The organism is Hahella chejuensis KCTC 2396 (assembly GCF_000012985.1).
GTDB lineage: Bacteria > Pseudomonadota > Gammaproteobacteria > Pseudomonadales > Oleiphilaceae > Hahella > Hahella chejuensis.
In genome coordinates, this window is the sequence record NC_007645.1 from 3,010,934 (window position 1) to 3,126,276 (window position 115,343).

Sequence of the window (115,343 nt, forward strand, 5' to 3'; positions counted from 1 at the left end):
TTGACGCCGCCGGACGGCTGGCAATCTATGACGCCGATGCTCAAGCCTTGAAAGTCCTGGATTTGAATGACGGCTCGGTGCTGGAAAGCTTCACGTTAATCGGCTCCGCGCCAAGACTTTATCCGCTGCCGGGAGATCGTTACACCGCTGTTCTGCAGCGCGACGATAACAAGGTGTCCTTTATTGATGGCGGGCTGTATACCGAGGACCACGGCGACCATATGCACGACTACGCGGAAGCGCCTCGCTTGCTCGACTTTACCCTGAGCGGAGTCAGGCCTACCCATTACGTCATGGGGGAATCAAGCGCGATTGTGTTTAATGACGGCGATGATATGAATGTCGCCAGCGTCACCGCCTTATCTGGCGCCAGTGTCGCTGCGGGGGAGGTGCTGCTTGAGCTTAACCGGGAAAATAACATGCACGGCGTGGCGAAGCTCATCGATGGACATCTGTTTGTTACCTATCGCGATTCCGGCATTACCGACACGACGTTGCCAGCCGAAGTGGAGCGTTACTCAATCGCTGATGGCATAGCCACCTTTGAAGAGCGTTACGATGCTCAGTGTCCTCGTCTGCATGGCGCAGGTTACAACCAGGATGTGCTGATTTTCGGATGCGCCGACGGCCTTCTCGCGATTGATCTGCATAATGCCGACTATCCCGCGATCAAATATGGAAACCCCGAATCCCTGGCCGACGGCAGTCGAATTGGAACGGTGTATGGACATAAAGAGGTTGCGACGCTGGTGACCAGCGCGGGTTCGCAACTGTTCGCCACAGTGATCGAAAATGGCGCGGTGAGCTACCAGGAACTGAAGTTGGATGAGGGCGTCAGCGGGCTGAGTCAGAACTTTACTCCGAACGGCGAGTTCTTCTGGGTGCTCGGCGATAACGAAAAACTGTATCTATGGGAGACGGACGGCGACTGGGCCGTTGCGACGTCTTTCTCTGTCTCCAGTACCGACATCGAGTCGGCTTATGTTGCTTCCTCCACGGTCAATCACATGCTCTACGTTCTGGATGTGGAGAACCGGCGCATCGTTGAAGTGGACTATGAAGCAGGACTTTCGGGACGGACTTTCGCGCTCGACTTTACCCCTTCCGGTTTGAGCTGGATGGGTTTGGCTGGTCACGAAGATGATGAAGACCATAGCCATGACTAATCCGCTCGTCTTTAATAAGAAACGGTTAATCGGTCAGTCCGTCGCGCCATGCGGGTTTGCTTTTCTGGCGATTTCGGTTTGTCTCAGCGCCAATGGTCTGCAAGCCAAGGAGCTGAACCCGGATATCAGCGTCGTACTTGATGGCATGTATATTGATAATCCCTTGGCTCTGGGTCATGGAGGGCCCGGCTTCGCGCTCGGGCACAACGAGCTTTCACTGGGAGCGCCGATTGATGACCTGTTCATCGGGCGTCTGACGACGGTCATTGAAAGTCATGACGGCGAGACCGAATTGGAGTTGGAAGAGGCCTATCTTCGGACCACGGGGCTGGGTTATGGACTTAACGTCAAGGCTGGTCGTTTCCTCTCCGCAATCGGTTACCTTAACAGCCAGCATACTCACAGCGACAGGTTCTCCACCCGACCGGCGGTATACCGGTCGCTGCTCGGAAGTCACTATTTTGATGACGGCTTGCAGTTGAACCTGACGTTGCCGACGGATCTCTATTGGCGGGTCACTGCGGAAGCGCTACAGGGGGACGCCATCTCGGATGTGGAAAATGGCGTCGGCCTGTACACCCTCAGCACCAAACTCGGGGGCGACCTGTCGGCGTCCCAGAGCTGGCAGGCGGGATTGTCGTATATGAAGAACCGCTCCCCGGCTATCCAGGAAGAAGAACATGACCATGCCGACGACGAAGACGAAGAGCATGACCATGCTGGTCATAGCCATGGCCTGAGCTATTACGGCGGCGATCTTTATGCGGCGGATCTGGTCTGGAAGTGGGCGCCCCAGGGAAACAATCGGCAGCAGCAAGTTGAACTCAGCGCCGAGTACTTCTATGTCGACGAACTCAATGACTTCGCCGATGAGGATGACTTTCACGAAGGCTGGTACGTTGCGGCGGTCTGGCGATTTGCGCCGCAATGGTCAACCGGTGTTCGCTATGGCGAAGTGGACCTGCGCCAGCCTCATGGCGATCACTTTCACAGTCAGTCCCTGCGGGAGAGCGATGTGATGCTTTCTTATTCACACTCGCACTTCTCAACGATTCGATTGCAGTACACGCGCCAGACCGGGGAGGGCTTCAGCGATATAGACAGCGCCATCCTGCTTCAGTATGTGATGAGTTTCGGGGAGCATGGCGCGCATGAGTTCTAGGCTTCTCACTGTCATATTGCTCGCGTGTTCGTGTGGCGCGCGGGCGGAGTTCAGCGTTTTCGCCTGTGAGCCGGAGTGGGCGGATCTGGCGCGCGCGCTGGTTCCGGACGCCAGGGTCACGGTGGCGACAAGCGCCTGGCAAGATCCTCATTACATAGAGCCGCGGCCCAGCCTGATCGCCGCTATGCGCAACAGCGATCTGGCGGTCTGCACGGGAGCGTCGCTGGAGACAGGCTGGCTGCCGGTATTGATTCAGCGCGCGGCGAATCACAACATCGCGGAAAATCGCCAAGGGCTTTTTTACGCCGCATCGCATACGCATTTACATCAGCCGCATGATCATATCGATCGCAGCATGGGAGACGTGCATCCGGAAGGGAACCCTCATTTCCATCTGAATCCCCATGCGGCGCCTGAGATTATGGAAAGGCTGGCTCACCGCATAGAGCAAGTTGCGCCTGCTGAGGATACGAAGTTTATGCGTGCGCTGCATACGCGGTGGAAGATGCGCTGGAAGCAGTCGCAAGAACAATGGCGAGCGCTGGCGGTCGGCCTTAAAGGCATGAAGGTTGTGGTGCAGCATTCCGGGTTTGACTACCTGTTGCGCTATGCAGGGATAGAGGCCGTGCTCGATCTGGAGCCCAAACCGGGTCTGCCGCCGACGCCTTCGCACTTGAATCAGCTGTTGAACGATCCCCGCCTGCAGGAAGCCAGCGTCATTCTGATCAGTCCCTACCAGGACCCGCAACCCGCCCAATGGCTGGCGGAAAGGACCGGGCTCAAGGTGCTGATCCTGCCGACCACGTTGACGGAAGACGAGGCGACGGACACTTTGCCGGAGCTTATTACTCACATACTGACCAGTCTGTCGAGATTCTCTCCTAAATCGACCAGGGTTTCCGTCTCAGATGAGCGCTGAATGGATGTGGATCTGGACGCCGGTGTGCGCCAGCGTTTTGCTCTCCTTAATGCTTGCGCCGCTGGGCGATAAGGTCCTGCAGCGCGGCGTCGTGTTTGCGGATATCGCCATCGCGCAGTGGGCGGCGCTGGGAGTATTGGCGGGCGGGCGTTTTGCCTGGAGCCGCGAGTGGGGCGGCTCGCTCGCCGGCTTCTCTTTTAGCGGACTTGTTTTCGCTTTATTGGCGTCTGGTATCGTACATCTGATTCTGCAGCGCGGAGCCGCCTATCGGGAAGCCATGATTGGCGTCTTGTACGTGGTGGGCGCCAGCCTTGCGACCATCAGCGTCAGTCATGATCCCCATGGCGCTCAGGCGCTGGCCGCGACGCTGAATGGCGATCTGCTGTGGTCGTTGCCGTCGCAGCTTTATGTTCTTGCTCCTGTCGCGTTGTTAATCGTGGGGTGGCTTGGTTTTTCATCTGAATGGCGACAACAGCTGTTCTTACCTTTGTTCGCCCTGGCGGTTACCGTTTCCGTGGAAGTCGCGGGGGTCTATGTCGTGTTTGCGACGTTGATAACGACGCCCTTGCTTCTGTGTCGCATAGGGGGGAGGGGGATCGTCTCCGCCATTGTTATTTGCATTGCAGGGCATATTGCGGGGCTGATTGTGGCCGCCTGGGGGGATTTCCCGGTAGGGGCCTCGGTTGTGTTATGCAACCTGGTAGTGGGCGTTGTGGCGCTGTTATTGTTGCGGCGTTTGCAAAGTAAGGGGTGATTGGGGGGGGAACGCTGGCTTTGAACCGTTCCCAGCGCATGAACGTCGATCCACCGCCAGACCAGAGGGTCAGGCGGGCTGTACCAGGCAATGGTCGCAGATGCAGTTTATTTCCAGCTGCGGACTGATCATATGGAAACCCGCAAGTTCTACGCTTGCTTTCAATTCAGACGCCGTCGATTTGTTTATGCTGATTTCCTTCACCTTTTGGCATCGACTGCATATCAAAAACTGGGGGGCTTCGTGGACGTGGTCGCAGGTTATGTGGGAGCAGGCGACGTATTTGTTGGCCAGGTTCAATTTGTGCGCCAGCCCCTCTTCCTGCAGGAAGTCCAGAATTCTGTAGACGGACATCGCAGGCATGCTTTCGCCATATTCTGTCTTGCAGTAGTCCACCAATTCATAAGCAGACAAGGCTTTCTGAGATGCAAGCAATCCGGAAAGCACCTGCTTTCTCTTATTGGTGAATCGCACGCCATGTTCCCGACAGTGCCTTTCCGCGTGGTCAAGGATGGTTTGAATCTGTTGCACGGCCTTACCTTTGGTCAGAAGTTTGATAACGGATTCCCGATGATTAACGAATAGCAGGTCATGGTAACCTAAAGTCGCTTCTTTTTATTGACGTTCCATGGTTATTAATCCGGCAGACAAATAGCTTCCTTCTATTTGACTGCAACGACAGGGCCTGCACATATCAGACCCTTTCTCCCGCGGCTTGTCGCCGCGCAGGCGCGTCCATGCGCCTGGTTATTAACATGCCAATATCATTACCATTTTAATAATATCGTCGCCATGTTGATCATCGTCGTTATTTTCGCATGGCCTCGGGTATACTCCAGAGCTGAATTTTACGCTTGTCCGCCATGCAGGCGCATTCCGGCGCCGGGCTAATAACTATCAATATTATTTCGCTGTGAACTCTGTCTGTGAATGCTATGAATATCGAACAAGCCTTGAACGCTTTCTACAAAGAAAGCGGTTTTGAACTCGAAACCGGTAAACGGCCGGCTTTCGTTGAAGTCTTCGTAGGCTGTCTGCTGATTCCTTTGCCGAATGTAGAGACGCGCCGTAAGTACATTAAATACCACGATCTGCATCATGTGATAACCGGCTATGGCGCTTCGCAGGTCGGCGAAGGCGAGGTGAGCGCCTGGGAGTTGGGGACGGGCAGCATGCTGCATCCCATTCTCATGTTCATGAACCTGATCGCCATTTCCACCGCCATGGCGGTCAGCCCGCGCCGGGTATTCAAGGCGTATCTGCTGGGCTGCAAAAGCCGCAATCTGTACTGTCCTAAAGTGCGCCGTCGCATTGATAACGGCGAGCTGAACGACATCGCGCAACTGCGCAATGAGTTTGTTAACTGCCGCTGCAGCGACGGCTGGATTGCGTTGAAGATGATCCCCTTTGTTCTCTACGCACTGCTCTCTATCATCATTCACCTGATCCTCGTGATCCCCGCTTTGCTCTACAAAAAAGTCTGGGGCAAGCTGTTCAGCGCCAGACTGGTGAAGCTGGTGAAAGTGCGCAGCTAGGCTGCCGTCCGGTTCCTCGCCACACAGAGAAGAATAACAATGGAAGACCTTAACTTTACCTATATTGTCAAAGACAACGAAGTCACTATCTATCATCACGGCAGGAAAGCCACGACACTGCGTGGCGACAAAGCCCGCCAATTCACCGAAGAAGCCGACAGCGCTTCATTCGGAGACATGCAGCAACTGATGGCCAGACTCACCGGAAACTACAAACGCGGCAATGAGAAACACGCGAAGAAGATTCGGCGGGAAAAGTATGGTTATTAAAAGCAGAAGTTAAAAATATTTTCGAAAATGCGATAGAGAAATGTCCGGAAAAAAAGACAGCAGTGGTGAAAGAGAGCGTTGTCCTGTTCATGGTCGCGGTCGGCGTTTGTCGAGGGACAATATCTCCGAGATTCGACGCACGATCGATATCGCCAACTCGCAAGCCCGCAGAAAAGGTAAGACGCCCCAAAAGCCCAAGATCGTTATGTTCAGCTGCGCGTGTAATTGCTTCGCAGTTATTGTTGATTGAGCCTTTGAGTAGGCTCAATGCTGATTAGGAGGTTATTTCGCTGATTTCATGAGAAAAACTTAGCCCCGGGCAATTGGAGCCCGGGAGCTGAGGGTTATTCCGAAGGATTAGCTTGTTTTAGCTGCTTTGCTTCTTCAAACCGCTTTTGATATTCAGGAGATAGCTTGACGCTCACAAAAGACATGAACTCGTCTATCGACTCCCTGGCGATCTCAGGAATATTATGAGAAGGATCATTAAATTTTCTGTTTAATGCGCCTGGACTAAACATTATAGCTATCTCATGATCATCAGATATAGGGAGATGGTATTCGATTTCATAAGGTTTCTGAGGAAGGCTCGCAACTATCTGATACCATGTAAGCTGGTTGATGTTTATTATCTTTACATCTTCATCAGATGTGGGGTACGTCCAAAAGTGAACCTCTGGATCAATGGGAACTGCATAGTCTTCCCTGTGTGTCCATAAATCAGTGTTCGCCTCTCCCCACACTACTTTGCTGTGATCCAGCAGCCATTTTTTCATATCGGATGATAAAAACAGGCTGTCAATATCACGGTTTTGCGGAGAGCGCCTGTTCAAGTGTATATATATGGTTAAGTTGCCTATTGCTCCCTCGCCGAAGGGCTTATCCCAATAATTCCACCCCCTGCGAAGCAAGTTAATAGACATTCCCTTTTTATCGCTCCAAACCTCAAATTCACTATCTTTATAAATATCCACTTTGGATGGCGTTCTAAGAACGCTTGTCATTTTTTCATTAGGCGGACATTTAAACTCTAATATCGTTCCGGATAAGTCAAAACGAATGCTGGGGGCTGATTTGAAATCAGGCCGTAGCGGGTTTGCTATGGATGCACGAAAGCGCTTAATCCAACGCATTACCATTTTGGCCTCATCTCACGCATTAACGCCATGAAGGATTCTTTATATCCTCCTGACTGTTTAATAACTTGCGTATTAAAATCCACGTTGCTCTTTGTCTGGTCCTAGATCTTGTAATTAGCTTCAACAATTCAGTAAAAATGCAATTGCCAGTGTAGTAAGAGACGCATAGCGCTTGTGAGCGCTATGCGGGATGATAAGGGCTAGTCGAGCTTAATATGAACGTTTTCTATAAACTCGTGGACTGTTCGCTCTACTGCGCCATCTAGATCATGATCATCCTTATAGTAGTTGCGCCCTAGTGCAGACGCATTAAAAGAAAATGCAAGTTCGTGGTCTTCAGAAATTGGTGTATGCCATAAATGACGTTTTGCATCATAAGGCCTGTCTACTACATAATTAAACCAGTCTATGCCATTTATATTCGTAGTACTGATTTCTTCATGTGTTTTTGGATATCGCCAAAAATCTCTTTCCGGATCAACTGGCCTTGCTTGTCTCTCTGGGTTAGCCACTAACTCTCTATTAACATATCCCCATATATTATTGGTATATGTAATAAGCCAGCACTTCATATCATCTGAATTTAAGAGTGAGTCAATTACTCGGTAATGAGGGTCGCGGCGTTGTAACCTAGCATCCAGTGTTACGTAACCAATTGCCCCCTCTCCAAATGGTCTGTCCCAAAACTTCCAGCCTGTATCTATTATATCTATTGACATCCCAGTTTTACTTTTTGCCCATCTGCTATATATATTGTCATCATATATATTTATTACTGCATCTGAGCATTTACTAAAAGGGCCGCTCATCTCATGGCGGGGACATAGAAAACTTAACTCTTTTCCAGATAGACTGAACTTAACCATAGGCGCGTTTGAAAAGTCCGGCCCTAGCGGATTCATATTTGAAGCCTTTAGCCTTTTAAGCCAGTGCATCAGGAATGTCTCCCTAGCTCTATCATTACGTCGGTAAAGGATTTCTTTTTAGCCACATTCATAGTATTTGATACATCGTTGTTTATATAACGAGAGAGGCATAGCGCTTTTCAGCACCATGCAGATGATAAAACTGGCTAGTCGAGCTTAATATGAACATTTTCTATAAATTCATGGACTGTTCGTTCTACTGCTCCATCTAAGTCATGATCCTCTTCATAATAATCACGACTTATCGAAGAAGAATTAAAAATAAAAGCTAGTTCATGATCTTCGGATAATGGAGTATGCCAGAAGCGTCTTTTAGCTTTATTAGGCTTATCCACAGAATAATAAAACCAGTCCACATCATTCTTTGACATGGTATGAATATCTTTCTTATTTTGAGGATACCTCCAAAAGTCTCTCTCTGGATCAATTGGTCTAGCTTGTCTCTCAGGGTGTGCGATAAGCTCCCTATTAGTATAACCCCACACATTGTCGGAATAAGTAATAATCCACTCTTTTATATCATTATGATTTAATAGCGAGTCAATTTTCCTATAATGGGGGTCCCGACGTTGTAATCTAACATATAACGTTACATAGCCAATAGCACCATCTCCGAAAGGTTTATCCAAAAACTTCCAGCCTGTGTGGACCAAATCAACAGACATACCTGTTTTCCCTTTTTCCCATTTTAAATATATATCATCTTGATATATATTCACCGTCTCTGGCTTTATTTCAGACGGTCCGCTTAATTCGTGAGGGGGGCAGCGAAAACATAATTTCTTTCCAGATAGATTAAATTCAACCCAAGGGGCAGCTGAAAAGTCAGGGCCCATTGGGTTCAGTTTGGATGCTTTTAGCCTTCGGAGCCAGCGCATCAAGAACGCCTCCCAAGTTCTTTCATTACGCCAATAAAGGATTTTCCGAGCCCGTCGTATTTAGCCTCAATCATACTGTTGAAATCGCTGCTGCTCATATGCGGATTCATATGCGGGTTTATTTCAGGGTTCATTGTATGGGTTGCGAATAGATTTCTAATTAACTCGGCATTTTTATATATACGAAATATAGTGTTACATATGCCGCTAGCACCGCCGACTCCTGCGGCAATTGCTGCATAAACAGGAATATCTGCTGTAATAGCTGCAATAATTCCTCCCATGGATAAGCCGGTAGCCAAAGCTATCCCTCCTTGGGTAAGTGCCGTGTTTCGGGATTTGCGTGCATCTCCTCTCAATTTAAAAGAGTAGAGCTTGTATTCTGGTCCTAAACCTTTAACACGCTCGGACACTTGGTATAACAGTTGAGTCCTCGCAAATGTGTCTCGGTAATCATCCGACTGGTTTTTAATGAATTCTTCCGCCAACTTCATTTCTCTTAGTGGAATATGATCAAGAATTTCCAGAATGGCCCTTGAAGGCCCACCAAAATACAATGTTTGCGTATTGAGTTTAAAGTGGCGGGGAAGTTTGTTAAGCGCTTTGAGAAATAAGTCGGCTCCATCGCCGTGGATAGTCCAATTGACTTCTTTAGCTCCTATTTGAGCATCATAAAGGCTTTTGGCAACAAGCTGTGCAGTGAAATCGGCCGAGGTCACTTTTTGCTCCGGGGTAGTCCATTCTGTGCCCCGTGAGTATAAAGGTCTTGGATTGTAGGCAAGTGTGTAACCCTTGCTCTGAATCTTTGTTTCACAACCCTTATAGCCGCCAGCGATGATTTTTGGCATTGTTTCTTCAGCAGCATGTTGAAGGCTTTCAGCCATACCATTTATAGCAGCATGCTCAGTTGTAACAGTGTCTCCAGGGGTATCTGAGGCAATCCAGTTCCCGTCTACCATACCGACAAAATAAAAGCCTGGTTTATGTCCTTTGGCATGATTCACAAACTCAATGTCAGTGATATAAATTCCAGGGCCTAATCCGCCAACCGTGTCTTGCCGAATTATGTAGCTGATTCTAAGGTTTTCAACGATGTCTACATGCTCAAATGCATCACGTTTGTTTGAATAGGACTGAAAGCCGCCTGCGCAGGATCTTAAACGCGAAAGCCTGGATAGAATCAGTTGTTCGGTGTGCTCTCCCTGCATCTTCACCAGCTTAGCGAAGTGCATTCCCAATGAACCGCCAGGAATATAGATTCTGCGGCCCGACTCATTGCCAACGCCATCAAACATCAAGATATAGCCGGATGCGGCATTACCAAAAGCACGTTTAAAGCCGAAATTAGTGAGGCTGTCCTGACTGATTGAAGGCTTAGGTCTCTTTGCGGGGGCGTTCAAGGGTAAATCTCCTTATTTAGGTATCTCAGAAAGGTAAAATCGACTGTATGGTAGCTAGGTCCAGGCTGACGCTGAATCAGCCTAATGGCATAAATTTCTCTGGTCAATTTTACTGAGCGGAACGACGGGAAAGGGCCAGCCAATGAATTCTCTCCACTGGCTGGCGAAGGGGGCTAACCAACGGTAGGCGACAGATTCGCCATCATAAGATCAGCGATAAGTAGTTTGGAGAAGGCCGCTCTAATTACCTCCATCGTGGTGAAGCAGTCCGCCACGGCTCGGTGGGCTCCATTCACGGTTATGCCCATTTGCGCGGCGGCCTTGGCCAAGCTCTGCCTTCTGTATCCGCCTCGTTTGGCGTCCACCTCTCCCCAGTACTTGCGTAAGCCATCATCGCCGTCGCTACAGCATCATCCCCAGGCGCCGGAGATGATGCGCATTGCGAATAACCCCCGTCACCCATAACTCAACGCAGAAAACAATTCCCTTCCCATGTCGTCTGACGGGCGGCGGCCGTGCATCATGCGTTTGTTGTTGAGGACGGCGATGTCGCCGTCGCGCCAGGGGATGTCGCGGGTGTGGAGGTCGTACAGGGATTTGAGTTCTCCCATCAGCCAGTGGGGGATGGGGGAGCCGTCGTCCATGGTGATGGTCTGGCCGGGGTAGGGGCCGGTGAGGCTGTTGGCCAGGGCGCGGTGACCGCCGGGCAGCTGGTTGTAGACGTAGGTGGCGTAGCTAAAGTCGAGCTGGTTGTCCTCGGTCAGCTCTATTCGCACTCCTTCAAGGCCGCTGAATAACTTTTCCAGGTGGTCGCGGTTGATCTCCTCCACCGGTATGTCTTCGTCGATCATGAAGGCCACGAATACTTTCCAGAACATTTCCGGGAACAGGCGATGATAGACAAAGCGCACGTGCTCAATGAAGGTGCGGCTGGTTTCACTCAGGGCGCGCCAGATCTCCAGACCGTCGCAATAGGTGGTCTGGCCGCGGTCGCCGGCGGCGCGACGGCAGTAGAACCAGATGTAGTCCGGGGTGAACGGGCTGTTGCTGTGCTCGCTGTGCAGCTCGATGCCCGGCGTTCCCGACAGCACCCGCTGTACGCGACGGTCGTAGGATTGCCGGGTGGGGTCGAGTATCAGGCGTGAACTGAATTTCTCCACAAAATCGCCGAAACGTTCCGGCGTCGCCTCAAAACCGCGAAACAGCGCCACGCCTTTCTGTTCCATGGCGAAGTGAAAGTCGTCGGCGCTCACGCTGTCGAGCGTCTCTCCCTCCTGCGCCTGCACCAGATGGCCGGTGAAGGCGAGGAGGCGCTCCGGCGCTTTGCGCCGGGCGGTGGGAATGCGATGAGTGATGGGTGAGGTTGTGGTCATGCTGTCTGCTCCTTCCGTTCCGTCGTCATGGGAGTAAAGGACTCCGCCTGCTGGAGATGCGCCAGCAAACGAGTGGCCAACGTTTCAACATTGGGCGGTTGCACCATGGTCTGGTGCCGACCAGGAACGTACTCCACCTCCACGCCCCGTTGCGCCCACTTGGACCAGCCCAGACTGGGATCGTCCGGGCAAACGGACTTCGCCAACTGCTCCTCCCCAAGCGGACGGAACAGGGTGATCTTGCCGTTGTAAGGCTGCGGTTGATAAGACTCCACCGCATGATAGTTCAACTTGCTCACCTGCAGAATGCGACGCGCCTGCTCCAGGCTGAATCCCTGGGGCAGGGCCTGGGCCTCCCGGGTGGCTTGAATGGCCGTCTGCAATTGTTCTTCCGTGGACAGGCCGCGCAAGGTATCCGGGTCCACATCCGCGATGCCGCCAAGCAGCGAACTGATGATCTCCGCATCGTCATGGGCGGCGAACCCGCCGTCGAAGACATCCGGCGCATAAGCGTCCAGCAGACCCAGGAAGGCGATTTCCCTGCCTCGCCCCTGCAACACGCGGGCGACCTCGAACACCGCCACGCCGCCGAAGGACCATCCCGCCAGATAAAACGGACCGGCAGGCTGACGTTCGCACAATGCGTTGGCGTAGTACGCCGCCATGTCCGGGATGTTGTCGAAAGGGAGCTGCTCCGGCTCCACGCCTCGGGCCTGTACGCCGATAAAGGGGCGCGCTTCGCCCAGGCTGGCGGCCAGATGATAGTAGCAAAGCACCGTGGCGCCGGTGGGATGCACGCAGAACAGCGGCGGATGTTCGCCGCGAGCGGTCAGCGTCACCAAAGGCGACCAGTCCTCAGGATGGGCTTTGCGGGCGCTGCGCACCTGTTCCGCCAGTTTCTCCACGGTCGGATGCTGGAACAGCGTGGTCAGTGGCAGGGCGATATGAAACTCCTGCTGAATCGCGCTCATCAGCCGCACCGCCAACAGAGAAAAACCGCCCAATGCGAAAAAGTTATCCGTCACACCCACCGGACTGCGCTCCAGCAAACGCTCCCATATACGCGCTACGCCCAGCTCCACGTCGTCCCGAGGAGCGACGAACTCATTGTGCGACACGGCGGCGTGCATGCCCTCCAGCGCGGCGTAATCCGTCTTGCCGGAGGGCGTCAGCGGCAGCGCATCAAGGGGGACCAGCAGATCCGGCAGCATGTATGGCGGTAAACGCTCGCGCAGATAAGTCAGGATCGCCTCCGCCTGCAACTCGCCTTTGTTCGCTGTTCGCGCCAACACCACATAAGCCAGCAGACGGCGATCCGCCTCCTCGCCCTGGGCGACGACCGCGGCTTGCTGGATATCCTCCCGGCTCAGCAATTGGGTTTCCAGTTCGCCGGCTTCAATGCGGAAACCGCGCACTTTGAACTGGCGATCTGTTCTGCCGAGCAAATCCAATGCGCCGTCCGGACGCCAGCGGGCGCGGTCGCCGCTGCGGTAATAGCGCCGCGGCGCGGATAACCCGGGCAGCGCCAGCTCCACGAAACGGGTGGCGTTGAGTTCAGGACGGTTATGGTAGCCCAGGGCCAGACCGACGCCGGAGATCAATAGCTCGCCAGGCGCGCCTACCGGGCAGGGACGGTCCAGCGCGTCGACCACGTGGCACTGCATATTCTGAATCGGCTGACCCACATCCGGCGGCAGACCACTGTACACCACCTCGCCGAGGGTGGCGCAGACCGTCGCCTCCGTGGGACCGTAAGCATTGATCATCAGGCGGCCCTTGCTCCATTTCGGGACCAGGTCCGCCGGACAGGGCTCCCCAGCCACCACCAGGGTTTGCAAACCGGGGGCCGAATCCTCCGGCAACAGCGCCAGGGAGGACGGCGTCAGGGTGATGTGGGTGATCTCAAACTCCTGCAGCGCCTGGGCCAGATCAGGACCGGGCATGATGCGGTCGCGGGGCGCCAGAATCAGACGGGCGCCGGCGCACAGGGCGGTGAAGATTTCCGACACCGCGGCGTCGAAACTGAATGACGCCACCTGCAACACCCGACTGTCGCTGCGCAACCTGAACGCCTTGATCTGCGCCTCCAGCATGTTGATCAAGCCGCTATGATGCAGCAAGACGCCTTTGGGCGCGCCGGTGGAGCCGGAGGTATAGATCATGTAGGCGGCGGCGTCAGGGGCGGGGGCGTAATCCAGCGGCCGTGACGACTGTTGGCGCCAGGAGGTGATGTCGTCGAGGTAAATGACGGAACCGCCGCGATCCTCCAGCACCTCAATGAAGGGCGCATCCACGTCCGGGTGTTCCACCAGGAACAGGCGACAGCCAGAGTCCTCCGCCATGTAGCGTAGACGTTCCGCCGGATAATCCGGGTCCAGAGGCAGAAACGCGCCGCCCGCCTTCAACGCCGCCAGCAGCGCGATCACCATATCGCAGCCGGGACGGCAGCAAACGCCCACCAGTCCGCCTTTCTCCAGGCCGGAGACCTGCAGCTCCCGCGCCAGTTGGTTCGATTGTTCGTCCAGCATGCGGTAGCACAACTGCAACCCCGGCGTCTGCAGCGCAATATGCCCGCCATAGCGGGACACCACCTCGCGGAACTGGCTCAGCACATTGGCGTTGGCGTGCGTTGCTTGCTCAGTCAGGTTGAAACTGGCCAGCAGACTCCAGTCGCGGGTGGTGAGCATGTCCAGTTGTTTCACCGGCAGATCCGGCTGCTCCAAGGCCATGGTCAACACTTGCTGCAGATGCTCGGCGAACAGCTCGATGCGATGCAGATGAAAGCGCGATTCGTTGTACGCGATAGAGAAACTGAGCGTACCAGTCCGTTGCAGCAGACTCACAGTGACGTCGTTATTAAGATTGGCGGGCAGCTCGCCATGCAAGGCGTCGTAATGGGCCGCCACGTCGAACAGCGGGCAATGGTGGCGCCAGGACAGACCAAAGTCCTCCGCCATCTCCCGCCATTGGTAGTGTTGATGCTGGTAAGCGTCCAGCAGCTGCGAGCGGGTTTGCAGCAGCAGGGCCTTGAACGACGCCTCGGGATCAATACTGTTGATGATGGGCAGGGCGTTGATAAAGCCCGGCTCGGCGCCGTTTTCCTCCCTTCGCGCCGGCGAGCCGGTGACCAGGGTTTCGACGCCGCCGTTGTCGCCGTCGGAAGAGAAGGCCTGATTGTAACGTTGCAGGCATAACTGCACGCCGGCGGTGGCGATCGTGTAAATAAGAAAGCGCCCGCCTTTGCTGACCTTCATGATGAGGTCGTAAAGATGGCTGTCCAGCGTCAGGCCGTATATCTGGTAGGACTTGGAGCCTTTATGGGGAAGGTCGTAATCGCGGGGCAGGTTGCTGGGGCCGATGGCCTTGGTCAGGGATTTGCGCCAGTAATCCCTTGCCGCGAGAGAGTTTGCGTCAAGCAGAAAACCGCTTTCTTGTTGCGCCATGGTCTTTCCTTATTTTCCTTGTTCCGTTCATAGGGTCGTTATTGTTATGGTCGCCGACCGCGCAATGGCTTTAGAAAGCGAAGCTTTCCAAAGCGTCCTGGCTGACTGTCTCATTACTTCTATGATGGATATTCGCCATAAAGGCGTCATCCGTGGTTTTTTCCAACAATAGAGTGCGCATGCGCTGCAATATCGGCGCGGGAATCGCCTTCAGCGTAGGGTCCGCCATCTGCGCCTTGATCGTGGAATTGAACAGGGCCACGTAGTCGATCACCTGTTGTCGGGTATAGCCGCGACGCTGCAGATAGAAAGTAGACCATTGTTCGAAACCGTGCTGGGGCAACCAGGTGGAATTGCGAATATCGAAGAACAAACGCTCCACCCAGTCGCAGGCGGCTTCGCTGGTCATGGTGCGATGTCGCCAGGAAAAACCGTTGCCCTCCAGATCGTACTCCTGACGGTTTTTCCAAATGGGCGTCAGCGGATCGCAGTACCACAACTGGGCGCGATAAAAGTCCGGCTTGCTCTGCTCGATCAACGACTGGGTCTCCCGAATGGTGTCTTCAGTTTCGCCGGGAAAACCGACGATCAAGCTGGCGTGGGCGGAAATGCCGGCTGCCTGCAATTGCGGAATGGCCTCGGCGAAATTGCGCCGACGCGCGGTTTTGTTCATGTTCTTGAGCATGGCGTCGCTGCCGGATTCAATGCCCAGAAACACGCCTTCGCAGCCGGCTTCGCGCATCAACTGAATGGTTTCATAATCGCCCTGATCGCTGCGATAGAACGAATTCCAGCGAAAGCCGTACTGCTTGCGGATCATCAAACGCAGAATTTCCTTGAAGCGTTTTTTCGGCACGTTGAAGGTGTCGTCGAGAAAGGTGAGAGTGTCCACATTGCCCAGCGCGGCGATGCGGTCCAGCTCCTGCTCCACCAGGTCCGGCGCCAGGGTCTTGTAAGCGCCCGCCCGTTGCGGAAAGCCGCAGAACGCGCAGCTGTAGGGACAGGATTTGGCGGTGCGCAGAGAAATGAACTGGGACAGCTGCTCCGGCGGGAACAGACCGTAGTCGATGGGGTTTTCCTCCAGGGGATTGTACTCCGTCTCCACCGGGGTGCGGGAAAAGGGCCGCAACAGACTTTTGGGATCGCGAATGGCCAGGTTGGCGACGCCGTTCAGGGGCTCTCCCTTTTGCAGCGCGCTGATGATGTGGGCCAGCGCCTGCTCGCCTTCAGAACTGATCACGTAGGTGTCCGCCCCCAGATACTCGAACAGACTGGCCAGCTCATCTGCGTTGCGCACCTCGGCCTGTCCGGAGATATAGGGACCGCCGACGATGATATGGGCGTCGCTGTGCTCGCGCACGAACTTGATCACTTCGATCATGGGCTGGGGCGACACATACAGGGTAGTAGTGACCGCCACCGTGCGCACCTGGCCACTGCGCAGGAGGCGGCGCATCTCCTCTTTTTCCTGTTGGAACAGGTTGATCCAGTCCACGGTGAAGCCGCGCCGGCGTAGAAAAGACGCCAGATAGCTCACCGCCGGCCAGAGAAAGTCGAGGTTGTTGAACTGCCGGTGGGACTGGCCGGCCTCGTCATAAATATGATTAATCAGGTCCAGCGCGGTATACGGCTGTCCCTGATGCTCCACAAACGCCAGCCGCAGGTCGCGCCAGGCTCCGCCGTGATTATCGACGGAACGCACCATCTCCACGTGTTCGGGAGTGGGCGGCATATTGGTTCCGACAATCAGGCAATCAATCATATCCGCTTTTCCTTCCTTGTTAGCCCGCCGCGTCACCGCTATTTGCAGGCGGCGGGTTTTTATTGTTATTGGCTCGCGCTGTACTGCTCGTACTCAGCCGCTTAGACCTGTTCAATTTGCTTGGAAATCGTACTTAGGTTGCTTGGAAATCGTACTTAGGTTTAAAAATCAAACTCCTCCGCCGCGTCCGCTTCACCGGTAGCGGGTCTGCCGTCGGCGCCGGCCAGGGACAGCAGGCTGTCGCCGGGACGTTGCGCGGCGGCGTCCAGCAGGTGCTGATAGTGCTCCTGCAGGGCGGCGATCTCCTCCGCCGTGAAACGCTCACGGTCATATTCGAAAACAATGCGCACCTGCTCCGGTTGCGCGCTGACGGACAACACCAGATCGTATTTGGCGGAGCCGCGTTGTCCCGGCAGATAGGACACTTCCAGGCCGTCCAGGAAGACCGCCCTGGGCGGCGCGGCGGCCGCCGGCGCATCGCCGTTCTGAAAGTCGAACACCACCTGAAAGATGGGTTGGCGACCCGCCACCCTGGGAGATTGCAGCGAACGCACCAGCAGATCGAAAGGCAGTTCCTGATGCGCCTGCGCCTGCAGGGTTTTGTCCCGCGCCTGAGCCAGCAGGTCCAGAAAGCTGGCGCTGGCGTCGAGACGCAACCGGATCGGCAGTGAGTTGACGAAGAAGCCGATCAGGCTCTCCAGCTCTTGCCGGTTGCGGTTGGCGACCGTGGTTCCCACCACGATGTCGGACTGTCCGCTGAGGCGCTGCAGTAGTGCGGCGAAGGCGGCGAGCATGGTCATGTAAAGGGAGCTGCCCTGCTGGCGATTGAACTCCTGTAGCGCGCTCAGGGTCGACGCCGGCAGATCCTGCACCGCCAGGGCGCACAAGCCTGCGGCCTCGCTGTGAGGGCGACGCGGCAGGCGGATAGCCTCCGGCGCGTCCTGCAGTTCCTGTCGCCAGTAGTCCAGATGCTGTTGCACCCGTTGCGGAGTGAGCAGGCGACGCTGCCAGCAGGCGAAGTCGGCATACTGCAGTTGCATGGGCGGCAGATCGGCGGCGGAGCCGGTGCGTCGGCTGTGATAGAACGCCTGTAACTCGCGCACGAACACGCCGTTGGACCAGCCGTCGAAGATAATGTGGTGCATGGTGGCCAGCAGCACGTGACGTTGCTCCTGCAATTTCACCAGACGGATACGCAACAGGCGGTCGCTCTCCAGATCGAAGGCATAGTTGGCTTCCTGACGCGCCAGTTCGCTGACTTCCGCAACTTTCTCCGGCTCTGGCAGCGCGGACAGATCGAAGAATCGCCAATCCGGCGCGGTGTCGCTGTGGATCTCCTGCACCGGCGCGTCTCCCGCCATATGAAAGCGGGTGCGCAGTATTTCGTGGCGGGCGATGATGTCGCGGAAACTGTCGTGCAGCGCCCGAGCGTCCAGGGGACCATTCAGCTCCATAGCGATGGGCATGTTGTAACCCGCCGCGGCGCCTTCCAGCTGGTGCAGAAACCACAACCGCTCCTGGGCGAAGGAAAGCGGCGGCGCGGCGGGCCGGATCTGGGCGCATAGTCGTTCGCCGTCATCGGCATTGGCGGGAGCGAGCGCCGCCAGTCTTTCCGCCAGCCCGGCGATGCTGGGGTTCTCAAAAACGTCCCGGACCGAGGCGTCCACCCCCAGGCGCGCGCGAATGCGGTTCAGCAGGCGGGTGACCAGCAGACTGTGGCCGCCCAGTTCAAAGAAGTTGGCGTGAATATCAATATGCGGCAGCCCCAGCAGCTCGCTCCACATGTCATGCAGACTGCGCTCCAGGGCGCTGCGGGGCTCCGCCAGCAATTCCGGAACATCGTTCAGGGCGTCCGGGGCGGGCAGGGCGCGGCGGTTGATCTTGCCGCTGACAGTGACCGGCATTTTTTCCAGGGTGAGGATGCGGGCGGGCGCCATATAGTCGGGCAGACGTTTGCGCAGCCAGGCGCGCAGGTCGGCGACGTCGAATCCGGCGCTGTGACGGGGCTCTATATAGGCCAGCAGGCGCATGCCGGCGCCGTCGTCCCGAGCCACCACCGCGGCGGCCTTAACGTCGTCATGGCTGTTCAGCACCGCCTCCACTTCGCCGGGCTCCACCCGGAAACCGCGGATTTTCACCTGCTCGTCAATGCGCCCCAGATACAGGAACTCGCCTTGCGCGGTGCGTCGCGCCAGATCCCCGGTGCGGTATAGACGCTGACTGATCTCGCCATGGGAACTCATGATGGTGGTGGTGATAAAACGCTCCGAGGTGAGGTCGTCGCGTCCGACATAGCCCTGGGCGAGACACACGCCGCCGATGTACAGTTCGCCGGGCGCGCCGGCGGGCGCAGGCTGTCCCAGCTGGTTGAAGATATGCAGTTGTACGCCGCACAGAGGCGCGCCGATGCCAGGCAGGACGGGCCAGCGATCAGGTTGATCCTCCAGCTGCAACGCGCTCACCACATGGGCTTCCGTGGGGCCGTAATGGTTGTGCAGACGGCAATGGGGGCGCTCCCGGAAAAAGCGGCGCACTGGCGCAGTGATCTGCAACTGCTCGCCGGCGGTGACCACATCGCACAACTTGTCGCTGGCGACGGGGCTTCGCTCCGGCTGGTTCTCAGCCATGGTCTCCGCCAGTTGCTGCAAGGCGACGAAGGGTAAAAACAGGCGCTCTACGCCTTGCTCCCGGATAAAGGCCATCAGGGCGCGCGGGTCTTGCCGCAAACTGGGCGGACACAGCACCAGCGAACCGCCGCAGGCCAGGGTGGCGGCGAACTCTTGAAAGCAGACGTCGAAGCCGACGGCGGCGAACTGTAAAGTGCGCGCCGGTGCGCTCAGGCGGGGGTGTTGACGGTGCCAGGCCACCAGGTTGCTCAGTGCGCGCTGCGGCATGGCGACGCCTTTGGGGACGCCGGTGCTGCCGGATGTATACAAAATGTAAGCGATGCAGTCCTGGTCCGGCAGGGGCGGCGGCTCCGCGCGGCGGCGGGACAGATGCGCCCACAATTGCGGCAGCGGCGCGATGGCGCAGGGCGCGTCATGCCAGCCATGCTGCGCATTCGCCGCCACCAGCAGGCGCGGAGCGGCGCTTTCCACCATTTGCCGCACCCGGGTCAGAGGAAACTCCGGGTCGATAGGGGTGTAGGCGACGCCCATTTTCAGCGCCGCATACTTGAGCACAAACAGCTCCGGGCTGCGCGGCAACCAGAGCCCGATGACGTCGCCGGCCCCCACGCCTTGCTCCCGCAACCAGTCAGCGGCCTGATTGGCGAGGCGGGCGAACTCACCGTAGCTGACGTGGGAGTTGAGCCGGGACCATTCCGTCAGCGCGGCGGCCTGTGGGCGCCAGCTTAACGCCTCCAGATCCGGCGTACGTTCGCATTGATCCTGAATCAGGGCGGGCAGCGGCGTCGCCCCCTGGGCCGGCTGGGCGGGAATTTCCGCCGGCGCCGCCAGAGGCAGGCCCAGCACAGGTTCATCCGGACGGTTGACGCAAAGCTCCAGCAGGCTCAGATACACCTCCAGCATGCGCCCGATGCTGGCGCGGTCGAACAAGGTGCGGTTATACACCGCCTCGCCGTGCATCTGGCCTTGAGATTCGGTCAGGGAGAACAGCAGGTCGAAGGCGGCGCGCTGCTGGCGAATCGGAAATGGCGTGATTTCCAGTTCCGGCGTTTCCCGGGTCACGGTGGGCGCGTTCTGCAACACGAACATGACCTGGAACAAGGGGTTGTGATTGAGGGCGCGATCCAGCTCCAGAGACTCCACCACTTTGTTGAAAGGCGGGTCCTGATGCTCATAGGCGTCTAGAGAAACGGTTTTAACTTCCTTGAGTAACTCATTGAAAGTAAAGTTTTCCTTGCTGCGAATGCGTAGCGCCAGGGTGTTTACGAAGAAGCCGATCAGCGGCTCCAGCTCGGGCCGGGTGCGGTTCGCCACCGGCGCGCCGATGACAATGTCGCGTTGACGGCTGTACACCTTCATCAGGGCGGCGAAGGCGGCGCAGCTCACCATGAACAGGCTGGCGCCGGAGGCGTCGGCGAAACGGCGCAACGCCGCAGTGAGGCCGCTGTCGATATGAAAGGGCAAGGTGTCGCCGGCGAAATCCGCCTGCGCCGGGCGCGGACGGTCATGAGGCAGTTCCAGCAGGGGCGGCGCGTCCTCCAGTTGCGTACGCCAGTATTCCAGTTGCCGCTGCGCCTCCGGCCGCTCCAGACGCAAAATCTGCTCGGCGGCGTAGTCGGCGTATTGCAGGGACAGCGGCGGCAGATTGTGCGTCGCGGCGGCGTCCAGAGCCAAAGTCTCCGGGTTGATAGCCTGATAGAACGCCTTCACTTCGTTAAACAGGACGCCAATGGACCAGCCGTCGGAAATGATATGGTGCATAGCCAGCAACATGACATGGCGACGCGGCGCCAGCCGCACCAGCAGAACCCGCAGCAAGGGGCCGCGACTCAGGTCGAAGGGCGTCTGCGCTGCTTCCACGGCTAGCCGTTCCGCCTCCGCTTCCCGTCGATCAGCTGGATGGGACTCCACGCTGGCCTGCAGAAACTCACAGGACAGTTCCGGGTGAATGCGTTGATAGGGCGCGCCATCCGCCCCCAGAGCCTCGTCTTCATGGAAGGTGGTGCGCAGAATCTCATGGCGCGCCGAGGCGCAGGCGAACGCTTCCCGTAAACGGTCCGCGTGCAGCTCGCCATTAATGCGCACGGTCATGTGCAAATTATAGGCGCTGCTGCCTCCGTCGATTTTGCTGAGGAACCACAGACGCATCTGCGCCGGCGCCAGGGAGGCGCTGCGCGCGCCGCCGGTCGGAGCGCGGCGGCCGGCTTTTTCGGCGGGCGTCTCCATCTTCGCGGCGTTGCGTTCACGCACTAACGCGGCCAGTTCCGCCACATTGGGACATTCGAACAGGTTGCGTACCGTCAGGCCGGCGCCGAAGCGCTGGTTGAGGCGGGCGATAATCTGAGTCGCCAGTAGCGAGTGACCGCCCAGCTGGAAGAAATTGTCGCGTACGCCAATGACGTCCTGTTGCAGCACTTCTCCCCATACATCGACCACCGCCTGCTCAAATCCGTTACTGGGCGCCACGTACTCGGTCTCGCGGGCGCTGCGCTGAGGAATCGGCAGCGCTTTGCGGTCGGTCTTGCCGTTGGCGGTCAAGGGGATGGCGTCCAGAGCAATGATCGCTTCGGGAATCATGTAGCCAGGCAGGCGGCGCGCCAGCCGTCGTTTCAGATCATCCGCGTCGATACTGCGCCCGAGCGCGCTCACGACGTAGGCGGCCAGATAGGGGCCGAGGCTGTCGTCCTTGATCACGGACACTACACAGTCTTTAACCAGTTTCTTACCATTATCTCGTAAGCCATTGATACAGGATTCAATTTCTCCCAACTCTATGCGAAATCCCCGCACTTTCACCTGCTGGTCGATACGCCCCAGATACTCCAGTTGATCGTCGCTGTTCACCCGCACCAGATCCCCGGTGCGGTACAGGCGTTCGCTGAGATCGCCGGAAAACGGGTTGGCGATAAAGCGCTGGGCGGTCAGTTCCGGCTTGCCCAGATAGCCCCGCGCCAGACCGCGGCCGCCGATCAATAATTCACCCGCCACGCCGCGAGGAACCAGTTGCAGATTCTCGTCGATGATATGAATCAGGGTATTACTGATGGGGCGTCCGATGTTGGCCTTGCCGCCGGGGCGTCGCAGGGCGCAGGTGGAGTAGGTGGTGTCCTCGGACGGTCCGTAAAGATCATAGACGTGGCGAATGTGGGGCAAGGCGTAGAGCTGCTCCACCAGTTCCTGCTTTAAGGGCTCGCCCGCCAGATTCACCGTGCGCACCTGCGGCGGCACGGCGTTAGCCCGCAACAGCGCCTGAATGGCGGAGGGCACCGTATTGATCAGACTGACTTTGGAATAGGCGTCCAGATCGCCGGCGCGCTCCGCCAGCGCGGTCATGTTGTCCGCCAGATGGACGCGGCCGCCGCTGCACAGGGTGACGAAAATCTCGAACACCGAGAGGTCGAAGCATATGGAAGTAGTGGCCAGCACTTCCTCCAACTCCTCCAGGTGGTATTGGGTCTGCGCCCAGTGAATCAGCGCGCCGACGGAACGATGTTCGATCGCCACGCCTTTGGGCAGACCGGTGGAGCCGGAGGTGTAGATCACATAGGCCAGATTGTCCGCGGCCACAGGACGCTGAGGGTTGCTGTCTTCACAGTCCGCGGTCAGGGTTTCCAGATCGTCCAGCATCAGCGTGACGACGCCCGCTGGCAGACGCCCGCTGGCGGCCTGCTGGGTCAGGGTCAGTCGCGCGCCGCTGTCCTCCAGCATGTAGGCGATGCGTTCCGTGGGATACGCTGGATCGAGCGGCGCATAGCTGGCGCCGGCTTTGAAGACCGCGAGCAGGGCGACCGCCATGTCCAGTGAGCGATCCAGGCAAATGCCGATGCGGTCCTCCAGCGTGATCCCGCGCGCGATCAGCAAATGCGCCAGACGGTTGGCGCGGCGGTTGAGTTCCCCATAGCTGAGCGTCTGACCATTCCGCATGACCGCCGTCAGCTCCGGATGCAGCTCGGCGCGGCGCTCGAACAGCTGGTGAATGCACAGTGTGTCGGGATAGGGCTGCGCCTCCAGGAATAGTCCGCGGCTGAGTTCTTGGTGCTGCTCCCGATCCAGCATGGACAGCCCCATCACCGGGCGCTGCGGTTGATTCAAGGCCGCCTCCAGCAGCGTCAGGTACTGGCGCGCCATGCGTTGCACGGAGTCTTTGTGCAGCAATTGGGAGCGGAACCAGAAGTCCAGATGGAAGCCGTCTGCGTCCTCTTCGCCGTACACCTCCAGATCAAAGCGGATCTGACCGGGCTGCGGCAGGCGCAGCGGCGTCACCTGCACGCCTTCCAGTTCGAAGGCGTCCATGGGCGCGTTCTGCAGCACGAACAACAGCTGGATCAGCGGCGGGAAGCTGAGATCGCGATCCGGCTGCAACGCCTCCACCATGCGCTCAAAAGGGAGGTCCTGATGATTGTAGGCGCTGAGGGCCGTGTGCTTGACCCGGCGCACCAGGTCGCGGAAGTTGGGGTCGTCGGACAGATCGCAACGCAGCGGCAGGGTGTTGACGAAGAAGCCCACCAGGGCCTCCACGTCGGCCTGATTGCGGTTGGCGATGAGACTGCCCACCACCACATCCTGCTGGCCGCTGAGACGGCCGATCAGCACGTTGAAGGCCGCCAGCAGCACCATATACAGGCTGGCCCCGGAGGCGCCGGCGAAATGCCGGGCCTGATGCGCCAGCCGCGCTGGCAGGTCGATGCGCACGCAGTCCGCATCTGGCGACGGCTGCTGAGTGCGCGGACAGTCCAGCGGCAGATTCACCAGCGCCGGCGCGCCCTGCAGTTGTTGACGCCAGAAGTCCAGCTCCTGTTGCAGCAGATCGCCTTGCAGACGCTCCCGCTGCCACACGGCGAAATCCGCATACTGCAATGCCGGCGGCGGCAGTTCGCAGGGACGATGGCGCAGGGCGGCGCGGTACAGCGCCGCCAGTTCCCGTACGATGACCCCCACGGACCAGGCGTCGGCGATGATGTGATGAATGCACAGGTTCAGCCAGCTCAGGCTGTGAGAACGGCTGCTGTCCAGCTCCACCAGGGTGGCGCGCAGCAGCGGCCCCTGGGTGAGATCGAAGGGACGGCGATTCTTCTCCACGAAGTACGCCTGGGCGCGGGCTTTGCGGGCTTCCAGGTCGCTGTCGGCGAACCACACGCGCTCGATGGCGATGTGCAGGGACGGCAGCACCCGTTGCGTCGGCAGGCCGCCGTCGCTGACGAACAGGGTGCGCAGAATCTCGTGGCGGGCGATCAGCGTATCCAGCGCCCGCTGCAGCGCGGCGTGGTCAAGGGGGCCTTCCAACTGCAGGGCGGCGCTGATGTTGTAGGCGACGTTATCCCCCTCGAACTCATGCAGGAACCACAGGCGCTCCTGGGCGAAGGACAGCGGGAATTGATAAATCTGTACGGCGGTGGAAGCTTCGGTCATGGCGGCGTACTTGCTCGTTATTATGTTCTATGGGGTTGTCGTTATGGTTGTCGCTATGGTTGTCGTTATAAATGTTGTTTGTTTTATCCCGGCCTCATTGTCAGGACGACTCCGCGGCGGCGGGGTTCTGGGTCTCCGGATTCTGGATCTCTGAGCGGTGGGCCGCGACGGCGTAGCGGGAGCGGTCGGCGCGACGAATGCCGCTCTCGGGCGCGGACGGCGCGGCGGCGCCTGGCGCATCGATGGCGGCGGCGAGATCCTTGAGCACCGGCTTATCGAACAACAGGGCCAGCGACAGATCCCGACGCAGCCGCCCGCGCAGTTGCGATAGCGCGCGGGTGGCGCTCAGGGAGTGTCCGCCCAATTCCAGGAAGTGATCGTTGCGGCCGATCGGACGATGATCAAGCACCTGACTCCAGATGTCCGCCACCAGCTTCTCCGTGTCGGTCTGCGGAGCTTCGTAAGGCGCCTCCGCGCGCAGTTGCTCCGCTTCGCGGCGGATCGCCTGTCGATCCAGCTTGCCGTTGGCGTTCAACGGCAGGCTGTCCCGCTCCCGCAGAATGGCGGGGGTCATGTAGGCTGGCGCGCGCCGCGCCAGCCATTGGCGAATGTCGTTCAGGTCCAGTGGCGAGTCATCCGCGCTGCGTGGGGTCACAAAGGCCGCCAGCAGCGTGTGTCCGTCCGCGCCCCGTGTCGCCGCCACCGCCGCTGCGCGCACCCGTTCGTGGCGGGACAGCAAGTGTTCGATCTCGGCGGGCTCCACCCGGTGTCCGCGCACGGATAACTGATCGTCGATGCGACCGAGGAAATCCAGATTGCCGTCTTCGCGCCAGCGGCCCTTGTCCCCGGTCAGATACACCCGTTCGCCAGGTCTGAGGGGGTGCGCCACGAAATGCGCGGCGGTGAGGTCGGCGCGTCCCCAGTAGCCTCGCGCCAGGGAAGGCCCGGACAGCGCGATTTCTCCCGCCGCGCCGAGAGGCGCCAGACGCCGTTGACTATCCAGAATCAACACCTCGGCGTTGGCGATGGGTTTGCCGATGGGATAGGGACTGGGCTCCTGCGGCGCCAGATAGCAGGAGGCGGCGCACACGCTGAACTCGGACGGCCCGTAATTATTTGAGACTTTGATGCGGTCGCTGGCGCCGCCGTTGCGAATGCCTTTCAAGGTGTCGCCGCCGGACTGCAGCACGATGTTCTGCAGCAGATGCGGATAGTTAACGCAGGCTTCCTCGCACAAGGCCGGGGGCAGGAAGGAGATATCAATGCGTTGTTCATGCAGGAATTCGCATAAGGGGCCGACATCCCGCCGCAGCGCGTCCGGTGTGATGACGATGGTCGCGCCGGCGCACAGAGACGGCAGCGACTCCCACACGGAGGCGTCGAACGCCGGCGACGCCAGCAGGGTGGTGCGGCTGCCCGCCTGGATATTAAATTGACGGCGGCTCCATTGGATCAGGTTGATCAGGCCCACATGCTCCAGCATGACGCCCTTGGGCTCCCCCGTGGAGCCGGAGGTGAAGATCACGTAGGCCAGACTGCGCAGCCCGCAGGCCCGTTCCGGCGCCTGGGCGCGACGGCTGTGCGGGTCGACGGCGTCCAGATTGAGAAAAGGAATTTGACTGTGTTCGCGCCACAGGGCGGCTTCCGCTGCGTCGCCGATCACCAGCTTGCATTGCGCCTGCTGGAAGGTGCGCAGGCGTCGCTCCGGCGGATAGTCCGGGTCCACGGGAACGAAGGCCGCGCCGGCTTTGCCCGCCGCCAGTTCCGCGATCAACAGGGCGGCGCTGCGGGGCAGGACGACGCCGATGCGGTCCTCCACGCCGACGTCATAGCGCTTCTGCAGCAACGCGGCCAGGGCGTTGACGCGTTCGTCCAGCTCGCGATAGCTGATGCGGCGCGCGCCGTCTTCCACCGCGATGCTGTCCGGGGCTGCGGCGACGGCCTGTTCGAACAGGTCCAGATAACTGTCGCAGGAGGGCAAGGGGGCATCCTCGCCCCGAAAGGCGTGCAGACGGTCCCGTTCGGCGTTATCCAGCAGGTCAATTTGCTGTAACGCTATGGGGCGGATATTTCCCGCCGCGCCCAAGCCCTGGCGCAACAGGCGTTCATAATGTCCGCTCAGGCGTTCGACGAAGGCGCTTTCGAACTGCGCCGGGTTATACAGGTAACGCATGACCAGCGTCGCGCCTTCCGGACCATGCTCCGGCGTGGCGGTGACGCCGAAATCGTAGGGAATGTCTTCGTGCTTGCTGATGCTCTCCACCTGAATGGCGTCGCGGAAAGCCCCATCCGGGTGCGCCGGCGCCGGGTAGTTCTCGAAGGCGAACAGATGGGTGATCAGATCTTTGCCCAGCGGGCAGAGACTTTGGATGTCGCTCAAAGGCAGATACTGGCGCGACTCCGCCTCCAGCAAACGCATTTGCGTGGTCTTGGCCAGTTCGCGCAGGGTGTCGTCGGGACCGATGCGTAAACGCAATGGCAGGGTGTTGATGAAGACCCCCACCATTTCCATGGCGCCGGGAAGCTCCGCCGGACGACCGGACACCAGAGTTCCGAACGCCACGTCGTCGCAGTCGTTGTAGCGAGCCAGCAGCGCGCCCCAGGCGGCTTGCAGAAGCGCTCCCGGAGTCAGCCCCCAGTCCGCCGCGGCCTGCCGCACGCGCTCGCTGAGGGGGGCGGGCAGCGTGTGGGTGAGCGTACGTTTGCCGGCGCTGGCGGGCGCGAGGGTCTGTTGCCGTGGGATCTGGGCGGCCTGGTGGGAATCTTGCAATTGCGCGCGCCAATAGTCCCTGGCCCGGATCTGGTCCTGGCGCTCCAGCCATTGGATGTAACGGCTGTAGGGCGGCGGCGCGGGCAGGTCCACAGGGCGGCCTTCGCGCAGCGCGTCATAGATCAGGGTGAAATCCCGCAGCAGCAGGCCCAGGCACCAGCCGTCCATGAGGATGTGGTGCAGGCTCCACAGCAGGGCGAAACGGTCGTCGCTTAATTGCAGCAGACGCATGCGCATCAGCGGCTCCCGCTGTAGATCGAAGCTGCGCTGGCGGTCTTCCGTCTGCGCCTGCCGGATCAGTTCCTCCTGAAAATCCGGGGACGCCTCGCGTAAATCGTTGTAATGGAATTCGCCGACCCGTTGATGCAGCACCGCCTGCAGGGGGCGGGACACTTTTTCGGCGATGAACTGGACGCGCAGAATGTCGTGGCGCTGGAACAGCCGCTCCCAGGCCTGCTCCAGCAGATCCACCCGCAGCGCGCCGCGCAGCCGGTACAGCGCCTGTTCGTGATACACCGGCGCGTCGGGATGCAGCAGACTTTGATAGAGCATGCCTTCCTGCATGGGGGATAAGGGATACAGGTCCTTTAGATTTTCCTTTTTGATCATGAAATGATTCCTTCCAGCTCATCCAGGCTGATATCAGAATAGGTCAAATCCGAGGGGGTGACGGTCGTGTCCGCGCATCCCAGGCAGTGTTCAGCCAAGTGGGCCAGTTGCCCGCTCCAGCGGGTCAGCAGGGCGTCGGCGTCCAGCAGAGGCCGCGCCCGGTCGATGCAAAGTTGCAGGCGCAGGCGTCCGCCCAGAGCCATGGCGCTGATCTCCAGGGCGCAGGGACGCGGCGCGTCAGGATGCACGCAATCGCCGCTGGGTTCGTCGCTGAAACTCAGGCTGGCGTCAGCGAGAGGGGCGTCGAGTTGTCCCAGGTAATTGAAACTGATCTGCGGCTGCAGGTTGAAACGCAGCGCGGATCTGGCGGCGGCGTCGCCGAACTCCTGTAATAAGGCGTAGCCCGCGCCCTTGCGGGGAACGCGGCGCAGGCTCTCCTTCACCGACTTGATCTGATAAGCCAGGTTCCGGTCGGCGGGCAATGTCAGCGACAGCGGCCACAGGCTGGTGAACCAGCCGACGCAGCGGGACAGGTCGAGATTCGTCTCCAGCAGGTCGCGCCCGTGACTCTCCATCAACAGGCGCAGATTGACCTCGGTGTTGTCCGGCTGCGCCATGGCCCGGGCCAGGGCGGTGATCAGCAGGTCTTCCGGCGTGGTGTTGTAGGCGTGATTGGCGGCGCTCAGCAGCGCCTGGGTCAGCTCCGCGTCCAGCTCACGCGTCAGGGTCAGGGCGTCGCCGTAGCGACAGGGCTCGGCGTCGGCGGCGTCGAGGCTTTGGGTTTCCTCCTGCGCCGCCCAATAGGGAATGTCCGCCTGCAGTTCGCGACCGCCGCCGAAGCGGGCCAGTTGCGTCGCCCAGTGGGTGAATGCGGGCGCTTCCGGTAAGCGCACGGTCTGTCCGTCGCAAGCCTGGGCGTAACCTTGCAGCAGGTCATCCAGCAGAATGCGCCATGACACGCCGTCCACCGCCAGATGGTGCGCCGTCAGCAGCAGTCGGTCGCCGTCCGGGTGGCGCAACAGCGCGGCGGCGAACAGGCGTCCGTTTTCCGGGTCCATCGATGCGTGCAGCTGTTCGCCATGGTGGAGCAATGCAGAGGGGAGGTCTTTGCTGTCCCTGAGATCGATTTCCCGTAGTCGCGCCCCCGGTGAATCCTCCAGTGGCATGGCCTCCTGCATCCAGCGGTTGTCGTCATCCCGCAAGAAGCGCAGACGCAGCGATTCATGGGTGGCGTAAATCCCGTCCAGCGCCGCCTGTAGCGCAGAAGTGGACAAGGGTTGCTCGCTGCGCAGCAGAAGCGCGTGATTGAAGCGGCGCGGATTTTCGCCATGATCCCGGAAAAAGCGACTCTGCGCCGGCGTGAGGGGAACCGGCCCGGTCAGGGCCGCCCAATCCTGATCCTGGCGTTGCGCCACGGGTGCGACCCAGGGCGACAGCGCCGCGATGGTGGGATTGGCGAACAGGTCTTTGATGGCCATTTTCCAGCCTTCCCGATGCAGCCGGGAGGCCAGTTGGATGGCTTTGATGGAGTCGCCCCCCAGGGCGAAATAGTTGTCGTTCACGCCGACCTGATCCCGTCCCAGGATGTCGCCCCACAGTCGCGCCAATAGCGTTTCCAGAGGGCTTTGCGGAGCGCTGAAGACGGTGGTCACGCCAAGGCGCTCGCCTCGTCCCAGCGACGCCAGCGCCTTGCGATCCAGCTTGCCGCTGACGCTCAGGGGCAGCGCGTCCAGGGTCACATAGCCGCTGGGAATCATGTAGTCCGGCAAACGCTTTTGCAAGAATTCTCTTAAAGTATCTGCGCTAATATCCTGTTTTAAAACAATATAAGCGAACAGCTCCGCGTTGGCGATCCCGCTTCCAGAGGCGGGGGAGACCAGCAACGCCGCCGCCTGCTCCACGTCAGGATGGCTGCGCAGATGAGACTCCACGTCCCCTAATTCGATACGATGGCCGCGCACTTTCACCTGATCGTCCATGCGTCCCAGGAACTCCAGTGCGCCGTCCAGGGTCCAGCGACCGAGGTCGCCGGTCTTGTAGAAGCGAACCGCACCGGAAGCGGAACAGGGAGAAGAGAGGAAGACGAACTTCTCTCCGTTCAGCTCCGGTCGGTTCAAATAACCACGGCTGACCCCCGCGCCAGCCAGAACGATTTCACCCGGAACCCCCGCGGGGACCGGCGCGCCATGGCGGTCCAGCACCCAGGCGCGGGTGTTGCGCAGGGGCTGGCCGATGGGAACGTATGGCGATGGCGGCGGGCGCTTGCTGTCGACCGTGTAGGCGGTGGCGTCCACGCAACACTCGGTCGGTCCATACACGTTGATCAGGCGCACGGCGGGCAGCGCCTCGCCAAAAGCCTGCGCTAATGCGCTGGGCAGGGGTTCGCCGCCCACCAGCAGGGTGTCCAGCGCCAGTTCGTCGCTGCGCCGCGCCAGCTCCGGCAACCACAGCGCCAGCAGAGTGGGCGTACAGTCGCTGAGGGTAATGCGCTGCTGAATGAACAGGTCGGTGAGGCGGGCGGCGTCCTGCCGCGTATCCTGATCCACCACCAACAGGCGGTGTCCGTGCAGCAAGACGGGAAACAACTGCTGTACGCTGGCGTCGAACACGGCGTTGGCCAACAGCGCCACATTGATGGGGCGGCTGTAGCGGCGGTAGGCGATATCCCAGAGTGCGTCGTTCAGGTTGACCACGCTGCGATGCTCAATGGCCACGCCCTTGGGGACGCCGGTGGAGCCGGAGGTGTAGATCACATAGGCGAGCTGGTCCGGACGCAGCATCCGTTGCAGCTCCAGTTCCGGCGCGGCTTCCAGATGCTGGGCCGCATCCGGCAGCGCAAGGATGCGCACGGGCGCGCCGGCGTCGATGTCCCGCAGCGCCGCCAACGTGGCGTTGTCCGCTACGATGACGCGCAAGCCGCTGTCGACGATTTGCTGGCGCAGGCGCGCTTCCGGCTGCGCGATGTCCAGAGGCAGATAGGCGCCGCCGGCGCTGAGTATTCCCAATATCCCCACCGCCAGGTTGACGGAACGGCCGGTGCAGAGGCCGACAGGCTCGTCGTCGGAGACGTTCTGTTCAGCCAGACGGCGCGCGAGTCGGTTGGCGGCTTCGCGCAGGGCTTCATAACTCAGTTGCGCGTCGCTGTCGCTGACCGCGATGCGTTGAGGCGAGGCCTGGGCCTGACGCAGGAAACGGTCAATCAGGGTGTCGCTGTCCGGCCGCCAGGATAGCCCCTCGCAAACGTCCCGCAGCAGCTCCAGACTGGCTTCGGAAAGCAGGGGGATGGCGGCGATCTTAACCTCGATATTGCTGCAGAAAGATTCGATAATGGTTTGAAATATAAGTGGAATGGATTCCACGTAAGCGGGTTCGTAGCGGCTGCGGTTGTAGATCAGTTTGCCTTGCAGGCGCTCCCCGGGCATGAATTGCAGGTCGAAGTCGTAGTGGGTTTTTTCGAAGCTGAACACGTCCTCCACGGCGAAACCCAGGTCGGTCTGTTCTGTGGCCTGTTTCACCATCGCATCCACCGGGTAGTTCTCCACCGCCATCACCAGATTGAACAGTCCCTGGTCTTGCCCAGCGAAACCGGCGGCGGCCTGAATTTTGGCCAGGGGATAGTAGTGATGGGGGGCGGACGCCAGATGGCGCTGCTGCAGCGTCTGCGCCAGTTGTAACAGGCTGCGCCCGGGATCGACGCGAATCCGGCAGGGGACGGTGTTGATGAACGGCCCCACCATGTTCTCCACGCCCGCCAGATCCGCCGGCCGTCCGGACACCACGGTTCCGAAGGCCACGTCTTCCTGATCGCAGCAGCGCGCCAGCAGGGTAGCCACGGTGGCCTGCAATAAGGCGTTGAGGGTAATCCCATGTTGCGCGCACAGGTTTTGCAGGCGCTCGGTCTGGCCCCGGCTCAATTGAAAGCTCAGTTCGGCGTTTTCCGGCCGGGAATCGGGGCGGTATCTGCGAAACGGCGGCTCCGTCGGTTCCGTGAAGCCTTCCATGTAGGTTCGCCAGTAGTCCGCCGAGGCGGCTTGATCCTGAGCCGCCAGCCAGCGCACATAGCGGCTGAACGGCGGCGCCGGCGCGACGTTGAGCTGCGCCTCGGCGTCTTCGCCTTTACGCAGGCTGCGATAGGTGGCGAGCAGCTCGCTCAACAGCAGTCCGTAGGACCATCCGTCCAGCAGGATGTGATGGTGGCTCCAGACCACTTCCCACAGATCGTCCTCCAGACGCAGCAGGCTGATGCGCCACAACGGCCCCAGGCTCAGGTCGAAGCCCTGGCGGCGTTCGTTGTCGCGATAGTGGCGGCAGTAGGCGTCAGCGCGCAGGGAGTCAATGTGGCGCAGGTCCTGGCGTTCGAAGCTGGGCGCAAGCTGATGCAGCACGATCTGCAGGGGCTGGTCGCTTTGCTGGTGGGAAAACAGGGTGCGCAGTAGATCATGACGCTGCGCCAGCAGACGCCAGGCTTGCTCAAAGGCGTCAGCGTCCAGCTCACCGCGCAGCCGCCAGGCGGTCTGTTGGAAATAGGCGCTGGATTCGGGCTCCAGCAGCGCGTGAAACAGCATGCCTTCCTGCACTGGCGTCAGGGGATAGATATTCTTGATGTCCTTTTTGGTAACTGTCATGGTCCTTGTCCGATTCTTGTTGTTCAGGGACTTCTGGATCTGACGTCCCGCAGCGGCTCTGACTTTGGGCCCGCTGCGGGACGTTTTTCCGCACGTCTTCCCATACGGGCGGAACGGGTTATCAATCAGGCGGACAAATAGCGTCCTTCTCTTTGTCCGCCACGACAGGGCCTGCGCATGTCAGGCCCTGTCTCCCGCGGCTAGCCGCGCAGGCGCATTCATGCGCCTGATTACTAACATGGCAATGATATTGCCATGTTAGTAACTTAACCGGTCGATGAACTCGTCCAGTTCCTCCAGGTTGAAGCCGTCATAATCAATGTCCGCCGGCGTCAGCTCCGCATCGGACTTATCCGCCGCGTGACGAATGATGCGGCGCAGGTCGTCCATCAGCGCTTCCGCGAACGCCACCAGATCGCCAGCGCTGAAGGCGCCGGAGCCGCCAGTGATCCGCAATTGCAGGCAACCGTCCAGCACCAGCGCCACCACTTCCAGCGCCTGTAGATTGGGCGCCTGTGGGTCCCGGGTCGGTCCGACGTTTTCTTCCGCGAGCTGGAACAGCTCGCCGGCGAAGGTGCGGTCGAACTGGCCGAGATAGTTGAAAGCCACGCGGGGCAGGGGCGCGAAATTGAGGGCGCCGCCGCGGTCGCTGTCTTGCTGGTCGCGCATATAGCGCAGAATGCCGTAACCCGCGCCTTGCTGCGGCGCGCTGCGCAGGGTCTCCTTGACCACTTTGATCTGGCGGTCGACGTCATCATCGGCGCTTATCGCGAAGGCGAGCGGGTACAGGCTGGTGAACCAGCCCAGGGTGCGGGAGACGTCCAGGCCGATGCCCAGATCTTCGCGACCATGGCCTTCCAGCAACAACGACGGCGGCCCCAGCTCTTGCCGCATCAGGGTGCGCAGCAGAGCGGTGACCAGCAGTTCCTCGCCGCGGGTGCGATAGCTTTGGTTGGCGTCGCGCAGCCATTGCGCGGTGGCGGCTGCGTCCAGATGACTCTCCACGTAGTGACTGGCGCCGCTTTGGACTTGCATGCGGCTGGGATAGCTTTGCCCGGCGCGACGAGTTTCCTGCCGCCCCCAGTAATCCAGTTCTTTTTGCGAGAACACTGGCGCGCCGCTATTGACGGCCTGGGCCCATTGAGTGAAATCCGTCGCCGGAGCCAGCGTGATGTCCGCGCCGTTCAGGGCCTGCTGGTAAGCCTGAGTCAGATCTTCCAATAGAATGCGCCAGGACACGGCGTCCATGATCAAGTGATGGGCGACCAGAAACAGACGTTGCCCGCCATCGGGCAGGCGATACAGAACCGCTTTGAAGAGGCCCCCTTGCTGCAGGTTGAAACCGGTTTGCCGGGTCGCCATGTCCGTTTCCATGTCGGTCTGGGGATTGTCGGCGGCAGGCAGGTCGATGACGTTCAACAGGCTGTCTGGATCGATCTCCACGCGCACCTGGCGCATACGATCGCGCACTGGTTGGAAGGCCAGCCGCAAGGCGCCATGCCAGCGCGCCAACGCCGTCAGACTGAAGCGCAACGGATCTGTTTGCAGCGCACGGGCGGGACGCAGCAGAACCGCCTGATTGTAATGGTCCCGGCGACCTTCGAAATGGGTGAAGAACCAGCGCTGGATCGCCGTCAACGGCGCTTCCGCCGGAGCTGTGTCGGGGGGTGTGGACGCCACCGTGGCCTGCAGGTGCGGCGCCAGTTCGGCGATGCTGCGGTGCTCGAAAATCTGCCTGACTTCCATGCGCCAGCCGATCTGACGCAGGCGCGCGGAGATCTGCAGCGCCTTGATAGAGTCGCCGCCCAGAGCGAAATAGTCATCCAGGGCGCTGATCTCGGCGACGTTCAGCACGCTGCGCCAGACTTCCGTCAATGCGGTTTCTCTGGCGCCGTTGGGCGCGCGGTGCGGACGCGCCTCCTGATTGACGACGACGGCGTCGCATCCCGGCAAGGCGCGGCGGTCGATCTTGTTGCTGGCGGTGAGCGGCATCTGCGCCAGAATCGACCAGCGCGTGGGAATCATGTAGTCCGGCGTGCGCTCCTGCAGAAAGTTGCGCAGCGCCTCCACTCCGGGGGCTTGCGCTTTATCGACCAGGGTGAGGTAGGCCGCCAGCTCATAGCGTCCCGTTTCGGTTTCCAGAGCGATCGCCGCCGCTTCCGCGATGGCGGGATGCTGGCGCAAATGAGACTCGATTTCTCCCGGCTCCACCCGGTGGCCGCGGATCTTTATCTGCTGATCCATGCGTCCGAGGTACTGGATGACGCCGTCCCGCAGCCAGCGTCCGCAATCGCCGGTGGCGTACAGGCGGCGTTTGGAAATCTCGGGATAGTAGGCGAACTTCTCCCGGGTGAGGGCGGAGCGGTTCAGGTAGCCGCGGCCGACCGGGTCGCCGCCGATAAAAATCTGGCCGGGGACGCCCAGAGGGACGGGCCGGCGCAATGTATCCAAAATAAACACCTGGGCGTTGGGCAGAGGCCTTCCGATGGGAACAATGGGAAAGTAATAAGGGTTTTTCCGGGGAACCCGCAAGGCGGTGACGTCCACGGCGCATTCCGTGGGACCGTAAACATTGTAAAGCGCCGCCCTGGCGTTCTGCTGGTAAAACGCCTGCGCCAGTTTCCGGGACAGCGGCTCGCCGCCTGTCAGTAAGGCGTCCAGACCTAACCCGGGAGTCGCCGGCAGCCGCTCCGCCACCATCATGGACAACAGGCTGGGGGTGCAGTCCGCCACCGCCACCTTGTGTTGCAGAAAGCATTGCGCCAGTTGCGTCGGCTGCAAACGCATTTCCGGGGCCGCCACCAGCAATTGGTGTCCCAGCAGCAGGGCCGCAAAGATCTGTTGCACCGAGGCGTCGAAGATGGGGCTGGCCAGCAGCGCCACGCACACCGGCTCTTGATAATCCTGATAAACCAGATCCCGCAGCCCTTCCACCAGATTCAGCACATTATGATGCTCCACCAGACTGCCCTTGGGCGCGCCGGTGGAGCCGGAGGTGTAAATAACGTACGCCAGCTGACTGCGTTGAATGGCGATTGCGGCGGCGGGAGCGGCCACCGGTTTGGCCAGCGCCTGTTCAATGCAGACCAGCTCGGCGGGATAGGGGGCCACCGCTGAGCGGGCGGGGTCCAGGGTGGCCTGGTCGACCACAATCAGGGTCAGCCTGGCGTCGTTGATCTGGTGTTGCAGGCGGGCGCGGGGATGGGCGATGTCCATAGGCATATAGCCGGCCCCGCTTTTCAATATGCCCAGTATGCCGACGATCAGATTGACGCCGGGACGCACGCACAGTCCTACTGGCTGGTCAGGCAAGGCGCCCTGATGACGCAGGCGCGCCGCCAGAACTTCGCTGCGATGGTCCAGCTCGGCGTAACTCAGGGCGCCATCGTCGGCGATGACGGCGTTCTGTTGCGGGCGACGGGCGGCCTGCTGGCGGAAGCAGCTGACGATGTCGTCTCCCAGGATCAGCTCTTCAACCGGGCGCGCAACGGCGGATGGGGCGCTATGCCAGTGTGCGTTGAAGGCGCGCAACTGACGCAGGTCCCCGGCGTCGATCATGGTCAGCTGATCGAGTTCCGCCAGCGGCGCGGCGATTACGCTGTCCACCAGATTGGCGAAGTGCCGGGCCATGCGCTCGATAGTTCCAGGCTCAAACAGGTCCAGGCCGTATTCGAACTCGCATTGCAGCGCGCCGTCAGTCTCCGTGACCAGCAGCGACAAATCGAACTTGGCGCTGCCCCGGTTGACCGGCAGGGATTCTATGGTGAGGCGCGGCAGCCGCAGGCTTTCCATGGGAGCGCTTTGCAGCAGAAACATGACCTGGGCGATGGGTTCGTAGCCGGGACGGCGCTCCGGTTGCAGCGCCTCCACCAGTTTGTCGAAGGGCATTTCCTGGTGCGCGAAGGCGCCCAGGGTGGTTTCCCGTACTTGTTGCAATAATTCGATGTAGTTGGCGACGCCGCTGAGATCGACCCGCAGCGCCAGGGTGTTGACGAAGAAGCCCACCACGTTCTCCAGCTCGGGACGCTCCCGGTTGGCCACCTGGGTTCCCACCACCAGGTCACTGGCGCCGCTGTAGCGTTGCAGCAGTATGTTGAAGATCGCCAGCAACGCCATGAACAGACTGCATCCCTGTCGCTTGGCGAGGGCCTGCAGGGCGTCGCCCCGGTCCGCGGACAGGGTGATGAAATGGCTGGCGCCGCGATAACTGCGCTGACGGGGGCGCGGATGATCAAACGGCAGATCGGGCGGTGGCGGCGGATTCTGCAAGCGCGGCAGCCAGTAATCGCGCAGACGGGGCAGCTCCGAAGATAAAAAACTTTGCTGTTGCCAGCAGGCGTAATCCGGATACTGGGTGGTCAACGGGGGCGGCTCCCCGGAACCGGCGTAAAGCGTCATCAGTTCACGGGTGAGAATGCCCTTGGACCAGCCGTCGGCGATGATGTGATGCAGGGTGAACAGCAGGACATGGCGCTGCGGCCCCAGCTTCAACAGGCGCGCCCGCACCAGAGGCGCGCGGCTCAGGTCGAAGGGCGCGATAGCCTCAGCGTCCGCTTGTTTTGCAGCGGCGCGCTCCGCCGCCCCCGGTTCCAGGCTGCTCAAGTCCTCTTCCGTCATCGCCAGCGTCGCCTGCTCCGCAATGTGCTGGCGGGGGCCGTCCGGGCCCTCGATGAAGCTGACGCGCAGGGCTTCATGGCGATCCACAATGCGCTGCAGGCAACGGCGCATCAGGCTGACGTCGATGTCGCCGTCCAGACGCAAGGCTTCGGGAATATTGTAGGCGGCATCGCCAGGTATATTGCAGGCGGCGTCGCCAGGTATATTGCAGGCGGCGTCGCCGCCGGGGCCGTTGCGGGATTCCGCCATCGCCATCACGAACCACAGGCCCATCTGGTTCAGGGACAAGGGCGCGGTTCTGGCATAGGCCGGCGCGCGCGGCGGGATGCCCCGGCGCGGCGCCACCGCCTGCAGACGCGGCGGCGCCGGCTGTTTCGGCAGCAGGGGAAGAATGGTCTCCTTCATGGTTTTGAGACGGGCGACCAGTTCCGGCGTCATGGCGTTTTTCGGCGCCCGATAACGCAGCTGGCCGTTATCGTTCCAAAGCTGTACGCCGCTTTGTTCGACTTCCCGCAGAAAGGCGTACACTTCCATCAGAGCACTCCTTCATCCATTTCTTCCGACAGCTTCGCGTCCAACGCCTCCGGACAGGTCCGTTGCAGCCAGGCGGCGAAAGCGGCCACGCTGGGATAGTCGAACAGGGCCTGCATGCTGATATCGGGAGAGAAGCGGCTTTTCAGGCGCGACGCCATTTTAATAGCGATCAGGCTGTCGCCGCCCAGGTCATGGAAATTATCGTGTCGTCCCACCACTTTGACCCCCAGCACCTCGCGCCAGATGGCGGCGATGTCCCGCTCCAGGTCGGTGGCGGGCGCATTGGCGCCGGCGTGTTCATCCGGCGTCGCTTTGGTGAGGCGGCTGTGTTCGACGATGCGTTGCAGGTTGGCGTCGCGGGCGTCCCGCAACAGGACGTCGATGCGGCGGCGGGACATCAGCACCTGACTGAGTCCACGTTGGGACAGCATGCGCAGGAAGGCGTCGGCGCCGGTGGCGGGGTCCATGCCGCCCTCCGGGTCCTGGCCGGTTTTCTGGCGATACAGCGCTTCATAAGCGCAGGCCATGCCCACATGCCGCCAGCGTTCCCAGTTGATGGACAAGGCCGCCACGCCCTGACTTCTGAGCTGATGGGCGAAGGCGTCCACGCAGGAGTTGGAGGCGCAGTACTCGGCGTCGCCGACCCCCGGCGCCACGGCGCTGGTGGAGGACGATAACGCCACAAAATCCAGGTCCTTGACCGCGAGGGTCGCCAGCAGGTTGCGCACGCCGTGAGTCTTGGCGGCGAACTCGCCTTTGCCGGGATCGGGCTGCTTCAACTGTATGGGACCGCGGTTTTCCGAGGCTGCGCAGTGAATCAGGCCATTGATGGGGCCGAAACGCCGCTGCGCCTGCGTCAGCTGTTCCTGCAGCGCGCTCAGATCGGCAATGTCCAGCTGCAGGGTCATGACCTGGGCGCCAAGACTGCGCAGGCGGCGCAGTTTGGCGCTGCGGTCGCGAAGGCCGCGCTCCGCGTCGGGGCTGACCAGGGCGAACGGCTCCGCCACGTCAGCGTCGCCGGCGGCCGCCAGAATCAGGCCGCAATCCACGTCCTGCGGCGCCATGTCCTCGCCGGGGAAGGCGCGCACGTTTGTATAGCCGAGGCTCTCCAGCAGCTCACGCCATTGCGGCAGGGACAGGAGTGGGCAGTTCTCCCGCAATCCGTCGGCGAAGCACCACCATCCCGCCGCCAGCCCGTAGGCCATATTGGTCCAGCGCTCAGTGTGGGTGGACTCCAGCAGGCACAGCAAGCCGCCGGGCGCCAGCAGACGACGGGTCTGACCCATGGTGGCGGGCAGATCCGCGGTGGCGTGCACGGCGTCCAGCTCTATCACCAGATCGAAACTGTGCGGGTCCAGCCCCTGTTTCTCCGGCGGCAGCGAGGCGTCGTATTTGGCGAAGCGCATTTTGCCCGCCAGAGCGGGGTCTTGCTGAAAGCGTTGTTCCGCCGCCATCACGAAGCTGCGGCCGATGTCGGTAAACCAGTACTCCACGTTCGCTTCCCGCAGGGCGGGGGCGATCCAGTCGGTGAGAATGCCGGCGCCGGCGCCGATCTCCAAAATGCGCAAGGGTCTGGCGTCGGGCTGCGCCGCGCGGGCCTGAATCAGTTCCCGCAGCAGACGCTGCAGCAACAGGCCGTACAGGCGGTGATGCGTATGCTCCACGGTTTCCGCTGCGGCTTTCTTCAGCTTGTCCCCCTGACCGGAGGGATACAGCACGCTGATCGCGTCCACTTCGCCGGTGAGGGCGGGACGATAATGGCTGACGCAGTGATCCAGGAATTCCAGCATGGGAGCGAATCCGGGATAGCGCTGACTGACTTGCGCCCGTAGTGCGCCTGGGTCCGGCAGCTGTTCCAGGGCGGGCGACAGGCGCACTTGATCGTTTTCCAGCTCGACCACGCCGTCCTCCGCCAGAATGGCGAACATCCAGCGGAAGAACTTGTCGAAGCGCGCGTCCAGGCCGCAGGCGGTCATAAACTTGTCCACGCTGACAGCGTCGGCGCCGTCCATATGCTCCCGCCACAGGGCGCCGATAAACTGGGCCAGATAGGCGGAGCACAAGCCATGCAGGTCGGCGCGCAGACCCGGATGAGCGTCCACGCTCTGAATCGCCAGCTCGTCCTTCAGCTCAGTTTCCAGCGCGGCGATGCGTTTGGGGTCCGGCAATTGCGCGATGAGGCCGCCCTGATTGGCGTCGGCGTCTTCGCTCCAGGCGGGAGCGGGCTGGCGTCCGGCCAGAATCAGCCTGGCGCGGCATTGTTGCGCCACGCATTCCGCCAGTTGCAGGCCGATGCCGCCCAGTCCGCCGGTGATCAGGTAGACGCCGTCGTCGCGCAGAGGCAGTTGTTGCGGGTCGCGGACGGCGCTTGTGGTCGTCGGGGTGAATTCGCACACCCAGCGCTGGTGGCGGGGCGGTTGCGTCGGCGTCAGGCCGCGCAACGCCAATAATGGCGTGTCGCCGGGGCGCTGGGCGAGATCAATCAGATCGCGGCACAGTGCTTCCCATTGCGCTTCCGATTGCGGCGGTACGACGTCGATGCATTGACTCTGCAAGCCGGCGTATTCCAACGGCGCCACTTTGATGGGGCCCATGAGCGCCGCCAATTCCGGGGTGATGGTTTCATCGCCGAGCACTGACTGCGCGGTGGCGGTGACGGCGCACAGCATGGGCATGGGCGTCGTCAGACTATCGAATTGCTGTATCAGCCGGATCAGACTGCTGTAGCCCAGATTGAGCAATTTCTCGCTGTGTTCCTGCGGGTCCGCAGCGTTGATTTGAGGGGTGCAGGCCCAGGCGTGCAAGATAAAATCAGGGGATTTGCCGTCCGCCTGCAACTGCGCGAACAAGGCTTGGAAATCTTCCGTCCGTTCCGGGTCCAGGCGCAGGCAATCCTCGCTTGCGCGGTCTGAACCGGCGGCGGATCGCTCATACGTCGAGCGCACCTGCGTCATGCGGTCGCCGCGGCGCTCTATTTCTTCACGCAGACCCCGCGCCATTTGGCTGTCATCCACCAGCACCAGCCAATTGCGGGGTGTGGAGACGGCCTGTTCATCGCCCGTCTGGCCGGCGATGTCATTGCACAGGGGCAGGCGACGCCAGGACGGCGCGTAGAACCAGTCCCGCAGGGGCGGCTCCGCACGGCTGGCGCGGGTGGTCGGCGTTGACGCCGGGGTCGTGGGAGGATCTATCCAGTGGCGCTGACGGGCGAAGGGGTAGCCCGGTAAGTGCAGACGCTGGTAGCGACGGCGGGTCTCCGGCGCGGCGGCATTAATGACGCCTGCATAATAGGCGCGCCAGTCCAGATCGCAACCGCGCCGCCACAGTTCCCCCAGGGTCTCCAGCAGCAGCTTTTCCGGATGGTCGCGGCGGGACGCCGGCGGAATCAGCGATAAGGCGTCATGCCGCCAGCCCTGTTGATGGGCCAGGGCGGTGAGCGCGCGTCCCGCGCCCACTTCCACACAGACATCCACGCCTTCCCGCCGCAATGTTTGCAGGCCGTCGGCGAAGCGCACCGGCTCCAGCATGTGGCGCACCCAGTAGTCCGGGTCCGTAGCCTGCTCCGGACGCAGCAGGTCGCCGCTCAGGTTGCTGACAATGGGTATCTGCGGGGGTTGCAGGCGCAGGCTGCGCAACCGCTCCCGCAGCGGCTCGGCCACCGGCTCCATGGCCGGAGAGTGGAATGCGCCGCTGGCGTTAAGGCGCTGGCAGGTGACGCCCTCGGCGATCAGGCGCGTCTGCAGTTGTTCAATCGCCGCCGGCGGGCCGGACAAAGTGCAGCATTCCGGGCTGTTGACCGCCGCCAGGGACAGACGTTGGCCGTACCCTTTGTCGCCGGCGTGGGCGCGCAGATAAGGAATGATGCTCCCTTCGCCAAGGGAAACCACCAGCATGGCGCCGGCGGCGGTGTCCTGCATCAAACGGCCGCGTTCGACGAGCAGACGCAGGGCGTCCGGCAGGGCGAACACCTTCGCGAGACAGGCGGCGACGTATTCACCCAGGCTGTGACCCAGTAACGCATCAGGTTGCAGCCCCCAGCTTTGCAGCAGACGCGCCAGAGCATACTCCAGCGCGAAGTTCAGCGGTTGCGCCAGGGCGGTGGGAGTGAGCGCGCGGTCTTTTTCCTTGTCGTCGCAAAGCAGCGAGCGGATATCCCGGTTCAGCAAAGGTTGCAGCAGGTCCGCGCATTGATCCAGATCACGGCGAAAAGACGCGTAGCGACGATACAGGGACCTGGCCATCCCCGCGTATTGAGAGCCTTGGCCGGTGAGCAGAAACGCCAGTTTGTGAATAGGGCGCTCTTCCGGGTGGGTTCTTTCGTGAAAGTCCGCCGCCTCGCCGTGGCAAACTGCATAAGCGCGCTGCTCCAGGCGGCGGCGTCCGCAGGCCAGGGTGAAGGCGACGTCCGGCAACGCCCGCGCCGGCAGGTCGTGTAAATGCTCGCGTAATTGCGCCTGCGCCTGTTTCAGCGCGGTGTCCGTGCGGGCGGAGACCAGCAGCAGTTGCGGCAGGGTTGCCTCCGTATCCTGTGCGGCGTGGGGCCGCGCGTACGCGTCCGGGGCCTGCTCCAGCACCACATGGGAGTTGGTGCCGCCGACGCCGAACGAGCTGACGCCGGCGCGCCGGGGCAGGTGCGCCGGCCAGTCCACGGTTTCGGCGTTGACGAAAAATGGACTGTTCTCCAGATCCAGCTTGGGGTTAGGACGCTGGAAGTGGCGGGAGGAGGGAATCTTGCCGTGTTTGATCGCCAGAGCCGCCTTGATCAGGCCCGCCATGCCGGCGGCGGTGTCCAGATGGCCAAAGTTGGTTTTCACCGATCCCAGGGCGCAGAAGCCTTTGCGCGCGGTGGTCAGGCGGAAGGCTTTGGTCAGCGCCGCCACTTCGATGGGGTCGCCCAGGGGCGTGCCGGTGCCGTGGGCTTCCACGTAGCTGATGGTGTCTGCGGAGATGTCCGCCAGCGCCTGCGCCTCCGCGATCACCGCCGCCTCGCCGTCCACGCTGGGAGCGGTGTAGCCGATTTTGTCGGCGCCGTCGTTGTTGATGGCGCTGCCGCGAATCACCGCATAAATATCATCACCGTCCTCCAGCGCATCTTCCAGACGCCGCAGCAACACCACGCCCACGCCGCTGCCGCCCACCACGCCCTGGGCGTCGGCGTCAAAAGCGCGACATTGACCGTCGGGGGAGGGAATGCCGCCTTCCTGATACAGATAGCCTTCTTCCTGAGGCGCGCGCAGCGTGGAGGCGCCGGCCAGGGCCATGTCGCACTGGCAGGACAGCAGGCTCTGGCAGGCCAGATGCACCGCCACCAGTGAGGTGGAGCAGGCGGTGTTGACGTTGAAGCTGGGTCCTTTCAGATCCATCTTGTAGCTGACCCGGGTGGCGGCGAAGTCCTTGTCGTTGCCGATCAGCAGTTGATAATCCATGTCCGGTCCGGTGTATTCCGGGTGTGGAATGATATTGCGCAGGATATAGGTGGGCATGCCCACGCCGGCGAAAACGCCGATGCGGTTTTCCTCGCCCTGGCCGGTATGCCCGGCGTCCTCCAGCGCGCGCCAGCAACTCTCCAGAAACAGCCGATGCTGCGGGTCCATCATTTCCGCTTCCCGGGGCGTATAACCGAAGAAAGCGGCGTCGAATTTATCGTAATCGTTGACCACGCCTTTGATGGGAACGTAGTCCGGGTGGTCGATCAGCGCGGCGGGAACCCCCGCCTGCAATAGTTGCTCACGGGTGAAGCGGGTGGTGGAGACAACGCCGTCGAGCAGGTTGCGCCAGAACCCTTCGATGTCGTCCGCGCCGGGAAAACGGCACGCCATGCCGACAATGGCGATAGCGTCCGCTGGGATGTCTTGGGATAGAGTGTCCGTCATGGTCGTATTCTTTTTCTTCCGTTTATTGTTCTTGCATTTGCTTGATTGGCGGCGACTGACTCACAGCGCGGGCGTCGGCCTGTCGGCGACGCGCCTTGCGCTGCCGGTCCACGCGCTGGGCGACGCTGTCCCGCAATGCGGCGCGTTCGTTCTCCTCACCGCCGCCTTCCTGCTCCGCCAGATGGGCGGCGAGCTGGGCGATGGTGGGATAGTTGAACAAAGCGGTCAGCGGCGTCCGGAACGCCAGGCGCAGCAGGCGCTCATAAACCCGCGTCAGCAGCAGGGAGTAGCCGCCGATGTCGAAAAAGTTGTCATGGATACTGATGCGTTCCTGTCCTAATACGTCGCGCCAGATGGCGGCGATTTCCTGTTCAAGACGCGTGCGGGGCGCCTGAAACATGGCGGAGGAAACCCGGTTGGGCGTGGCCTGGGGCAGACGTTTGCGATCAATTTTGCCGTTGCCGTTGAGGGGCAGTTCCGACAGGATCATATAACTGGTGGGCGCCATGTACTCCGGCAGCTTGCTCCGGACCAGCTTGCGCAATTCCTCGAACAGACCGGCGGCGTCTTCCGGCGCGCGGCGCACAACGATAAACGCGGCCAGATATTCGCCGCCATCCTCCGCGTATTGCTTGCACACCACCGCCTGATTCACCAGCGCGTGCTCGGTGAGCAGCGATTCGATTTCTCCCGGCTCGATGCGGAACCCACGCAGCTTGATCTGAAAGTCGCTGCGTCCCAGGTAGTCGATGGCGCCGTCCGCGCGGCGTCTCACCAGATCGCCGGTTTTGTAAACGCGTCCCCGGCACAGCGGGTGCGTCATGTGGACGAAGCGCTCCGCGTTAAGCTCAGGACGGCCCAGATAACCCCGGGTGATCCCGGCGCCGGCGATGCACAGTTCGCCGGCGACCCCCGCCGGGGCGGGCTCGCCAAAGGCGTCGATGACGTACAGTTGATAGTTGGCCAGGGGCGCGCCGATAGGCAGCGTCGCCAGTTCCGCGTCCGCGCCGGTGACCCGGTGGATGGAGGACCAGACGGTGGCCTCCGTCGGACCATAAAAATTCCATACCGGCAGACCGAATTTTAATATCGGCGAAACCAGGCGGCCGGGAAACGCCTCGCCGCCGCAGCAGAATGCGCGCAAGCGATAAGGAAACGCCTCGTCATCCCGGGTCGCCGCCAGCAGTTTCTCCATATTGCTCGGCGTCAGGTTCAGCACGGTGGCGTTCTCCCTGCGCAGCAGCCGGGCGAGGGCGTGAGGGTTATGACGCTCTTCCTCAGTGGTCACCAGCAGCGTGCCGCCGTACAGCAGACAGCCCCAGATCTCCCAGACCGAGAAGTCGAATGCGTAGGAGTGGAACAGCGTCCATACGTCGTCCGCCGAAAATTCCACGATGGGTTGCAGCGCCGCCAGCATGTTCAGCACGTTACGGTGCTCGATAGGCGTGGCCTTGGGCGCGCCGGTGGAGCCTGAGGTGAAGATGGCGTAAGCGAGATGATCCGGGCGCGCCGGGTTGCCCGGCGTCGGTACGCCGCAGCGGCAGGGCGGGCCACTCAGATGGTCGCCCTCATGCAGATGACGTAACGGATCGCTGCACTTGGGATCGTTGCGCAACAGGCGGTCCAGACGCACCAGGGTGCAGCCTTCGGGCAGATCCAGCGCCAGGTCCGAGTGGGTGACCGCCAATGCGACGTTGGCGCTGGCGAGCATATCGGCGATGCGGTCGCGGGGGTTGGCAGGATCGATAGGCAGGTAGGCGGCGCCGGATTTCAGCACTCCGGCGAGCGCCACGATCATGTCCACGCTGCGCCCCATGTAGACCGCCACCAGGGTGTCCGGGGCGACGCCAAGGTGCTGTAACTGCAACGCCAGCAGGGTGGCGCGCCGGTCCAGCTCGAGATAACTGATGCGCTCGTCGCCGCAGACCACCGCGGTTTTATGAGGGTGCGCCAACGTCGCTTCCCGCAGCAGGTCGGTCATGCGCCGGTCGCTGGGCAGTTCCTGCAAAGTGGCGGCGGCGTCGTTCCACTGCTGGGTCTCCGCCGCCGTTAACATGGGCAGCCGCAGCGGCGGAGTATCCAGGCCTTTCGGCAGCTCCGCCAGCAGCTTACGATAATGTCCGATCATGCGCCGGATAGAGGCGGCTTCGAACAGGCTGCTGTTGTAGACGAACTGACCCTGCAGCTCGCCGTCCACTTCCCACAGATGCGCTTCCAGGTCCACGCTGACGTTGCGGCGTTTCAGCGCCAGCGGCTCGATCAACAATCCGCGCAGGCTCAGCTCCGGGTGCGGCGTGTGGCGCGGCGAGTTCTGCAGGGCGAATATCACCTGCACCAGCGGATTATGAGAGAGATCCCGCTCCGGCCGCAGCGCCTCCACCAGTTTTTCAAAGGGAAGTTCCTGGCGCTCCATGGCTCCGGCGCAGAAATCCCGCACCTGATCCAGGTATTCCGAGGTGGTGGCGCAGGCGCCGGGTCGCAGGCGCAAGGGCAGGGTGTTGGCGAAATAGCCGAGCAGCCCCTCTACTTCACGGCGGTTGCGATTGGCCACCGGGGAGCCGATCAGCAGGTCGTCCTGGCCGCTGTGGCGCGCCGCCAGCACGCCAAACGCCGCCAGCGTGGCCATGTACAGCGTCAGGCTGTGACGGCGGCACAGGTCTTTCAGCGGTTGCAGCAAGGTGGCGGGAATCGTGAAATGCTCCACGTCGCCCTGAAAGTTCTGCACCGGCGGGCGCGGATAATCCAGCGGCAGCTCCAGACGCAGGGGCGCGCCCAGCAGTCGCGGCAGCCACCAGTCCAGTTCCGGCGGGCTGGCGTTGCGGGCGTAGCGTCGCTGTTGCCACGCCGCGTAATCGCCATATTGAATAGGGAGCGCCGGCAGTGCGGGCGGACGATTCTGGGAAATGGCGTTATACAGGGCGGAGATTTCCTCCACCATGACGCCGATGGACCAGCCGTCGGTGACGATATGATGCAGGGTGATGAGCAGCACGTGGTCCTGGGCGCCTTTACGCAGCAACTGCATGCGCAACATCGGCCCCAGTTTCAGATTAAAGGGCTCGAACGCCGCCGACGCCGCCAGTTCCTGGATGCGCCGATCCTGTTCCTCCGCGGGCAGGGCGGACAGGTCCAGCTCCGTCAGATCCACGCAGGGCAGCGGTTCAATAAACACCGCCTCGCTGTCCGGGTAGCGCGTGCGCAGCACTTCGTGACGCACCATGAGGGCGCGCAGACTTTTGCGCAGCGCATCCACGTCCAACGGGCCCTGCAGACGCATGGCGGTGGGCATGTTATAGCCGTGTCCGCCGCCCTCGAGCTGGTCGAGGAACCACAGGCGCTGTTGTCCGAACGACAGCGGCGGCGGCTGCTCGCGCCCGGCGGGCGTTATGGTTTCGACGTCGGCGCCGCTCTGTCGCTGCAAAAAGCGGATGACTTCGTCCTTGCGGGACTTCAGTTCGTCAATCAGTCCGGCGATGGCTGGGTCCTGTAACCGTCCGGCGGGCGCGTTCAGTTTCAACGCGCCCTGATCCAGTCGCAAGCGCACATCGCTTGCCGCCAGTTGGGCGAGAAAATTATGAATTCCTGACTCCATAGTCACCCAACACTCCCTTTGTCTGTCGTTGTCTTTATAGTTCTATTTCAACCCTCGCCGGCGCGTCCGCAGATGGCGCCTGACCGCTTTCGGCGCTGTCCCCGTCGGTCTTGTCACGGGTCAGCGCGGCCAGTTCCCGCACCGACGGACAGTTGAAAAAATCCGCCAGGGACAGGTCCGCGCCGCAACGTTCGCGAATACGGGAAATCGCCTGCGTTGCGATCAGGGAATCGCCGCCAAGGTCAAAAAAATTGTCCTTTACGTTAAGGATCGGTACAGCCAGAAGTTCGCCCAGAATGTCGCACAGCATAAGCTCCGCGTGATCGCCGGGCGCATGGTCACCGCTACTGCCGGGAGGTACTGAATGTGGCCGAGAACTGGCTCCGGCGTCATGGCCGGGAGCGTTTCTCCGGGGATGGTAAAGTCGGTGGAACCGAGACTTCAGCGATAGTGTGGATATCGCAACTTGGTGCTCGTCTTCCATCTGTAGCAAGGCATCCGATAACTGCAATGCCTGCTCAAGCGCCAAAAAACCTTCCTTTGAATCTATAGCATTGGCGGCCAATGTGGATTTGTCAAAAAATTCCTGCGCAATTTTTGCGTTCGCGCCCATGCCCAGGCCGCTGGCGCTGTCGGGACGCCAAGCATCCCAGTTAAGCGTCAACCATTTGGCGCCGCGACTTGCGTCACTGTGGGCGGCGAACTGGGCGACTTCCAGGTCCATGACCAGATTGGCGGCGGCGTAAGCCCCCATCTGATAGCCTCCCAACAGGGCCGCCAGGGAGGACATACAAACCACCCGCCGCACAGGGCGCCGAGCGACCAGCCCGGCCAGCGTGCGCACGCCGTCGACCTTGGCTTGCAGCATGGTCTCCCAGGCTCCCGCCAGTTCAGGGTTGATGGGCTGCTCGTGAGCCTGGGACATATCGGCGGCGGCGTGAATAATCGCGTCGATGGCTCCGTAGCGATCGCACACTTCATCCAGCAATGCGCCCATGGCGTCGGCGTCGCTGACGTCCGCCGCCGTGACGCTGACCGGCGCGCCGGTTTCGTGCAGGGCCAGCAGGGTTGAGATGGCGTGGCGTTGCCGGACGGGCGTTGATGGATCATCCAGATAATGCGGCCACTGCTCCGGGGACGGCAGGGGCGTGCGCGACACTAAGCGGATATGTCGCGCGCCGCGCTGGGCCAGACCTGTGGCGAGGGCGAGCCCGATCTTGCCGAGGCCGCCGGTGATCAGATAAACGCCGCTGGAGACGGGTTCATCGGAGACGGGCCTGGTCGTTCCCGGCTCAGCGCCGCTCCGACAGGGGCGCCATTCACAGCGCCACGCATGACGTCCGCGCAGGGCGACAAGGGGCGGGCCGGCGTTGAAGTCCGCCTCCTGGCTGGGATGGGCCAAAGCCAGTAACGCCGGGAGTTGTCGCGTTAGTGCGGAAACAGCGGAAGCGTTTTCCACATCAGTTTCCACATCAATCAACAGCGTGCGCAGGGCGGGAAACTCCTGCCTTGCGCTTAACAGCGGCCCCAATAGCGCCCCTCGGGCGGGTCGCAAGGATTCCGAGCCCAGCACCGACTGGGTTCCGGTGGTCGCCACGGCGACGTATACCTCGGATCGTAATGCGCCCAACTGTTGCAATAAGGCGCTCAGCAGAGACAGATCCTGAGACGTTGCCTCAAACTCAGCGCTGTTTGCAGCCGGTTTGCTGAGGTTACGGGCGAACAGCACATGGTCTGGCAACAGGTCATTCTCCGCCAGCAACGCGAACAGCGCGGCGGGATCTCCGGCGACGTCAGCGGGCAGGGCGATGGTCTGGCGCTGGTCGGGATGCTCGGCGTGGGGCGTCAGCGCGGTCACGGCGGTGTCGGTGACGGTGACCAGCGTGTGAGATTGATGATCAGACAGCCCCTGGACTAATGCGTCGGTACGGGCGTTTGCGTCGGTCAGCAGCAGCCATTTGCCGCCGCTGGCGTTGACGTTCGGCGTTCCGCTCAAACGGCTCCAGGAACGGGTGTAGAACCAGTCTTCCAGAGCCTGGCGTTCCTCTGATAAGGCGTGGTCGGTGAGCTTGGGAGGATCGATCCAGTAACGGCGACGGTCGAAAGGATAGGTGGGCGTAGGGATGAATCGCCCATCCTGGTTTCCGAACAGCCCTGGGAGGTTGATAGCAAATCCTTTGCTCCACAGACGGCCGACGCAGTCCAGCGCGCTTTTGCGAGAATCCTGCCCTGGCCCGGCGGCGAAGGTGGCGATCGCTTCCAGCCCAGGCTCGGCTCTTTGCGGCAAGGCGCCGGCGAAGCCCGTCAACGCCCGTCCGGGGCCCACTTCCAGTAGCGTATCCACCTGTGTTTCCGCGCACAGGGTCTGTAAGCCCTGATAAAACTGCACCGGGCGGCGCAAGTGCTGACGCCAGTAATCCGCGCTGACAGCCTGCTCTGCGGTCAGTCGGGCGCCGCTCAGGTTGGCGTAAACCGGCAGCCGCGGCGCCTGTAGGGGGATGGCGTCCAGCAGTTCGGCGAAAGCGTCCAGCATGGGCTCCATCATCGCCGTGTGAAACGCATGGGAGGCCTGCAAGCGGTGATAGCCGATCTGCGCATCCTCCAGCGCCGCGGCGAAGTCCTCCATGGGACCGGGCGGACCGGCGAACACATTGGCGTGCGGGCCATTCGCCACCGCCAGGGAGACTCCCGCTCCCGCATAGGCCTCCGCCTGTCGCTGGCCGATGCGCACGGCGATCATGGTTCCGCTGGGCATGCTCTGCATCAGGCGGCCCCTTTCCGCTACTAACCTTACGCCGTCTTCCGGACTGAACACGCCGGCCACGCAGGCGGCCACGTATTCTCCCAGGCTGTGTCCGATCAACGCCTGCGGCGTCAGACCCCAGCTCTGCAAAAGCATGGCCATGGCGTAGTCGACGATAAACAGCGCCGGTTGCGCCAGGGCGGTTTGTTTCAGGTCTTGGTCTCCCTGTTCCGCGTCCGCGCCACGAGGACGGGTCAGCAAAGGCCGCAGCTTTTGCGCTATAAGAGGCGGCGCGGCGTGCAGGCACTGGTCCACTGCCTCACGGTAAACCGGTTCTGACTGGTACAGCTCTGCGCCCATGCCTGCATACTGCGCCCCTTGCCCAGGAAACATGAAGGCCGCCGTCGGCGCGCTGTCCTGCACCCGTCGCCAGCTCAGGTCGTTGGGAAAGCGCAGTTGCGCGATGGCTTCCGCTGGCGTCGCTGCCGCCAAGGTCGCCCGATAGGGCAAGGCTTTTTTGCTCAGAGCCAGGGTATAGGCGAGGTCGCCGAGATGAGTATGGGGTCGCTCGTCCAGATGCTGGGCCAGACGTTCCGCCACCTGATCCGCCGATTGTTCGCCGGCGGCGGACAGCAGCAGCAATTGGCTGGGCGCGGATTTGTCGTCCTGACGTGACGCGCTGCGGGGGGCGCGGGTTGCGAGAGGGGCTTCCTCCAGAATGGCGTGCACGTTGGAGCCGCCCATGCCGAAGGCGCTGACCGCCGCCAGTCGAGGCGCGTCTCCTCTGGGCCAGGATTCAGTTTCGCTGCAGACCCGGAAAGGCGTGCGCAGCCAGTCGATCTGGGGATTGGGCTGCTGGCAGTGCAGACTGGGAGGCAGGGTTTCGTAGTGCAGGCACAGTACCGTCTTGATCAGACCGGCGACGCCGGCGGCGGCGTCCAGGTGCCCGATATTGGTTTTCACGGAACCGATGGCGCAACGACGGCCGCCATTCGGCGTAATGTCGAAAGCCCGCGCCAGCGCTTCAATTTCAATGGGATCGCCCAGATGGGTGCCGGTGCCGTGGGCTTCCACGTACTGGATTGCCTGAGGGTCGATGTTGGCGGTGAGCTGCGCCTCCCGGATGACTTCCGCCTGTCCCTGCACGCTGGGAGCGGTGAAGCCAACTTTGCGGCGTCCGTCGTTATTGGCGGCGGTGGCGCGAATCACCGCCAGCACGCGGTCGCCGTTTTCCCGGGCGTCGTCAAGGCGTTTCAGCGCCACCAGTCCGGCGCCGCTGCCGACAGCGGTTCCGTCCGCCTCGGCGTCAAACGCCCGGCATTGACCCCGCGGCGACAGAATCATACCGCTCTGGCTGCGAAAGCCGCCGTGTTGCGGCAGTTGCACCGAAGCGCCGCCGGCGAGGGCCATATCGCAGTCTCCCGCCAGCAGACTCTGACAGGCCAGATGCACCGCCATCAATGAGGTGGAGCAGGCGGTCTGCACCCCGACGGCGGGACCGGTGAGACCCAATTTATAGGCGATGCGGGTGCTGAGGAAATCCTTGTCGTTGAGCAGCAGGGCTTGATACAGATCCGACACTCTGCGGGCGTCCGTATTCGGCAGCACATGACGATAGAAGTAGTTGGGCATGCCGCAGCCGGCGAAGACGCCAATGGGACCGGGGAATTCATCCGGATTGCAGCAGGCGCGCTCCAGGGCCTCCCAGGCGCACTCCAGCAGCAACCGGTGCTGCGGGTCGAGCAATTGCGACTCTCTGGGATTCATGTCGAACAGGGCGGCGTCGAACCCGCTGACGTCTCCCAGCGCCGCCACACGGCGTACGTAGTCCGGACGCTGGTATTCGCTTTTGGGTACGCCGGCGGCGTCCAGCTCGGCGTCCGTCAGTTCAGCCACGCTTTCCACGCCTGCGATCAGGTTGCGCCAGAATGCCTCCGGCGTGTCCGCGCCGGGGAAGCGACAGGCCATGGCGACAATAGCGATGGCGCTGTCGGCGCCGGCTTCGAGGTTGTCTTCAAAGCTGTTCATTGGAACGCAGACTCCTTTGCGCTTCTCTGGCGTTGCGGCGACCCGCCAGACGGTTATTCTTGCGACGGGGAGACTGCGACAGCCCGTCGTCGTCCGGGGCGGCGCTGAGCAGACGCGCGGTGGCGGCGATAGTGGGATTGGCGAACAGATCCACCATCGCCACCGGCCGTCCGAAGGCGTCGCTCAGTTGGCGTTGCACCTGGGCCAGCAGCAGCGAGTGTCCGCCGATGTCGAAAAAGTTGTCGTCACGGCCCACACGAGAAAGATTGAGGCAGTGACGCCAGATATCCGCGACGCGCCGCTCCACGTCGGATACCGGCGCGCCTCCGTCCATGGCGGCGACGCCTTCCGGCTCAGGCAGCGCGCGGCGGTCCAGCTTGCCGCTGGCGTTCACAGGCAGGCGCGGCAACGTCAGGATATAGGCGGGGACCATATACTCCGGCAGCCGGCTCCGTAAGTGGTTTTGCAGATCCTGGACGGTGGGCGGCGGGTCGGCGTCCTGGCGATACACCACATAAGCCGCCAGTTGCTGGCGTTGCGGGAACAGGGCGACGGCGCATTCCGCGATGGCGTCATGAGCGCTTAATTGACTCTCAATGTCGCCCAGCTCCACCCGGTATCCGCGAATTTTCACCTGGGCGTCCCGGCGCCCCAGATAGTGCAGCTGGCGGTCGTCGAGCCAGCAGCCCAGATCGCCGGTGCGGTATGCGCGGGATTCATTCAATGGAGGTAGATCGACGAATTTCTCCGCCTCCAGTTCCGGACGCTGCAGATAGCCGCGGCTCACGCAGTCGCCGGCGATCACAATCTCGCCGACGGCGCCCGCTGGTGACGGTTGTCCCCAGGGATCGAGCACGTACAGGCGGGCGCCGCGTAGAGGACGACCCAGCGGCGCGGTGGCGGTTTCCGGCAGGGCGTCTCGGGTCAGGACGCAGGCGCTGACATCGACGCAACACTCGGTAGGGCCGTAAACGTTGATCAATGTGGCGCAGTCATTGGCGCGATAGAACGCGTTCACCAGCTCCATCGATAGCGCCTCGCCGCCAACCAGGAGCCAGTCCGGCGTCAACTGGCCGGCCTGATCCGCGCCGGTCAGCATGCTCAGCAGACTGGGGGTGCAGTCTGCGACGCGCACCTGCTCCGCGGCGAGTAAAGCGGAGAGTCGGGCGGGGTCGCGACGGCTGTCGGCGTCCACGATCACCAGCTGATGTCCCAGCAGCAACGCGGCGAAGATCTGCTGCACGGAGGCGTCGAACACGGTGTTGGCGCACAGGGCCACGGCGATAGGCTGATCATAGCGATGATAAACCTGATCCCACAGGGCGTTCGCCAGATTGAGGACGCTGCGGTGCTCCACCAGCGTTCCCTTGGGCGCGCCGGTGGAGCCGGAGGTGTATATCAGATAGGCGAGACTGTCCGGGCCGATGGCGACTTCAGGTTCCTCCGCGGTGGCGGTGACGTCCTCCACGCATACCCATTGTGCGGCCCCCAGTCCCTCCAGCGCCGCCAGAGTCGGCATGATGGCGCGATCCGTGACCAGGGCGGCGACGCAGGCGTCCTGCAGTTGCGCGCTCAGTCGGGCGGGCGGGTGCGTCGGGTCCAGCGGCAGGTAGCCGCAGCCGCTTTTGAGTATGCCCAGCAGGCCGACGATCAGATTCACATTGCGGGACACGCAGAGTCCCACGGCGGCGCCGGCGGGCGTTCCTTGCTCGCGCAGGCAGGCGGCGACGCCATTGGCGCGGCGATTGAGTTCGGCGTAGCTGAGCCGGCGGGCGTTGTCTGCGACGGCGATGCGCTCGGGGTGCGCCTGGACCATATCGAGAAACGCCCTGACCAGATCAGGCGCATTGATCCTGGCGGCATCGGGCGCGTTCTGACTGGCGTTTTGCTCCACCTGACGGCGCTCGTCCTGATCGTACCAGGGCAGGTTGACCAATGGCCGGGCGAGCTGTTCGCCGGCGCTGAGCGCGGACAGAACATGACGATAGCGCCGCACCAGTCTTTCGATGCTGGCGCGACGCCAGCGTCTGGCGTCGTATTTGAGGAAGCCCTGCAGGCCGTTGGCGCTGTCGGCGATTTCCAGGGACAGTTCAAACTGGCCTTCCTGCTGCGGCATGGGATAGGGCGACAGTTGCAGATCGCCCCAGCTCACCCGCAGGTTATCGTCCGCGGCCAGGAACAGATCCAGGGTGGCGTTGTCGGTTTGCGGCTTCTGCATGATGAAGGTGGTCTTCACCAGAGACTGCCCCCTGCCGTTACGCTGCAGGCCCAATCGCTCCACCAGCAACGGCAGGGGATAGTCGCCGTGAGCGAGTGCGTCGAGCAAGGTGTGTTGCTGATTGCGCAGGTAGGCGTCCAGGGACAGCTCGGGGTCGAAGCGGCTGCTTACTGGGGCCAGATTCACAAAGTCTCCCACCAACGCCTGAAATTCGGGACGGCTGCGACCGTGCACCGGCGTCGCCACGATGATGCGCTGCTGTCCGCACAGACGATGCAGCAGCAACTGGTACGCCGCCAGCATCAGACTGAACAGCGTGGTTCCCCGTTGCTTGGCAAGAGCGCGCAGCGCCCCATCCAGTTGCGGAGAGAGCTGGAAGTGGACGGATTCGCCCACCGCCTTCTGCACTGCGCCGCTACGGGATATATCCGCCGGGAGGTTCAGTTCGAAGTCGGCGTCCGCCAGGGCGTCGCGCCAGTAATGCCAGAGTTCTTCGCCGCGTTCCGTATCCAGCATGGCGTTTTGCCAGCGCACGAAATCCACCTGCGAATGAGACAACGCCGGCAGCGCGGCCTGCTCCGGGGCGAGGCCTGCGCGGCGCGCCTCATACAGGGCCTTGAGTTCATCCAGGATCACCCACAGCGACCATCCGTCGCAGACCGCGTGATGGGCGGTCAGCAGCAGCACGCTGTCCTGAGCGGTGACGAACGCGCAGGCGCGCAGCAAGGGCGCGCGGGACAATTCGAACGGCGCTTGATAGGCGCGCCGCACTTCCCGGTACAGCGCGTTGGCGTCAAGGTCATGGGCGTTCACGACTTGTAAAGGGATCGCGATATCGTCCCGAGCCTGCTGGCGTGGCTTGCTGTCCACCTGAATCGCCGTGCGCAACGCCGGATGACGGCGGGCGATCTGGTTCAAAGCGGCCTGCAGGAAAGCGTGATCCTGCTCGCCCGCAAAGCCGTCGCGCAGGCGCGCAGCGAAGGACACATGATAGGCCGGACTGCCTGGGTCCAGTTGATGCAGGAACCATTGCGCCTGCTGGTTGTAGGACAGCTCCCAGGGCGCGCCGCAATCCAGGGGCGCGGGCAGAGCGTCTGTCGTGACGGAGGCGCCGTTTTCCGCGTTCTGGGCGGTGAGTTTCTCCGCGACGCTTGCAGCGAGTTCCCCCAGGCCATTGCTCTTGAGGATATCGACGATGCTGACGCTGGCGCTCAGGTTTTTCTCGATGCGATTGCGCAGCTCCACCGCCATCAGAGAATCCAGCCCGTATTGCGTTAAAGGCGCGGCAGGGTCGATATTGTCTGGATTCAGGCGTAATACAGCGGCGGCCTGGGCGGTTAACCAGCGCAGCAGCGCCGCCTGGCGTTGTTCCAGAGGCTGATCCAGCCAATCCGGGGACGCTGGGTTTTCCTCCGAGGCGCTACTGGCTGGCGCGTTAGTGTGAACTGGCTTGAGTCCTTGTAAGTACAGGCTGCCGTCAGCGTAAGCCGCCAAATTGGGATCTTCCGGAGTGACGCCGATGACGGCCTGGTTCGCCGCCAGCAGCGCAGGCGTCAGCGCCACACAGGCGTCTGGGCTCAGGCCTGCGCCAGGGTCTGGCGTCAGACTCGCAATAGCTGCGTTGTTATCCCTTTGCGCCCGCGCCATCAAACCGATGTCGCGGAACGGACCCCATTGTACGGACACCGCCGGCTCTCCCAGGGCGCGCCGCTGCGCGGCCAGTCCGTCCAGCCAGGCGTTGGCGGCGGCGTAGGCCGCCAACCGCGGCGAGGGCAGTGCGGCGGAGGTGGAGGAGAACAGCAACAGGAAATCCAGGGAACCGACAGGGAAACAGCGACGCAGCGTTTCGCCGCCGCAGACTTTGGCGGCGATTTCCGCTCGCAGCGTCTCCCGGTCCAGCGTCTCGGCGGCCATGGCGTGGGCGACGCCGGCGGCGTGCAATACGCCGCGAATAGCGGGCTGCTGCTGTTGGTACTGGCGCAGCCAATGGACGCAGGCTGCGCTGTCGCTGAGATCTATGGCGGCGATGGTCACGTGCGCGCCCAGCGCTTCGATCTCGCGAAGCGCGGCGACGCGTCGCCCGTCGCGGGAATCCGACGACAATGGCGCCCACTCGGAGCGCGGCGGCAGACCGCTGCGGCCCATCAGCACCAGCCGTCTGGCCCCTTGTTGCGCCAGCCAGCGCGCCCAGCGCAGCCCCAAATCTCCCAGACCGCCGGTGATGAGGTAGCTGGCGTCGGCGCGCAGGGAAAAAGTCTGGCTTGCCGATGCGGTAAGCCTGGTGCGACTGAGTGTTGCGCGATGAATTGCGCCGTGGCGAATGGCGAACTGAGCGTCAGCGCCGTGGTTCTGTCGCAAAATGGCGTCCAGCAGCGGTTGCTGTTCTCCATCCGTCGCCTGTAAATCCAGATCCACCATGCCGCCCCAATAATTGGCCTTCTCCACCGCCAATGCGCGAGCGAAACCCCACAGCGCGGCGGCGTAAGGACAAACGGCGGCGTCCGCCTCTTCTGCAGAGCAGGCGCGACGGGTCAGCAACCACAGCCGGGGCGCGTCCTCGTCGTCTTCCTGTGCGGCGGCCAGGGCGTCAAGAATGGCCTCAAGCTGTTCCACCAGGTTGTCCAGCAACTCGTCCGGTTCGGCGGAGTCTTCGGGAGCGTCCGGCGCGATGCAGAGCAGGGCGGAGCCATAGCGGCGCAGGGTTAATTGGGCTGATCTGTTTGAGAAGACTGCGTCAGTTTCTGAATCCTTCTGCAGGCTTTCTCTGAGGGACGCCTCCGGCGCTATTTCAGTCCGCTCCCAAACCTGCTCAAAGGGGAATCCTTGCTCCGCCGTGGGAGGCTGTCCCGCCGCGGCGGCGTCGAGGAAGCTGAAGCGCAAGCCTTCTACCTCTGCGAGCAGTTCGCCGTGGTTGTCGAAAATGGACAGCGATCCGCTCAGCAAGTGGTCGGATTGCGCTGTCTGCGGGGTGAGGCGGGCGCGCACCCAGTAGCTATATTTGCTGAAATTGCGCAAAAATCGCAGACTTTGCACCGAATGTCCGACAAATGCGCCTTTTTCGTCGCCTCCCAGCGCCGCCAGGGTCTGTGCGCAGGCGTCCAACACTCCGGGGTGAGTGCGGTAAGCGTCAAGCTGCGCGGCGGTCTCTTCAGGGGCCTGTATCAGCGCCCAGGCTTCCTGTTGCGAGGACCAGATGCGTTGAATGCCCTGAAACTGGCCGGACCAGTCATTGCCCCGTTGACGCCATTGCGCGTAGAACTGCTCCCCGGACAGGCTGTTTTCATATTGCGCCAGAGCGGTTTCGGTGGGGAGCGGGTATTGCTCCGCCTGATCCGCCGCTGCGTCCTGACGACTGACTTCGCAGCTGGCGTGGAGTCGCCAGGGCGCTTCGCTCTCGTTAAGACCGTCACGGCGGGCGAAGATTTTGATCTGCGCGGCGTTAGCGCCTGATTGAATAAATTGCGTCTGCAGTCGCCAGTGGTCCAGTTCGTCGACGACTAAAGGCGCATGAAACTGCATGTTGCGGCAGCGCGCGCCGGCGTCCGGCCAGTGTCGCGCTGCGGCGGACAGGGCCATGTCGATGTAGGCGGCGCCGGGAAACACGACGGCGCCGCTGACTTTGTGTCCCGCCAGATAGGCGTGCGCGCCGGCGTCGAGATGCTGGTCATACAGAGCCCCCGCCGGTTCCGCTAACGCGGTGGACCGTCCCAGTAGCGGATGGCCGTCGGCGACCCGGTCGGCGCTTGCCTGGGGTTCCTGGTAGTTTTGCGGCCAGTAGCGATGACGCTGGAAGGGATAGCTGGGCAGCGCGGCGTCCCGCAGGCGACGGCGTCCCGGCAGCGCGCGCCAGTCCGGCGCGCCGCCATGGCAATACACGCGCCCCAAGGCGTTGAGCACGGAGGCGTGTTCGTCTTCACCGTAGCGAATGCTGTGAATCCAGGCGGCTTTGCTGTCCGGCAGGCAACGTTTGCCCATGCCGCACAGACTGGCGCCGGGGCCGATTTCCACAAACAGGTCCACGTGGCGATCCGCGGCGGTGAGCATGCTCTTGCGGAACTCCACCGCATTCATGGTGTGTCGCAACCAGTAATCGTGTTCGTAATCCTCCGCTTCGATAAAGTCGCCGGTGACGTTGGATATCAAAGGAAATTGCAGCTGTCCCAGGGGCGTGGATTCGGTCACCTTACGCAGATCCGGCAGGATGGGGGCCATCATCGGCGAATGAAAGGCGTGGGAAACCTGTACGGGCTGGAAGCGAATGTCCTGCCGGGACAACAGAGGGCGTATCTGCGCCATGGCTTCGCCGCGGCCGCTGATCACGGTGAGGTCCGGGCCATTGTCCGCCGCCACGGCCAGGGCGGCGCCAGCGTCCTGTAGCAGCACCTCGACTTTATCCCGGGGCGCGAACACCGCGAGCATCTCTCCGGCGGGCAGGGATTGCATCAGTTCGCCGCGCCGCAACACCAGTTTCATGCCCTGTTCCAGACTGAACAGACCCGCGGCGTGGGCGGCGGCGTATTCGCCTACGCTGTGCCCCAACGCCAATTGCGGCTGCACGCCCCAGGACATCCACAGCCGCGCCAGCGCGGCTTCACAGGCGAACAGGGCGGGCTGGGTAAAGCGGGTCTGATGAATGCCGGAATCCGGGTCGGGATTGAACATCAGCGTCAGCAGCGATTGCCCCAATAATGGCGCAGCCACCGCTTCGCAACGGTCCAGGGTTGCCCGCACCACCGGTTCGGTTTCATACAGACGCTGCATCATGCCGGGATACTGCGCGCCCTGACCGGAGAACAGGAACACTACCACCGGACCCTGTCTGGCCACGCCGAGACTCAGATTCGGCGTCTCCTGGCCCTGAAACGTCTTGAGCGTTTCGGCGGCGTCCTGCGCGCTTTGTGCGCTGAGAGTCAGGCGATAGGGCAGCGCCTCCCGGGAGGTGTTCAGGGTATGGCAATAATCCGCCCAGCCTACGCTGTTCGCCAGTTCTGCGTTGGCGTGCAGGGTCGTCAGATGTTGGCTATGACGGCGCGCCAGCGCCTGTAGCGCTTGCGCGTCCGCGGCGGACAGAGTCAGCAGCCGATAAGGCGCGTCGCCCGGTTGCGGAGCGGTGGCCGCTGCAACGTCGGAAGCGGACTCGGCAGGCGCATCCGCCATTCCCTGCAGAACCACGTGGGCGTTGGAGCCGCTGAAACCGAAAGAGCTGACCCCCGCCAGTAATTCGCCATTCCAGGGCTCGCTGCGCTGGGGGAGATGAAATACGCGCTCGTCGATATCGATCAGCGGATTGCGGTGGCGCAGATGCAGGCTGCCGGGAATCACCCGATGCTTGAGCGCCAGGGCGGTCTTGATCAGCCCGGCCACCCCCGCCGCGGCTTCCAGGTGACCGATATTGGTCTTGATGGAGCCGATGCTGCATGGGTGGTTGGCGTCGCGGTTCTCTTCCAGCACGTCCCGCAGGCTGTTCACCTCAATGGGATCGCCCAACGCCGTGCCGGTGCCGTGGGCTTCCACATAGCGGATGCGCCAGGGCTGGACTTCGGCTTTGAACAGGGCGGAGCGGATGACATCCTGCTGCGCCTGTCCATTGGGCGCGGTGAGGCCGTTGCTGTGGCCGTCCTGGTTCACGCTGGAGCCGCGGATCAGCGCGTAGATTTCATCGCCGTCCCGGCGCGCGTCCGCCAGACGTTTCAATACGACGACCCCGCAGCCTTCACCGCGCACGTACCCGTCCGCCTCGGCGTCGAAGGTTTTGCAGCGCCCGGTGGGCGACATCATGCGTCCCTGGGATAGGGAAATAGAGCCCTCGGGAAGCAGAATCAGATTGACGCCCCCCGCCAGCGCCAGACTGGACTCGTTGCGGCGCAGGGATTCGCAAGCCTGATGCACCGCCACCAGGGAGGAAGAGCAGGCGGTGTCGATGGTCATGGCGGGGCCGCGCAAGTCCCACAAATAGGAAATGCGTCCAGACGCCACGCTGGCGGCGGCGCCGGTGCCGGTGTGCATGCGAATGGCGTTGCGGTCTGCGTAGCTGATGCGTTGAAATTCAGTATTGCAGACCCCCATGAAGACGCTGGCGTCGCTCCCGGCCAGAGAGCTGACGGCAATGCCGGCGTCTTCCAGCGCCTCCCAGCAGACTTCCAGCAGCAGACGTTGCTGTGGGTCCATGGTTTCCGCTTCCCGCGGCGCAATGCCGAAAAACTGTGGATCGAACTGATCAATATTGTCCAGAAAACCGCCCCAGCGCGTGTTCATGCGGCCATCGACGCCGGCTTCCTGATGATAGTAGGCCTCGCTGTTCCAGCGCTCCGGAGGCGTCTCGCGAATCGCGTCCACTCCCTCGTCTAATAATCGCCACAGCGCCTGTGGACTGTCTGCGCCAGGGAAACGGCAGCCCATACCGACAATGGCGATGGGATCGTTGCTTTCAAACGGCGTGGCTTCCACGTCCACCAGACGCGCGTTTTTGCGCTTCACTTTGTACGCGCCGCCGTTGTCTTTGGCAGTGGGCGACCCGCTGGCCAACGCGGCGATAAACGTCGCCAGTCGCGCGATATTGGGATGCTGATAGAACAGGGTGGGGGGCGCAGGCTCCCCCGCATAGCGCTCCAGCTCGCCGCTCAGTGCGACCACGTGGCGGGAGGCCAATCCGAAGCTGGCGAAATCCGCGCCAGGATCGATGTCGGCGGCGGGCAGGGCGGTGATCGTCGCCAATTGTTGCGTTAGCCAGTCTGCGATGTCCTGGGCGCTCCGGCTTTCCGCCGCTAGGGGGGGCGTGGTGGTTTGAGAGGGGTTTTGTATTGGAGCCTGCGTCGCAGCCTGTGCTGTTGCATCGTCCCGGGCGCCGGAGCGCCATTGGTGAATGGGCTGCATCGCACCCTCCAGCCAGGCTTTGCGATTAGCCTGGCGCTGGATTTTGCCGCTGGTGGTCTTGTAAGCCTGCAGGGGTTTCAACAGGGCGATGGCGTATACTGGCAGTTCATGTTCCTGAAACACCGCCTGACGGATGGCGCGAACCACCGCGTCGCCGTCCAACTGACGTACGGCGGTGCGTTTCACTTCCTGTACGATGACCAGACGTTCCTCCCCATCGATATCCACCGAGAAGGCCGCGCCGTTATCGGCGGTCAAGTCCGGGTGGCAGGCGAAAACCGTCTTTTCAATGTCCTGGGGGTAGTAGTTGACGCCGTCGATGATCAGCAGATCCTTGCGGCGACCGGTGATGAACAGTTGCGCGCCGTGGATGAATCCCAAGTCTCCCGTGCGCAGATAGGGTCCGGGATACCTGCCCTGCGGGTTGGCGAGATGGGCGTCGAAGGTGTCGGCGGTGGCTTCTGGCCGAGCCCAGTAGCCACTGGCTACGGAAGGGCCGCGCACCCAGATTTCGCCGATCTCGTCAGGCAGACAGGGGGTCTGCGTTTCCGCGTCGACGATGAGGCTTTTGGTGTCCATGTCGACCCGTCCGGAGCCAACCAATGGCGTGGAGCCAGGGGCGTCGGCGGCGACCACTCTTACTTTTCCCTGAGACAGCGCTTCCCGCTCCACATGCAGCACCGTTGGCGGCTCCGAAATGGGCGTGATGGAGACTTTGACAGTGGCTTCCGCCAGACCGTAGCTGGGGGACAGCGCGTCGTAACTGAAGCCGCAATCGCTGAAGGCGGCGGCGAAGCCACGCAGGGTCTCGTAACGCACCGGCTCCGCCGCGTTGCAGGCGGCGCGCCAGCAGGATAAGTCCAAAGTCCGTTTTTGATCAGCGCTGATTTTATCGATGCAGAGCTGGTACGCGAAATTGGGCGCAGCGCTGTGTGTGGCGCGACAATCAGAGATCGCCTGCAGCCAGCGCATCGGATTGCGGATGAAGGTCGCCGGCGCCATCAGGTAACAGATTGAGCCTGCATACAAGGGCGTCAAAATGGCGTAGATCAACCCCAGATCATGAAAATGCGGCAGCCAGCTGACCAGGATGGAGTCGTCGTCATGGCCGAAGCAGCGATGCAGTTCGTCCAGATTCAGAATCAGATTGCGATGACTCACCATGACGCCTTTGGGGGCGGACGTGGAGCCGGAGGTATATTGCAGAAAAGCGAGGTCGTCTCCGTGCAGAAACGCCGGCGCGCTGTCCTTGTCGCTTGCTCTGGCTGAGTCCGTCCCGTTTAACAGAATCGCGTCCACCGTGAGCCAGACCGCTTCCCGCAAACGTTTATCGCCGGCGTCCGCATCCGCGATGGCGGCGACGACTGAATCATTGGCGAGGATGACGCGGGCGTCGGCGTCGTCGAGAATGCTGTCGAGGCGCTCTGCGCTGCGATTCTTTTTGGGAGGATGCATGGGGATCGCAGTGACCCCTGCATACATGCAGCCAAAGAAGGCGGCCAGAAATTCCAGCCCGGGGTGAAACAGCAGCAGGGCCCGGTCTCCGGGCTGGGCGTGGCCCCGCAACAAGGCGGCCACGCGACGCGCCTGGCGATCCAGTTCGGCGTAGGTGAGAGGGAAACGAGCCTCGCGATCTTCCGTCAGGAAGACAAAGGCGTCGGCGTCTCCCCGGGTGATTGCATGAGACTGCAACGCGCAACGAATGTCGGCGAAAAACGGGCGGCGAGTAGCGTCGGTAACGCGGCGAGTAGTGTCTGTAACCATGTTTCGATGTCGTAATTTATTATTTTTAAACGACGCATGGCGCATGCCTCCCTACCGCATAGAGGCCCACGGCCAAAACGCCACGGGACGACTTCAGGCTACTTCCGGTAAAGCCTTCTAATATTTCTTCAATAACGATGGCGTGATTGCCTGGCGCATTAACGCCACCTGAGTGAAAAAATATTGGAAAACACGACCATGAAGCCCGATCAGGGAGTCATGGCGAGGTCTTGACGAGATGCTTGTCCGCCTGGGCGAAGACGACGATCAGGCCGACAATGGGGGAGAATATAAAGGAAATAAAAAAGTTTAAGGTAAAACCGAACTTCTTATTTTTGCCAAGGAACGCCACAAATAAGCATACAAGCAGATATAACAGGACGTGAAGCATAATTATTCTGATCCTTTTCCATGCCTTTCTCTCTCCTCGGCGGAGAGACGATTCAATCCTAGGTAACGGCTATAGCATGTAGGGCTAACTCCAGCTGCTGTCAAATGGTAGACCCAAATTATGACGATATCAATTAAGCAATTAAAAATAATGCCGCGGGCCTGGCGAAGGGCCTGGCGGCTCTTTTGCGTACAGGTTTGGCGGGCGTTATCCGAAAAATCAGAGGGGCGGCTCGAAGGCCTTATATGACAAGGGGTTTGCAGGATTGAAATACAGTAGCGGCGGCGCTGAAACAGGGCGCGAATGCACAAAAAAAGTACTTGCGGGCCTATAGGTATTGAACTAGTCTCAGTACGGACACTTCGGAGGTCCAGGACTTCTTTTTGTATATGTTGTTTGTTTTATTACAGGCGCTTTAAGAGGCGTGAAATAAAATAGTAACGATATATATAACCGCCCGTGAATTTGTACTTGATGTTTTACGGACGTATATACCCTGCGTAAGTCTAATAATCATCAATATGGGAACATCAGTATGGCTGCAACAGCAACTAAAGAAGACACAACAGAAACGGAAGTGAATGTAGAAGAGCGTTTGGCGAACGTGCGCGCGATGACCAGGAAGTACGTGCTGGGGTCCATGGGCGTAGGGTTGGTGCCGATTCCTGTCGTTGATTTCGCAGGCCTGACGGCGCTGCAGTTGAAAATGCTGCATAGCATGTCCAAGATCTATGGGATCAAATTTTCCCAGGACATCGGCAAGTCCCTGATCGCCTCTCTGGTCGGCTCCGCCGCTCCTGTTCCTCTCGGCGTCAGTCTGGCCAGTCTGACCAAGATGATTCCGGTCATCGGCACAGTACTGGGCTCCACTAGCGTGGCGATTATCGCGGGCGCTTCCACCTACGCGCTGGCGCGAGTGTTCATCCAACACTTTGAGTCCGGCGGCAATTTCCTGAACTTTGACCCTGAAGCGGTGCGCGCGTTTTACGCGGAAGAACTGGAAAAGGGCAAAGCCTACGCGGAAAACCTGGGTAAAGACGACAAGTCAGCCAAAACAACAGCCGGCGCCAAGGCGTAAGCCGAACGCTGACCGTTTAGCCGAACAGACGCGTTCATCCTGACCGCATAGTATCCCGGCGCGCAGCAGCGCGTCGCGGACATGCCTGCGCGCGCTCGTCGCGCAGGTTTCCCCTGGTATTCTCTGGAGCAAAGAAAAACAATGGAAAGATCCTCCGGCGTCGCCTCTCTGTCAGTCTTTTTCCCTGTCTTCGCCCTGATGTTTTCGCCTGTCGCCGCCGCTGAAGAGTCCGCCTCTACGTCCACGGCGGCTGCTTCAACCCAGTCCGTTCAGGACAAAACCCAGTCCGCCCAGGACAAAAACCAGTCCGTCCAGGATAAAACCCAGTCGCCATTGCGGAAGATGCTGAACATGCCGGACGCTCTGACCATCGGCGCTTCCGCCAGCATCACCTCCAGTAGAGGACAGACCGATTACGACAGCCGCACCTATGTGCTGGAGGCCAGTTGGACCACGAGCAAGAACATCATCTCGACCTACAACCAGATCCAACGCAGCGAGACCGGTCCGCAAGTATTATCGGATAAGAAAAGCAGCGACAACTTCTGGCAATACAACTTTTCCCAGCTCTATTACCTGCTGGCGGGCTATCGTTATTCCACCGATGAAATACAGCTGGTGGACAGAGAGCACGAAGTGTTTCTGGCGCCGGGATTCTATCCCTACCGCACCCAGACCTGTCGTTTGAGCACGGCGGCGGGGGTGGTCTACCTGTCCCAGGACTACTCGGAAACCGCTATCCTGGCGGGAGAGGACCCGCACGAGGAAAGCTGGCGCTACGGCGCCTACGAGGCCTTTGACTGCGCGTTCATGGGCAAGGCCTTGAGCCTGTCCCAGAGCGTGATTTACTCGCAGAACAAGGATGACGACGATGACTACCGCTATCGCTCCATGATCAGCGCCGCCGTTCCCATGGCATATGGACTTTCCGTCAGCGTCAGCTACAACGTGAGTTACGACAACCAGCCCAAGTTCGGCGTCGATAAGAAACAGGCCGACCTCACCACGGCGTTGTCTTATAAGTTCTGACGGTGGCTGGGCCCGGGTTGCTGGCGGACAGGACCTGGCTTGCAATGACTTGCGCAGGTCCAGTGCGTGGTATTCGAAGGGGCCGTCTTCGGAAATAATGACGTTGAGGATATTTAGCGGAAAGGTTTTTCAGCCGCCTGATTGGTTTCTTTATATACCCTATAGGTGTTCCTGCCCGCCGCCTTGGCCGAGTACAACGCCTTATCCGCCATCTTGACCAGATCGTCAGCGTTAACCGCATGGGGCGGCGGCAGGGCGACGCCAATACTTGTTCCCACCTGGATGCTCAATTCATTGAGTTGAAACGCCTGCTTCATCGCCCAAAGTATTTTCTGCGCAATGTGTTCTGCGTCGCCTTGGACGCTAATGTTCTCCGCGATGATGACAAACTCATCGCCCCCTAGTCGGGCAAGCGTGTCTGATTCTCTGATAATAAGCCGAATGCGACTGCTGAACGCGCTCAGCAGTTCGTCGCCGACTCCATGGCCGTGGGTGTCGTTGATGGATTTGAAGTGGTCGATGTCCAGATACATGAGGGCGAATAGGGTTTGGTTGCGATGGGAGCGTGCGAGCGCTTGATTGAGACGGTCATAGAATAAGGCGCGGTTGGGCAGGCTGGTGAGGCTGTCGTACTGGGCTAAATGACGTAGCTTTTGCTCTGTCTGCTTCCTTTCAGAGATATCGTGGAGGAAGGCGCAGAACTGCCACTGTTCTTGTGCCGATATGGCGGAAATCGTGATTTCTACAGGTATTTTTTCGCCCTTTATATTGAGGGCGAGCAGTTCAAGGCGCTTTCCTAAAACGATCCCCTGGCCGGTTTCAATAAATTTACGCATGCCAAGTTCATGTCTTTCACGGAGTCCTGAGGGAATGATTAATTCTGATAATTTGCGCCCGATCGCCTCTGTCGCAGTCCAGCCAAATGTTTCTTCTGCTTTAGGGTTCCAGTCTGTGATAAAGCCGCTTGAATTCATTGCGATAAATGCTTCATGTGAACTTTCAATGATACGCCTGGTGCGCATTTCACTGGCTTTGAGCTGCTCTTCAATCTGCTTTCGCTGCGCCACCTCTTGCTCCAACTGCATAAGCGTCAGAGACTTCGCGGCCAATAAATCTTCCTTTTCCTGCATCCTGATCTTACGGCCAATAGCTGAGCCAATAAGACCGGCCATCATTTCCAGCGTTTTTAAATCCTCATCATCAAATGCGTGGGGCGTGTCGGATATAATTTTCAGTACGCCTATGACATTACCTTCCTCATAGAGGGGAGTCACCACCATTGAGGCCGCTCCGACTTTTTTACACGCTTCAGGATTAACCCTTGGATCATTGGCGGTGTCTTCGGAGATGAGGGCCTTGCGGTCAATGACGCACAGGCCGGACAGACTGCTGAATAAATTTAGCCTGAGTCCTTTGTATTGATGAGCTGAGCCGCTGGCGGCTTGATAAACCATCTCGTCGCCTTCCATCAACTCGATGACAGCGCCTGTGGCGGGCGTGAGGGTTAGCATTTTATCTGTCACAAGCTGCATAAAGGCGGCCATATCTATTTCTGCTTGAGACAGATGGAACTGCGTTTCAACGATTTGGTTTAATTTCTCCGTTGCTTTTTCCAGCCGGACTTCTGTTTCATGATATTCCCGCAATATTTCGAGCAGATAGTCATTGGAGGTCGCCAGCACTTCTCTTTCACTCCGTAACTTGGCGACAGAGGAGTGATCGCTCTCCTGTTGCGTCTGGCCGCCATGAATATCCGTGAATGAAACGAGCCAGCCTGGGATGTCGCCTTGCTCATCGCCGAGGGGGACGATGTGACACACATGCCATCGATAAGACGAGTCTGAAGCGCGACGAAGGCGCATCGTCAGCTCGAAGGGGGCTCCGGTTTTGATGCCGGTTCGCCATCTTCTTTGAACGACAGAGACGTCGTCGTGGTGGATGACTTCGATCCATCTCATGCCAAGAGAATTGGCCGCGGACAACCCGGAATACTTGCGCCATAAATCATTGCATTCAATCCAGGCGCCCTCGTGATCTGTTTCCGCAAGCAAATGAGGAAGCGGTAGCTCGCATAGGTTAGTTAGACGCATGGGAATATCAGCTCTGGATCATAAAGAAACGGACAGGCGTCAAGCCTGATATTTTTTGCTGGACCATGTAGCCAAAGTATAGAAGGTTTAAGGGGGATGTCAGCGCCTCACAGAGAAAACCTGTCTCACGCAGCCTGATTAATAGGACCCAATAAGTGCGGGGAAAAGGATATGGCTGAGATATTGGTTGACGCTGATTGGGGCTTGAGCTTAGGAGTCGACGCGACTTCCTCCGCAATAAAAGCCGGTCTGATTGAAGCCAAACGGCAGCAGTTAGCGCAGCTGAAAAAGAAGTTAAAGCTGTCAATCAAACAAAGTTACCTGATAGATATAACGATTAACGAGCTGTCTAATCTGAAGACAAATCTCGAAACCAGAGAGCATACATTGCTTTATAGACGTGTGACTTACCTGCTGAGGCAGATCGAAAACGAACTGCAAGATGGTCACAGCGCCCTGGATTAGGCGTCTTGAATCAGGGGATATATGAGATGGAGAGGGGGATATGGCGAGGTCTAAGGGAGAGGGATGAACCCATAAGGTGGGACACATGCCGCAACGCTTCGTTGATGAACAATGGAACACTGCCTTACTGAGATGGATAGCGTCCTGCAACAAATGTCTGTTCTTCGTCCTCGGCCCAGATAAGGATGCGCGCCTTGCGCAAGAAACGCCGCCACTGCCTTGGCGCGGGCTTGGGCCAGACGCTGGTTGGCGTCGTTTTCGCCACGCTGGTCCGTGTGTCCAATCAGCTCGATAGATACCGAGTCGTCTGCCAGCAGATAAACGGGTGAGGTAATCCCGATATCCCTCTGACAACTCTGACTGGTTCACATCGAAATGCACCAGCATCTTCGCTTTTTGCAGTTGCGGTGCGGATTGCGAAGATTTGAGGGCTTGATGCGACGTTCGTTGTGGTTTGAAACCAGAAAAAAGTTCGCCTGAATAGCTATGGCGCGCCGAACTTCGACTCATGAGAAGTGGTTTGATGGTCAGCAAGTATCTTGGACGAGTTCGGGGGGCAGCCTCGCTAACCGGAAGCGATCAAGGACATAATAGGGGCACCAATTAAAGAAACATTCTGGCCTGAATGCCTTAAAGTTTCAGAACTTCAACTATTGGGATTGAAATGAGCGCCTGGAAATCAGTATTTGGATCTATCGTTAACAACGATATAAGAGCATTTGGTAAGTGGCGCATGCGTAATGGCGTTGAGTTCTTTATGTATTTGCCAAATAAACAGGAGCAGATGGACAACTTCAAAATATTAGGCGCAAACCCAGTCTATTTTGATGAGTTGGATAAGTTAATTGTTCCTGCAAACTTCAAACACGGCCCTATGGAAGTTAAGAATGAATTGGAACGTATTCTCGGGTGTTTAGGCCAGCATGAGGGAGTGAGCGTAGTAATGGAAAGCAATGAGTTAACCATATGCCTTCGGGAGCAGCAGTAAAAATAGCGCCAATATTAGGGTGTGAATTTGGACTTTGCTGGGCTAAAGGAGATGGCGCTCCCCATTTGCACAAACTACGAAAAGCCTTTATCAGCACCTACTATTAATCATTCAGCTCGTTCGGCAACAGAAGTTATGTCTGGGCTTGTTTCAACTGGTGTGGCCATTCAGCTCCGCATGTCGGAAGGCGCTTCACTTTTCCGACCTACCCACTTCTGATCGGAGGGTGGGGGGAGGAAACGTATGAATTCTGTCAAAACGCCTGGTGTTTTCTTCGGTCTGCATATTGGTGCAGAGCGAAATGTAGGTTGGATAAGCGAAGCGCCATCCAACACATACGCTTCAGATTTATCCTGAGCTAAAGTCTGATTCATCGGCGTTGGCTGCACCAAGCAGGTTGATAATCAAAGCAAAAACGGTCTCGAATTAATCGTTGAAATCCGTTTGTTAAAGTTCGGAACAGTTGAGCCTCATTGTCTCAATGAGGCTCCATGAACAACGAACAGGCTCATACGGAGCTATATCGCCGGCTTAGACAATATCGCCAGCTTAGACAATCTTTGTCGTGATGGACCATCCTTTCATGGTCAGTTGCTTCTGTATGCTGTTTCCACCTAAGTGCGAGAGTCCGACGGGCAGCACGGTTACGCTGGGCCCTTTGGCGCTTGCGGCTGCGTTTATCAAATGAGCGGCGATCCCCGGATTGCGTTCGTCTGACTTGGCCGCCAGTCCCTGTTCGACGACTTCGACGGTATTTTCTCCTTCTGCGAACATCACGTCTTTCAAGAGCGTCGCCCTGTAATAAAACAAAGAGTGATTGATCGATCCGAGGTTTTTATCGCTAGAACCGGAAATGGTGAGTTTCTCCATCTTGGTCAGTCCGGCGCCTGATCCAACGATGCTTCCATTCTTGATAGGGAGTTCGACCGCCGCAATGGTCGTATGCTTGGCCCCTAGTTTGCCGATGGCGGCGACCACGGCTTTGGCGCCTGCAATCATCAAAGTCTGATCGCCGGGTAAAAGCGGCGATAAGGTCTCTGTACTATGCTGTTCGCCAAGCAGGACGATGAAGCTGCTGTCTTTCTTTAGAATAACCCCTAGCGGCATGTCAGGATCAGGCAACATAAGCCCGATACCGTCAATCGTTAACCCTTTTTTGTTTAAAGGCAGATAATTTAATTTATAGGCGTTTAGTACCGCATCCGCATGATTTTTCGCCTCTAACTCTCCAGACATAAGAACTCCTTCCTTTTGTCGATTTGATGAAGTCTTTCACCGGTTTTTTTTCTGAGAACAGCGCCAGTGGGATCTCTCATAATCTTCCTGAACGCCTTTCATAACTGGCTGAATTTATTGCCATCTTCATCATACTATAATCAGGCGGACAAATAGCTTCCTTCTATTTGTCTGCAATCTGTTTGTCTGCAACGACAGGGCCTGCGCATGTCAGGTCATGTCTCTCAGTAAATTTGACCGTTATTTTTAGGGGAGGGGCTTTAATCTGATCCCAGATGAGCGCCGCCCCTCTGTTCAGACTGGTTTTCAAGTAGACACGTTTACCGCTTTCGCGAGATAACGCTGATACTCCTCATCGGGAACAAAAGAGCCTCCCGTCAGCCAGGGGATATGCACGCTATTTTCCATGCGATGGCTGAGGCGATGTGAGTCTAAATACTTCTGTCCGGCCTCGGACGTCAACATCGCCGGGCCGAGACAGCCTATGGCCGCAGAGGGCTCGACCTCGATATTTTCCAGGTCTTTTAGCAGGTATAGCTGCTGGTATAACTGTTCATCCGTCGCGGTATACACGCCTGACAGGAGGTTGCGCGTGGCGTCGCATACCCACTGCGATGCGGCGCCGACTGCCAGGCCATCAGCATCTGTGCGGTTCTTTAAATCAAGTTCGTAGATGGAGGTCGGTGCAGCGCCCGGTGCGCCGGCCATGCCGAGCAGCATGCAGGGCGACTGTACCGGTTCCGCAAAAAAGCAGTGAACGTGGTCATTGAAAATATGTTTCAGGCCATAGGTAATCCCGCCTGGCGCCCCGCCCACGCCGGCGGGCAGATACACAAACAGAGGATGGTCGGCGTCCACCTTAATGTTCAGAGCTTCCAGCTGCGCCTGAAGGCGTTTGGCTGCGACAGCGTAGCCCATGAAAAGGTTCGGGGATCTTTCATCATCGACAAAATAACCGCACGGATCGGCAATAGTCTCAAGGCGTCCGGCCTCAAGCGCCGCGCCATAATCGGCGTCATGCTCAACCACCCGCACTCCACGTTTTCTAAGGCGCTCCATTTTCCATTCTTTAGCATCTGATGACATATGGACTACGGTTTTGAAGCCCAGCGCAGAGCCTATGACGCCGATGCTCAGGCCCAGATTGCCTGTGCTGCCAACCGTGATGGTGTGCTTTGAAAACAGGTCACGAGCTGATTGTGATGCGAGCGTACAGTAGTCGCTGTCTACGTCCTTAAGCACGCCGTGCGTCAAAGCCAGGGATTCAGCAAAACAAAGCACTTCATGAATGCCGCCGCGAGCCTTGACTGAGCCTGCTACCGGCAAGTCATGATCCGCTTTCAGGAACAGCAAACCACCCACTGGATTGATCCTGTTGTTAAGCCGGTCCGCTTGTATCAGAGAAGACTCAATCAGTCCGTGGCTGGGTTCCAGCTCGGGGAACAGTCTCTGTAGCAGTGGTGCAAATCGTTTAAGGCGGGCTTCCGCCGCGTAGAGTGCATCGACGTTTGGTGTGGCGGGGGCTGAAGCCGGATTTTGATAATTCCTGTTTAGCCATACTATAGGTTGGCTGCTCTGAATGGCTTTAAGTTCGTCTTGGGCGATACTGAGGGGATTCATTGTTTATCCATGCTTGCTGACATTTGTATGATTAACATGGCAGTATCATCGCCATGTTAATCATCAGAAAGCAAACGATAGAAATTCAACAGCTGTTTAGTATCGCTAAACACAAACGGGAAGGTTGAGGATGTCAGGACTGGGGGCGCGGACTTTTTCCACGCTGATCTATTTTGAGGCCTGTGGCAGGCTGTTAAGCTTTTCTGAGGCCGCTCGGGAACTTTATGTCACGACGGGCGCGGTGAGCCAGCAAATTCGCAAACTGGAAGAACAGCTGGGAATCAAGCTGTTTGAGCGTCGCCCGTCAGGTATCCGATTAACGGCTAAAGGCAGCGAGTTATTGACCGTGACGAGGCAATCGATTGACGCCATCAGGCTGACCGTTGATCGTCTGCAGACGAGTACCAATGATTCCGCCGTCAGACTTACCTCTACGCCGTCGTTTGTTTTTAAATGGCTGATTCCAATGCTCAAAGAGTTCAATCTCAGCCATCCCGATATAAAGATTGAAACTTATGCGGAAGCTGCGCTGCTTAATCTGAGTACCGCTAGCTTTGACCTGGCCATCGATTACAGCGCAGGCGAGTATCAGAACTTTGATGCGACGCTGTTGGTGGAGGAAATCCTGCTGCCGGTCATCAGCCCTGAGTATATGAAGGGCGCAAACTGGCAAGACCCCAACATCTGGGATAGCGTCTCGTTGTTACATGATGCGATGCCCTGGCCGGATTCTCCCCGGGACGCAGAATGGCGCTACTGGCTGGACCAGTCAGGACTGCCTGACGCGCCCAGCCAGCAGGGACATTACTTTAACCGTTCTGATATGGCCATCGCTGCAGCTGACGCAGGCCTTGGAGTAGCGCTTGCGCGCGGTTCGCTGGTAAAAGAAGAGCTGGCCAACGGTCGTCTCATCGCACCGCTTCCTGCAATGCCTTCCTGTTGCAACTACTACCTCATCACCCACAAAGGCAAAGCGGTCAGCCGTAACGTCAGCGAGCTGAAAGACTGGCTGCTGAGCAAAGCGTAAACGCCGCACCCATGCCAAACTGAACCATAGACATAGGGGAAAACGTAGGCGCTTCATTGCATTCGTATGCCTGATTAATAGACGTAGCGGCAAGCTTTTGCGCTCCTAAGTACGCTGTTTGGTAAATTGATGTTTCTTGGGGATACAACAGTTAAGACCCGTTCGCCCTGAGCCTGTCGAAGGGGCTGAGTATCGCCCCCTACCTGGCGGTATAACTACTCCAGGATGAAACCAGCTTCCATTGAGAGGGGGAATTGGGGCTGGCGCTCTGGAAAGCCCTTCGACAGGCTCAGGGCGAACGGGAGCTGCACTTATGATTTGTTACGCAGTTTTATTAATATGGCAATGATATTGGCATGTTAATAACCAGGCGCATGGATGCGCCTGCGCGGCGGCCAGCCGCGGGAGACAGGGCCTGACATGTGCAGGCCCTGTCGTTGCAGACAAATAGAAGGAAGCTATTTGACTGCCTGATTAATAGTCTTTCATGGGGAAGCACGCGATGTGAGTGCGGGTCTGGTCGGCATGAGGTTACCGGTCTGGAAAAAGTGCGAGTTTACTTTTCTCCGAACCCGTTGCGCTCCGTGGATGGTAGACCGTTGAAGGCGGAGCGTATGCGCGAAACTCTCATCTATAAGGCGTCTGGCGGGCAAGTGCGATACCTGATTTGCCGAGCGCGCAGCTGCAATGACGATGGCGTCGGGGCGGGTTTTAAGCACAAGTTTCGATAGACTAAACTGTTCGGACCCCGGCCTTGACGTAACCAGCGTCCACTTCTACATTCCAAACATACCCTCCGAGGACATTTCGCGACCTCTCATGGAACAGATACTGCTCGCCCGCCAACCTATTGTCGACGCATCGCTGGAAGTGGTGGGATACGAGTTGCTGTTTCGCTCCAATGACCCCGCCGCGGGTCCGATATTGGATGGTGATAAGGCCACTTCCGTGGTGTTGCTGAACGCGTTTACCGAGAAAAGTATCCAGGACGTTACGTCCGGTCACTTGGCGTTCGTTAACTTCACTGAGCAGTTGTTGATGGAGCCGCCGCCGTTTCCGAAAGATCTATTGGTGATCGAAGTGTTGGAGTCTGTCGAGCCCACCAGGGAAATCTGTGAAGCCCTGGCGCGCCTGGCCAAACGCGGTTACACCATCGCTCTGGACGACTACGATCTGCATAGCAAACAGGAAGTGCTGCTGGAGTATGCCTCTATCGTAAAACTGGAGTTTCCGGCGATTGATAAGGGCGCGTTTAAAGGCTTGGTGGACAAGATCCGTAGACGCAAGAAAGTGCGCTTGCTGGCGGAAAAAATTGAAACCCATGAGGACTTCGAATTCTGCCTCAATAACGGCTGTGACCTGTTTCACGGGTATTTCTTCAGTAAGCCGGAGATCGTCACCGGCCGCAAAATGCCTCAGAGCAAGCTGGCGGTGCTACGGTTGATCGCCATGGTGCAGAACCCGGACGCTTCTTTCGATCAGATCGTGAAAACCATCGTCAGCGATCCGCCCCTGAGCGTCAAACTGCTGCAACTGATCAACTCCATTTCATTTCGGCGTCCGCAGCCCATTGACTCCATCCACAAGGCGGCGGTGCTGCTGGGATTGGAGCAGTTGCGAGCCTGGGTGATGCTGCTGGCGCTGTCAGGCATTGAAGACAAACCGAAGGCGCTGATTGTGATCGCGCTGATTCGCGCGCGCATGTGCGAGCAGATTGCGGCGACCATCGAGCCTGAGAAACGCGACACCTATTTCACCATCGGTTTGTTTTCTACGCTGGATGCGTTTCTTGATCGCACTATCGAAGAAATACTCAGCAAGCTTCCGCTGTCCGCCATGGTGCTGGACGCTTTGCTCCGAGGTGAGGGTAGGGCCGGGCTGGCTCTGAGAACAGTGCGTTTATACGAGCGCTGCGACATGCAGAACATTCCCTGGGCGCAGTTGGAAGAGCTGGGCTTGAACGGCCCCGCCATTAGCAAGCTCTACCGCGACAGCATCGTATGGGCGGACGAACGCTCCAGTCTGAAGTCCTAGCGTTCGTGGACGCCGAGTTGCCGACGGAATCAGCAGGAATTCGCCTTTCGCCACCTGCTTTTCTACCCAAGACAGTATTTTCTCCTTTAGATAAACTGCCCGGTTCTGGGCGCTCACTCCTTTAAAAATAATCGCCCACCAAGCCCGAAAACGCTGATGAGAAGGTATTTAACAATATCGACGCGCGTCGCCGTATGCCCGCGCAGGGCTATGGCGCCGCACGCAACGGGATCTGAAAGGAATATCGGATTTAATTGATTGGTCGGAGACCCAATATGCGTAAATATCTTTGCAGCGCCGGGGTGGCGCTGTTTCCCTGTTTATTGTCGCTGTCATCCGGGGCCTGGGCGGCGTCGGAAGCGCCACCAGTGAAGGCGGTGCTGGTGAAATACAAAAGCGAGGCCCTTGCGCGCGGCTTCACTCGCGCAGCGCCGCTGGCGGGCGTCAGAGCAGCTGATCCGGTTACCCGGGATGGCGCTTTGGTGCGTTACGACCTTAACGGCATGACGCCGGAGGCGGCGGTGGCGCATTTCGCCGCCGATCCGGCAGTGGCTTACGCGGAGCCGGATTATCCTTTGCGTATGGACGCAAGCCCGAATGACCCTGATCTGGAAAAACAATGGGCGTTATTCAACGTGGATGATCGCGGCAACGACGTTCGCGCTCTGGACGCCTGGAACCTGCAAACCGGCGACTCCCATGTATTGCTGGGCATGATCGACAGCGGCGTGGATTATCGTCACGAAGACTTGCAGGACAACCTGTGGATCAACCCCCGCGAAATTCCCAACAATGGCCGCGATGACGATGGCAATGGCTACGTGGACGACATCTACGGCGTCAATGTGGTGAACCGCTCTGGCGATCCGATGGACGCCAATAAGCACGGCACCCATGTCGCGGGCATCATGGCTGCAGTGGGAAACAACGGGCTGGGCGGCGTCGGCGTCAACTGGCGCGGGAGTCTGGTCACCTGCGCATTCATTGATGAGGATGGATTCGGTTACACCTCCGACGCCATCGCCTGCATGGATTATATGGTGGACCTCAAGGGTCGCGGCGAAGCGCTGGCGGCCATCAATAACAGCTGGGGCGGCGGCGCGCCGGGACAGGCGATGGAGGAAGCCGTTCGCCGGGTGGAGGCCGCAGGCGTACTGATGGTGTTCTCCGCCGGCAACGACGGACGCAACAATGATCACTACGGGCACTTTCCCTCCAACTACGACAATCCCGCCATCGTCGCCGTGGCCAGCACGGATCGGGAAGGGGAGTTGTCCGGCTTTTCCAATTACGGGCTGGAGAAAGTGCATATCGCGGCGCCGGGCTCGGATATCTATTCTACCTTGCCCAATCACGCATACGGCTCCCTCAGCGGCACGTCTATGGCGGCGCCGATGATTACCGGAACCCTGGGGTTGATGGCGGCGCATAACCCGGAGCTGGACGCTCAAGCGCTTAAACAGGCGTTGCTGGATGGCGCCGACCGGATTGCGGCGCTGCAAGGCAAGATTCCCGATGGACGCCGACTAAATCTGGAAAAAGCCCTGCTGGCGGCGGATGATCGACCGGGCTTTCGCATCGCGCCGGAAACGGACGTGGTGGATATTCCCCAGGGCGAGATGCGTTCGCTGACCGCGCGGTTGCAGCCTTTGTTCGACTGGCGCGGAATGGCGGACCTGTCCGTCTCGCAGCCTCAGGCTGGCGTCTATGTGCAGCTTCCCCGCGCCTTGCAAGCCAACGAAAGCGGCGATCTGACCTTTAGCGTCGGCGCGGAGACGCCGGTGGGACGTTATTTCGTTGAACTCAAAGGCGTGGAAAGCGACAAGGGGAGCCAGCCCTTCAAAAGCGCCAAGCGCATCACCGTCAATGTGCTGCCGCAAGGAACGCGGGACTTTGATTACGCCAACGGCGAAGCGACGCCGATTCCGGACCATCATTCCCGTGGATTGTGGAGCCCGATGCTGGTGAATGAAAACCTGAACCTGTGGGACGCCGCAGTGAGTCTGGATATCTCTCATCCCTGGCGCGGCGACTTGCAGGTCAATCTGCTGTCGCCGGATGGACAGAGCTTTCGTTTGCGGGAGCGGGGCGGTCTGACGGAAGACGACCTTGTGCGCTCATACCGCTTGCCGCAAATGCGTAATATTCCCTCGCAGGGGCTGTGGTTTCTGCAGGTGATCGACGCCTCGCCGTTTCAGGAAGGCGTGCTCAATCATTGGGAAATGCGCTTGCGCGGTCAGCCGCAGGATGGGGCGCAGTTGCATGAGCTGACGTTGAGCACGGGAGACGTCACCCTTCCCAAAGGCGAGATCACGGAAATCACGCTGCCACAGCATGCGGTGGGCAAAATCAAAGGCGTTGCGGTGGATCTCGCCATCAGCGGCGCCTGGCTGGGCGAATACACCGTCACTCTGACATCGCCGGCGGGTACGGAATACGTGCTCCACGACAAAAACGGCAGCTTCAACGACTACGACCTGCAACTGGCGGATCATTTCATTACGGATTTCCATGACGAAAACGCCGCCGGCGCCTGGAAAATTCAGGTGGCGCGCATTGGCTTGGACGACAAAGCGCTGCTGCGCCATGGCGCCATCAAGCTCTATATCGCGCCTGACTGATGGCGCTTTCGCAGTGATCGCCAAGCCGCCTTAATTGGCGGCTTCGGGCTCTCCGTAATGAAACTTCATGTATTCGCAATCCCAGGAGGGATCGCTCAGGACGAGCCTGACCTGATCGCGGCTGAATAGATACATGTTACCCTGATAGTTCTTTTTAAATGCTTCATAGCCCATATCGACGCTCTGCGCCAAAGCAGCTCTGAATTCCCTGGATTTGACCACATCGGAAATTTTATCGCCCAACTGGGTTCGATACTCTTCGAGACTCATTGAGTCGACGTCAGGCCAATATTTGGGATTATGGATTTCGCAAAATGCTGCTGCTTGGGCTCTTAGCTCTTCCATATTAGAGCCAGGGTGGCTACACCCTAATAAAGCTATTGAAACTAAAAAAAAGAAATGTCTTTTCATTATTTTACTCTGAATAAAAACTCTTTGAATGCAAGTTCTATGTTGTTTAAACTATTTAAAAATTCATTTGGATTTACCACGATCTCATCGAGGATTAGCTGTGTTTCTCTATCTGAAATACTGATTCCTGAATTTTGAAAAAGCTCTACTACTTTCGCAGTTGCTTGCTTTTTTTGCTCTTTGTTTGATATGTCTAAATTTCGCAGATCATTGATAATTTTAATGTATCTTTCATTTATTTCTACAGAAAGAGCTTTGGGGAATTTCAAAAAAGAGTTTACTATGCCTTGTATTAGAACAACAGAAATAACTGACCAGCCACTGAATTTTTGAGGAGCCTTATCATATTCTCCCATTAAAATGCCAACGACATTGCCTTGCACGGCCTCATCATTAATAATGGCCCTTGGAATTCTCTGAAGAGTATCTTTTAAGCCATCTCTTCTTTCGGATACCATAAAGTTGAGGAGTACTATTCTAAAAGTTGGTGCAAAACTAGCCATTCTATCAAGTTCTAATCCTAGACTTTTTGTTAAAGTGATATAGGCGTACACTAAATGCTGGTTCTGAGCCAAGGAATATGCCGTAGATGACCCTGCAGATGCTAAAAGGCCTGCAATACCTAATGTTGAAATATACCCCATCATTACGTACATTTCATATTTCACTAAAGTTTTTATAGGCTTTGTCGTCTCATATAACTTCTGATGAAGGAGTGCTAAATCCGTATCATAAATAAACTCATCGTGCCTTTGGATAAATATGCGGTTGTGGACGGATTTGTCCTCTGGAGATATTTGTAGGAATATTACGGTGGTGCAGCCCACCTCAATAATTAACCTTTCTCCTTTAACGTCTTTATAAAATCTTTTGCTTTTTAATACTATTTCTTTTTTGGGGAGTAATGGGCTTCTTATCGTTATTCCTGACTCAAACTTTGAATCCAAAGGTAGATAAGTTCCAACTCTTAGAGTGATATCTAGTTTTCTCTCAACAGGCGAAACTCGATCGTTACAAGCAAATAATTTTTCCATGGAATACTCTTTTAGGTTTTTATAAATGTCATTTTTAGCAGGGGCGCTACCAATCCGATTGGCTACTTTTGACTTTGAGAGGAGGTAAAAAATCTGTAAAATTAGATTTCATGGGCCCAGCTCTCGTCAATAGGTTAAATGGATGGTTTGATGAAAAGGAAATAATGTGTCTTTTAACGTAGGTATAAAAAAGAATATTGAATCGTAAGGGGAAGCACTATGGCTTCATTTCTCAAAAAGCCCCGTGTCATCTACACGACAGTGTAGGGTTTGTCATTCACCTATACTCCTCGTTAAACCCATAAAAACAATACACGGACGCTTGGTGTCGACGCCAGCGTCCGATAACGGGAGAAACGGGATGAAGACACTGTCCGAGCACTTGACTCAGTATGCGGCTTATCATCGTGATCGCCGCAATATCGCCACCCACTTTATCGGCATTCCCATGATTGTGCTGTCCATTGCGACGCTGCTGTCACGACCGGGCTTTGAGCTGTTCGGCGTCGGGATCACACCTGCGACGGTCGTGGTGATCGCCTCTCTGGTTTTCTATTTGTTGCTGGACGTCGCCTTCGCGATTTTGATGGCGGTCCTGTATGGATTCGCGCTGTGGGGCGGAGCGGCGCTGGCTGCGCAGTCACAAGCTGTGTGGTTGAGTGCGGGAATTGGTTTATTTGTCGTGGGCTGGGTGTTTCAGTTCGTTGGTCATTACTATGAAGGGCGCAAACCCGCGTTTGTGGACGATCTGACTGGTTTGATCATCGGACCGCTTTTCGTCGCGGCGGAAGCCTGTTTCTACTTCGGTTTGCGGCGGGAAGTTCTGCTCACTATCGAAGAAAAAGTCGGACCGACGCTAATACGCGACATGAATGCGACCCATACCGACCGCAAGCGTTTGCATGAATCTTGATCTGGTCGCCCATTGAGCAAAAAACTGATATCCCTCTCACAGATTTGTAACTGGTGAAGGATTAACCCAAAAAGCCCATTGCCCCCGGGCTTTTTTTTAGGCAATTTATGAAAGCGTTTTCATTAACGGAAATCATAGAATTACAAAGGGGGTAATCATGGCGTTTGTACAGGACAACAAGGAATCACCACGGCGTTACACCGCCAGGGCCGGGCTGTTTATGTTGTCGGCGCTGTCCGCGGCCATGGCGCAGGCGGATGTCGGCGCGTTGTTGTGGGAAGAAGATTTTGACTCGTTGAATCCCTCCGTCTGGAATGTTGACGAGGGTGACGGCTGTCCGAGCCTGTGCGGCTGGGGCAACCAGGAATTGCAGTGGTACGCGAAGGACAACTTATCCATCGAAGAGATTCCCGCAGAGCCGGGCAATCATGCGCTGGTGATTGAGGCCCGTCGCCAGGACGTAGGCGGCAAAGCCTTTACGTCAGGCAAAATCACCACTAAAGACGCCGTCTCCGTTCGCTACGGTATGATCGAAATCCGCATGCAGTCGCCGGAAGTGGGCGTGGGTCTGTGGCCAGCGGCCTGGATGCTGGGGACCAGCACCGCCAATTGGCCGGCCAAAGGTGAAATCGATATCATGGAAATGGGCCACAGCGCGGCGGGACGCAAGAACGCCGGTCATGACGGCGCCCCTATCAACAACTACGTCGGCTCCAACCTGATTTTCTATGCGGACTCAGCCTGCGTGCCGGATAATCCCTCCTGCGCCGCCAGCACTGCCTGGAATACCGACAACGCCTATGTGGCGTCCACGCCGCTGAGTAACCGCTTCGTCACCTATCGCCTGTACTGGACTGAGTCCCAGATTCGTTTCGCCATCGTGGACAACGGTCAAGAGCATGATCTCTATGACAATCCGATTCCCATTGGCGGCGAGGCGGAAGAGTTTCAGGCTCCGTTCTACTTCCTGCTGAACCTGGCGGTGGGCGGAAACTTCACCGACGCGCGCGAGAACGGTCAGGTCTCCGCGCCGTTGCCGGGTAAAATGCTGGTGGACTACATTCGCGTGTATGAGCTGGACGGGCAGGGCGAAGTCAAACTTGGCCGTCCAGGTCCGGAAACCGGAACCTTTGGCGTATTCACCGACGAGTCCGCCACCACTAACAAGCTGGAAGCGGGCTCATCTTCCGATATTTATGTGTGGGACCAAACCACCAGTGGCGGCTCGGAATCGCCCTATGAAGGAGACAAAGTCATCTCCTGGAAAGCCAAGGCCAACACCTGGTTTGGCGGCGGCGTTCAGGCCCGGCAACCGGTGAATCTGAGCAAGTTTGACGAAGGCGAGCTGAAATTCCGCATCAAGATTCCCGCCGACGTCTCTTTCCGCATCGGCGTGACAGACACTCATACCAACCAGAACTGGCTGGATTTCCCCGCTTATGAAGACAAATACGGTCTGACCCGCAACGGCGAATGGGGAGAAGTCAGCATCCCGGTGTCGGAGTTGCGCGGTCCGCTGATTGACCTGCGTTCGATTCAATATCCCTTTGCAATCCTGAGCAAAGACGGCCAGTTGCCGGGAACGGACTTCGCGTTCGCCATCGACGATATTCTCTGGACCGGCGGTGGCGGACCGGTTGTGGTGGACAGCGATAATGACGGCGTCAACGACAATGAGGACATGTGTCCCGGCACGCCGGCAGGCACGCCAGTCGGCGCGGACGGTTGTCCTCTGGAGCAGGACGCGGACGGCGATGGCGTGGAAGACAGCATCGACCAGTGTCCCAATACCCCGGCGGGCGCTGAAGTGGATGAGGTCGGCTGTCAGGTCATCGTGACCGATAAGATCAAGGTGCAGGCGGAAGATTACAGCGCCTTCTTTGACACTAGCCCAGGCAACAACGGCGGCGTCTACCGTGAAGACGATGTGGATATTGAAGCAACCTCTGACGTGGACGGCGGCTACAACATCGGCTGGACCGACGCCAACGAATGGCTGGAATACAGTGTGACCCTGGGGCACGGACAATACAGTCTCGACGCGCGCGTCGCCTCCCTGGTGGGCAATGGCAAATACGCGGTATTCATTGATGGCGATCTGGTGGGATCAAAAACGGTTGACGCCACTGGCGGCTGGCAGACGTTTGTGACCCAGGAAGTCGGCAGCTTCAACGTCGAGCGCGGACAGCATACTCTGAAAGTGGAAATGTATGGCGGCGAACTCAACCTGAACTGGCTGGAAATTCGCTCCATGGATGTCATCGACAGTGATGGCGATGGGGTCAAGGATGAGCGCGATCAGTGTCCAGGCACGCCAGCCGGCGATGAAGTGGACGACAACGGCTGCACCATAGTGCGAACTGAGAATGTCGTCGTGCAGGCGGAAGACTATGACGCCTACTTCGACACCACGCCCGGCAATCAGGGTGGCGCTCACCGTAATGACGATGTGGACATCGAAGTCAGCGGCGATGTCGATGGCGGCCACAACGTGGGCTGGATCGCCGGCTCGGAATGGCTGGAATACAACGTGACCCTGGGCGCTGGAGACTATGACCTCACGGCCCGCGTCGCCTCCGCCGTGGGCGGCGGTCGCTTCCGCGTGCTGGTGGATGGAGCGGAAGTGGGAACGGGCTCCGTCGCCAATACCGGCGGCTGGCAGTCCTATCGTACGCTCCCCATCGGAACATTCACCGTAGACCAGGGCGAACATCGCGTGCGGGTGGAAGCGAGCGTCGGCGAGTTCAATCTGAACTGGCTGAATATCCTCACTCACAGTGATGCGGACAGCGACCATGACGGCGTCGCCGATAACCTGGACCAATGCCCGAATACGCCAGTGGGAACTCAGGTGGACGCCAGCGGTTGTCCTGTTGGCGGAGAGGGAGACAGCGTTCGTGTGATGACGTTCAATGTGCGCACGGAACAGGCTAACGACCCTGGAGAGCGCAACTGGAGCCACCGCAAGGGAGAAGTGGTGCGTACGATTCAGCGCCAGAATCCCGATCTGCTGGGCCTGCAGGAGACTACTGGCGGCCAGTATGACTTCATCAAGAACACGCTGGGCGCCAACTGGGGCGCCACCAGCTACCGGCAGATTCTCTATCGCTCCGACCGCTACACCTATGTGGACGGCGGCCTGATTGATCTAGTGGCGGATGTGTGGGGCCCTCGCAGCGCGGAGTGGGCGAAAATGCGCCGCAACGCCGATGGCCGTGAGCTGGTGTTCATCAATACCCACTGGGGCGTGGATGGTAATTCCCAGCAGGGCTCCGCCAATATCCTGAGAGATCGTCTAGGTGAGGTGAATCAGAACTGGGGGACGCCAACGGTATTGCTGGGCGATCTGAACGCTATCCCTGGGAGCGGGCCGGTGAATACGTTGGTTAACCAGACGCCACTTAACAGCTTCTTCAGCGGCGGCACATTCAATAACTGGAATGTCCAGGCCGGGGATCAGCTGGATCATGTCGTCGGCTCCCGCGTCAATGCGGCAGGCTGTGCTTTGGAAACCTATCGCGAAGGCGACTACCCGCCTTCCGACCACTATCCCATCGCCTGCGAGCTGCGTTTGCAGTAAGCCTCCCATCTTGCAGCGCCAGCGCACGTTTTCGATAACGTGCGCTGGCTTTTGCGAACTACTCTGCGTTGTACTTCGCCTCACTCTCCAGCGCCGCCTGATAACCGGCATGTTTCTCCAGCACAGCCTGATAGCGTTGAATATTGGGATATTTGGCCATCGCGCCGCTGCGCTGCAGGAAATCCAAAATGAAAGAGATCATGATATCCGCGCCAGTGAGCCGGTTATCCACCAGATAGTCTTTGCCTTCCAGAGAGCGCTCCAGGTGACCGATCACCTTGCCGATTTCGGACTGCGCGTATCCTTGCAAAAAGCGGGTTTCAGTTCCGTCTTTATCCAGAAACAGCTTCAGTAATAACGGCAGCATCGCCGAGCTTTCCGCGAAGTGAATCCAGTACAGATACTCCGCGAAAGATTTGCTGTCGCGGGCTGGCGCCAGCCTGTCCGGGGCGTAGCGTTCAATCAGATATTCGGTAATGGCGCCGGATTCCGGCAGCACAATATCATCTATTTCAATCACCGGGGATTTGCCCAGAGGGTGGATCTGAGTCAATTCCGGTGGCGCCAGAGAGGTGGTTTTATCCCGCTGATAGGGGATCACGCTATAAGGCTGACCGATTTCCTCCACCAGCCAGATGATCCGGCGGGAGCGGGATTTGTTGAGGTGGTGCAGTTTGATCATGGGGTGAAGTCCTGTTCTCTGGGTGTGGTTGACGCAGGGCGTTTCCGGGACGACTGTGGACGGATAAGGTGACGACGCTAGCGTGAAAACGCCCCTGAATGAATCAGGCATCGATGTTAAGTGATTGAAAAACTGCGGTAAATAACCGCCGGATGTTTTCGGTGTAAATTTTAATAATCCGCGCGCGGCAGGCTTTTTCCACTCCACTATAATTAAAGTAGAGCCGGGAAAGCCTGGAGTTAGTTTTACTGCGCGTGAGGCGACGTTCCGGACCTACTGCAAAACGTCTCTGCATGGATCATCAACAAGGTCGATTCTATCGGCGGGTGAAGTCTATGAGAGATGCCAGAATAAAACCCAAGCAATTACCTTCTGTCTGTCCATGGTTGTTTTCCCTTCTGATCAACACTCTGTGGATCTCGGATTTGCGGGCGGTTGATTTCGATACGTTCAAGCAGGAAGCGGAGAAAGCCGGGGCGGTGTATGTCGCCTATTCGGACGGAGAGGAGTTTCGCCAACTTTTTGTCGAGGGTAAAGCCAGTGAGGCGATTCATCGTTTGCAGAGCTTGACTCCCGACGACGCCAAGACCGTCTATGACTATTTCATTCTCGGCAACATGCTCTACCAGCTCGACCCGAACGGCAGCTACAGCTATATGATTCGCGCCGAGCGGCTGGAGCCTGACAACCCCATGATCCTCTACGAGAGAGGCATGCATGAACATCGCAACAGCCAGTTTCAAAGTGCGTTGCGCTACTATGAAAGGCTGGTCAGGGCCAGGCCGCAGGGGCTGAATCCCATCGCCTGGGCGTACATCACTCATGCATACCTGATGCAGGGAGACGTGGACAAAGCGTTTAACGCCTGGCGCAAGTCTGATTTCAGCGAGCATCATATCGCCATAGAAAAAGGCATGTATACGCTATTCTCCAATAGCCGTCAGGAGGCGCGCCGAGAGGCGCTTATTCGCGATATTGAGGCGGGGGCGACAGAGAAGCTTTGTGATTTGTGGACGCTGGACTCGAACTGGGAGGTAGACTGGTGGAATCAGCGCCCGAAAGCGGATTACCTGGCGTTCGACAGATCTTTGATCGCCAGGATGGTGACGGATAACGCTTCGCCGCAGGCAGCGCAACTGCGTCTGTGTCAGGACATCGACAGGCTTTCAAAAGAAGAGCTGCTGCAAAGGTTGCAGGCGCTGAAGATTTCTCCGCCAGATAATCAATTGCCCGTTTCCGCCACACTGATCTGGCGTATTTTTGCTCAGCTGACCACAATGGAGGCGGCGACGCCCAACCAGCTGTTCGACAGATACGGCGCGCAACTGAAAAGCTACGCGGCGCAATTTCCCCAAGAGTCCTTGTATTACGACTTGCTTGGCTTCTTATACGCCAATGCGGGCAAGAGCGATGCGTTGAAAGAAGTGGACGAATACGGCTGGAAAATTCTCAAGAAAGAGAAGTTCGCCAACAGTTATGTGATCGGCCTGGGAAGGGAAAATAAAGCTTTTATCCCAACTCTCAATGAGGCGCTGCGGGAATTTCCCAATAGCGCGTTCCTGAATACGATCTATCTGCAGTTCGGCGAAAAGAACAAGCAGACTCTGGCGCGTTATGTGGCGTCCCAGTTTAGCAATGTCAGCGGCTCAACCTATCGCTTGAGCGATTACATGGCGAGCCTGCAGTATGAACTTGAGAATCTGTAGCCGGGTCCCAAGAAAGTCGAGTGCGCGCCAGGTAAGGCGCGCCGGTGAGAATTAGCAACAGGGAGCGTCTGCGCTGACGGAAGAAGAGGCTCCGTCAAACGGGGTTGCGGTTCCGCAGCCCTCAAAAATGCCGTAGTGTCGGCTAAAGTCGCCGATAAACTGAAAATGCCCGGCGAAGCGGGTGTCCTGCAGCATCCGCCAGGTATTGCCGCAGACCGGAAAGCCCCGGCCAGTTTCGATGGCGTGATGTTTGTCGAGAATGAACCGGTGAGGGTGGTCTGGAACAGTCCCTTGATAGATCACCGCCTGCCCGTAGTCCTCACAAGCGGTTTCCAGTTCATCGATTTTGAACAGTCTGTAGGTGGCGGAGTAAAAATTAATACTGCCGATACGGTCCGCCAGACTGTTATCGGTGATGGCCAGTGGTCTGTCCTCCACCAGACGCGGATCGGCGAAGCCGTTCTGATGCGCCAGCCGCAGGAAGTCGTTCCAGTACAGCGCGCCGCCCAGACATTCGCCATAGAGGGTAGGGTCGTCGTGGAGGTCTGCTGGAACCCGTCTGTCGGCATACACATCAGAAAAGTAAAACTCACCGCCGGGCTTCAGCAGGCGATGCAATCCGCGCAATACGGAGGCTTTATCCGGCGACAGATTAATCACGCAATTGGAGACGATGACATCAAAAGACCCAGGCTCAAGATTCAGCTCGTCGAGTTTTTCAATATAACCCTGCAAAAAGCGCACGTTATCAAACCCAAACTGCTCCGCGTGCCAGGCCTGATGGGAGCGAGCGACCTGCAACTGCTCATCCGTCATATCCACGCCGACTACTTCTCCATGCTCACCCACCAACTGAGCCAGCGCATACACATCCCGCCCGGAACCACAGCCCAGATCCAGCACCCGACAGCCTTCCAACAACGGCGGACACACCAGGCCACACCCGTAATAACGGGCGGACACCTCTGGATGAATCCGCGCCAACAAAGGCTTCAACCAGGCGGGAACACGGCTGACATCACAACAGGCGGAAGTTTTCAAGTCAGAAGAACTTTGCAGCTGTTTGCCGTAGTAGTCTTTGACGAGTTCATGCATAAGGCGTTTCCTGGATCTAGTCGTAACAAGGTTAACTGAACAGCCTGAAGGCTAACCCAGAAGTCTAGTCGTTATCCAGATCAAAGGTATCGCCCGCTGGCCAACCGGCTTTCATTACGCCGATCAGATTGTCTACCGTCACCCAGCCTACAACCTCGGCCGTATAGCCAAGCTCCCACTCCTCGCCGTTCCAGTAAACGATATCGTAAGTTCCCATACCATAAGGGTAACGCACCGCCACCAAGTACAATCCCTCGCCAGGAATTTCAGTGTCTTCTTGCCATTTAACAGGCAGGTTAATATTCGTGTCCATAGCGCTTCTCAACCTTTAAATCAAAGCAGTTTAATCATTATTTGGTTTGGGGTAATGCTATCTATCGTTCGCTAAGCGACTTTGATTATGATTGAGGGCGTTTATCTAATAGCGGTATAGCGAAAATGGTGTTTTTTTCTTTAGCGGATACGCCCGAAAAGGCAGTTAATCGCGTTCGAATTTTTATTGTGCTTTCTACACTGTTTTTAATGGTCTCATGTGGAGGAGAGCCATTAGAAGTTAAAACGTATACCAAAGATGGCCTGACGATGACTATCCCTGGTAGTTGGCGTGCGACGGAGGATTCCTATCAAACTTGGGGGACTCGGTTTTTGTCTTTCGATGCCGTGGATGACGCCATTGTAAATGTAGAAATATACACCGCTGAGAATGTCCGGGACTTAAAGAAAGAGGACAATTTTGGCTTGCAGAAGCTGGTCAAGCAATACAATAGGCTTTCGGACTCGTTTTTAGTGGCGGCCAGCGAGAAAAGCGAGCCCGTATTTAGGGAAATTAGCAGGCTTGGCTTAAACGGCATTGAGCAAAGTGGGACCGCTAAGTTTCTGGATATCGATGCGAGCTATGTCAAAGAGTTTTATCTGGTTAACAAAGAAAATGGAGAAGCATTTTTTATCGCGGTCGAAGCATCCCCAGATGAGCATAAGTTGATGAATCAGGAGATTGATCTTTTTTTATCCAAGCTGATTGAGAACTGACGTTGATGGAATTCAGGCATAACGCGTTCGGCGTTGACATAAACACTACGTCATCGCCTCATTAATCAACGACGTCAAAACATGATCCGTCCATTCGCCGTTTATCTTCAGATAGGACCGGGCTTTTCCTTCCACCTCAAAACCCAGGGATTCTAATAATTTGCCGCTGCGGTGATTTTCCGGGCGATAGTTGGCCATGATGCGGTGGAGGCCGTAGTGGTGAAACATGAAGTAGATCCCCGCTGTCAGGGCCTCCTGCATTAAGCCTTTGCCTTGTTCTTGTCCTGCAATGGCGAAGCCCAGGTGGCAGGCCTGGAAGGCGCCGCGCACGATGTTGGAGAAGTTGCAGATGCCGATAACGTCGTCAGACTGTTGGCGGAACATCAATAAGTTCACCGCGTAGCCTTGCTCCATGACCTGAGCCATGTCCGTCAGGCGGCGTAATTGGCCAGAGAAAGTATAGAAATCGTCATCCCGGGCGGGCTCCCAGGGCGTTAAATGGGCCTTGTTGCTTGTGTAGTAATCAAGCACGTTTTGAGCGTAAATAGGAGAAGCCAAGCGTAGGGAAAGGCGTTCTGTCAGCAAGCCTGCGCTGGGAAATAGCTGTAATTCTGGAAGCATTCTTCTATTCCGTAGATAAAATAGATAAATCGGGCTCCTAGTTTACCGAATTACGGCTGTAGAAGGCCTATGTGTAGTGTTAAATTACCGCCCTGAAATTCGCGCTTGCGCAAAACCACAGCCAAAGCGCGCCAGGCGCAGTGCGTTTCATCTCAATTCATCAGAGGGAGATTATTAGGATGGTCAGATTCACGCAGTTTGCCGGCGGCGCGATGGTGGTGATCGCAGCTGCGCTCCTGCTCATCAAAATTTTCAGCGGTGAGAATGCCGGTCTTAGTGATGAATCCATCTACTTTATGTCCCTCTTCCAAGCTTTTCTCGGTGGTCTGGTGATCTACGGGGGACAGTTGAAGATTCAGGGGAAAGAGAACGGCGATAAGATTTTCAGGGCGAGCATCGCCGCAACGCTGTTGTTTTTTGTTATGGCTTATCGCTGGTTTTACAGTGGGGTGTAGCGCGGCGAGTTTTCAAAAGTCTGTAAAGTGCGCTGTTGAAAAACGATGATAACTTGGAAACACCAGCCAGAGGATGCGTTCGTATCCCGTTACATAGAGTGTTATTGGTTTCTTCGCAAAGACCAGGACGATATCGCTCATGACAGCCCCAAACTGAATCCCTGTCCAGAAGCCCATTTAATTATTGCCCCGCCAGAGCAGCCCTATACGTACGGGCTTTGCGAGCGGGAGCTTTCCGGAAAAGGGACGCATCTGAAGCTTCCCAACACCAGCAGTATGACTTTGCATCAGGCGGAGCCGTTCGCCATCCTGGGGGTTAAATTCAAGCCGGGCGCGCTCTATTCAATCGCCAATGGTCTCGCCGCTATTGATGACGTCATCTCTCCGCCGGGTTTTCTGGCTGAAATGCCTGATCTGCTGAGAGAGGATGTTCTCAAAAACGCCGCCGACAACGCTGTAACCGTAGGCCGGAACTTAGATGCATGGTTCAAGGCGCATTCGGACTGCATCAGGGAAGATCGGCATAGCCGGCTTGCGCGAGATGCTCTGGCGCTGCTTGCAACCACGAAAGCGTCTGAACTTGAGACAGGGCTGTATCGTTCTTTGCGGGCGGTGCAGCGCGCCTTTGTGCGGGTGACGGGACTGACGCCGAAACAATATCAGATCATGGTGCGACTGGATGAGCTACTGTTGTATCTATACCAGCAAAATACCGAATCCATGAGCTGGGCGGATGTGGCCGCCATTTTTGGCTTTACTGATCAGCCTCATCTGATCCGATACTTCAAGAAACTGATTGGCGATACGCCTCACGCGTACCGGCAAGCCAAAAATTTAACCATAGATGCTTATGGCGACTTCGATTAAGTCTGGTTTTTCAGGCGGGCGTCGCGAATATGACATATAATCGCCGCCCCAACACGCGCACGGATTATCGAGGTAGTAAATGAGCGATAGCGCATACAGCGATCTGGCGGCGGGCCAGATCGATTCGAGAAACGCAGAAAGGCGTTTCACCCGCAAAGAAGAGTTTCAAACTCAAAAAGAATGGGGCGAGCAGTACTTTGGCGAGAGAATCAACGCGCTGCTGATCACTTTTTCCATGATGCTGCTGACTGCAGTCTGGATGATCACCGTTACGGATCTGACCCGGTATGGCGTGACAGCCGCCGTTGCACTCTCGTATTGCTTACTGGCGAAAGTGCTATTCAGGAAAAAGCGGGAGCTACAACGCTTCAGAGAGGCGCAGGCGATGCGATTCATGCGCCGTAAGCAATGGCTTGACCAGCAGGCCAAGACGGTAGCGTAGTTGAATCTGTGAGTCGATTTGAGCGGAGGCAGGGCGAATGGCTGATATTCAGATAGAAGGCGTTTCACTGGCGGAAATACTCAGCTGGACAGAGGCGGAGTTTGACGCCCTGGTCCTTACCGATAAGCCCCTGGTGGTTAACATCGGCTCCGCATCCGTACTGGGACAGTTCTCATACACAGACAAAATCCTGACTGTCGAACTGGCGCAAATCGACGGCGGAGGCGAGGGCGTTTTGCCCGCCATTACCCGCATCGCGAAAAAAGCGGCGCAAATTAAGAACGCTGAACACATAGAATGCGTCGTACACGCCATCCACTGCGCCAACCCCAACCTGAAATTACGCGCCCATTTGGAGCGCACCGGCTTTGAAATCAAGCAGGTGGAAGGGAAAGGCGAGGCGTATTTTAAGAGGGTTTCTGTTTAGGACATAACGGAACGAATGGGCCCCTAAAGCTAAGCAAGCCTCGCCTTTTTGTTCTACCCTGTGGGTCAAAGAACATAGAAATTACAAGACCTACAACAAGTCGCGGGGGGTCTTCAGCGTGATTAATAAACTCCTGTCCCGTTTTAGGGCCCGTCAGCCGAAAGTTAATGATAGGTCTTTTGATGTCGTTGAGAGGTACGCCTCCGCTAACAGAGATGCATATCAGCAGATCCAGAACGTTAGCGAAGAGAGCATTATTGCTGAATCCAGGAGAGTAGCTCCAATAGTTTCAGACATACTTCGGTCTGTTAAAGAGCTGTTGAAAAGGGAGCGAGTGACGGGAAAGGATATTCAGTCCTATATCTTGGAGCGCCTTGATGAGTTGCAACTCTATCCCGCGATGGCTGGATATGGAGGCTTTCCGGCAGCCATCGGCGTTTCGGTTAACAGCCAACTTATTCACCACCCACCCACGGATGAAGTCATTACAGATGGATCGGTGGTAACGATTGAGCTGGGCGCCTCCTCCACGTCCGCCTATGCTTCTCAGACTTGGACCTTTGTTAAAGGCGATGCGTCAAAGCAGCGCCTGAATATATGCAATGCGGCGCTGGATGCATTGTCCTGCGGTATTGAGAAAGTATGGTCTTCTAATAGAGTGGGGGATATCTCATTTGCGATTCAATCTGCGGTTGAGAACGCTGGATGCCATGTCGTTAGGGAGTATTGTGGATACGGAATGGGAAAAAACAGGATTCAAGACCCTCAAATCCTATGCTTCGGTCGGCCCGATACCGGTCCAAAAGTCCAAGTTGGGCGGATTCTGAATATTCATGTCATGGCCACCGAGAAGAGGGCAAAGATTGAGCATTCAAGTGACGGCTGGGGAGTGAGTAGCGCGCAGGGTGGATTATGTGTGGGGTATAGCGCTATGGTGCTGGTTACAGAGAATGGGCATGAAATCCTGAGTGACATAAACATGTAGCGGCTCCGCAGGAAGCTTTAATAATGTCGCAAAGTAATTACCTTATCAGACAAGTGAAGCTCTAATGGCGATACCCAAGAAAGGCTCCAGAAAGATAATCGTAGATTCGGTGGAATATCGCTGGATAATCAGACATAAACCAACCTATTCCCAAGCAGCGTTTGTAACCGATGCGCTGGCCGGGGTTCAGCTGGCGGATAATACAGGCGCGATATTGGCGATTAGCTTTCCGTTTCCCAGATGCGATAATTGGCTTGAGAGACCTACGGAGCCTGTTACCCCAAAAATGATTGAGGCTTGTATTCGTGCGGCGTTGTCAGAGGGATGGCGTCCTGGGGAGCCGGGCGTTTCGTTTCTGTATAGCCACGCCCCTGCTGCACTTGTTGAATCAATTCAATAACAGGCCGCCCGCATTCGGGCGACTTGCCGTCTTACATGCGTCAGTTAGATATATATCTGACCGCTTTTCACAAATACGGATTTATTGAATAGGTTCATATCCAAAGGGTTGGGCAGCCTGACATCCTTGATCGTCGGTATCGCCCGCTCACCTTCATCAAAGCGTCTGTCTATTTGCGAGATGAAAACCAGGATGCACTTTTTGGCTCTGGCGTAGCTTTTCAGATCTTCGATCTGCTGCTGAAGAGGGGGCTTGTTGCGGTTTTGGTCAAGCAGTTGCAGGTAATCTACGGCGATTAACGACCCTTCGGTAACCCTTTCTTTTGTCTGATTTATTATATAGTCCGCAGATATCTCGTCAGATATATCCAGCGCTAACAGAGGCTGGTTCAGCTCGAATTGCTGGTCAAGCGCGGTGAGTTTTTCAATGAGCGCTTTTTTTGAATATTCCAAAGAAAAAAAGAAGCATTGTCGTCCCTGTTTGATTGCCTGTAATAAAAGCTGCAGAGCCATCGTTGTTTTACCCAGGCCCGGCCTGGCGCCAATCAATAACAAGTCGCCAGGATGCAGGTAATCTAAAAGCTCTTCTGTTGTTTTGGGAGTGAAAGCTTTCACTTTAGGTTGCAAGAGACTCCAGGAGCTAAAGCCCTCAGCCCTGGCTATTTGATCCAAGGCTTCAGTCATGGTGAGGGACTGAGAACGTTTCAGGGCTTTAGCTTTGCCTTTAAGAACATGTACGGGAGCGGTAAGTTTCATATAGAACCTTTAATAACGGGTCTCTAAACATTCCCTTCTTCTGTTTCAAACCCTATTAAAGGTTAGAGGCGGTGATGAACAACTCCGCACTTAAGTGCTTTCCCGTTGAAGGGGGGCGGCGCGAGTCGAGCGCGCTTAAATGTTAACAGACCGCGCTTAATATTCAATGCCGTCCACAAACCCTGTCAGCAGCTCAAATCCCTCACGCCAGTCTCCCAGGTTGGAAGTGGAGTTAATGTGTCCTTTGGGACCAATATTGGTGATGCTGGCTCCCCATTGCTGGGCGCAGCGTTGCGCATAGTCGATGGAGCCGTAAGGATCATCCTGGCTGGCGATGAGGGTTAAAGGCATAGCGGCGTTGTGCTCAAAACCCCGACGAAACCCTTTCGCTTCAGCAGGAAACGCGTCGCTCATCGGGTCGGGAACAGCAACAAGAAAGCCGCCCACCAAGTGCTCACAACCATGCTTGCTGGCCCATTCAAGCAGCAACAAGCAGCCAAGACTATGCGATACCACAACAGTGGGCTGGCTGAGCTGAGCGACCGCCTCGTTCATCTCTTGAACCCACAGATCGCGCTGAGGCGCTTCCCATTCTGAATGCTCCAGCCAGATAGAATTAGGCAGTCTATTCGCCCACATCCTTTGCCAGTGCTGCTCGCCAGAGTTGCCTATCCCTGCCAGGAACAGCCAGTTCACCTTATCAAACTGCATATTTTCACCCTTTTTATTTGTTTCAATCTGCTGCATTGAATTAATCGTCTAAGTTGAAGCAACCTTAGCGGAGCGAATGTAACGGTTTCGATGCAGGGCGTCACTATAAGGAATAAATTTGGGAGAGAGGAAGCAAGTATTATGAGCAGGCGTTCTCTGATTTTGAGTATTTATTAGCTGGGGGGAGCAATGCTTCGATATTCCTGAAGGGCAGTGGATTGTTTACGGTTGAAAGAGATCCCCAAACTGGACCTCTTCCAACTTTACTATCACACCGCAGTCTTGTGCAGACTCACAATCTTCTTCTGGTAAGGCGAGTCGATGACGATTCGGGAAATATTGTCTATTGGTATCAACTTATTCAGCGGCGACAGCGTTTTTTTACCGGCGAATGCGTGAAGCTTTAGCCAGTCTTTGTCATGGTCGAGAATTTTGCCTACATTAAACTGCCCTTCCGAATGAGATTGATGCAGGCAGAGGCTGTCGTTGGTTTCATTGAGTTCGATAAGAATATCCAGGAATGTCTCGCCTTTAATCTGGGGGAGGTTGGCGTTCTGAGAGTTGTCGATCAGGCTGGCGATCGCTTTGTGTTCTCTGTTGCGGTATGAATAAAGCCGGTTAACTCTTCATCGTGGCAGTTTCTTTCTATGGAGACCAACTCTTGGTTTTCTTTTAAGGCGTTGTGTTCTTTTACGAGCATAATGTTTCAGAAGGCATGTGGTGTTGTTGTCATTATAGGGGGGAAGGTGATTAATGCCACTGGAACGCTTCTAAAACTGCCCTCGGAAACGGCCTGACATGTGCAGGCCCTGGCGTTGCAGCCAAATAGAAGGAAGCTATTTGGCTGCCTGATTAATAGTAATTGCACTTGTTCTATTAATCCAAGAATTGTGAATCTAGTGGCGCGCTGCTCTGGCTCATGTCGAGCCAGTATTCATCATTCGTTGAAATCCGCCATCATTGATAAAGTTGCTTGCCTCGACACGTTTGCAGTTTCCGCTTGATTCAAAAAGCATATTCACCAGTTCTTCTACGGTATGGCTTTTTGCCCCTAAAGCAACACGTGTTCCTAACTGGTCGTCGGTAAACGCGGTTAGCGCTTCGTTCTTGGCGCTGGCGTACTCTCCAGGTGAGCTGAAAATTTCTTTGTCCCAATCATGCTGGGCAGAGAGTTGTGCGAGTTTTGTCGCTAGCTCGCCGCTAATACTTGTAAATGGGGTTGCTTCAACATTATTTAGCTCAGATATCTTCGTTTCCAGAGCCGCCAATGGATTATCCGCAGTATATAGTAGTTCCTCATTCGCCAACCCGAAGTTGTCTTTGATTCTTTGATCGTCTGAGCTGCTCAATATAGGCTCTGCCGCGGAAATGCCTTGCTTGATGTGTGTAATCAGAGCGCATACATGAATACTTTGAAAGTCATCTCCCATTAGCTCCTTGGCTGCGCTGGCGACGTTATATACAAAAACAGGTTTCCCTTCGGCTTCTAACCTATCAATAAGAGCACCGGCATTAGGTCCAATGAGTGACTGTGCATTGATCTCAAAACTATCCTTGGCATGGAAATCTTCTGGGTGGCCAACCCTGGGCTCGCCCATCCCGACGTTATGAATCTTTCCATCATTTTTGAGAGAGGATAAGGTATTCATATAAGCATTCAGGTCATTGTGGGAGAGTTGCTCTGGATTATGGACCAATGCTTGATCAATATAGCCCCCTAGTTTATTGGATACTTCGCTCAGGTGTTCTCCCAATTTGGATGTTTCTGTTCCCACCACTTTATATATGATGTTGAATTCTTCTCTGGGAATATCGCTTTTCGCCATGGCGGAGGCTAAGTGCTCCAGGGTATTGCCGTAGGTATCCCCGGCGTCCAAGGTCCTGTAACCTGCAGAGATGGCGCTTGCAATATGGTTTTCATTCTTACCATTCAAACCGAAGATAACATTATTTTCACCGCCTATTTGACCTTGCCTAGGTTCTGGCCGTGATGGTTGGTTTCCTCCTACCGGGTGAGCCGCTTGGTTGGCCATTGTCTGTTGAATACTGAAATTTCCGGCCGTATGCCCTTGTAATCTATCCATCAAATTCCCCTCACTGTTCTGGTATTTAAGAGTTGGCTATTCGCAAAGGATGCACAGAATCACTTTGGCGGCATTACCCCTACACTGTGAGTAACAATTTTCCAGAACCAGTTGCGTCAAGCACATGGCGATGATTTTATGTACAGATAAAGGGTTAACAGAAAGCCCGATATTCCGGCGGTTGTGAAATCCCGTCTCACCCCCTAGCATAAGCCTCGGTTGTTGGGGCCTTGCGTCTCATTTTTTCGTTTCTTTGATATCGGACTCACTGCGCCATGATGCCCGCTGTTCCTCTTCCTTTTGTGATTGCGCTATTGCTGGCGATTCTGTTGTTTCAGCTTATTCGTCAGAACGAGCCGTCTTTGCGTCCAGCGATAATATTTACGGCGGCTTGTACGCTAATGGTGATCATCGGGGGGCTGCGTTGGACCTTTGACGTCCGTTTTATTCGCTTTCTTCAACCTGTCATGGCCTCCATGCTGCCCGCAATCGCTTGGTATTGTTTTACCGGAGCTGAGGCTTCCTCTCGTATAAAATTTTGGCTGCATCTGGCGCCAGTCGGCGTGGTGACGGTGCTCTCTTTCACCTGGGCGTACTGGTTTCCGCCCATAGATCTATTGTTGGCGGGATTGTATTTCGTCTACGGCGTCGCCTTGATACGCATGGCGTCTCGTGGACCGGATGCGTTGCCGGTCATCCGTTTCAGCGAGACGCTGCAAGCGCTTAAAGCCACAAAAATTGCAGGGTGTACGCTGATTATCTCCGCAGTAAGCGATGTGCTGATCGCCGGGGATTTTGATTTTTACCAGGGCGCCCACGCCGCGACGATTGTCGCCGTCGTACAGTTGCTGCTGTTGCCGGTGATTGTTTATGGCGTGGTGACTTTCGGCCGGAGTATTCCTGAAGGAGAGGGCGGCGCTATTAGTCCTACTGGCGAGAGTGCTCCCGTTATGCCGGAGAACGTCGCAGATAACCTTATTGAGAGCATCCCTCAGCCAGAAATGGAGCCTGTAACGTCCCAGGAGGCCAGTTCTGAATCAGGCGCAGATGACCAGCAGATCATTCAACATATTGATCAGATAATGCGTCAGCAACAGCTGTTTCGCGATCCGGACCTGAACCTGAATCGTCTGGCGCGACGAGCGGGGATTCCATCACGGCAGATTTCCGGGGCGATTAATCGGGTATACGGCCGTAATGTTTCTCAGGTCGTGAACGAATATCGCATCGAAGAAGCCAAGCGGCTGTTGCAGGAGACGGACCTTCCCGTCACCAGCCTCTTGTTTGAAGCGGGTTTCCAAACCAAATCGAACTTCAACCGCGAGTTTCAGCGGGTCGCTGGCATGACGCCGAGCGACTATCGCCGCTCGGTTTCATCTGGCGAATAAATACGCGTTTTTCATGTTTTATAGCGCGGTGATTTTTTCTGCGAAAGCCTGCTCCAGGAAGGCGATAACTTGGCTTGCCACCTGCTGATGAATCTCCTCTCTGCTGCGACCATCGCCGTCTTTGCAGATAATGCCGTCGCCGGGAACCTCTTCTTCCAGCATTTCCACCGCACCGGGTTTGCAGCGTTGCATGAAACTGAAATGGGCGGCGTCAGCAATCTCAATGTATTGAGTCTGCGCGGGAGGAAGGTGGGCGACCAAATAGCCGGACTCCATACGGGCGGGTAAGTCGCCGATATCCACGCCCGCCCCGAATATCAGCACGGGTATTGGCGCCGCCGCCAGACTGGCGGGCGTAAAGCCGCGGGCAAGACCCAGGTCCAGTGAGACCACCGCCCGCACCCGATGATTCAGCATGCTGGCCTCAAGGGACGTTTTGGCCGCGCCTTCAGTGTTCAAGCCCAACTCATCGCTTAGCCCGCAAACCCGGGGATTGGGATGCGCCTGGCACTCTGCGGCGAAGTGCGCCTGGTCGAAGCGGGCGCCCGCCAGAGCCATCACTGTCCAGCCTCCAAGCGAATGGCCGACGGCGGCGATGCGATCTGGATTGATCTCTCCCGCCAGCTGCGGATGCGCCAATATAAAATCAATCACCCGACTGAGATCATGAGGGCGCTCCCATAACGTCGCCGCCTGTGCAGGACGTCTGTCGAAAGTCGTCGTGCCGGGATGATCCGGCGCGGCGACTACATACCCCTGAGCCGCCAACTCCGCCGCCAGCCAGTTAAGATTGCGCCAATTACCGCCATAACCATGGGACAGCACCACCAACGAGTGAGCGCCTTGCGCCGGTTCCGCGTCGGGGACCGCTCGCACGCCGATAAAAGCCCGGTTCTCGCCTACGGATATCGTTGATGTTCCTGTTGCTTCGGATGATTCTAGTGCCTGCGTCGGATACCAAATACTGACATGCAAAGGTCGGTTCGCAGAGGCGTCCGCCACCTGCGTTTCACGAAAACCAATGGGCTCGGCGAAGAGATTTGCGCTGGTGAGCAGGGCTAAAATGAGGCTAAAAAATATGGGGCTGTGCATGATTGGGTCTCGTTTATTCAGGGAGCCTTTATTAAGCGCGAGAAGAGCGTATGGCGAGACCTAAAACAGGATCGAGGACGTGAAGTGCTTGCTATATCTGGCTTTGCGGCGGGTATTGGACTTGAAAACAGAGCCCCCTGGAGGGGCTCAGGAGAATCACTAAGCCGGTCCTATATCTGATTGGACAGCTCGTTCTTCAGCTCATCTCTTAATTCATCCGGCGGCATGATCCAGCTCGAATCATCCATCAGGGCGGGGAAGACATTTACGTGCAGACCATCCTGTTGCAGTCCGGGAATCCACTTGTTCAAGAAGTGGGGCAACGCGATGCTTTTAGGCGTCAATTTCTCACCCAGGTCATTAGCATATTCTCTGGCGAATTCCTCTGCGGGCCAGATAGGCAGGTATTCAAAATCCTCTTCTTCCGAAAACAGCTTCAAAAACTGGTTATCGTCGTTAATCAGAATCCAGATCTCTTTGCTATCCACCATGTTCATCAGTGAATAGTCGTATCTTTCATCGCAGCTTAGTTGCAGTATTTGCTCAATCTGATCTTGATTCATGCGCTTTCTCAATTAATCAACGGAATGCTGGCGCCATTACAGGCTGGCCTGTCGCTCGCAGGCCGTAGCCGCTTAGGATACAACGGTGAGAGACGGATTGCGCTGTAAATGTTTGGGTTATCGAGTTGTAGCGGGTATGGCGTGCAGCGGTACAATCGGCCGCCGTTCTGGCCACACGAAATATTTGAGTCGCGACCACCAATCCATCTGAAACGCCTCAAATCGTGATGGCGTGAATAACGACTCATAAAAGATATGCTTCTCCAGGCGTGTGGTGTTGGCCTGCAAGTCCCAGGCGATCAGGACAACAGACTTTTTCGCAGACCAGATAGAATCAAACGCAAGCAACACCTCACCGCTGGGCAGTAGACCTAGAGCACGACTTTCGTGATGAACGGGCATCTGGGAGAGCGGGGCGTTCGGGTCAAAGTTGAATGATGGATCGGCGGACACTATTCGTTTCATGTCTTCCTCTGTTGGACTCTTGCGCTCCGCGATAATTTGCCCACTGGCGTCGATGATTTGATAAGAGTCGCCGTCATTTTTTGGCTTTTTGAAAAACAGAGTTGGCGATATACGATCTATCCCTCGTGTATCCAGAGCGTTGTATGAGACAGGCTCAACACTGCTGTCCGCGTCAGGAACTCCGTCTGGCTGTTCTGAACTTCCGCGTCTGCATCGTTGTGCTGTTGACCAGGAATAGGGTTCGATTTCTAGCTGTAAAGTGCGAGAAAGACAGACAAGATAGTCAGGGTCTTGTGCTTGCCTTGACATAATGTAGCCCGCGGTAAGGGTGTGGTCGCTTGTGATATTCGCATAGTCGAGGGCTAGTTTATCCGGCTCAAGGCCAAACAGTGTGAGCGCCTTAGAGTTCAGGTCGTAATCCAACAGAAAACCGGGACGCTCAATGGTTCTGTTATCGCCAAGAATATACCAGATTCTTTTACCCTCAATGAGCATGTGAACGCGGGACTTGGTCATATCTGCATACGATATCTTCAACAAGGTCGTTTCTGAACCAAACAAATACTGTAAAAAACATAATATGAATAGAATTGAGGCGACTCCCAAGAAAGCCAGCGTCGATAATATGATGTTTGTTTTCATTAATTATTGTTCTCTAAAAATAACGACGGCTTGAACGTAATCTCATAGTTTAGGCGAGAACTGCAGGGCTGGCGAAGTATGGGGAGTAAAGTACGAGGGAAGGTGGGAAGGTGGGAAAGAGGGAAGAGAGGGCGCAAATTGAAAATGGAACGCGGTTATATAGATCCGCCCTTCGACAGGCTCAGGGCGAACGGACGGGAGTTCATAGAAAACTGGCCGCCCCGCCGATAACTACGCCAGCGCCTTAAAGTAATTTTCCCGATGGATATCCAACAGCTCAACGCACAACTGGCAGTCGCCACTCAATAGCTCTTTTTGGTACGCCTCGCGAAGCGCCTGCAGACACAAATCGCCGACCAGCTGCTTCTGCTCCTGACTCCTGCCAGCAAGAAGCGCAACCTTCAAATGAACGAAAGACCTCCCGATATCACCGTCCCCGATAACATACTCGGTAGCCTCATACGCCCGCGACTTAATGTCATTCAACGAAAACTCGCCCGTACTCATCATTCTGGTGTGAATGTCATTGAACAACCGCTGAAAATCAGCAGCGCCACGCAAGTTAGAGGTATATTCCAAAGTCAAATGCGGCATATTTACTTCACCTTGTACGTTAACGATTACATCGGACGCTCAATTAGAAACAGCATGAGCAGCCCAAAAATATGGATGGGGACAAGCGCAGATTCAGGCGCATTATGCGCCGAAAAAATATCGGTGAGAACCTTACAGCGAGTCGTGGCCAAATTCTAATATCTGCTCGCCAAATACCTCTATGGAAGCTTTCTGGATGCTTTTTAACGCCATCGCTGCCCCCATTTGATCATTCGCATAGAAGAACTCATCATCTTCTGTCGCCTCTGGGTTTGTAGCCTTCAGATGACACATTTCCTTGTAGTGAACAAGAGCCTGAATAGCATACCTTGCTTCACTTTCAGTCAACACTACGCTAACCCGTTTGACTAAGCTGCTCATATTGGTTGTAAATCTCCTGGAGTTCTAATTTTGAAGTACTTTTCGCTCAGTGGTACTGCTACTTCTCTTCATCCAACAGCCCCTGCTGTTTCCGCTCAGTGTAATCACGCGACCTTTCAGAAATAAAGGCGGCGCTCCTGATATCGTTGGTTGCTTTGGCCAACCTATAGGCCTTGCTCAGGAGATGACGATCACTACTCCAGTCGCCTTCATCGTAGGCGACAACAGAAATGACTTCTTCCAGCTGAATCCGGCCTTGATCGAAATGCGCTTTCAATGCAGAAACAGCCTCTTCTTCAGTACTGGCGGGAACAACAGTACGGCCGAATATATACGTCGAACCGTCATCACTGAGACCGCATCCTTCCAGCGCTGTAACTTTGGTGTCTATGACCCAGAAAATCTTCATCAATGCTCCGTTCTTATCCACCTTGGGCTACACTAAGTCTTGCAACTCGTTGCCGTCATTGTTTTCACTTTAGCCAGTCATTAACGAACTTCGAGCGCCTCACATATGATGACCCACAACGAGTGATTCTACACCCCCCGTTCGCCCTGAGCCTGTCGAAGGGCCTCCCAGAGCGCTTACTAACCAGCCCCAGCGGTGAAAACGTGACGTTGACTTAAACTTCGGTGTCCATCCCAATCCCGGCTTGTTCCAACCAATAGCCCTTAAGCAACATCTGCCGGACAGTTTTTAATTTTTGTGTAGGTTTTTGTAAAATGTTTAATATATAAATTACGGTTATATATTTATTGTTTTGTGTTTTATGCCGCCAATAATGTTTTTCGGTAGACTTATGGAAGTGTTAGGAAAGTGAGCTATTCTGTTATTTGAACAAGTCACTCATAATGTAGAGGGGGGTGGGTGGTTTAAGGCCTAAATAGCTTGCTGTAGTTAAAGGAGGGGCTAACATGACTAAAAAAGAAGGTGTAGATAGACGTAGAGGTTCTACGTTGTGGGGTATAAATCAGTTTAGGTCTGATGCATTGTCTCAGCTCTTGAATGACCTACTTTGTAGGGAAAACGTGGGTTTTGAAGATGCTCAATGTGATAAAGTTAAACAAGCCCTAGGCGAGATTGTGAATGCTGCCACTGCAATTCCTGATGGAAACTTCTTGCAAAGGACGGTTTGGAAAGAGATGCAAGACTTTGCAGATATTTATGCGAGGTGGAATTCTCATTCTGGCAATGATCCCAAATTTATAAAGAGACGGCAAACTGAACTTAAGAAGCTTAGAAGCAAAAGAAATAAAATTGCACGACGAATGAGAAATAATCAACGAATATTAGAGAAAGAATTGGACCTCAAGTTTGTTGAAGGAATTTATGGATCTATGGATGACCTTGTAAGAGCCTTGCCGGAGGTGTTCACAAACTTAGCTAAAGCTGTAGAAAGGTTCTCCCAAAGAAAAGACTAATACTACGGATATGGCCGGATTCCTATTTATAGGCCGGCCATGCACTCTTTATTTTGTATATAAGCCGAAAAAGCGCAGTCGTATCTGTCTCAAACAGAAGTCTGGAGATGCTCGGAGCATATTTCGAGTTGTCCACCAAAGTGCTAAACCATTGGCCTTCTTTATTTGGTCTTTGCTTGGTTCAGTTGCACCAACAAACTCAGCAAGAAAAAGAATAGCTCTCGCGAACTAAATTCTACTGCGCCACTTATCACCGTTCGCCCTGAGCCTGTCGAAGGGCCTCCCAGAGCGTTATTCCATATTCTAACCAGCCCGTGTTGAAAACAATCAGGCTTTTTACTTTAGTGGCCAACTAATTTACGTATCCACCTGTGTTGAGCCGGTGGCATCATTAAGAGCCCTTCGACAGGCTCAGGGCGAACGGGGAATCGGCAGAGTCTGTGTTTGTGCTATTGGCCGATAAACTTGGCCGTTTTGAAGTGGGCTTATAGCCTCCATATTTCAAAAGGCTGAAGCAGTATTTCGCACAATTGAATTTGCTCCATTCACAAGTCTGCGTCACTCACTTTTCCCAATACCCACCACCCCTCCTATATTTTCTCTTTAGCCTTATGCGACATTTTGTCACACCCTTGCAAGCCCACGGTTATCAGCTTAATCCTTGTTTCTTACCTCAAATTTTGAATTTAGGTTGTAGGGACTATTGTGAAACTGACGATCCGTTACTAGAGTGTTTTTTGATCAGAGCTGGCTGATTAATCGGTTGGTCGGTTACTGATGTGAGCGACCGGACAAAATCCGGGCTCTATAACTACTAAATAGGCCTAATAAAACGTTTGCTTTTCCTTGCGGCGGCCCACTGACCGTGGTTGTCCGGCTGTAGTGGTAGGAATGGCTTCTAAGTAATGGAGATACTTAATGAACAAGTACCTACGACTAACCGTTCCGGCTTTGCTGGCGGCGTCGCAACTCGCTCTTGCAGATGATGTGTGGATCACTACGGACGCCGATGGCTTCTCGGCCATTAAGCGGCATTTTCCTGAGGTGATCGAGGCGAACCGGGCGAGAACTTTTACCGCTAATGGGGTGTCTGCGTTTCTGGTGAGTGAAGATCAGATCCCGAGAATTTCAGCGATGATGCACCACGAATTAAATCGCTGTGGTGGATTTATCGCCCATGCTTCCGAGCAGTCCGCTCAGAGTGCGGCGTTATACGATCCTTTGATGGCGCCGACGATCGCGCCGCAGTTGGTGGATTACAGCATCGACAATGCGGAAGTGGTGGCGGCCATGCAGGGCAAGGTGAAGGAGCCGGATATCCGTTCCACCATTCAGAGCCTGGCTAACTTCACCAACCGTTACTACACCACGCAAACCGGTCTGCAAGGGGCGCAGTGGATTAAAGACAAATGGCAGACGCTGGCTGGTTCACGCAACGATGTCACGGTGGAGTTTTACAACCATAGCTGGCGTCAGCCTTCCGTCATCATGACGATTCAGGGTAAAACCAAGCCCAATGAAATCGTAGTGCTCGGCGGGCATCAGGACTCCATCGCCGGTTTCAGCACTGGAGAAGGCACCCGCGCTCCCGGGGCGGATGACGACGCGTCCGGCATCGCGACGCTGACCTCCGTCATCAAAGCTGCGATGGAAGCTGGCTATAAGCCGGACCGCACGGTTTCTTTCATGGCCTATGCGGCGGAGGAAGTCGGCTTGCGCGGCTCGCAGGCGATCGCACAGTCATACCGTAGCCAAGGTAAAAACGTGGTGGGCGTATTGCAGTTGGATATGACCAACTACAAAGGCTCCAGCGGCGATATTTATATCATGCAGGACTACACCAACGCCGGGCAGAACGACTTCCTGGCGGACCTGGTGAGCACCTATCAACCGACGGTCACCCTGGGCTACAGCGAGTGTGGCTACGGTTGCTCCGACCATGCTTCCTGGACCAACCAGGGCTATGCGGCGTCTTTCCCGTTTGAGTCCACCTTTAATGGCTCCAACCCTCATATCCACACCGCCCAGGACACCCTGGACAAGAGCGGCGGCAATGCTGACCACGCAGTGAACTTCGGTAAACTGGCGGCGGCGTATGTGGCGGAACTGGCGAAAGGCAACTTCAGCGACGATCCAGGGCCTGACCCCGATCCAGATCCAGAAGATCCCGTCACTGAAGAGTTCAGCGGCAGCGTCGGGCGTAGTCAGTCGGACAACCTGGGACCGTTTAAAGTGGAGCCGGGTACGGACTTCAGCGCGGTGATGACCGGCACTAACGACGCCGACCTGTACGTGCGTTTCGGCGCGGCGCCGACCACCCGGAACTACGACTGTCGCCCCTACAAAGGCGGCTCCAGCGAAACCTGCGATCTCAAGGTTCCGGCAGGGCAGGAGGAGGCCTATGTGATGGTGCGTGGATATAGCAGCGCGACGTCCACCTATAACCTGAAAGTGACCTATACTCCTTTGAAGTAACCTGACCCCAGCGACGGCGTCATGCCGTCTGACCGCGGAGGCTGTCTCTCCGCGGTCACTTTTTCCACATACTCCCGCCTTAATCCCAACCGGGTTTGTTCGCCACCTGTAGGGGAAATTGAGAACTGCGTTCAGCTTGATGATTCTTGCATTAACTTTGCTCCATAAATCAAGTTTTTAAGTTGACATCAGAGCGCACATAAAGAGTAACATTAGCCCCAGTTTGTTCATGTGACTCCCAGAACGAAGCTAGTCACCGATTAGTTATTAATATGGCAATGATATTGGCATGTTAATGATCAGGCGCATGGATGCGCCTGCGCGGCGGCAAGCCGCGGGAGACAGGGCCTGACATGCGCAGGCCCTGTCGTTGCAGACAAATAGAAGGAAGCTATTTGTCTGCCTGGTTAATAGTACGAATAGTACGAAGTTAGAAAGAGATCCATTCTTACCCCATGCTGAGCCGTTTCCCGCAACAATACCGTTGGTTGATAAAGCCACTGCTGGCCTTGTGGCTGCTGTGCGCAAGCTTTGTCGCCTGTGCGGGCGCGATGGCTCCGGTCCCGGGAGCGTCCCAGGATGCATCGCAGATGCAGAGCGGACACGAACACCATGGCGGCGTCATGCAAGTGGCCGCTCAGGACGACGTCAAGGCGACGCAGGCATCTGGCGCCATGGCCTCCATGGATTGTTGCGATGAGCATGAGTCCGCCACCGGAGCCCAGGCTTCGCAGCTGCTGAAACTGATGCTGGCGGTGACCATTTTCATTTTCTGGCTGGTATTGATCGCTCGGGTGATTCGCGTCTGCCGCACCCGTTATCGCAACCACAAGCTCGATACCAAACCTCCCTCCCTGCAGGACGTGAACTGCACTTATCTTAAATAGCGCCCTTTCTCAATTGCTCGCATAGCCGGCGTGACGGCGGGATTTTCTGCGTCCCGGCTTTGGAACTGCGACCCGGATTCGCCGCGTCGCACGTCATGATCATTGAGATTGGAGCTTCCCATGAAGCCGTTGCAAACCCTGTTTTTATCCAGCCTGCTGTTGGGTTGGAGCATCGCCGCGTCCGCGCAGAGCCTGACGCTCTCGCAAGCGGAAAGTCTGGCGTTGCAGAGAGATGCGGAGATCGCGCGTCTGCAACAGTTATCCCTGGCCAGTGAAGACATGGCGGTGGCGGACGGGCAATTGCCGGACCCAAGCCTGTCCCTGGGCGTCTTGAACCTGCCTACGGACAGCTTCGCCACTGACCAGGAACCCATGACGCAGTTCCGCGTGGGGCTGGGACAAAAGTTTCCAGCGGGGGACACACTGGCGTTGACTCGCCGTCGCGGTGAACAGAACGCCGTCGCCCAACGCTGGATGGCTCAGGATCGCGCTCATCAGGTGCGCCGCGAAGTGCGTCTGGCCTGGCTGGAATCGTTGTACTGGAAGCAGGCGCAGAATGTATATCGACAGGACGAAGGGCTGTTCCAGCAACTGCAGGAAGTCACGCAATCCCTGTATAGCGTCGGTCGCAGCAAACAACAGGACGTACTGCGGGCGGACCTGGAGCTGAGTCAGCTCAACGACCGTTTGATCAATGCTCGCCAGAAAGAAGATGAAGCGCGGGCGCGGCTGGCGCGCTGGGTGGGGCCGGAAGCGATAAGCAGAGAATTGAACGCGGCGCTGCCGGATCTGAATGCGCCTCACGTCGGCGCGCTGGAAAGCGCGTTGCTGGCGCATCCGGCGGTGAAAGCGTTGGATGCGGAAGTGAGTGTGTCCGCTACCAATGCGGCGCTGGCGCAGCAGTCCTACAAACCCTCTTGGGGCGTGGATGTCGGCTACGCCTGGCGCGACGGCGAAAACATGGATGGCTCCGCGCGCGCGGACTTTTTCTCCGCTGCGGTAAGCGTGCAACTCCCCTTATTCACCGGACAGCGACAAGATCGCCGCGTCGCAGCCGCCGCGCGCAATCAGGAAGCGAGCCGCAGTCGACGTCTGGAAATGTTGCGCATGATGGATGCGGAGGCGCAAGTAGCCTTCAGCCGCTGGCGGCAGGCTCAGGATCGCGGTCGTTTGTACAAGGAACAGATCACGCCTCAGGCGCTAAGCCAGGCTGATTCGGCGTTAACTTCCTATCAGTCGGACAGGGCGGACTTTGCGGAGGTGATGCGTGCCTACCTGACCGTACAGAAGCTCAGGCTGGAACAGTTGCGCATTGATATCGACGGCCGCGCGGCGTTGGCCAGACTCGATTACTTCTTCGCCTCGGAATCCCCCATCGATAGCCTGTCTTTCAAGGAGTAACCCATGCGCTTAGTGATCAGCATAATTTTTATCGTCGCCGCTTTTGTCGCCGGATGGTTCGCCAGTCGGCATCCGGCGCTGACGGGGCTAATGGGAGAGATGGACATGGCCGCCGCCGAGTCAGGCGGGGAGAAGCAACCGTTGTACTGGGTGGCGCCCATGGACCCTAACTACCGCCGTGATAAACCCGGCAAGTCCCCCATGGGCATGGACCTTGTGCCCGTCTATGAAGAGGACGCACAGGGGCAGAACGATGACGGCGGCGTCACCATCAACCCGACCATGGAGCATAACCTCGGTGTGCGCGTCGCCAAGGTGGAGCAGGGCGAGCTGATGCTACCTATTCATACCGTGGGTTACGTGGCTTTTGATGAAGACCGGCTGACCCATGTGCACAGCCGGGTGGAAGGCTGGATTGAGGCGCTGAATGTGAAGTCCAGCGGCGACCCGGTCAGCAAGGGACAAAAGCTTTATGAAATCTATTCTCCGGCGCTGGTGAATGCGCAGGAAGAGTATTTGGCGGCGTTGCGCGGGGCTAATAAGATTCTGCTGAAAGCATCCCGGGAACGGTTACTTGCGTTGGGTTTGAACAACGCCCAGATCAGTCGTCTGGAAAAACGTCGTCTGGTGGATCAACGCATCAGCGTATATGCAGAGCAGAGCGGCGTGGTGGACGCTTTGATGGTTCGGGAAGGCATGTTCATCAAACCGGCGACGGAAATCATGTCGATTGGCGGCCTGGAGCAAGTGTGGGTGATCGCGGAGGTATTTGAGCGGCAGGCGGGCTGGGTGAAAGCCGGACAGCCGGTGGTCATGCAAGTGGCGGCGGCGCCGGGACGCACCTGGGAAGGCAAGGTGGATTACCTGTACCCGGTGCTGGACGCCAAGACTCGGACTCTGCGTGTGCGCCTGCGTTTTCCGAATCCTGACCTGACCCTGAAACCCAATATGTTTGCGGACCTGACCTTGCAGGCGAAAGTGGATGATCAGGCCTTGTCCATTCCCCGTGAGGCAGTGATACGCACCGGCAGCCATGATCGTGTGGTGCTGGCGGAAGGCGACGGCCGTTATCGTCCCGCGTTCGTGAAATTGGGAGTGGAAGCGGACGACCGCGTGCAAGTGCTGAAAGGACTCAAGGCGGGAGATCAGGTAGTGACCTCGGGACAGTTCCTGATCGACTCGGAGTCCAAAGTTGATGTCGCGCTGGCGGCGCTGGAATCCTTCAGCCAAAGTGCGCAACAGGATGCGGCGCCAGGAACCGTGTGGGCGACAGGAACTATCAATAGCGTGATGGCGGGCCACGGCATGTTGAATATCTCTCACGACCCGGTGAAGGCCTGGAACTGGCCTTCTATGGACATGGACTTCACGACCGTCGAAGGATTGCCGCTGGAAAATGTCGCGCCTGGTCAGCGCGTGCGTTTCGAAATCACCCGCAGCAGCCCTTCGGATTTTCAGATAACGGCGTTGGATATTATCTCCGCCGCGCCATCGATTGACGCACAGGAAGCGATGCAAACGGAGGGCGCGCAATGATCGCCGCCATCATACGCTGGTCGGTCGCCAACCGTTTCTTCGTATTGCTGGCGACTTTTATTCTGGTGGGCTGGGGCCTACACGCCTTGCGCAACACGCCTATCGACGCCATTCCTGATTTGTCCGACGTGCAGGTCATTATCAAGACTTCTTACCCCGGGCAGGCGCCGCAGGTGGTGCAGGATCAGGTGACCTATCCGCTGACGACGGCCATGCTGTCGGCGCCGGGCGCGCAGACCGTGCGTGGATTTTCGTTCTTTGGGGATTCATACGTCTACGTGATATTTAAAGACGGAACCGACTTGTACTGGGCGCGCTCGCGGGTATTGGAATACCTGAGCCAGGTATCGGGACAACTGCCGTCCGCCGCCACACCCCAGCTGGGGCCGGACGCTACCGGTGTGGGCTGGGTGTACGCCTATGCGTTGGCGGACCGCAGTGGCGGTCACGATATCGGGCAATTACGCGCGATTCAGGACTGGTTCCTGAAGTTCGAGCTGCAAACGGTTCCTGGCGTGTCGGAAGTAGCGACCGTGGGCGGTATGGTCAAGCAGTATCAGGTGCAGGTGGACCCGAATCGTCTGCGCGCATACGGCGTCCCCCTGGCGCACATCAAAGCGGCGATTCAGAAAGGCAACCGGGAAAGCGGCGCGTCGGTGATTGAAATGGCGGAAGCGGAGTACATGGTGCGGGTGACTGGCTATATCCAGGGGATCGACGAGCTGAAAAAAATTCCCCTGGGGCTGAACGCGAACGGCACGCCGTTACTGCTGGAAGATGTGGCGGATATCGTGATTGGTCCGCAGATGCGACGCGGCATTGCCGAGCTGAACGGCGAGGGAGAAGTGGTCGGTGGCGTCATCGTCATGCGTTTTGGCGAGAACGCGCAAGAGACCATAGAAGGGGTCAAAGAGCGGCTGGAAGAGCTCAAAAAAGGCTTGCCCGAGGGCGTGGAAGTCATTCCCACATATGACCGTTCGCATCTGATCGAACGGGCGGTGAATAATCTCTACGAGAAGCTGCTGGAAGAGTTTGTCGTGGTGACCGTGATCTGCGCCCTGTTTCTGTTTCACCTGCGCTCATCACTGGTGATTATCGTCAGTTTGCCCATTGGTATTCTGGCGGCGTTCATCGTCATGCAGCATCAGGGCGTCAATGCCAACATCATGTCTCTGGGGGGCATCGCCATTGCTATCGGCGCGATGGTGGACGGCGCTATTGTCATGGTGGAGAACGTGCATAAACATATGGAACGCACGCCTCTCACCGCTGAGAACCGCTGGCGGGTGATCGCCGACGCGGCCTCGGAAGTGGGACCGCCGCTGTTCTTCTCATTGCTGATCATCACCATGAGTTTCCTGCCGGTGTTCACCCTGGAAGCGCAGGAAGGCAAGTTGTTCGCCCCGCTGGCGTTCACCAAAACCTACGCCATGGCCGCGGCGGCTGGACTGGCGATCACTCTGGTTCCTGTATTGATGGGCTACTTCATTCGCGGAAAGGTGACGCCCGAGCATAAAAATCCTCTGAATCGTCTGCTGACCGCACTGTATCGGCCGGTCATCCGGGGCGTTCTGAAGCATCCATGGCTGGCGATCGGCTTCAGTATTCTGTTGTTGGCGGTCGGCGTATGGCCGGTGAATAAACTGGGCGCGGAGTTCATGCCTCCCTTGGATGAAGGCGATCTGATGTACATGCCCACTACCTACGCCGGCGTGTCCATCGAAGAGGCGAGGGAGGTGCTGCAGCGCACTGACAAGCTGATTCGCACGGTGCCGGAAGTGGTCTCCGTTTTCGGTAAGATCGGTCGGGCGGATACCGCCACAGATCCCGCGCCGCTTACCATGATCGAGACGTTTATTCAACTGAAACCCCGTGAGCAATGGCGCGCCGGCATGACGCCGGAAAGCCTGCGCAAAGAGCTGGATGGACGGGTGAAGCTGCCCGGCCTCACCAACGCCTGGGTCATGCCGATCAAGACGCGTATCGATATGCTGTCCACAGGCATTAAAACCCCGGTAGGCGTGAAAGTCTCCGGCCCGGACCTGAAGGAGATAGAAAAGATCGGCAAGCGCCTGGAGCAGGTGTTGCCGAAGGTGGCGGGAACGGCCTCGGTGTATTCAGAACGCGTAGCGGGCGGGCGCTATGTCAAAGTGGATATCCGTCGCGCCGACGCCGCGCGTTATGGCTTATCGGTATCGGACATTCAGGATGTCACCAGCGCAGCGGTGGGGGGCATGAATGTGACGGAAACGGTGGAAGGGCTGGAGCGTTTTCCGGTAAATATCCGTTATCCGCAGGCCTATCGAGATTCCGTGGAGCAACTGAAACTACTGCCGGTGGTCACGGCGGCGGGACAGCGTATCGCCCTGGCGGATGTGGCGGATATTTATATCGAGGACGGACCTCCCGCAATCAAGAGCGAAAACGCCCGCCTCAACGGCTGGACCCTGGTGGATATTGAAGGCCGCGATCTGGGCTCCTATGTGGGGGAGGCGCAGAAAGTGGTGGCGGAGCAGGTGGATGTCCCGCCAGGATATTCCATCGCCTGGTCCGGCCAGTATGAGTACATGTTGCGGGCCAAGGAAAAGCTGACTTTGGTAGTGCCGCTGACCTTGATGATTATTGTGGTGTTGCTGTACATGAACTTCCGCAATTTTGTTGAGGTGTTAATCATCATGGGAACGCTACCGTTCGCCTTGGTGGGCGGCGTCTGGTTGCTATATCTGCTTGACTATAACCTGTCCGTGGCGGTGGGCGTTGGCTTTATCGCCCTGGCTGGCGTAGCTGTTGAGATTGGCGTGTTGATGCTGGTGTATCTGAATCAATCGTTGGCGGCGGTGCGCGAACAGGCGGAGCAGCAGGGACGCCCACTGAATCGCAATGATCTGCTGACCGCGGTGATGCAGGGGGCCGGCTTGCGGGTGAGGCCAATCATGATGACCGTCGCCGCCATTGTGGTGGGACTGATTCCTATCATGTTGGGCGAGGGAACCGGTTCGGAGGTGATGCAGCGCATTGCCGGCCCCATGATCGGCGGTATGCTGAGTACTCTGGCGCTGGCGTTGCTGGTGATTCCCGCTTTGTATTACCTGTGGAGACGAATCGGGCTGCCGGCGGACAGGGCTGCATGAGCTTTGACATCCCTGATTTATGGGCTGCTGTGAACGTTAAATCACACAGTAAGTTGAGTTTTTTTAAGTAAAGCGAAGAGAGAAGAGAAATAATGTTATTAAAAAACTGGATGTTCGGCGCCCTGTTGATGGGCGTCAGTGTGACTGTCGCCGCGTCCGGCGGCCATGACCACTCTCACCATCATGAGTCAAAAGTGTCTCCGGCCGGGACTCCCGGCGACGCCGCCAAGGTAAGCCGCACTATCGAGATAAAAGCCACCGACGCTATGAAATTCGAACCAGGAGCTATTGACGTCAAGGCGGGAGAAACCGTGAAACTGGTGATAACCAACGTTGGACAGGTGCGCCACGAATTCTCCGTGGGTACGCAACAGGAACACAAAGCACACGGCGAAATGATGCGCGCCATGCCGGATATGAAACACGATGACGGCGCCTCCGTCTCCCTGGAGCCCGGCGAAAGCCGCGAAATCATCTGGACCTTCGCCAGCGCCGGAACCTTCGAAATGGCCTGCAACATACCGGGCCACTATGAAGCAGGCATGCACGGCGACGTGACGGTGAAATAACCGCAGTTGCGATAACACCGCTACGAAGCTGCGCAGGGATGCGTGGCTTAAGGCCTCGTAGTCGAGTCTGTCGCGGCGAAAAATGATAAGCTGAAATTCGTTGTTTTTACGCAGGCTTCAGCGCCACAAATACGATGCATACACTGGAAATATATAGCGCCCCAAATTCTAGAGACAAAGGAGCGACTTTGGATGGGGGCCCTTAGAGCAAGGCTTAAGCCAGAGTGAGTGGATGAAAAGAACAGGCCCTTTTTACTTCGACAAGACGGCTTATATCTCCGCCTTGCGGGTTTATTCGATGCGATGAGGTGGTGATGTATAGCCTGGAAAAGCTGGCCAAAGTGAACGATATGGTGAGCGGATATGTCTGTCACGAAGAAAAGCCAACTCTGGACAGCATTAACCGGATCAATGAACACTTTGGATTCTCGTTGCCCCAGGGGCTGACAGATTTCGCAATACTATCGGCTAATTTTGGCAGTTTCTTCGCCAGCCTGGGAGAAGACTACTACAACCACTACCATATCATCAGAGTAAACAGGATATTTCGCAGGTTGCGCAGAAGGGCGCATGGCGATAAATGGCGGGCCGCCAAACCAAAGCCGTATATAGTGATTAATCATGGTCATGATCGATGTTGCGACTGTATTGATACAAGCGATTGGAACGAGGCGATACAGGAGTATCGAATAGTATTTTGGTATCCCGGCGCCAAGGAAGTCGAATATAGGTATGACAGTTTTCTGCACTACATTAACCATCATGTTATGGCGCGCGCGAATTACCACTTAAATAACATCAATAACTCTGGAAATATTCGCACGCCTTCGCGAGAAATTGCAGAGCGGATCAAGAGGGTATTGGAGTTATGACCTTAATTATGAAAATAGTGCAGCGACGAGCGGCATACAGCCGATTCACTATGGCGATAGGGCTGGGCTTAACTCTGATGTTATCGGCCTGCACGCAACCCCAAACAGACACCGGCCGTTGGTACACAAAAGCTCAGGCTGAAACCGGAAAAACGTTATTTGAAGCTAATTGCGGCGTATGCCATGGGCGTCGCGCCCAAGGGCTGGCGGAGGACTGGAAGAAGCCGGACGCCAGCGGACATTATCCGCCTCCGCCGCTGAACGGAACGGCGCACGCGTGGCATCATCCCATGGAAACCCTGTTAGCGACGATCGAAAACGGCGGCGCGCCGGTGGGAGGTGTGATGCCGGCCTTTGGCGATAAGTTCAGTCAGGAGCAGAAACTGGCGTTGATCGCCTATTTCCAAAGCTTGTGGCCGGACGATATCTACCAACAATGGCGAGAAATCGACGACCGTAATTAGGTCCCAGGAATTCTTATAAACAGCGGGATTATGAAGCCGCTAATCGCTACAATGCCGCCCCCATAGCAGCTTGGCGCGGTGAAGTATTGAACTGGAAACGCTACGGCTGAATTTGAAGACAGTGATAAGGGAAAGTTGGTCGGTAGCACATGTATTTAGCGGTATTCTTTGTTGTCATAAGCGTATTGGGAATGACGGGGGCGATTTTTGGACTTCACAGCACCAGGGAAGCGACTTATTTAGGTCTGATATTTGTGTTTTGGGGAATGTTCGCCATTAGCGCCAGTAGTTTACTGCGCAGAATGAAGTATTTTAAAAACTCACGAACGCCAGTGTCTGTGCACATATTAGGCATTTCCGTATTTGCCGTGCTCGCAATTCCCATCGTCACTAAATGGGTCCAAACTGATTTTTCAAATCCGAAAGTACTTCTTGTACCTCTGATAGGCATTGCATGTGTCTATGGCGTTTATGGACTCTATTGGCTGCGTATGAGAGGGAACGTTACCTAAGTTCGTTGACGCCGAGCGTGCAGACGCCGTATGGCGTCTACTGCGAGGCAACCCACTAGAAGTCTGCCGGCTTTTTGTTCCTGGCGATGCGTAATCCAATGTATTCGCTGGATGGAGGGCGGGGACTCCGCTGCGCTGATCTGCTGTAACCACCGCCACGGGTCACCCTGAGGTTGGAGTTAGCCGTGTCTTTGCTTGCGTCTCGGGCTTCCTTGCCACCGTAGTTCTCGTCCCATTCACTGCTACACCATTCAGATACATTGCCTAGCATGTCGTACAAGCCAAAGGGGTTGGGAGGAAATTGGGCGATTTTTCCTAAACCGTTTGTTTGAACAGGGTTGTAATACGCTTTCGTTTCATCATCTTTTTCGCCATACCAATAAGCGGATGTCGTACCGGCTCGACAAGCGTACTCCCATTCTGCTTCCGTGGGTAAGCGGTAGTCATAATGGCGACATTCTGCAGAGAGCCAGCGGCAAAAAGAGGCAGCTTCCCAGTAGCTCACTTGTACAGGAATGAGTCCTTTTTCCAAATCGCTAACTTCCGGCCTGGATAGGCCAGCTTTATCACAATAAAGTTCGTATTGGGCATAAGTAACTGGCGCCCTCATTAAGGAGAAGTTATCAATAAGTACGGTATGGAGCCTTTCATTGGCGTATCGCCCCTTTTCAGTTATAGGGCTTCCCATGTTAAAACGCCCTTCAGGAATATCAACGAAGTCATCGTCATTAACTGGTAACAGATCCGTTGCTCTTCTCTCTATTTCTGACTGATGCTCGTCATTAATTTCTCTGACCTTCTCGTAATAGTTTGCCAACGTCTCTTTCTTAATAGCTTCCGCGTTAGGCGCTGGCGGAAGGTTGGCGTCGAAAGAGCCACAAAATAGAGAGGTGGAGAAGGGGACATAGTCAAGGCCATGCTTTTTCATCAGGTCAGCAGCCCTTACGAATATAAAAACCTGTAAGAACTTGCTTGCAAGTGAATATTCGAAATAGTCACCGTGCTCTGGAAAACCGTATTTTTCTAAGTTTTTGTAATCGATTTTATCGAACTCACCACAACCGAAAAAATCTATATCACCATTTTCTTCATAGGTTGAGCACATGTATAGCTCAATGCTGACTAACTTGGGAGGTGTCCAATAGTAGATGATATTGATCCCAT

Annotated in this window: 71 protein-coding genes and 1 pseudogene (2 of these 72 running past the window's edge); 35 read left to right on the top strand and 37 right to left on the bottom strand. The window is 57.5% G+C overall.

Annotated elements, in window-relative coordinates; all coding sequences use genetic code 11:
- The 4 genes in view from HCH_RS13265 to HCH_RS13280 are tightly spaced (each overlapping or abutting the next) and all read left to right on the top strand, a layout consistent with a single transcriptional unit that may run on beyond the window.
- A protein-coding gene (locus HCH_RS13265) for a hypothetical protein (protein ID WP_011396784.1) crosses the window boundary here: on the top strand, positions 1-1,166 show its 3' portion. It extends 136 nt beyond the left edge of the window; the window shows 1,166 of its 1,302 coding nt (coding positions 137-1,302); its start codon lies off the left edge, out of view; its stop codon occupies positions 1,164-1,166.
- A complete protein-coding gene (locus HCH_RS13270) occupies positions 1,159-2,328 on the top strand; it encodes a hypothetical protein (protein ID WP_148212564.1) in 1,170 nt (389 codons plus the stop codon). The genes HCH_RS13265 and HCH_RS13270 overlap by 8 nt, the downstream gene beginning before the upstream one ends.
- Positions 2,318-3,247, top strand: coding sequence for a metal ABC transporter substrate-binding protein (locus HCH_RS13275; protein ID WP_011396786.1), 930 nt, complete (start codon positions 2,318-2,320; stop codon positions 3,245-3,247). The genes HCH_RS13270 and HCH_RS13275 overlap by 11 nt, the downstream gene beginning before the upstream one ends.
- Positions 3,237-4,001, top strand: coding sequence for a metal ABC transporter permease (locus HCH_RS13280; RefSeq protein ID WP_041598637.1), 765 nt, complete (start codon positions 3,237-3,239; stop codon positions 3,999-4,001). Before HCH_RS13275 ends, HCH_RS13280 begins: the two co-directional genes overlap by 11 nt.
- 69 nt (positions 4,002-4,070) lie before the next feature.
- On the opposite strand, the gene HCH_RS33130 is transcribed toward HCH_RS13280, so the two are convergent.
- Complete coding sequence (locus HCH_RS33130) at positions 4,071-4,532, bottom strand: Fur family transcriptional regulator (protein ID WP_011396788.1); 462 nt, start codon at positions 4,530-4,532, stop codon at positions 4,071-4,073.
- A 404-nt stretch (positions 4,533-4,936) separates the two neighbouring features.
- On the opposite strand from HCH_RS33130, the gene HCH_RS13290 reads away from it, so the two are divergent.
- On the top strand, positions 4,937-5,536 hold the full coding sequence (locus HCH_RS13290; protein ID WP_011396790.1) for a hypothetical protein: 600 nt from the start codon (positions 4,937-4,939) through the stop codon (positions 5,534-5,536).
- Between the two features lie 39 nt (positions 5,537-5,575).
- Positions 5,576-5,806 (top strand): hypothetical protein, encoded by a 231-nt coding sequence (locus HCH_RS13295; protein WP_011396791.1) that lies wholly within the window; start codon positions 5,576-5,578, stop codon positions 5,804-5,806.
- 344 nt (positions 5,807-6,150) lie between these two features.
- Here the strand turns inward: HCH_RS13295 and HCH_RS13300 are convergent, their stop codons facing one another.
- The 4 genes from HCH_RS13300 to HCH_RS13315 form a co-directional block, all read right to left on the bottom strand.
- Positions 6,151-6,945, bottom strand: coding sequence for a hypothetical protein (locus HCH_RS13300; RefSeq protein ID WP_011396792.1), 795 nt, complete (start codon positions 6,943-6,945; stop codon positions 6,151-6,153).
- Positions 6,946-7,145: 200 nt separating this feature from the next.
- Positions 7,146-7,880, bottom strand: a complete 735-nt coding sequence (locus tag HCH_RS13305; protein ID WP_011396793.1) for a hypothetical protein — start codon at positions 7,878-7,880, stop codon at positions 7,146-7,148.
- Positions 7,881-8,017: 137 nt separating this feature from the next.
- Positions 8,018-8,749, bottom strand: a complete 732-nt coding sequence (locus tag HCH_RS13310) for a hypothetical protein (RefSeq protein ID WP_041598639.1) — start codon at positions 8,747-8,749, stop codon at positions 8,018-8,020.
- Positions 8,749-10,149 (bottom strand): hypothetical protein, encoded by a 1,401-nt coding sequence (locus HCH_RS13315; RefSeq protein WP_011396794.1) that lies wholly within the window; start codon positions 10,147-10,149, stop codon positions 8,749-8,751. Before HCH_RS13315 ends, HCH_RS13310 begins: the two co-directional genes overlap by 1 nt.
- Before the next feature lie 225 nt (positions 10,150-10,374).
- Here HCH_RS13315 and HCH_RS35110 point away from each other — a divergent pair, with 225 nt between their 5' ends.
- Complete coding sequence (locus HCH_RS35110) at positions 10,375-10,614, top strand: hypothetical protein (RefSeq protein WP_337998590.1); 240 nt, start codon at positions 10,375-10,377, stop codon at positions 10,612-10,614.
- Here the strand turns inward: HCH_RS35110 and HCH_RS13325 are convergent.
- The 11 genes from HCH_RS13325 to HCH_RS13375 all read right to left on the bottom strand — a co-directional run bounded on the left by HCH_RS13325 (position 10,605) and on the right by HCH_RS13375 (position 63,009).
- Positions 10,605-11,522, bottom strand: coding sequence for a TauD/TfdA family dioxygenase (locus tag HCH_RS13325; protein ID WP_011396796.1), 918 nt, complete (start codon positions 11,520-11,522; stop codon positions 10,605-10,607). The genes HCH_RS35110 and HCH_RS13325 overlap by 10 nt on opposite strands.
- Positions 11,519-14,965, bottom strand: a complete 3,447-nt coding sequence (locus HCH_RS13330; RefSeq protein WP_011396797.1) for a non-ribosomal peptide synthetase — start codon at positions 14,963-14,965, stop codon at positions 11,519-11,521. The genes HCH_RS13325 and HCH_RS13330 overlap by 4 nt, the downstream gene beginning before the upstream one ends.
- 70 nt (positions 14,966-15,035) lie before the next feature.
- On the bottom strand, positions 15,036-16,727 hold the full coding sequence (locus HCH_RS13335) for a PhpK family radical SAM P-methyltransferase (RefSeq protein ID WP_011396798.1): 1,692 nt from the start codon (positions 16,725-16,727) through the stop codon (positions 15,036-15,038).
- A 161-nt stretch (positions 16,728-16,888) separates the two neighbouring features.
- On the bottom strand, positions 16,889-24,763 hold the full coding sequence (locus HCH_RS13340) for a non-ribosomal peptide synthetase (RefSeq protein ID WP_011396799.1): 7,875 nt from the start codon (positions 24,761-24,763) through the stop codon (positions 16,889-16,891).
- Between the two features lie 100 nt (positions 24,764-24,863).
- A complete protein-coding gene (locus HCH_RS13345; protein ID WP_011396800.1) occupies positions 24,864-28,142 on the bottom strand; it encodes a non-ribosomal peptide synthetase in 3,279 nt (1,092 codons plus the stop codon).
- A complete protein-coding gene (locus tag HCH_RS13350) occupies positions 28,139-32,767 on the bottom strand; it encodes a non-ribosomal peptide synthetase (protein ID WP_011396801.1) in 4,629 nt (1,542 codons plus the stop codon). The genes HCH_RS13345 and HCH_RS13350 overlap by 4 nt, the downstream gene beginning before the upstream one ends.
- Before the next feature lie 258 nt (positions 32,768-33,025).
- A complete protein-coding gene (locus HCH_RS13355; RefSeq protein WP_011396802.1) occupies positions 33,026-37,918 on the bottom strand; it encodes a non-ribosomal peptide synthetase in 4,893 nt (1,630 codons plus the stop codon).
- On the bottom strand, positions 37,918-43,791 hold the full coding sequence (locus tag HCH_RS32340; RefSeq protein WP_011396803.1) for a type I polyketide synthase: 5,874 nt from the start codon (positions 43,789-43,791) through the stop codon (positions 37,918-37,920). The genes HCH_RS13355 and HCH_RS32340 overlap by 1 nt, the downstream gene beginning before the upstream one ends.
- A 22-nt stretch (positions 43,792-43,813) precedes the next feature.
- Positions 43,814-47,383, bottom strand: coding sequence for a non-ribosomal peptide synthetase (locus tag HCH_RS13365; RefSeq protein ID WP_011396804.1), 3,570 nt, complete (start codon positions 47,381-47,383; stop codon positions 43,814-43,816).
- Positions 47,384-47,417: 34 nt separating this feature from the next.
- Positions 47,418-52,154, bottom strand: coding sequence for an SDR family NAD(P)-dependent oxidoreductase (locus tag HCH_RS13370; RefSeq protein ID WP_011396805.1), 4,737 nt, complete (start codon positions 52,152-52,154; stop codon positions 47,418-47,420).
- Positions 52,141-63,009, bottom strand: a complete 10,869-nt coding sequence (locus HCH_RS13375) for a hybrid non-ribosomal peptide synthetase/type I polyketide synthase (RefSeq protein ID WP_041598640.1) — start codon at positions 63,007-63,009, stop codon at positions 52,141-52,143. Before HCH_RS13375 ends, HCH_RS13370 begins: the two co-directional genes overlap by 14 nt.
- A gap of 926 nt (positions 63,010-63,935) precedes the next feature.
- Here HCH_RS13375 and HCH_RS13380 point away from each other — a divergent pair.
- Positions 63,936-64,478, top strand: a complete 543-nt coding sequence (locus tag HCH_RS13380; protein WP_011396808.1) for a YcjF family protein — start codon at positions 63,936-63,938, stop codon at positions 64,476-64,478.
- A 141-nt stretch (positions 64,479-64,619) separates the two neighbouring features.
- Positions 64,620-65,507, top strand: coding sequence for a DUF481 domain-containing protein (locus HCH_RS13385; RefSeq protein WP_011396809.1), 888 nt, complete (start codon positions 64,620-64,622; stop codon positions 65,505-65,507).
- A 113-nt stretch (positions 65,508-65,620) separates the two neighbouring features.
- On the opposite strand, the gene HCH_RS32345 is transcribed toward HCH_RS13385, so the two are convergent.
- A complete protein-coding gene (locus HCH_RS32345; protein ID WP_238384998.1) occupies positions 65,621-67,189 on the bottom strand; it encodes a sensor domain-containing diguanylate cyclase in 1,569 nt (522 codons plus the stop codon).
- 54 nt (positions 67,190-67,243) lie between these two features.
- Positions 67,244-67,597: pseudogene (locus HCH_RS35210) on the bottom strand (PAS domain-containing protein); the annotation flags it as partial.
- Positions 67,598-67,768: 171 nt separating this feature from the next.
- Between HCH_RS35210 and HCH_RS13395 the strand changes: the two are divergent.
- Complete coding sequence (locus HCH_RS13395) at positions 67,769-68,062, top strand: hypothetical protein (protein ID WP_011396811.1); 294 nt, start codon at positions 67,769-67,771, stop codon at positions 68,060-68,062.
- 50 nt (positions 68,063-68,112) lie between these two features.
- Here the strand turns inward: HCH_RS13395 and HCH_RS35215 are convergent, their stop codons facing one another.
- Positions 68,113-68,403 (bottom strand): OmpA family protein, encoded by a 291-nt coding sequence (locus HCH_RS35215; protein ID WP_083769769.1) that lies wholly within the window; start codon positions 68,401-68,403, stop codon positions 68,113-68,115.
- Between the two features lie 323 nt (positions 68,404-68,726).
- Here HCH_RS35215 and HCH_RS13400 point away from each other — a divergent pair, with 323 nt between their 5' ends.
- Complete coding sequence (locus HCH_RS13400; protein ID WP_011396813.1) at positions 68,727-69,050, top strand: hypothetical protein; 324 nt, start codon at positions 68,727-68,729, stop codon at positions 69,048-69,050.
- 549 nt (positions 69,051-69,599) lie between these two features.
- Here HCH_RS13400 and HCH_RS13405 read toward each other — a convergent pair.
- Together HCH_RS13405 and HCH_RS13410 are read right to left on the bottom strand one after the other, a co-directional pair.
- Positions 69,600-70,286, bottom strand: a complete 687-nt coding sequence (locus HCH_RS13405) for a hypothetical protein (protein ID WP_011396814.1) — start codon at positions 70,284-70,286, stop codon at positions 69,600-69,602.
- A gap of 306 nt (positions 70,287-70,592) precedes the next feature.
- Positions 70,593-71,906 carry a D-serine ammonia-lyase gene (locus HCH_RS13410; RefSeq protein ID WP_011396816.1) on the bottom strand — a complete coding sequence of 438 codons (1,314 nt, stop codon included), beginning with the start codon at positions 71,904-71,906 and terminating at the stop codon, positions 70,593-70,595.
- Positions 71,907-72,036: 130 nt separating this feature from the next.
- Here HCH_RS13410 and HCH_RS13415 point away from each other — a divergent pair, with 130 nt between their 5' ends.
- The 3 genes from HCH_RS13415 to HCH_RS13425 all read left to right on the top strand — a co-directional run bounded on the left by HCH_RS13415 (position 72,037) and on the right by HCH_RS13425 (position 77,588).
- The gene (locus HCH_RS13415; protein ID WP_011396817.1) at positions 72,037-72,933 is read left to right on the top strand and encodes a LysR substrate-binding domain-containing protein; all 897 of its coding nucleotides are present in this window, start codon (positions 72,037-72,039) and stop codon (positions 72,931-72,933) included.
- Between the two features lie 819 nt (positions 72,934-73,752).
- On the top strand, positions 73,753-74,967 hold the full coding sequence (locus HCH_RS13420; RefSeq protein WP_041598641.1) for an EAL and HDOD domain-containing protein: 1,215 nt from the start codon (positions 73,753-73,755) through the stop codon (positions 74,965-74,967).
- 275 nt (positions 74,968-75,242) lie between these two features.
- On the top strand, positions 75,243-77,588 hold the full coding sequence (locus tag HCH_RS13425) for a S8 family serine peptidase (protein WP_011396819.1): 2,346 nt from the start codon (positions 75,243-75,245) through the stop codon (positions 77,586-77,588).
- Between the two features lie 30 nt (positions 77,589-77,618).
- Here the strand turns inward: HCH_RS13425 and HCH_RS13430 are convergent, their stop codons facing one another.
- Both HCH_RS13430 and HCH_RS13435 read right to left on the bottom strand, forming a co-directional pair.
- Positions 77,619-77,999 carry a hypothetical protein gene (locus tag HCH_RS13430; protein ID WP_011396820.1) on the bottom strand — a complete coding sequence of 127 codons (381 nt, stop codon included), beginning with the start codon at positions 77,997-77,999 and terminating at the stop codon, positions 77,619-77,621.
- Positions 77,999-79,033 (bottom strand): hypothetical protein, encoded by a 1,035-nt coding sequence (locus HCH_RS13435; protein WP_011396821.1) that lies wholly within the window; start codon positions 79,031-79,033, stop codon positions 77,999-78,001. Before HCH_RS13435 ends, HCH_RS13430 begins: the two co-directional genes overlap by 1 nt.
- A 361-nt stretch (positions 79,034-79,394) precedes the next feature.
- On the opposite strand from HCH_RS13435, the gene HCH_RS13440 reads away from it, so the two are divergent.
- A complete protein-coding gene (locus HCH_RS13440; protein WP_011396822.1) occupies positions 79,395-79,946 on the top strand; it encodes a DUF962 domain-containing protein in 552 nt (183 codons plus the stop codon).
- Positions 79,947-80,103: 157 nt separating this feature from the next.
- Complete coding sequence (locus HCH_RS13445; protein ID WP_011396823.1) at positions 80,104-83,526, top strand: carbohydrate-binding domain-containing protein; 3,423 nt, start codon at positions 80,104-80,106, stop codon at positions 83,524-83,526.
- A 58-nt stretch (positions 83,527-83,584) separates the two neighbouring features.
- Here HCH_RS13445 and HCH_RS13450 read toward each other — a convergent pair whose 3' ends face one another.
- Positions 83,585-84,208, bottom strand: coding sequence for a glutathione S-transferase family protein (locus tag HCH_RS13450; protein WP_011396824.1), 624 nt, complete (start codon positions 84,206-84,208; stop codon positions 83,585-83,587).
- A 335-nt stretch (positions 84,209-84,543) separates the two neighbouring features.
- Between HCH_RS13450 and HCH_RS13455 the strand changes: the two genes are divergently transcribed.
- Positions 84,544-85,914, top strand: a complete 1,371-nt coding sequence (locus HCH_RS13455) for a hypothetical protein (protein WP_011396825.1) — start codon at positions 84,544-84,546, stop codon at positions 85,912-85,914.
- A gap of 51 nt (positions 85,915-85,965) precedes the next feature.
- On the opposite strand, the gene HCH_RS13460 is transcribed toward HCH_RS13455, so the two are convergent.
- Complete coding sequence (locus HCH_RS13460) at positions 85,966-87,009, bottom strand: methyltransferase domain-containing protein (RefSeq protein WP_011396826.1); 1,044 nt, start codon at positions 87,007-87,009, stop codon at positions 85,966-85,968.
- 64 nt (positions 87,010-87,073) lie between these two features.
- Positions 87,074-87,322, bottom strand: coding sequence for a hypothetical protein (locus HCH_RS13465; RefSeq protein ID WP_011396827.1), 249 nt, complete (start codon positions 87,320-87,322; stop codon positions 87,074-87,076).
- Positions 87,323-87,447: 125 nt separating this feature from the next.
- On the opposite strand from HCH_RS13465, the gene HCH_RS13470 reads away from it, so the two are divergent.
- Positions 87,448-88,038 (top strand): hypothetical protein, encoded by a 591-nt coding sequence (locus HCH_RS13470; protein WP_011396828.1) that lies wholly within the window; start codon positions 87,448-87,450, stop codon positions 88,036-88,038.
- A 45-nt stretch (positions 88,039-88,083) separates the two neighbouring features.
- Here the strand turns inward: HCH_RS13470 and rimJ are convergent, their stop codons facing one another.
- Positions 88,084-88,659 carry a ribosomal protein S5-alanine N-acetyltransferase gene (gene rimJ / locus HCH_RS13475; RefSeq protein WP_011396829.1) on the bottom strand — a complete coding sequence of 192 codons (576 nt, stop codon included), beginning with the start codon at positions 88,657-88,659 and terminating at the stop codon, positions 88,084-88,086.
- A 179-nt stretch (positions 88,660-88,838) separates the two neighbouring features.
- On the opposite strand from rimJ, the gene HCH_RS13480 reads away from it, so the two are divergent.
- From HCH_RS13480 to HCH_RS13505, 6 genes are all read left to right on the top strand, one after another.
- Positions 88,839-89,114: a hypothetical protein gene (locus HCH_RS13480; RefSeq protein WP_011396831.1), complete on the top strand. Its 276-nt coding sequence runs from the start codon at positions 88,839-88,841 to the stop codon at positions 89,112-89,114.
- Between the two features lie 45 nt (positions 89,115-89,159).
- Positions 89,160-89,981, top strand: coding sequence for a helix-turn-helix domain-containing protein (locus tag HCH_RS13485; protein WP_011396832.1), 822 nt, complete (start codon positions 89,160-89,162; stop codon positions 89,979-89,981).
- A gap of 79 nt (positions 89,982-90,060) precedes the next feature.
- Positions 90,061-90,423: a hypothetical protein gene (locus HCH_RS13490; protein WP_011396833.1), complete on the top strand. Its 363-nt coding sequence runs from the start codon at positions 90,061-90,063 to the stop codon at positions 90,421-90,423.
- Between the two features lie 37 nt (positions 90,424-90,460).
- Positions 90,461-90,850, top strand: a complete 390-nt coding sequence (locus HCH_RS13495; RefSeq protein ID WP_011396835.1) for a hypothetical protein — start codon at positions 90,461-90,463, stop codon at positions 90,848-90,850.
- A gap of 118 nt (positions 90,851-90,968) precedes the next feature.
- Positions 90,969-91,835 (top strand): type I methionyl aminopeptidase, encoded by an 867-nt coding sequence (locus HCH_RS13500; RefSeq protein WP_011396836.1) that lies wholly within the window; start codon positions 90,969-90,971, stop codon positions 91,833-91,835.
- Positions 91,836-91,899: 64 nt separating this feature from the next.
- The gene (locus HCH_RS13505; protein ID WP_041598644.1) at positions 91,900-92,235 is read left to right on the top strand and encodes a hypothetical protein; all 336 of its coding nucleotides are present in this window, start codon (positions 91,900-91,902) and stop codon (positions 92,233-92,235) included.
- Between the two features lie 44 nt (positions 92,236-92,279).
- Here HCH_RS13505 and HCH_RS13510 read toward each other — a convergent pair whose 3' ends face one another.
- Both HCH_RS13510 and HCH_RS13515 read right to left on the bottom strand, forming a co-directional pair.
- Positions 92,280-92,990, bottom strand: a complete 711-nt coding sequence (locus tag HCH_RS13510) for a DNA helicase (RefSeq protein ID WP_011396838.1) — start codon at positions 92,988-92,990, stop codon at positions 92,280-92,282.
- A 156-nt stretch (positions 92,991-93,146) separates the two neighbouring features.
- On the bottom strand, positions 93,147-93,701 hold the full coding sequence (locus tag HCH_RS13515) for an RBBP9/YdeN family alpha/beta hydrolase (RefSeq protein ID WP_011396839.1): 555 nt from the start codon (positions 93,699-93,701) through the stop codon (positions 93,147-93,149).
- Between the two features lie 467 nt (positions 93,702-94,168).
- On the opposite strand from HCH_RS13515, the gene HCH_RS34250 reads away from it, so the two are divergent.
- The gene (locus HCH_RS34250) at positions 94,169-94,309 is read left to right on the top strand and encodes a hypothetical protein (protein ID WP_158304959.1); all 141 of its coding nucleotides are present in this window, start codon (positions 94,169-94,171) and stop codon (positions 94,307-94,309) included.
- A 309-nt stretch (positions 94,310-94,618) separates the two neighbouring features.
- On the opposite strand, the gene HCH_RS13525 is transcribed toward HCH_RS34250, so the two are convergent.
- On the bottom strand, positions 94,619-95,785 hold the full coding sequence (locus HCH_RS13525) for an aldo/keto reductase (protein ID WP_011396841.1): 1,167 nt from the start codon (positions 95,783-95,785) through the stop codon (positions 94,619-94,621).
- A 275-nt stretch (positions 95,786-96,060) separates the two neighbouring features.
- Between HCH_RS13525 and HCH_RS13530 the strand changes: the two genes are divergently transcribed.
- Complete coding sequence (locus HCH_RS13530) at positions 96,061-97,173, top strand: helix-turn-helix domain-containing protein (RefSeq protein WP_011396842.1); 1,113 nt, start codon at positions 96,061-96,063, stop codon at positions 97,171-97,173.
- An 18-nt stretch (positions 97,174-97,191) separates the two neighbouring features.
- Here the strand turns inward: HCH_RS13530 and HCH_RS13535 are convergent, their stop codons facing one another.
- The 6 genes from HCH_RS13535 to HCH_RS13560 all read right to left on the bottom strand — a co-directional run bounded on the left by HCH_RS13535 (position 97,192) and on the right by HCH_RS13560 (position 101,319).
- Positions 97,192-98,265, bottom strand: coding sequence for an alpha/beta hydrolase family protein (locus HCH_RS13535; RefSeq protein WP_011396843.1), 1,074 nt, complete (start codon positions 98,263-98,265; stop codon positions 97,192-97,194).
- A 170-nt stretch (positions 98,266-98,435) separates the two neighbouring features.
- Entirely contained in the window at positions 98,436-98,828 is a 393-nt protein-coding gene (locus tag HCH_RS13540; RefSeq protein ID WP_011396844.1) for a DUF2750 domain-containing protein, read from the bottom strand.
- 117 nt (positions 98,829-98,945) lie between these two features.
- A complete protein-coding gene (locus tag HCH_RS13545) occupies positions 98,946-99,935 on the bottom strand; it encodes a hypothetical protein (protein WP_011396846.1) in 990 nt (329 codons plus the stop codon).
- A gap of 231 nt (positions 99,936-100,166) precedes the next feature.
- Positions 100,167-100,529, bottom strand: coding sequence for a 5-carboxymethyl-2-hydroxymuconate Delta-isomerase (locus HCH_RS13550; RefSeq protein WP_011396848.1), 363 nt, complete (start codon positions 100,527-100,529; stop codon positions 100,167-100,169).
- 132 nt (positions 100,530-100,661) lie between these two features.
- A complete protein-coding gene (locus HCH_RS13555) occupies positions 100,662-100,910 on the bottom strand; it encodes a hypothetical protein (RefSeq protein ID WP_011396850.1) in 249 nt (82 codons plus the stop codon).
- A 58-nt stretch (positions 100,911-100,968) separates the two neighbouring features.
- The gene (locus tag HCH_RS13560) at positions 100,969-101,319 is read right to left on the bottom strand and encodes a hypothetical protein (RefSeq protein WP_011396851.1); all 351 of its coding nucleotides are present in this window, start codon (positions 101,317-101,319) and stop codon (positions 100,969-100,971) included.
- A 506-nt stretch (positions 101,320-101,825) separates the two neighbouring features.
- Here HCH_RS13560 and HCH_RS13565 point away from each other — a divergent pair.
- The 9 genes from HCH_RS13565 (at position 101,826) to HCH_RS13605 (ending at position 113,667) form a co-directional block, all read left to right on the top strand.
- Positions 101,826-102,332 (top strand): hypothetical protein, encoded by a 507-nt coding sequence (locus HCH_RS13565; RefSeq protein ID WP_041598648.1) that lies wholly within the window; start codon positions 101,826-101,828, stop codon positions 102,330-102,332.
- 918 nt (positions 102,333-103,250) lie between these two features.
- Positions 103,251-104,807 (top strand): M28 family metallopeptidase, encoded by a 1,557-nt coding sequence (locus HCH_RS13570; RefSeq protein ID WP_011396852.1) that lies wholly within the window; start codon positions 103,251-103,253, stop codon positions 104,805-104,807.
- Positions 104,808-105,262: 455 nt separating this feature from the next.
- Positions 105,263-105,694, top strand: coding sequence for a hypothetical protein (locus HCH_RS13575; protein WP_011396853.1), 432 nt, complete (start codon positions 105,263-105,265; stop codon positions 105,692-105,694).
- Positions 105,695-105,814: 120 nt separating this feature from the next.
- Complete coding sequence (locus HCH_RS13580) at positions 105,815-107,095, top strand: TolC family protein (protein WP_011396854.1); 1,281 nt, start codon at positions 105,815-105,817, stop codon at positions 107,093-107,095.
- A 3-nt stretch (positions 107,096-107,098) separates the two neighbouring features.
- Positions 107,099-108,631 carry an efflux RND transporter periplasmic adaptor subunit gene (locus HCH_RS13585; protein WP_011396855.1) on the top strand — a complete coding sequence of 511 codons (1,533 nt, stop codon included), beginning with the start codon at positions 107,099-107,101 and terminating at the stop codon, positions 108,629-108,631.
- Complete coding sequence (locus HCH_RS13590) at positions 108,628-111,762, top strand: efflux RND transporter permease subunit (protein ID WP_011396856.1); 3,135 nt, start codon at positions 108,628-108,630, stop codon at positions 111,760-111,762. Before HCH_RS13585 ends, HCH_RS13590 begins: the two co-directional genes overlap by 4 nt.
- A 92-nt stretch (positions 111,763-111,854) precedes the next feature.
- Entirely contained in the window at positions 111,855-112,331 is a 477-nt protein-coding gene (locus HCH_RS13595; RefSeq protein WP_011396857.1) for a cupredoxin domain-containing protein, read from the top strand.
- 314 nt (positions 112,332-112,645) lie between these two features.
- The gene (locus HCH_RS13600; RefSeq protein WP_011396858.1) at positions 112,646-113,203 is read left to right on the top strand and encodes an SMI1/KNR4 family protein; all 558 of its coding nucleotides are present in this window, start codon (positions 112,646-112,648) and stop codon (positions 113,201-113,203) included.
- Positions 113,204-113,211: 8 nt separating this feature from the next.
- Positions 113,212-113,667, top strand: a complete 456-nt coding sequence (locus HCH_RS13605; RefSeq protein ID WP_148212783.1) for a c-type cytochrome — start codon at positions 113,212-113,214, stop codon at positions 113,665-113,667.
- A gap of 567 nt (positions 113,668-114,234) precedes the next feature.
- Here the strand turns inward: HCH_RS13605 and HCH_RS32350 are convergent.
- A protein-coding gene (locus tag HCH_RS32350) for a formylglycine-generating enzyme family protein (protein WP_011396860.1) crosses the window boundary here: on the bottom strand, positions 114,235-115,343 show its 3' portion. Its footprint extends 289 nt past the window's final position; the window shows 1,109 of its 1,398 coding nt (coding positions 290-1,398); its start codon lies off the right edge, out of view; its stop codon occupies positions 114,235-114,237.

Bases quoted from the DNA above. Each gene is read 5' to 3' on its own strand.
- HCH_RS13270 (WP_148212564.1), top strand. From the start codon at position 1,159: ATGACTAATCCGCTCGTCTTTAATAAGAAACGGTTAATCGGTCAGTCC.
- HCH_RS13275 (WP_011396786.1), top strand. From the start codon at position 2,318: ATGAGTTCTAGGCTTCTCACTGTCATATTGCTCGCGTGTTCGTGTGGC.
- HCH_RS13280 (WP_041598637.1), top strand. From the start codon at position 3,237: ATGAGCGCTGAATGGATGTGGATCTGGACGCCGGTGTGCGCCAGCGTT.
- HCH_RS13290 (WP_011396790.1), top strand. From the start codon at position 4,937: ATGAATATCGAACAAGCCTTGAACGCTTTCTACAAAGAAAGCGGTTTT.
- HCH_RS13295 (WP_011396791.1), top strand. From the start codon at position 5,576: ATGGAAGACCTTAACTTTACCTATATTGTCAAAGACAACGAAGTCACT.
- HCH_RS13300 (WP_011396792.1), bottom strand. From the start codon at position 6,945: ATGGTAATGCGTTGGATTAAGCGCTTTCGTGCATCCATAGCAAACCCG.
- HCH_RS13305 (WP_011396793.1), bottom strand. From the start codon at position 7,880: ATGCACTGGCTTAAAAGGCTAAAGGCTTCAAATATGAATCCGCTAGGG.
- HCH_RS13310 (WP_041598639.1), bottom strand. From the start codon at position 8,749: ATGCGCTGGCTCCGAAGGCTAAAAGCATCCAAACTGAACCCAATGGGC.
- HCH_RS13325 (WP_011396796.1), bottom strand. From the start codon at position 11,522: ATGACCACAACCTCACCCATCACTCATCGCATTCCCACCGCCCGGCGC.
- HCH_RS13330 (WP_011396797.1), bottom strand. From the start codon at position 14,965: ATGGCGCAACAAGAAAGCGGTTTTCTGCTTGACGCAAACTCTCTCGCG.
- HCH_RS13335 (WP_011396798.1), bottom strand. From the start codon at position 16,727: ATGATTGATTGCCTGATTGTCGGAACCAATATGCCGCCCACTCCCGAA.
- HCH_RS13340 (WP_011396799.1), bottom strand. From the start codon at position 24,763: ATGACCGAAGCTTCCACCGCCGTACAGATTTATCAATTCCCGCTGTCC.
- HCH_RS13345 (WP_011396800.1), bottom strand. From the start codon at position 28,142: ATGATCAAAAAGGAAAATCTAAAGGACCTGTATCCCTTATCCCCCATG.
- HCH_RS13350 (WP_011396801.1), bottom strand. From the start codon at position 32,767: ATGACAGTTACCAAAAAGGACATCAAGAATATCTATCCCCTGACGCCA.
- HCH_RS13355 (WP_011396802.1), bottom strand. From the start codon at position 37,918: ATGGAAGTGTACGCCTTTCTGCGGGAAGTCGAACAAAGCGGCGTACAG.
- HCH_RS32340 (WP_011396803.1), bottom strand. From the start codon at position 43,791: ATGACGGACACTCTATCCCAAGACATCCCAGCGGACGCTATCGCCATT.
- HCH_RS13365 (WP_011396804.1), bottom strand. From the start codon at position 47,383: ATGGAGTCAGGAATTCATAATTTTCTCGCCCAACTGGCGGCAAGCGAT.
- HCH_RS13370 (WP_011396805.1), bottom strand. From the start codon at position 52,154: ATGAACAGCTTTGAAGACAACCTCGAAGCCGGCGCCGACAGCGCCATC.
- HCH_RS13375 (WP_041598640.1), bottom strand. From the start codon at position 63,009: ATGGTTACAGACACTACTCGCCGCGTTACCGACGCTACTCGCCGCCCG.
- HCH_RS13380 (WP_011396808.1), top strand. From the start codon at position 63,936: ATGGCTGCAACAGCAACTAAAGAAGACACAACAGAAACGGAAGTGAAT.
- HCH_RS13385 (WP_011396809.1), top strand. From the start codon at position 64,620: ATGGAAAGATCCTCCGGCGTCGCCTCTCTGTCAGTCTTTTTCCCTGTC.
- HCH_RS13395 (WP_011396811.1), top strand. From the start codon at position 67,769: ATGGCTGAGATATTGGTTGACGCTGATTGGGGCTTGAGCTTAGGAGTC.
- HCH_RS13400 (WP_011396813.1), top strand. From the start codon at position 68,727: ATGAGCGCCTGGAAATCAGTATTTGGATCTATCGTTAACAACGATATA.
- HCH_RS13405 (WP_011396814.1), bottom strand. From the start codon at position 70,286: ATGTCTGGAGAGTTAGAGGCGAAAAATCATGCGGATGCGGTACTAAAC.
- HCH_RS13410 (WP_011396816.1), bottom strand. From the start codon at position 71,906: ATGAATCCCCTCAGTATCGCCCAAGACGAACTTAAAGCCATTCAGAGC.
- HCH_RS13415 (WP_011396817.1), top strand. From the start codon at position 72,037: ATGTCAGGACTGGGGGCGCGGACTTTTTCCACGCTGATCTATTTTGAG.
- HCH_RS13420 (WP_041598641.1), top strand. From the start codon at position 73,753: ATGGAACAGATACTGCTCGCCCGCCAACCTATTGTCGACGCATCGCTG.
- HCH_RS13425 (WP_011396819.1), top strand. From the start codon at position 75,243: ATGCGTAAATATCTTTGCAGCGCCGGGGTGGCGCTGTTTCCCTGTTTA.
- HCH_RS13430 (WP_011396820.1), bottom strand. From the start codon at position 77,999: ATGAAAAGACATTTCTTTTTTTTAGTTTCAATAGCTTTATTAGGGTGT.
- HCH_RS13435 (WP_011396821.1), bottom strand. From the start codon at position 79,033: ATGGAAAAATTATTTGCTTGTAACGATCGAGTTTCGCCTGTTGAGAGA.
- HCH_RS13440 (WP_011396822.1), top strand. From the start codon at position 79,395: ATGAAGACACTGTCCGAGCACTTGACTCAGTATGCGGCTTATCATCGT.
- HCH_RS13445 (WP_011396823.1), top strand. From the start codon at position 80,104: ATGGCGTTTGTACAGGACAACAAGGAATCACCACGGCGTTACACCGCC.
- HCH_RS13450 (WP_011396824.1), bottom strand. From the start codon at position 84,208: ATGATCAAACTGCACCACCTCAACAAATCCCGCTCCCGCCGGATCATC.
- HCH_RS13455 (WP_011396825.1), top strand. From the start codon at position 84,544: ATGAGAGATGCCAGAATAAAACCCAAGCAATTACCTTCTGTCTGTCCA.
- HCH_RS13460 (WP_011396826.1), bottom strand. From the start codon at position 87,009: ATGCATGAACTCGTCAAAGACTACTACGGCAAACAGCTGCAAAGTTCT.
- HCH_RS13465 (WP_011396827.1), bottom strand. From the start codon at position 87,322: ATGGACACGAATATTAACCTGCCTGTTAAATGGCAAGAAGACACTGAA.
- HCH_RS13470 (WP_011396828.1), top strand. From the start codon at position 87,448: ATGGTGTTTTTTTCTTTAGCGGATACGCCCGAAAAGGCAGTTAATCGC.
- rimJ (WP_011396829.1), bottom strand. From the start codon at position 88,659: ATGCTTCCAGAATTACAGCTATTTCCCAGCGCAGGCTTGCTGACAGAA.
- HCH_RS13480 (WP_011396831.1), top strand. From the start codon at position 88,839: ATGGTCAGATTCACGCAGTTTGCCGGCGGCGCGATGGTGGTGATCGCA.
- HCH_RS13485 (WP_011396832.1), top strand. From the start codon at position 89,160: ATGATAACTTGGAAACACCAGCCAGAGGATGCGTTCGTATCCCGTTAC.
- HCH_RS13490 (WP_011396833.1), top strand. From the start codon at position 90,061: ATGAGCGATAGCGCATACAGCGATCTGGCGGCGGGCCAGATCGATTCG.
- HCH_RS13495 (WP_011396835.1), top strand. From the start codon at position 90,461: ATGGCTGATATTCAGATAGAAGGCGTTTCACTGGCGGAAATACTCAGC.
- HCH_RS13505 (WP_041598644.1), top strand. From the start codon at position 91,900: ATGGCGATACCCAAGAAAGGCTCCAGAAAGATAATCGTAGATTCGGTG.
- HCH_RS13510 (WP_011396838.1), bottom strand. From the start codon at position 92,990: ATGAAACTTACCGCTCCCGTACATGTTCTTAAAGGCAAAGCTAAAGCC.
- HCH_RS13515 (WP_011396839.1), bottom strand. From the start codon at position 93,701: ATGCAGTTTGATAAGGTGAACTGGCTGTTCCTGGCAGGGATAGGCAAC.
- HCH_RS34250 (WP_158304959.1), top strand. From the start codon at position 94,169: ATGCAGGCAGAGGCTGTCGTTGGTTTCATTGAGTTCGATAAGAATATC.
- HCH_RS13525 (WP_011396841.1), bottom strand. From the start codon at position 95,785: ATGGATAGATTACAAGGGCATACGGCCGGAAATTTCAGTATTCAACAG.
- HCH_RS13530 (WP_011396842.1), top strand. From the start codon at position 96,061: ATGATGCCCGCTGTTCCTCTTCCTTTTGTGATTGCGCTATTGCTGGCG.
- HCH_RS13535 (WP_011396843.1), bottom strand. From the start codon at position 98,265: ATGCACAGCCCCATATTTTTTAGCCTCATTTTAGCCCTGCTCACCAGC.
- HCH_RS13540 (WP_011396844.1), bottom strand. From the start codon at position 98,828: ATGAATCAAGATCAGATTGAGCAAATACTGCAACTAAGCTGCGATGAA.
- HCH_RS13545 (WP_011396846.1), bottom strand. From the start codon at position 99,935: ATGAAAACAAACATCATATTATCGACGCTGGCTTTCTTGGGAGTCGCC.
- HCH_RS13550 (WP_011396848.1), bottom strand. From the start codon at position 100,529: ATGCCGCATTTGACTTTGGAATATACCTCTAACTTGCGTGGCGCTGCT.
- HCH_RS13555 (WP_011396850.1), bottom strand. From the start codon at position 100,910: ATGAGCAGCTTAGTCAAACGGGTTAGCGTAGTGTTGACTGAAAGTGAA.
- HCH_RS13560 (WP_011396851.1), bottom strand. From the start codon at position 101,319: ATGAAGATTTTCTGGGTCATAGACACCAAAGTTACAGCGCTGGAAGGA.
- HCH_RS13565 (WP_041598648.1), top strand. From the start codon at position 101,826: ATGACTAAAAAAGAAGGTGTAGATAGACGTAGAGGTTCTACGTTGTGG.
- HCH_RS13570 (WP_011396852.1), top strand. From the start codon at position 103,251: ATGAACAAGTACCTACGACTAACCGTTCCGGCTTTGCTGGCGGCGTCG.
- HCH_RS13575 (WP_011396853.1), top strand. From the start codon at position 105,263: ATGCTGAGCCGTTTCCCGCAACAATACCGTTGGTTGATAAAGCCACTG.
- HCH_RS13580 (WP_011396854.1), top strand. From the start codon at position 105,815: ATGAAGCCGTTGCAAACCCTGTTTTTATCCAGCCTGCTGTTGGGTTGG.
- HCH_RS13585 (WP_011396855.1), top strand. From the start codon at position 107,099: ATGCGCTTAGTGATCAGCATAATTTTTATCGTCGCCGCTTTTGTCGCC.
- HCH_RS13590 (WP_011396856.1), top strand. From the start codon at position 108,628: ATGATCGCCGCCATCATACGCTGGTCGGTCGCCAACCGTTTCTTCGTA.
- HCH_RS13595 (WP_011396857.1), top strand. From the start codon at position 111,855: ATGTTATTAAAAAACTGGATGTTCGGCGCCCTGTTGATGGGCGTCAGT.
- HCH_RS13600 (WP_011396858.1), top strand. From the start codon at position 112,646: ATGTATAGCCTGGAAAAGCTGGCCAAAGTGAACGATATGGTGAGCGGA.
- HCH_RS13605 (WP_148212783.1), top strand. From the start codon at position 113,212: ATGAAAATAGTGCAGCGACGAGCGGCATACAGCCGATTCACTATGGCG.